This window comes from Luteimonas sp. RIT-PG2_3, from assembly GCF_054902115.1.
Genome location: NZ_JBUBPF010000002.1, coordinates 114,751 through 230,093, shown reverse-complemented (window position 1 = coordinate 230,093; position 115,343 = coordinate 114,751). Strand labels below are relative to the sequence as shown.

Sequence of the window (115,343 nt, the reverse complement as noted above, 5' to 3'; positions counted from 1 at the left end):
CGCGTGGCCTGCCGCCGGCCACCCTGCAACGCCTGCTGGACGCGCACGTCGAAGGCCGCCAGTGGGGCTTGTTCGGCCAGCCGCGCGTCAACGTGCTGGCGCTGAACCTCGCGCTCGATGCGCTGCCTGCGCCGGCTGCACTTGCCCGGCCTCGCGGCGCAGAATAGCGGCATGAGCCCTTCCCGCGATGCGAAGGCCGATGCCCTGGCGGGTGAGCTCCGTCGCGAGGCGGCGGGCCGGCTGACGATCTTCCTCGGCGCCGCGCCCGGCGTCGGCAAGACCTACGCGATGCTGTCGCGCGCACGCGAACTGCAACGCCAGGGCCACGACGTCGTGATCGGCATCGTCGAGACCCACGGCCGTGCCGAGACCGCACTGCTGGTCGACGGACTGTCATCGGTCGCGCGCCGACGCGTCGACTATCAGGGCCGGCGGTTGGAAGAGCTGGATATCGATGCGCTGCTGGCGCGCCGGCCGGCGATCGCGCTGATCGACGAACTGGCGCATCGCAACGCGCCCGGCAGCCGCCACGAGCGGCGCTGGCAGGACGTGCTGGAGCTGCTGGACGCCGGCATCGACGTCTACACCACGGTCAATATCCAGCACCTGGAAAGCCTCAACGATATCGTCCACCGCATCACCGGCGTGCGCGTCAGCGAGACCGTGCCCGACGCGGTCTTCGACCGGCTGCGCGACCTGCGCCTGGTCGACCTGCCGCCGCGCGAGCTGATCGAGCGCCTGCACCAGGGCAAGGTCTACCTGCCTGACCAGGCCGAGCGCGCGCTGCAGGCGTTCTTCTCGCCGTCCAACCTCAGCGCGCTGCGCGAGCTGGCGATGCAGACCGCCGCCGACCATGTCGAAGGCGACCTGCGCGAAACCCAGACCGCGCGCGGCCTGCCCGGGCTGGCGTTGCGCCGCCGCGTGCTGATCGCCATCGACGGCCTCGGCGCGTCGGAATACATGGTGCGCGTCGGTCGCCGCATCGCCGAGCGTCGCGATGCGCCGTGGACCGTGGTCAACGTGCAGTCGGGCAGGCCGGTCGACGCGGTGCGGCAGGGCGAGCTCGACCACGCGTTCGCGCTGGCGCGCAGCCTGGGCGCCGACACCGAGGTGCTGCACGGCGCCAACATCGCCGCCGCGCTGCTCGACCATGCCGCGCAGACCGGCGTCTCTGCGATCGTCGTCGGACGGACCCGCGAGCGACCGTTCGCGCGCATGTTCAACCGCACCCTGACCCAGCAACTGCTGCAACGCGGCGCGCTGTACGAACTGGTCATCGTCGGCACGCCCGGCGTGCGTGCGCGGGCACGACGGCGCTGGCAGCGTCCCGAACGCGTGCTGGCCATGCGCGACCTGGCCTGGGCGCTGGCGGCCACCGCCGCGGCGGTCGGGGTGGCGTGGATCGCGCAGCACTTCGCCGGCCTCAACGACCTGTCGATGGTCTTCATCGTCGCGGTGGTGCTGATCGCGTCGCGCACGCACATGGCCGCCGCGGTCGCGACCTCGGTGCTGTGCTTCGCCTGCTACAACTGGTTCTTCATCGAGCCGCGCTTCACGTTCAACATCAGCGCGCATCGCGGCGTGGTGACTGTATTGCTGTTCCTGGCCGCCGCCCTGGTCGCCGGCCGGCTGGCCTCGAAGCTGCGCATGCAGGTGTTGGCGCTGCGCACCGCGAACGCGCACGCCACGGTGCTGCAGACGCTGGGCCGGCAACTGAGCGCCGCCGCCGACCTGGGGCAGGTCATCGCTGCCGGGCGCGTCGCGCTGGAACGCGCGCTTGGCGTCGAGGCGCATGTGCAGATCGAAGACGCATCGACGCTGACACCCGGCGCCGCCCTGGCCGACATCGACCGCGCGGCCGCGGACTGGTCGCGGCTGCACGCGCAGCCTGCCGGACGCTACACCGACACCCTGGCAGCGGCGACATGGTGGTACCTGCCGGTCACCGCCGACCGCCGCGACATCGGCGTGGTCGGGCTGCGGTTCCCGACCGGCCACCGGCAACTGACGTTCGAGCAGCGGCGGCTGGCCGAAGCGATGGTCGATGACATCGGTCAGGCGGCCTTGCGCACACGGCTGGTCGCCGACCTTGAAGGCGCGCGCGTCAGCAACGAGACCGAACGCCTGCGCTCGGCCCTGCTGTCGTCGGTCTCGCACGACCTGCGCTCGCCGCTGGCGGCGATGATCGGATCGGCCAGCAGCCTGTCGGGCTACGCCGATGCGATGAGCGCCGAGGACCGGCGCAGCCTGCTCGACACCATCCTGCTGGAAGGCGACCGGCTGGACCGCTACATCCAGAACCTGCTCGACATGACCCGGCTCGGGCATGCCGGCCTGAGCCTCAACCGCGACTGGATCGGCGTCGACGAACTGGTCGGTTCGGCCAGCGGGCGCCTGCGCCGATACCAGCCCGACGTCAGGTTCGAGATCGCGTTGGCCGCCGACCTGCCGCCGATCTGGGTGCATCCCGCGCTGATCGAGCAGGCGCTGTTCAACGTGCTCGAGAACGCAGCCAAGTTCTCGCCTCCCGACGCGCCGATCCACATCGCTGCGCGCCTGCTCGACAGGCAGTTGCAGATCGACGTGCGCGACCACGGCCCGGGCATCCCGGCAGACGAGCGCAGCCGCATCTTCGACATGTTCTACAGCGTCGAGCGCGGCGATCGCGGGCGCCAGGGCACCGGCCTCGGGCTGGCGATCTGCCGCGGCATGATCGGCGCGCACGGCGGCAACGTCGAAGCGATGTCCGGCGAGGACGGACGCGGTACGCTGGTGCGCATGACCCTGCCCCTGCTCGATCCCCCGTCACCGGCGCCGCGACGTGAGTCGGACTGAGCCCGGCGAAACACCTGCGACTCCATCGGCGCCGGCACATGTGCTGGTCGTCGACGACGAGCCGCAGATCCGCCGGTTCCTCGACATCAGCTTGCGCGCCCAGGGCTATCGCGTCGCGCTGGCCGCGACCGGCGAGGAAGGTCTCGCGGCGCTGGCGATGCACGGCGCCGACCTGGTGATCCTCGACATCGGACTGCCCGACCGCGACGGCCACGACGTCCTGCGCGCGCTACGGCAATGGACGCAGGTGCCGGTGATCATGCTGAGCGTGCGCGCGGGCGAGACCGAGAAGGTCGCGGCGCTGGATGAAGGCGCCAACGACTACGTCACCAAGCCGTTCGGCACCCAGGAGCTGATGGCCCGGGTACGTTCGCTGCTGCGCCAACACGGCCAGGCCGCCGACGAACCGCAGGGCTTCGACGACGGCCGCCTGCAGATCGACCTGGTCCGCCGCGAGGTTCGCCTGCATGGCGCGCTGCTGACGCTGGGCCGCAAGGAGTACGCGCTGCTGGTGCTGCTGCTCAGGCACGCCGGCCGGGTCGTGACGCAACCGCAACTGCTGCGCGAGATCTGGGGCCCGAGCCACGAGCACGACACCCATTACGTCAGGATCCTGGTCGGCAAGCTGCGCCAGAAACTCGAGGACGACGCCGCCGACCCGCGCTACATCGCGACCGAACCGGGCGTAGGCTTGCGCTTCATCGCCGGCGGCGACAGGCGCGAGCGCTGAGGGCGACACATCCAGCATGCGGGAGCGGCCATGGCCGCGAATCGCAATCCGCGCTTTGAACAGGTGCTCACACCTTCAGGTGCCAGCCCCGTCGGTCCATCCACGCGACGATCACCCACCAGATGCCGACATACGCCAGCGCGAAGGCCAGCGATGGCAGGTACGGCCCGACATGCGGCGTCATCCAGCCGGCGAAGCCGCGCTGATAGAGCCATCCCCACAGGCCGGTCGCCAACAGCGCATAGACCACGACCGCAGCGCCGGCATAGGCGGTGATCGCATTGACGCCGAAGCTGCGACCGATCGCCGGCCAGTGCCAGCGATCCACGCACAGGTGGCACAGCAGCAGCGCCAGCATCGCCCAGCCGCCGGTCCATAGCGCGTACGACGAGGTCCACAGCGTCTTATTGAACGGCAACCAGGCCGACCAGACCCAGGCGAGGATCAGGGCCGACAGCGCCGCGATCGCCAGTGTGCGCAGACGCCCCTGCCGCAACCACTGGCCGGCGCGCACGCCGAGCAGCGTCGTCGCGATCGCCGGCAACGTCGACAGCAGGCCTTCGGGATCGTAGCCGAGTCCGCTGCCGTCATCGAAGCGATACAGCCATGCTCCCAGCAGTGCGGTATCGATGCGGCTGCCGATGTCCTGTCCAGGGGAGAGGCTGCCGCCGGCCAGCAGCAGGGCCCAGTAGCCGAGCAACAAGCCCGCCAGCACGATCCATTGCATGCGCGCACGGGTGTACAGCGCCAGCGCACCGGCAGCCGCGAAGCACAGGCCGATGCGCTGCAGCACGCCGTAGGGCCGATAGTGCGCGAGATCCAGCCACCACCAGGCCAGCAGCTGCAGCAGCAGCCCGATCGCGACGATCCGCAGTGCGCGCGTGGCGACCGCACCCATCAGGCGACGGCGGCCCGCACTGACGTCGATACCCGCGCGGACACCCGCATCCAGACGCGGCACCACGCCGAGCGCGATCGACACACCGACGATGAACAGGAAGAACGGGAACACCAGGTCGGTCGGCGTGCAGCCATGCCATGGCGCATGCAGCAGCGGCGCGTAGACATGGCCCCAGTCGCCGGGATTGTTGACCAGCAGCATCGCGGCGACGGTCAGGCCGCGCAACGCATCCACCGATGCGTAGCGTGGCGCCGCGCTCATGCCTGCGCGGCTTGGTAGTGCCCACCGATCCAGGTCGCCTGCAGATCCAGACCATCGTCCAGCAGCACGAAGTCGGCGCGGCAACCCACGGCGATGCGGCCATGGCTGGCGCCCAGGCCGACGAACGCGGCCGGATAGGTCGCGGCCATGCGTGCGGCTTCGTCCAGCGGCAGGCCAAGCTGCTCGACGGTGTTGCGGACCGCGGTCAGCATGTCCAGGGCCGAGCCCGCGAGCGAACCGGCGGCATTGCGCACTACACCATCGATCGCGGTGATGGTCTCGCCATAGAGCACGTAACTCGGATCGTCGGCACCGACCGGCGGCATCGCATCGGTGACCAGGAAGACCTTGCCGCGCGGCTTGGCGGCGATGGCGACGCGCAGGCTGGCCGGATGCACGTGTACGCCGTCGACGATGATGCCGATCCAGCTGTCCGGGTCGTCCAGCGCGGCGCCGACCACGCCGGGCTCGCGCCCCTGCAGCGGCGACATCGCGTTGTAGAGATGGGTGAAGCCGCGGATGCCGGCGGCGAGGCCCGTCCGGACTTCATCGTAGGTCGCGGCGGTATGGCCGGCGGCCACGACCACGCCACGCGCCACAAGCGCGCGCACGACCTCGGCGGGGACCTGCTCCGGGGCCAGGGTCAGCAGGGTGACGCCATTGTCCAGCGACCCGGCGAGTGCGATCTCGTCGGCATCGGGGACACGGAAGGTCGTGGCGTCGTGCGTGCCCTTGCGTGCGGGTGCGATGTACGGCCCTTCGAGATGGATGCCGAGCACGCCGGGCACCTGCTGCACAATCGCGTCGCGGGTGGCGTCGATCGCCTTGCGCATCGCCGAGACATCGTCGCTGATCAGCGTGGGCAGCAGGCCGGTGGTGCCGAAGCGCCGGTGCGCCTGCGCGATCGTGCGGATGCCGTCGACGGTCGGCGTGTTGTTGAACAGCACGCCGCCACCGCCATTGACCTGCAGGTCGATGAAACCCGGCAGCAGGGTATGTCCCTGCAGGTTGACACGTCGCACCGCCTGCACGCGCGCATCGTCGCTGGCGACGATCGCGGTGATCGCGCCATCGGCGACCAGCACCGCCAGACCGTCGCGGAAGCCATCGTCGGTCAGCACGCGACCGTTGACCAGCGCGAATCCGTCCTGCATGTCCTCTCCCGGTGCAACCCTCATCGCAGCACGCTCCCCACGGCACGCGGCATCGCATCGGCACGATGCCCCACACGTCCTTCCAGACCCATCGCGACCAGACCTTCCCGAATCAGATTCTCGAACATCAGATTCTCGAACATCAGATTCTCGAACATCAGACTCTCGACCATCAGGCGCCTCGCCATCAGACCGTCTCGGTGACCTTGTTCAGATGCGGCGGCGCATCCGGGCTGAACCCGCGCCGCAACGACAACGCATTGATCGCGCGATAGAAACTCTGTACCGCAAGCAACGGCGCGCTGGCCGGATGCGGCGCCGGTGCGACCGGCAGGTTGCCGTGCGGCGAGGCCAGCCAGACCTGCGCACCACGCGCGCGGAATTCCTCGGCCAGCGCCAGTGTGCCGGCCTCGGTCTCGTCCGGCTGCGCCAGGATCAGCACCGGAAAGCCCGCACCGACCAGCGCCATCGGGCCATGCTTGACCTCGGCCGAGCTGTAGGCCTCGGCATGCAGGCCGCAGGTTTCCTTGAACTTCAGCGCCGCCTCCTGCGCCGCGCCCAGGCCCAGGCCACGCGCGAGCACGAACAGGTTGTGCGCCGGCGCCAGGCCATCGACCAGCGGCGTCCAGTCGCAGCGCCACGCCGCCTGCAACGCCGCCGGCAGCAGATCCAGCGACGCGATCAAAGTGGTATCGGCTGACCAGTGCGCGGCCAGCTGCAGGATGGCCGCCAGCGAGGCCAGGTAACTCTTGGTCGCAGCGACGCTGCGCTCGACGCCGGCATTGAGCGCGATCACCGTGTCGGCCAGCTGCGCCAGCGGCGAGTCCTCGACATTGACCAGCGCGACCACGTGCGCGCCGGCCGCGCGCGCGGCCTCGGCATTGCGCAACAGGTCGGGACTCTTGCCGGACTGCGAGATCACCAGGTACAGCGCGCCCTGCAGGCGCTGCGGCACTTCGTAGACCGAACCGATCGACGGCGACGCCGAGGCGGTGACGATGCCCAGCCGGGTCTCGAACAGATACTTGGCATAGGTCGCGGCATGGTCGGAGCTGCCGCGCGCGCAGGTCACGACGAACGGCGGCGGCGCGGCGCGCAGGCGCGCGGCCAGTTGCGTGACCACGGCCTCGTTGCGGGCGAACTGCGCGGCGATCAGCTCGCCGGCCTGCGCGGCCTCGCGGAACATCCACGTGGACGTCTCGTCGACCGTGCCGGTGTGTACGTCAGCGGGCGGGAAAGGGGTCGCGGACATCGGTCATGCGTCCTGGGTCGGCGGCTTCGGTGCGCGCGGTCGCATCGGCGCGGTGGAACCGCGCACGACCAGTTGCGGCACGAAGCCGTGGTTGTGGGTGGCGTCGGGCTTGAGGTCGGCCTCCTGGCGCAGGCCGGCGATCAACATGCGCGCCGCATGCCGGGCGATGTCTTCGGTGGCCTGCTTGGCCGTGGTCAGGGCCGGCCACGACTGGCGCGAGAACGGGCTGTCCTCGAAGCCGGCGATCGACAGGTCGTAGGGCACGTTCATGCCGGCAGACTTCGCCGCCGCGAGCACGCCGGCCGCGATTTCATCGTTGGACCCGAAGATCGCCGTCGGCGGATCGCGCAGCGACAGCAACCGGCGCGCACCGCGGAAGCCATCGTCGAAGGTGTAGTCGCCCGGGATCACCAGATGCTTGTCGAGGGTGATGCCGTATTCGGTCATCGCCTTCTCGTAGCCCAGGTAGCGTTCGGAGCTCGACAGATGCTGTTCCCCGCCCCACAGGAAGCCGATGCGCTGGTGGCCCAGCTGGATCAGGTGTTCGGTGACCTCGTAGGCGGCATCGCGATCGTCGACATAGACGCAGGCGTGGCCGTCCTTGGGATCCTCGGCGGCAGCAATAATCCGGATCATGCGGATGCCGCGCGCGGCCAGGCGTTCGATCAGGTCCATGCGCTCGGAGATCGGCGCGGTCAGCACCAGGCCCGCCAGCCGCGAGCGCTGCACGAATTCGATCAGCTCCTCGACCAGCAGCGGCGAGGTCGAGTCGCAGGGATGAATCTGCAGGCCGAAGCCGGTCTCGCGACAGGCCGACAGCACGCCGTTCTGCATGCCGATGATGTGGTACGGGTTGGGGTTGTCGTAGACCAGCCCGATCACGTACGCATTGGAACTGCGCAGGTTGCGCGCCGAGGGATCAGGCTCGTAGTCGAGGTCGGCGATCGCTTGCAGCACGCGCGAGCGCGTGCCCTGCAGCACCGAGGGCTCGTTGTTGATGACCCGCGACACGGTCTTCAGCGACACCTTGGCGCGTTCGGCCACGTCGCGGATCGTCGGCTTGCGGGTCTTGTTTCCGTTGTCGTCCATCATCTCGGGGGCTGTGGGCCTGGCAGGCGCGGGGGAAGGAGGGACATCATTGTCCCGCATGCACGGCAGCGTGCCTGCGCGGCGGCGGGTCCGTCCGTCGGCGCGTCAGCGGGCGGCGGCATGGCCGACGCGGTGGCCACGCAGCGCGAAGAACAGGATGTACAGGTAGCACGGCAGCATCAGCAGCAGGAACACGACCTGGAAGTCGTAGTGCTGTTTCATGATCGCGAACAGCCGGGGGATGATCGCGCCGCCGACGATGCCCATGATCAGCAACGCCGAGCCCAGTTCGGTATGCCGGCCGAGGCCGCGGATCGCCAGCGGGAAGATCGCCGGCCACATCATCGCGTTCGCGAACCCCAGCGCGGCCACGCAGGCGACCGAGGCATAGCCATCGGTCGAGTAGGCCGCGACCACCAGCAGCGCGCCCAGCACTGCCGACCATTTCAGGTAGGCCTCCTGCGAGATCCAGCGCGGGATGATCAGCAGGCCGACCACGTAGCCGACCAGCATCGCGCCCAGCGTGAACGAGGTGAAGAATTTGGTCTGGTCCAGCGGCAGCCCGAACGCGTGGCCGTAGGTGCCGATGGCGTCGCCCGCCATGACCTCGACGCCGACGTAGGTGAACATGCACAGCGCGCCCAGCCACAGGTGCGGGTACTTGAACACGCTGCCGCGGTCGCCGCGCGCGCCGGAAGCCGCGTTGACTTCGGAGGCGCGGATTTCCGGCAATGGCGAGAACAACACGCCCACCGCCAGCAGGGCCAGCAGCCCGGCCATGACCATGTACGGCGTATGGATCTTCGCGGCGAAGGCATTCAGCAGTTGCTGGCGCGTGGCCTCGTCGACGGTCTCGACCTGCGCGGCAAGGTCGCCGATGCCGCGCATCACGAAGATGCCAAGCATGATCGGCGCCAGGATGCCGGCCAGCTTGTTGCAGATGCCCATCACCGCGATGCGCTGCGCGGCGCTCTCGATCGGGCCGAGGATGCTGATGTAGGGATTGGCCGCGGTCTGCAGCACGGCAAGCCCCGCACCGATGACGAACAGCCCCGACAACGCGCCCGGATACCAGCGCTGGGTCGTGAACTCGCCGAACAGGGCCGCGCCGATGGCCATGACGAACAGCCCGACGGCGATGCCCTTCTTCATGCCGGTGACCTTCAGGATCCACGACGACGGGATCGCCAGGAAGAAGTACGACAGGAAGAACACCGTCAGGATCAGGAAGGCGTTGACCTCGTCGAGCTCGAAGGCCAGCTGCGCGAATGTGATCAGCGGCCCGTTGAGCCAGGTCACGAAGCCGAAGATGAAGAACAGCACGCCGATGATCGCGATCGACACGATCGGGCGGGCCTGCGGGGAGGACGGCGCGGCAGCGCCTTCGACAGCTGACATCGTGGACATCTCCTCTATGGACAGGGCCCGGACCGGCCTCCCCATTCCTGTCTTGTGGGGAATGCGATGACTAACGTTGTCATATTTCGCGGACGAATACCACGGCATCGGCAAACTTTCGGGCGGTTCCGATGCCGATAGTCTTTTGCAGCGCAGCATGGATGGCGCAGGACAACCAAGCAGATCAGGGCGGAAACCCCCTAATGACGCCATTCTTGGACGCAATACGGGGTCATATGACGTATTGGTGACACCGATGCGAGCGTTGGACACGATCGGCAAAGTTCTTTCATAGGAATGCTTGACATCGTTGTCATGATATTTCCACACTCGGCGCAACGTCGGGTCACCGGCGATGCCAAACCGTCCTTCCGGAGTCTTCGTGGCCGCGATCGCCCACCCACTGCCGTCCCTGCTCCTCGACCCCGCGGCCACGCGCCTGATCGCGGCCGACGTGGGCGGTACCCATGTGCGGATCGGCCTGGTCACGCGCGACGCCGCCAACGCGCCGCTATCGATCCACGGCTATCGCAAGTACATCTGCGCCGACTACAGCGGACTCGACGAGATCCTGGCCGACTTCATCGCAAGCCTGGATGGCATGCCCGTGCAGGCCGCCGCGATCGCCAGTGCCGGGCATGCGCTCGACGACGGCACTCTGATCTCGCGCAACTTGCCGTGGACGATCTCGCTGCCGCAGCTGCGCCAGCGCCTGGGCATCGCCGACCTGCGCCTGGTCAACGACTTCGAAGCGGTCGCCCATGCCACCGACTTCGCCGGCAACGCCGTGCTGCGCCTGACCGGTCCGGCGACCGCGCCGGACGGTCCGGTGCTGGTCATCGGTCCCGGCACCGGCCTGGGCGCCGCCGTGCGCATCCCGGCGCACCCGCACGCGATCGTGCTGCCGACCGAAGCCGGCCAGGCCGCGCTGACCACCGGCAACGCGATCGAAGCGCGCGTGCTGCAGGAGTTCCTGCGCGGCCGCAGCCACGTGCCCAACGAGTACGCACTGTCCGGCCCCGGCCTGATGAACCTGCACCAGGCGCTGTGCGCGATCGAAGGCGTCGCCAACCGTTACGACGCGCCGAGCGCGGTGACGGCGGCCGCCATCGACGGCAGCGATCCGCTGGCGCGCCGCACGCTGGAGATCTTCTGCGGGCTGCTCGGCAGCACCGTCGGCGACATGGCGCTGCTGTACGGCGCCCACGGCGGTATCTACCTCGCGGGCGGCATCCTGCCGCAGCTGCGTGAATTCCTGCTGCAAAGCAGTTTTGTCGAACGGTTCCTCAACAAGGGACCGATGCGAGCGGTACTCGAGCGTATTCCCGTGACGCTGGTCGAGCACGGGCAGTTGGGCGTGATGGGAGCGGCCAACTGGTACCTGACCAGGCGTGAGGACGCGTCGCACAAGACGTCGGAATAGAACAAGCAACCAGGCGAAGGATCGCCGATTGATGACCGCTGTACGGCACACGGCCAACCACCCTTCGGGCGGCCTGCCGCATCCAACCAAGGCTCGGTGCGTACCCGCGGACAACCCCGGGATCGCCACCGCTACCCAAGAACAGTGATGGAGAGAATCACATGACCTACCGTAAATCCACGCTGTCCGCCGCGATCACGCTGTGCCTCGGTTTCGCCGCGCACGTGCATGCCCAGGACGCGCAGACACAGGGCCAGTCGGCCAGCAGCAGCGAGCCTGCAGAACTCGACCGCGTCATCGTCAAGGGCATCCGCGGCAGCCTGCAGCAGGCCATCGAGACCAAGCGCAATTCGGATGCGATCATCGACGTCGTCACCGCCGAGGACGTCGGCAAGTTCCCGTCCACCAACGTGGCCGAAGCGATCTCGACCCTGCCGGGCGTGACCATCGACAAGGCCTTCGGCCAGGGCGAGAAGATCAGCATCCTGGGCACGGACCCCGCGCTCAATCGCACCCTGCTCAACGGCCAGACGGTGGCGTCGGCCGACTGGTTCATCACCGACCAGCCCGGGCGCACCTTCAACTACTCGCTGCTCGCGCCGCAACTGGTCGGCAAGGTCGAGGTCTACAAGTCGCCCGAGGCACACATCGACGAAGGCTCGATCGGCGGCACGGTCATCGTCACCACGCGCAAGCCACTGGAGCTGCAGGGCACCACGATCTCGGGCCAGGTCGGATACCTGTACAACGACCGCATAGAAAGCGGCGAGCCGCAGGTCTCGGCACTGTTCGGCTGGAAGAACCAGAACGAGAACTTCGGCTTCATCCTCTCAGCGCAGCGCTCCAACGAAGGCATCCGCCGCGATGGCGTGGAATCCTACGGCACCGTGACTGGCCGCGACTACGCCTATGGCCGCGATGGCGGCGGTGGCTCGGTCTATAACACCCCGATCGACTGGTCGCTGCCGGCCGACGAGAATGGTGAATGGCAGCGTTTTCCCGGCACCTGCACCGGCACCTGCGAGACCACGCTGCTGGCCAACCTCGACGCGGTCGGTCCCAACTCGGTCAGCGCGCATTATTTCGAACAGCAGCGCAAGCGCGACACGATGTCGCTGGCATTGCAGTTCAAGCCCAACGACAAGCTGGACATCGAGTTCAACGCGCTCAACGTCAAGGCCAACTACGACAACATCAGCCATTCGATGTTCGCCTTCAACGGCAACGCCTACAACGCCCTGGGACGCCTGACCGACCTGACCGTCGACGGTGGCGTCATCACCAGTGCGACGTTCGCCAATGCCTTGACGGTCTACGACCTGATCAACCGCCAGGCCACGGTCGACACCGACTCCTACGACCTCAAGGCCACCTGGAACGACGAACGCTGGTTCGCATCGACCCATCTGGGCACCACCAAGGCCACCGGCGGCACCGGCCGCCAGGTCTTCGGCGAGTTCCTCAACTGGGCCGACTACACCTACGACATCAGCGGCACACCCCGGCTCGACTTCAACGGCGCCAATCCGTTCACCAACCCGTCGGCCTATCGCGTCGATGGTGGCTACGCCAGTCCGTGGCACACCAACCCGCCAGCCCAGGACAATTGGGCCCCCGGCTGGGGCGGCAACATCGTCACCAAGCCGACCCGCGACGAGGAAACCTACGGCCAGGTGGACTTCGGCATCCGCCTGGACTCGCCGGTGTACCAGGTGCGCTTCGGTCTGAAGCGCCGCGAGCACGAAACCTCGCAGACGATGTCCGGTGTCGCCCTCGCGGCGGTGCAAGGCTATGGCGATGCCACTGCGGACATGTTCAGCCCGCGTCCGTTGCCCGGCAACTACCTGGGAGGCTTCGGCAACACCGGCGACCTGTCCAACCGCTTCACCATCGATGGCTGGGCACTGGCCGACTACATCCTCAGCGGCAACTGGCTGGCGCCATGGCAGACGATGCCGGTCCCGGATACCTTCATCTCGCGTGACTTCGTCTCCAACACCTGGACCGTCACCGAGGACATCAACGCTGCCTACGTGCAGGCCGACTACAGCTGGAACGGCTTCCGCGGAAACGTCGGCTTCCGCTACGTGCAGACCGAGTCCGAGAGCCTGGGCTGGCAGTGCACGGTCAGCGCGGACTGCACCACGCTGGGAGCCGGCAACAACGGCGTCCATACCTACGACCTGATCAGCGTCAAGAAGAAGTACAACGACTTCCTGCCCAACCTCAACGTCGCCTATGACTTCAGCAACAACCTGGTACTGCGCTTCTCCGCAGCCAAGGTGATTTCGCGACCGAACTACGGCGACATGTCCAACTTCCTGTGGCTGGGCCCGCAAACGCTGACCGGCGGTGGCGGCAATCCCGAGGTCGATCCGTATCGTTCGACCAACCTGGACTTCTCTGCCGAGTGGTACTTCAGCGAGAACGGCATCCTGGCGGCGACCTTGTTCCACAAGGACGTCGGCAACTACATCCTGGTCACCACCCGCACCGAAACCCATTTCAACGAATCCACCGGCCAGCCATCGCAGTTCACGGTCTCGCGCCCGGACAACGCCGGCGAAGCGAAGATCAAGGGCGTGTCGTTGAACTACCAGCAGACCTTCGGTGCCGGATTCGGCGTACTGGCGAACTACACCTACTCCGATGCGCAGGCCAGCACCGGCGACCCGATGCCGTGGACCTCGGAGAACCAGTACAACCTGAGCCCGTTCTTCGAGAACGATCGCTTCAGCGCCCGGGTCACCTATTCCTGGCGTTCGAAGTACTACACCCAGGTCGATCGCGGCAACTACCTGGTCACCGATGACTACGATTCGCTGGATGCGAACCTGAACTTCAAGATCAGCGACAACCTCAGCATCTCACTGGACGGCATGAACCTGCTCGACTCGGAGTACTACACCTACGCCGAGGTGCCAGGCATCGCCAACACCGAGAAGCTGGTGCGCGGCCTGTACCGGACCGGACGTCGCTACATGGCCTCGGTACGCTTCCAGTTCTAACTGCTTCCGTTGCAACCATTGCCGGTTGCCTCCACGGGCCTGGATTCGTCCGGGCCCGATTTTTTTGCAAGCGGCCCGTTGCGGCCGCTGACATGACCGCATGACCAGAAGGAAGACCGCGATGCCTCACCACCACACGATCTCTCCGGCCCACGCCGCATCGGCACGCGCGGATGCCGCAGCGCGCTCGCGTCGCCTGCTGCCGGATGCACTGCGCTCCGGCGAGCTGTTGTCCAAGGGCCGCCTCGCGCTGGTCGCGATGTTGCTGCCGCTGCTCCTGGCCGCGTGTAGCGCGGCGTCGACACCGCCGGTCGTGGTCGGGAAGCCGGCCCTGATTCCGGCGCCGGCCTCGTTGCAGACGCTGGACGGACACTTCACCGTCGATGCCCGCACGCGCGTGCGGGCGGGCGACGAGGTCGCGCGTCGCGTGGCCGGGCAGTTCATCGAGTTCGTCGCGGTCTCCAACGACCTGCACCTGGACATCGCCGGTGATGGCAGCGATGCTGACGGCATCCGCTTCCGGATCGATCCGCAGGCGGCGGCCTCGCCGGAAGGCTATACGCTCGACATCACGCCGACGGGCGTCGATGTGCGCGCGTCCGATGAGCGCGGGCTGTTCTACGGCGCGGTGACGCTGTGGCAACTGCTGTCGCAGGCCGACGGCGCCGTGGTGCAGCTGCCGGCACTGAAAATCGACGACGCGCCGCGTTTCGGCTGGCGCGGCTTCATGCTCGATTCCGCGCGTCATTTCCAGAGCGTCGAGGAGATCAAGCAACTGCTCGACACGATGGCGCTGCACAAGCTCAACGTCTTCCATTGGCACCTGACCGACGACCAGGGCTGGCGCGTCGAGATCAAGCGCTATCCCAGGCTGACCGGGATCGGCGGCTGCCGGATCCCGGCCGGCGATGGCGGCGTCGATCCCGCCACCGGCAAGCCGGTGCCGTACTGCGGCTTCTATACCCAGGCGCAGATCCGCGACGTGGTCGCGCATGCCGCCGCGCTGCACATCAGCATCGTCCCCGAGTTCGACGTCCCCGGCCACGCCACCGCGGCGATCGCGGCCTATCCGGAGCTGGGCACGATCGACACGCCGCTGGTGCCGTCCAACGAGTGGGGCGTGTTCCCGAACCTGTTCAATGCCGAGGACGATACCGCCGTGTTCCTGGAGAACGTGCTGGCGGAAATCGTCGAGCTGTTCCCCGGCCGCTACGTGCACATCGGTGGCGACGAGGCGGTCAAGGACCAGTGGGAAGCCTCGGCCCGCGTGCAGCAGCGCATGCGCGAGCGCGGCGCGAAGACCGAGATGGACCTGCAGGGCCTGCTGGTCACGCGGCTGGAGAAGTTCCTCGCCAGCCACGACCGTCGCCTGATCGGCTGGGACGAGATCCTCGAAGCGGAACTCCCGGCGTCGGCCACGGTGATGTCGTGGCGCGGCACCGAAGGCGGCCTCACCGCCGCGCGCCAGGGCCATGACGTGGTGATGAGCCCGTCATCGCACCTGTACCTGGATTACCTGCAGACCGACTCGCCGAACGAGCCGCCCGGCCGCCCGGCGATGGTCTCGCTGGAGAAGCTCTACGGCTTCGAGCCGGTGCCGGCTGAACTGGAAGCTTCGCAGCGCGGGCATATCCTCGGCGTGCAGGCCAACCTGTGGACCGAGCACACGCGCACGTTCGCGCGCCTGCAGCACCACATGTTCCCGCGCCTTGCCGCCCTGGCCGAAACCGGCTGGTCACCGACGGCGAAGCGCAATTACGCCGACTTCCTGACCCGCCTGCCGGCACAGTTGCACCGCTACACCGCGACCGGCATCGCCTTCGCGCAGACGCCGTTCGAGGTCATCGCCGACGCGATCGACGACCGCAAGGCCGGCACGGTCGCAGTCACGCTGCGCAATCCGCTGGGCTATGCGGTGCACTACACCACCGATGGCAGCGAGCCGCTGGCAACGTCGCCGCAGTACACGCAGCCCCTGCAGTTGCCGCTGCCGGCAAAGGTCAACGCGGCCGCGTTCTTCGACGGCGCCCCGCTGGTGCCCGCGACCCATCATGTCTTCAACGCCGATCGCCTGCTGACACGCCACAACGCGCAGTTCGCGACCTGCCCCGACACCGGCCGGCTGCTGCTGCGACTCGAGGACGACGGCCCGCTGGAGGGCGAGCGCGCGATCTTCAACGTGACGATCTTCTATCCCTGCTGGTCGTGGCCGCAGGCCGACCTGGACGGCATCACCGGGCTGAAGATCCGCGCCGGCCGGATGCCGTACTACTTCCAGCTCGCGCACGACGAACCCAATCGCCGCTTCCTGCCTGCGCGCAGCACGCATGGCGAACTGCTGGTGCAGACGGGCAGTTGCACCGGGCCCACCGTCGCGACGCTGCCGCTGCCGGCCGCCACCGACGCCGATGGCTTCATCACGCTGGACGCCCCGTTGCCGGCGAACAGTGGCGGCAAGACCGACCTGTGCTTCACGTTCACCGGCGACACGCGGCCAGCGATGTGGGTTCTTGACCGGGTGACGCTGGAGCCGCGCAACCGCTGAGATTGACAATCGCGATCCGCTTGCGATGAATCAATACAACAGATAGCGCCTGCGCAACTGTTCGAACTCCACCAGCTCAGGCTGCCAACGCGCTTCGATCTCGGGCCAAGGACGGCCCACCTGCAACGCCTGGCGGATCCAGTCGTTGCCGGCGAGCTTGTCGAAGAACGGCGTCTCGACCGGCTCGAAGCGGAACGCCTCGGGATACATCGCCTGCAGCGTGGCGACCAGCGCGACGCCGGTGCGGACCGGACGGAACGCAGCACGGTCGCTGACATGCAGTTGCACACCGGCGCAAGCCACGCCCGCATGCTTGGAGAACGACGGTGTGAACCAGGTCGGACGAAAGCGCACGCCGGGCAGGCCCAGCGCGTTCATCCGCGCGGCCAGCGCCGTCGCATCGATCCACGGCGCGCCCACGATCTCGAACGGCCGCGTGGTGCCGCGCCCCTCGGACAGGTTGGTGCCTTCCAGCAGCGCCGTGCCCGGATACACCAGCGCGGTGTCGGGCGTGGGCATGTTCGGCGACGGCGGCACCCACGGCAGGGCAGCGCCGGGTTCGGCGGCATCGCGACGCCAGCCCTGCATGCGCACCACCTGCAGCCTCGCACCGATACCGAACCCGGTATTGAACAGGCCCGCGAGTTCGCCGATGGTCATGCCATGCCGGACGGGGATCGGATATAGGCCGACAAACGATGCCTGCGCCGGTTCCAGCACCGGGCCTTCGACGAGCACGCCGCCAATCGGATTCGGCCGGTCCAGCACCACGACCGCGATGCCTGCGCGCTTCGCGGCCTGGAGCGCGTAGGCCAGCGTGTACGGATAGGTATAGAAGCGCGCGCCGACATCCTGGATGTCGAACACCAGCACATCGATATCGCGAAGCATCTCGGGCGTCGGTTCGCGATGCCCGCCATACAGGCTGTGCACCGGCAGTCCGGTGGCGGCATCGCGGCTGTCGTCGACGTGATCGCCCGCCTGCACGTTGCCGCGCACGCCGTGCTCGGGGCCGAACAGCGCGACCAGGTGCACATCGGGATGGTTCGCCAGCAGATCGACGGTACTGCGCAGTTCGCGATCGACGCCGGTCATGTTGGTGATCAGGCCGACGCGCTTACCGTGCAACAGGCGCGCGCCGTCGTCGAGCAGCACGTCGAGCCCTGTCTTCAAACGATCGCTGCCGTCGGTGCCGGCCGCGACATCGCCTGCCTGCGCGGACAAGGGTAACAGCAGGCAGGCCATGCACAGCGTCAGCGCCCAGCGCCGGATCCGTGCCCGCGGCCATGCCGATCCGCGTGCAGAGGCCGATGTCCCGTGCAGGCCAGGGAATGACCGCTGATGTCCCGGCACCGTGTCCGCCTTGCCATGCTGCATTGCACTCTCCCGCCCTGGTGCCGACGCATTGCCGCAACGATGGTCATCCGCGCGATCTGCGGGTTTGATCTCGATGGCGGCTGCCTGTATATCAAGTGTATCCGCATCCCCGGGGGAGTCGATGCCGACCCAATCCGTATCCGTCGCCGGCCGCGCGTCGCGCCGATGCACGCCGTCGCCGCTCTCTGCGCATTCATTGCGATCGCTGTTCGCGTCGATGGCGACGGGCCTGGTCCTGATCGCCTGCAACACCGTGCAGGCCGTGCCCGTCACGGACATGCAGACCAAGGACACGCAGGCGCGCAAGGCGGCGGATGCGCAGACACCGCTGTCGCTGATTCCCGCACCGGCATCGCTGCAGTACGGGCAGGGCCACGTCAGCATCGACGCCACCACACCGTTGCGCGCGCATGGCGAGGGCGCCGCCGTCGCCGCGGCCCAGTTCGCCGATCTGCTCGCGCGGACGCGCGGCCTGCACCTGCAATTGGAGACGGCGGCAGATGACGCTGTGCCCGGCCCATCCGCATTCCGCCCATCCGCGCCGGGCATCGACCTGACGCTCGATCCCGCGCTGTCCGGCGATGCGGCCGAAAGCTACCGCCTGCGCATCGGACCCGAGGGCGTCGACCTGCGCGCCGGCGATGCCGCCGGCCTGTTCTACGGCGCGGTCACGCTGTGGCAGTTGTTGACCGCCGACGATGCAGCGACATCGCCCGCGCGACTGCCCGTCCTGCGCATCGACGACGCACCCCGTTTCCGCTGGCGCGGCTACATGCTCGACTCCGCGCGCCACTTCCACAGCGTCGACGAGATCAAGGGCATCATCGATGCGCTGTCGCTGCACAAGCTCAATGTCTTCCATTGGCACCTGACCGACGACCAGGGCTGGCGCGTCGAGATCAAGCGCTATCCCAAGCTGACCGAGGTCGGCGGTTGCCGCATTCCAGTCGGCGATGCCGGCATCGACGCCGCGACCGGCACACCGCGCCGCTACTGCGGCTGGTACACCCAGGCGCAGATCCGCGACGTGGTCGCCTATGCCGCGCAACGCCACATCACCGTCGTGCCCGAGATCGACGTGCCCGGCCATGCCACCGCCGCGATCGCCGCCTATCCCGAACTCGGCGTCACCGGCGCGCAATTGCCGGTCTCCAGCGAGCGCGGCATCCACAGCAACCTGTTCAATGTCGAGGAAGACACGCTGGTGTTCCTCGAGCATGTCTTCGACGAAGTCGTCGACCTGTTTCCCGGGCGCTACATCCATGTCGGCGGCGACGAAGCCGTCAAGGACCAATGGAAGGCCTCGCCCCGCGTGCAGCAACGCATGCGCGAGCTCGGACTGGCCGACGAAGCCGCCCTGCAGAGCTGGTTCATCCGCCGGCTCGACCGCTTCCTGACCGGCAAGGGCCGCCAGCTGATCGGCTGGGACGAGATCCTCGAAGGCGGCCTGCCGCCGGCCGCGACGGTGATGTCGTGGCGGGGTACCGAAGGCGGCATCGAAGCCGCGCGCCAGGGCCACGACGTGGTGATGTCGCCGACCACCGACCTCTATCTCGACTACCTGCAGACCTCGTCGCCGAACGAACCGGCCGGTCGCCCGAAGACCAACACCCTGCAGACGTTCTACGCGTTCGAGCCGGTGCCGGCCGCGCTGGAGCCCGGACAGCGCGGGCACATCCTCGGCCTGCAGGCCAACATGTGGACCGGCGACACGCGCACGTTCGCAGGCGTCGAGCACAACACCTTCCCGCGCCTGGCCGCGGTGGCCGAAACCGGCTGGACGCCCGCGGCGAACAAGCACTTCGACGATTTCATCGCACGCCTGCCGGCGCAACTGCAGCGCTATCGCGCGCTCGGCATCGGCTACGCGCAGACGCCCTTCGAAGTCATGCTCGAAGAAGTCCCGCCCGATCAGGTCATGCCTGACTCGACCAGCCGCAATACCGCGCCGACACCCGGCGCGCGCGTCGCGCTGTCGAACGCGCTCGGCTATCCCGTGCACTACACGCTCGATGGCAGTGATCCCGCGCCCGACGCGTCGCAGTACCGCCAGCCCCTGGACATCGCGCTGCCTGCGACGCTGCGAGCACGGGCGTTCTCGCATGGGCGTCCGCTGGCAGCGATCGACACCTTCCGCATCGATGCCGCCAGCCTGCTGACGCGCAGCGACGAGCAGCTGGCGCTGTGCCCGGGCAACACCGGCCCGGTGCTGCGCATGGAGGACGACGGACCCGACAACGGCCCGCGTGCGCTGTTCAATGTGCCGATCTTCGCCCTGTGCTGGACCTGGCCGTCGGCGCCGCTGCAGGGCATCGACGCGATCCGCGTGCGCGCAGGGCGCCTGCCGTATATGTTCCAGCTCGGCGCCGAGGACAGCCAGCGCCGCTACCTGCCGGCGACCACCGCGCATGGCGAACTCGACATCCGCAGCGGCGGCTGCGAGGGCCCGGTGCTCGCCAGCGCACCGCTGCCGGCAGCGCCCGATGCCGATGGCTTCATCACCGTGCAGGCGCAGGTCGCGCCGGGCACGCCGCATGCGCCGCAGGACCTGTGCATCCGCTTCAGCGGCGATACCCGGCCGACGATGTGGGTGCTCGACCGCATCACCCTGCTGCCTGCGGCGCCGCGATGAGCGGCCCGCTCGCATCGTCGCGGCGCACTCTCATCTGCGTGGTCTTCTCAATCAGCGCACCTGGGCCTGTGTCTACTCGCGCCCCTGTTCCTGCTCGCGCGCCTGTCCTTGTCTGCGCTTCCGCTTCCGTTGTCTGATCCACAAGGAATGAACCTCGATGTCGAACAAGCCGATCTTCCGATCCCCGATGGCGCAGATGGCGGGCGCACTGATGGCGGGCGCGCTGGCGATGCATAGTGCAGGCGCCGCGACGCGTGGCCCGGTGACCCGGCTGCTCGGGATCGAACCGTCCGCGCAGTCGATCGACTACCTGGAGCATAAGCAGCAGTTCCAGCTGCATACGCTGCTGACCGAGCAGCGCCATCCGCGCACGATGGACCTGAGCCGGCGCATCTCGGCTGATACCACGGCCGGGCTGGAAGCGCTGTTCTCGGTCGATCGCGATGTCGCCGCCACGATGGACGCCGTGGCCGGCGATCCCGCGCGCCTGCGCCAGCTGGAGGACGCATCGCTGGCGATCCAGGACGCGCTGCGCGCCGGACATCGCATCTATTTCTACGGCACCGGCTCGACCGGCCGCCTGGCCGAGACCCTGGAGAGCGGGCTGTGGCGACCGTTCTGGCAACGCGCCGAACGCAGCCCGTCGTGGCCGCGCATCGCCGCCGCATTGCCGGGCATCGGCGAGCGCGTGCGCGGCGAGATCACCGGCGGCGACCGCGCCCTGATCAGCTCGCTCGAAGGCTTCGAGGACCTGCAGCTGATCGGACGCCTGCAACTGCAGGACAACGGCATCGATACCGGCGACGTGGTATTCGCAGTCACCGAAGGTGGCGAGACCTCGGCGGTGATCGGCACCGCGCTGGCGGCCGCCGCACTCAATCCTGGCAAGCCGCAGCAGACCTGGTTCGTCTACAACAATCCCGATGCGGTGCTGCTGCCGTTCCATCGCAGCCGCAGCGCGATCGAACATGCCGACATCACCGCGGTCAACCTGGCCACCGGCCCTCAGTCGATCACCGGATCGACGCGGATGCAGGCGACCACGACCAGCCTGTACGCGCTGGGCGTGGTGCTGGAGGACGCGATCCACAAGCTGCTGCGGCCGGTGCTGGATGCCGATGCGCTGCAAGCGCTGGGCTTCTCCGCCGATGCGACGATCGCTTCGCGGCTGCGCGACTTCGCGCAGATCCAGACCACCGTCGCCGCCAGCGCGCCGGCCCTGGCGGCATGGACGGATCGCGAAGCAGCTGCCTATGCGGCCGGTCGCCATGCCACCTACCTGACGCAGCGCGCGTTGATGCCAGTGTTCGTCGACGTCACCGAACGCGCGCCGACCTTCCGGCTCGCGCCGCTGGATACCGTGGATGCCGCCGAACGCCGGTCATGGATCCAGGTCTGGACGCCGACCGCCAACGCCGCCGACGCCTGGCAGGCCTTGCTGCACCGGCCGTTCCATGGACTCGACCCGGCACGTTACGAAGCGCCCTTCCGCGAACAGATCGAGGATCCCTACCTGCGCACGTCGGCCCTGAACAGCCTCGCGCTGGCCGGCGACCGCCAGCAGACGCTGTACGACCTGTCGTTCTCGACGCGCAACCGCGAACAGCGCGGCCCCGCGACCGGCGACCATGGCGCGCTGATCCTGCTCGGTGACGAAATGCCCGCGGCCGCCGTCGGCGACTGGCTGTCGGCCTTCGACACCGCCCAGGCCCCGGTCAGCATCATCCAGGTCTCGGCCGATGCCACACCGGCCGGCGCGCAGCCGCTGCAGTCGCTGGCACCCCAGGCGCAGCGCATCTCGGTGGTCGTGCCGCAACGCGACGCGCTCGAACTCAACCAGATCATCGCGCTGAAGATGCTGCTCAACGCGCACTCCACCGGCATCATGGCCAAGCTCGGGCGCGTGGTCGGCAACACGATGACCGCCGTGCAGCCGGGCAACCTGAAGCTGATCGGGCGCGCGACCTACCTGATCCAGTCGCACGTCAACGCCGTGCTCGCCAGCGAGGTCTGGCGCAGCCGCCACGGCGACACGCCGCCACTGGACTACGCCGAGGCCAATGCCGTGCTGTTCGACGTCATCGATAGCCGCCGCAACGATCCCACGCTGACCAGCAGCCCGGAAGTCGAACTGGTGATCGTGCGGATCCTGGAAAGCCTGCGCGAGCAGCGCGCCCTGTCATGGGACGAGGCCGCCGCACTGCTGCGCGGACAGCGCCTGGATGCCTACCTCGCGACCTACGACAAGCCCCTGTAAGAGCGGCTAGGGCCGCGACCCGCAATCCCGGCACGTAATCTCAATGCACACCGATTCGCGACCATGGTCGCTCCTACGGGCGACGCCCATCCAGCCGCAGCAGCAGGTCGCGCCATGGCGCCAGCCGCGTGGTCACGCCGACCAGCACGCCGAGCGTATTGGCCAGGCCGTCCATGACGTCCTGCATGCGGTTGTCGGTCAGGTTGCCCTGCGCGACCTCGATGCCCACGCCCAGCAGCACCAGACCCAGGCCGGCCACCAGCAGGCCGGTCCAGCTGCGGAACAATTGCACCGCACACGAGGCCAGCACGAAGTAGGCCAGGAAGTGGCCGATCTTGTCGCTGTCCTGGATGTCGGGCATCGGCGGCGGCGGCATCAGCGAGACCACGATGACCGCCACGATCGCCAGCGCCCACATCAGGCACCAGAAGCGCGGATGCCGCAGCGGCTTCAGCACCTGCTCGAAGCGCGAGCCGCCCATCGTCGCGCCGCTCACAGCCGGAAGCTCAGGTCGCCGACCAGGAATGCGGCGCCGAACTCGACGTCGCGCGCGAAGCCCATCGCCTGGAAACGCTCGCCCATCGCACCGGGCAGGGTCAGGGTCTTGGCCTCCTGACGCAGGCGATAGCGCTGCGCCTCGTCAGCCGCGCGCGCCTCCTGCGCAGCCAGCCGTTGTTCGAGCGCGTTGCCGATCAGGAAACTGGTCTGCGAGCAGTAACCGGAAAAATCGAAACCGGCCTGCGTGCCCGCCTCGGCCAGCGCAGTGAAGTCCACCGACGCCGTGAGGTCCTGCAGGCCCACGCGCGCGAGCACGTCGTTGACCACCTGGTGGCGATGGAACGCGCGCAGCGTGCCGTCGTCGCGCTGCCGGTGATAGAACTCGCGGCGCGGGTAGCCATAATCGATGAACAGCAGCGCGCCCCTGCGCATCGGCCCGATCACCGCCTGCACCCAGTACGGCAGCTGCGGCAGGACCTCGGAGCGGTAGCCCGGCGGCAGCGGTGCGTCGAGCCCGCGCTCCAGGTGGCGCACGGCGGCCACCAGCAATGCATCGGCCTCGCGATCGACGCGGCGGAACGCGCCATCGGCATCGACCGCGACGTGCTCCTCGAACACCTCGTCCTCGCCGATGACGAAACGCGGCGTCGGCAATGCATCGATGACCTCGTTGGCGAACACCACGCCGTCCCAGGGTTCGGCGAGCGGACCGTCAAGCCAGACCACGCGCTCGAACACCGGCGGCGTGAGCCGCAGGCGCAGATGCTCGCGCTGGCGTTCGCGCAGATCGGCGCTGGGCTCGAGGATGCAGTAGCGCGCGGGCATCGCATCGATCGCCATCAATTGCTTGATCGCATATTCGGCAAAGCGGCCGGTGCCGCCGCCGATCTCGACGAACTGCGCCTCCTCGCCCAGCTGGCGCAGCACGGTCGCGACCGCTTCGGCCACGCATTCGGCGAACAGCGACCCCAGCTCCGGCGCCGTGACGAAATCGCCGGCCGCGCCGAACTTGGCCGCGCCGGCGCTGTAATAGCCCAGGCCAGGCGCATACAGGGCCAGCTCCATGAACCGCGAGAACGGCACGCTGCCGCCGGCGGCAAGGATCTGTTCGCGGATCAGGGCTTCCAGGTGCGCACTGTGCGCGCGGGCATCGTCGGAAAGTTCGGGCAGAGACATGTGGCGGCAACTATGGCGACAATGCACAGGATAACGAGATTCGCAGGCAGACCCGCATGAACGCTCCCCGCCCCGTCGCCCTGGTCACCGGTGCCGCCCGCCGCCTCGGCGCCGCGATCGCCCGCCGGCTGCATGCCGAGGGCTACGACCTGGTCCTGCACTACCGCAGCTCACGGGCCGACATCGACGCGCTGGCCGCCGGGCTTGAGGCCACGCGCGCGGGCAGCACGCTGGTGCTGCAGGCGGACCTGGCCGCCTTCGACCGCCTGCCCGAACTGGTGGCCCACACCATCGGCCGCTTCGGACGACTGGACGCGCTGGTCAACAATGCCTCGTCCTTCCATCCCACCCCGATCGGCCAGGCCACGCCGGCGCAATGGGACGACCTGTTCGCCAGCAATGCGCACGCACCGTTCTTCCTGTCCCAGGCGGCCGCGCCGCACCTCAAGGCCAGCCGGGGCAGCATCGTCAACCTGGTCGACATCCACGGCGAGCGTCCACTCAAGGACCACGCCGTCTACAGCATGGCCAAGGCCGCGCTGATCATGGCCACGCGTGCGCTGGCGCTGGAGCTGGCGCCGGACGTCCGCGTCAACGCGGTCGCGCCGGGCGCGATCCTGTGGCCGGAATCGGTCGCGACCGAAGTGCCCAGCGCTGAACAGGTCGCCCATCAGCAGCAGCTGATCGCACGCACGCCGCTGGCGCGCACCGGCTCACCCGACGACATCGCCGACGCCGTCCTGTGGCTGTTGCGCAGCGCCCGCTACAGCACCGGCCAGGTACTGCGCGTCGATGGCGGCCGCCTGCTGGAGTAACCGCGACCTGCGCACCCGACCCCAAGCATCAAGGCGTAGGGCGGGTCTCGACCCGCGATGACGCGAGCCACGACGGCGCGCGCCGTCATGACGCGAGCCACCACGACTCCACCGGACACAACCGGAGCATGCATGCGGGATATCACCCGCACGCCCTCTGGGTGTCACACCTTCACCGGGTCGAGACCCGGCCTACACCCAGACGTCGTTCGGGGCGGTGTAGGTGCCGCCGGCGTCGCCGGTGTTGACGACGCCGCGTGGTTCGACCAGCAGCACGCTGCATTCGTGCGCGGCGACCGGACGGTGTTCGACGCCCTTGGGTACCACGTACATTTCGCCGGCCGCGAGCGCCACCGCGCCATCGCGGAACTCGATGGTCATCGCGCCGTCGACGACCAGGAAGACTTCATCGGTGTCGGCATGCTGGTGCCAGACGAATTCGCCCAGGATCTTCACCAGCTTGAACTGGTAGTCGTTCATTTCGGCGATCACGCGCGGCGACCAGTGTTCCGAGAACCGGGCCAGCTTGTCGCTGAAGTTGATGGCGGTCTGTGTCATCTGCGTGGCGTGCCTTGGCTGGATCGCGATCTGCGAGGTTGGCGGGGTCGGACGGGCTTGACCCGTCCGCACCGGTCACTTTAGCGCCCTGCCCCCACATCGATCGACCGTGGCCTGCCCGGTCGCGTGGATCGGCATCCCGAGTCTGGACACCGCGCGAGACGACACGGTGCTCGCGGGACATCGGACCGGCCGGGCCGAGGCCCGGCCGATGTCATGCCTTGGGAACGAACGCGTGCTCGAGGTCGGTGCCGCGAAACGCCGCCGGGGTCTCGTGCGACATCGCGTAACGGTACAGCGCCGCCGAGTAGATGCCGCTCAACGCCGCCTGGTAGACCGCCATCAGCAGCAGGCCGAGCACGAACACCACACCGACGGCGATCGCCAGCGGGATCGAGACCTGCGCAGCCAGGAACGCCAGGCCCACGCCGACGACCGCGACCACCGCGGTGATCAGGCCGAACGCGGCGCCGATGCCGACGGTGCCGATCGCGTTCTCGCCCCAGGTCCGCTTCAGCAGGCGCACGCTTTCCTTCAGCGCATCGATCGGGCCGATGTCGCGGCTGACCAACACCGGCACCACCAGGAAGGTCGCCAGCGTCCACGCCACGCCCAGGCCGCTGCCGAGCAGGCGCACCAGGACGTTGTTGTCGCGATCCTTCAGCGACTGCAGGATCACGCCGACGGTTGCCGCGATCGCGGCATAGCCCAGGATCGCCGGCAGCCGCGACTTCGCGGCGTTGATGCCGTCCGACAGTGTCGGCCGGCCGCCCTCGAGACGGATCGTCGCGGCGCCGACCAGCGCGCAGTTGAAGAAGATGATGACGCTGTACTGGAAGAAGTAGAACAGGAAGCCGAACACCACCGCGCCGACACCGAAGCCTTCGGCGAAGATCCGCAGCGCGAACATCGGGATCAGGAACGTCGCCAGCACGACCAGGGTCGCGAGACTGGAGATCACCGGGAACAGCATCAGGTGCTTGTCCGACCGCAGCACGGCCGCGCTGGCCTTGACCAGTTCCCAACTGCGCGCGAATTTCTCGAACATGCCCCGTCTCCTCGTTGAATGGCGCCATGGTGCTGCCAATCCGGTCGCCCGGCAATTGACAGAAGTCACCTACACGACGTGGCGGCGGAGGAGGATGTGACGGGATCGCGCATGGACGCGTGACGCGCAGGCCGGGCTTCGAGCGGGCTTCGAGCCGGCGGGCGATGTGGTGGGCGGATCGTCGGTGATTCGAGATGGCTCGGGGTGCCGTGTGCCGGGTCGAGACCCGGCCTGCGACGCCACGCCTCGATCACGCCAGTACCACCTCGTCGAACACGTCGTCGTGCTGGGGATGCGCTTGCCAGAGCGCCGCCAGCGTCTGCCCGTGCAGGGGGTGCAGCAGCTCCGGCGCGATGTCGGCCAGCGGCTTGAGCACGAAAGCGTGCCTGAGCTCGCCGCGCGGTATCCGCAGGTTGCCCGGACCTTCTATGACCTGGTCGTCGTACAGCACGATGTCGATGTCGAGGGTGCGGTCGGCATAACGTGGTCCGCTGCGGTCGCGACCATGCTGGTCTTCGAGCGCGTGCAGCCAGTCGTTGAGCGCCTGCGGCGACAGCTCGGTGTCGATGACCGCCGCGGCGTTGAGGAAATCCGGACCGTCGTAGCCGACCGCGGCGAAGCGGTAGACCGGCGACATCCGCAGGTCGCCGAAGCGCGCGCGCAACGCGGCGATCGCCGCGCGCAGGTGCTGCTCGGGCGCGACATTGCTGCCAAGACTCAGGCTGGCACGTGGCATGGATTCAGGCCGTGGTTGGAGTGCGCGCGGGGCGCGGATCGTGCAGGGTCACGTCGACCGGGGCATCGCTGTTGGCCTGGAACACCCGCAGGTCGAATTCCGGCAGGATCGCCAGCAGATGGTCGAAGATGTCGGACTGGATGTCCTCGTAGAACGCCCAGCGCACATCGTTGCTGAAGCAATAGATCTCCAGCGGCAGGCCGGCATCGGTCGGCTGCAGCTGGCGCACCAGCAGGGTCATCTCCTGGTGGATGCCCGGGTGGCTGCGCAGGTAGTGGTTGACGTAGGCGCGGAACGTGCCCAGGTTGGTGACCCGGCGCGTATTGACCGCGTCGGCACCGGCCTCGGCCACGCGCGCGTTCCAGGCCAGCAGCTCGCGCTGCTTGGCATCGAGGTAGCCGTCGATCAGCTGGAAACGATGCAGCCGCTGCACGTCATCGCCCGCGAGGAAACGCACGCTGCGCTGGTCGATGTACAGCGCGCGCTTGATCCGGCGACCGCCGCCCTCGCTCATGCTGCGCCAGTTCTTGAACGAATCGCTGATCAGTTTCTTGGTCGGGATCGTGGTGACGGTGCGGTCCCAGTTCTGCACGGTCACGGTGTGCAGCGCGATGTCGATGACGTCGCCATCGGCATTCTGCCCGGGCATCTCGATCCAGTCGCCGATGCGCACGCGGCCATCGTTGCTGATCTGCACACTGGCCACCAGCGACAAGATGGTGTCCTGGAAGATCAGCATCAGCACCGCAGTCATCGCGCCCAGGCCGGTGACGATGTGCAGGAACTGCGCGCCGATCAAGGTGGCGACGATCGAGATCCCGACCAGCACGAACATGATGATCTTGGCGACCTGCAGGTAGCCCTTGATCGGCTTGTTGCGCGCATCGGGGCGGCGCTCATAGGCGCCATTGGCAAGATCGAGCAGGCGCGAGACCGACAACGCGATGGTCAGCACGACGAAGGCCTGGCATAGCGCGCGCACCACCGTGACCAGTTGCGGCGGCAGGTCCGGCACGACGCCGATGCCGGCCGAGATCACCAGTGCCGGCACCACGTTGGCCAGCCGCGGGATCACCCGCAACTGCACGACGTGATCGTGTTCGCGGCCGCCCAGCAGGGTCATCTGCAGCACGCGCCGCAGGCCGCGGAGCAGCACGCGCTTGGTGATCCAATTGGCCAGCCATGCGGCCAGCAACAAGGCGCTGAGCATCGTCAGCGTGTACGTCCATGGATAAGGCGCAAGCACCGCCTGCAGCCGTTCCAGTTGTTCCTGCATCAATCCGCTCCGGTTCCGGGGGCAAGCGGCAGGTCGCTGCGGCTGCGCTCGATGACCACTCCCACCGCACGTGCACCACGGACCGCGCCGGGCTTGCTGAGCTTCAATCTTAACCAGTCGACCTTGAATTCCCGCATCACCAGCACCGCGCAACGCTCGGCCAGCGTTTCCACGAGGCCGAAATCCGATGCGGACACGTAGGCGATCAACGCCTTGCTGACGGCCTTGTAGTTCAGCGTCAGCGCGATGTCGTCGCTGGCGGCGGGGATGCGGTTGTCGAACGCCATCTCCAGGTCGAACACCAGGGTCTGGCGGATGCGCCGCTCCCAGTCGTAGATGCCGATCAGCGCCTCGATCTCGAGGCCTTCGATGAAGACTTTATCCATGGGGGGCCGGGACTGCGGAATCGAGAGGGGGAATGGTAAGCGCAAAAGCAAGCCGCGCTTTTACGGTTCGCGATGCCCGGTGTTCGACGACCGGTCGGCGGATCTTCCCGAATCCCGGCCTGTCACCACCGGCGACAGGCTCGCCATGTCCCAGCGCGGCGTGACGTGTACCGAGGCATCGCCATGCTGCCCCGCCTGCAGGCGCAGCGCGCCGGCGAACGCGATCATCGCGCCGTTGTCGGTACACAGCTCCGGGCGCGGGAAGCAGACGCGGCCGCCGCGCTTGGCCGCCATCGCATGCAGGCGTTCGCGCAGCCGCCGGTTGGCGCCGACGCCACCGGCGACGATCAGCGTGTCGCAGCCCGCAGCATCGAGCGCGCGCTCGCACTTGATCGCCAGCGTGTCGACCACGGCGTCCTCGAAGCCGCGTGCGATGTCGGCGCGGGTCTGGTCGCTCTGGTCGCTATCGCGCCAGGCCAGCAGCACCTGGGTCTTGAGCCCGCTGAAACTGAAGTCCGTGCCCGGGCGGTCGGTCATCGGCCGCGAGAAGCGGAAGCGGCCGGGCGTCCCCTCGCCTGCCAGCCGGGCCAGTTGCGGTCCGCCGGGATACGGCAGGCCCATCAGCTTGGCGGTCTTGTCGAAGGCCTCGCCGGCGGCATCGTCGAGGGTCTCGCCGAGCAGCCGGTAGACGCCGATCGCGTCCACCGCGACCAGTTGGGTATGCCCGCCGGAGACCAGCAGCGCGACGAACGGCGGCTCCGGGGCGCCATGGACGGGGTCGGGGTCCTCCATCAGCGGGGCCAGTAAGTGGCCTTCCATGTGGTGGACGCCGATCGCCGGCAGGTCCAGCGCCCAGGCCAGCGAACGCGCGACCCCGGCGCCGACCAGCAGCGCGCCGACCAGGCCCGGGCCCGCGGTATAGGCCACGCCATCGAGGTCGCCGACGGCGATGCCGGCCTCGTCCAGGGTCTGCCGGATCAACGGCAGCAGCTTGCGCACATGGTCGCGACTGGCCAGCTCGGGGACGACGCCGCCGTACTGGGCATGCAACTCGATCTGGCTGTAGACCGCATGCGCGCGCAGGCCGGCCGCCCCGGGCAGGGAGGTGTCATAGACCGCGACACCGGTCTCATCACAGCTGGTTTCGATACCAAGAACGCGCATGGGCAGGGATCAGGCAGGAATCAGGCAGAGAACATGGGACGGGAGCGTGGGTCGGACGGCAGCAAGGGGAACCCCGGACATGGGGCCGGACGGAGCAGGCTTCCAGCCCGCGGCCCGGACAAGTTGCGCGGACCGACATCGTGCCGTTATCATACGCGGCTCGCCGGGCGGAACCCGGTGCGATGCGAGTCCTTTCGCAAGCCTTGGCCCTAAACGGGACCGGGCCATCAAAGATTCCGGAGATTCCATGCCAAGCGTCAAAGTCCGCGAAAACGAGCCCTTCGAGTTTGCGCTGCGCCGTTTCAAGCGCACCTGCGAGAAGGCCGGTGTCCTCGCTGAAACCCGCAAGCGCGAGTTCTACGAGAAGCCGACCCAGGAGCGCAAGCGCAAGGCGGCGGCTGCCGTGAAGCGCCAGTCGCGCCGCAGCTCGCGCGACGTCACCAAGCGCCAGCGCCTGTACTGAGTTTCGCGGATCCTTCCGCACGATCGGGCCGGTCACGGCCGGATCTGGCAATGAAGAGTATCCGAAGCCGGCCACGCGCAAGCGTTGCCGGCTTTTTGTGCTTCCCGATTTGCGCACGGCCCCTCGCGCGCCCACTTCCTCATTCCGCTGGAGCAGCACATGTCCATGAAACAGCGACTCACCGATGACATGAAGGCCGCGATGAAGTCCGGCGACAAGCACCGCCTCGGCGTGATCCGCCTGGTCAATGCCGAGATCCAGCGCCGCGAAGTCGACGATCGCGTCGCGCTCGACGATGCCGCCGTGCTGGCCGTGCTGGAGAAGATGGTCAAGCAGCGCAAGGATTCGGTCAGCCAGTTCGAAGCCGCCAGCCGAGAGGACCTGGCCGCGATCGAGCGCGCCGAGATCGTCATCATCGAAGCCTATCTGCCGGCCAAGCTCGGCGAGGCCGAGATCGTCGCCGCCATCGATGCCGCGATCGCCCAGACCGGCGCGTCCGGCCCGACCGACATCGGCAAGCTGATGGGGGCGCTGAAGCCCGCGCTCGCCGGCAAGGCCGACATGGGCCTGGTCTCGCAGCTGGTGAAGCGCCAGCTCGCCGGCTGATCGCAGCGGCATACCCTGGCCGCGCCACCCGCGGCCAGACGATCCCCGCAGCCCCCGTCGCTTGCAGACGTCACGCTGACACCGGCGTGCCTACGATGGCGGCCATGTTCCGAGACGCACCGCATGGCCCCGATGCCAGACAGACCCGCGTCAGCGCCCGCTGATCCTGCCTCCGCGCCTGCCGCCAGCGGCCCCGAACACGGCTGGAAGGTCGACCGCTGGCGTCGCCGCGCCGACCAGGCAGGCGATCGCTTCCAGCGCAGCTTCGCCGGCACCGTGGCCGCGCGCTTCGTCGAAGTCGACCTGCTGACCCACGCCGCATCGCTGACGTTCTTCGCCCTGGTCTCGCTGGCACCGCTGCTGGTGCTGGTGCTGTGGCTGGCGGCTTCGCTATATCCAAGCGCGCAGGCCTCGTTGCTGGCGCAGATCGGCGACCTGGCTGGCGCCGAAGCGATGGCGGTCGCCGAGACCGTACTGCGCAACGCCAGCGCGCGCCCGGACATCGGCTCGTTCGCCGGCATCTGGAGCACGGTGCTGCTGTTCGTCGGCGCCACCACGGTATTCGCGCGACTGCAGGCGACGTTGAACCTGGTGTTCCATACCAATGCCCAGCAGCTCGGCGGCCTCCTGGTCTGGCTGCGCAAGCGCGTGTTCTCGTTCGGCGTGGTGTTCGCGCTGGGCTTCCTGATCATCGTGTCGACGCTGCTGTCGACGTTGATGTCGTTGCTGTTCGCAAACGCGCCGCTGCTGATGACCGTGGCCGGCGATGGCGTGTCGCTGCTGGTCTATGTATTGGCCTTCGCGCTGATGTACCACTACCTGCCCGACCGCCGGGTCAGCTGGCGGCAGGCCTGGATCGGTGGTGCGATCACCACGGCGCTGTTCGTACTCGGCCGCTGGCTGATCGGGCTGTACCTGACCGAGGCCGCGCCCGGCAGCGCCTACGGCTCGATGGGCACGCTGGTGATCATGCTGGTGTGGATGTACTACGCCGCGCTGGTGTTCTTCGTCGGCGCGCTGGTCACCGCCGTCGTCGACGAGCGGATCGAGGCGCGCAAGGCCGCGCACCGTGCGGCGCAGACATCGCCGCCACCTTCACCGCAGCGCCACCCGCCGTCCGGGGACGGCGGGACCGCGCCTCCGTCCCGCCCCTGACGCAACGCGCGGGCGTAACCCGGCGCGCGCGGCATACACTAGGGCGATGGCCCGGATCCCAGACGCTTTCATCGACGATCTCCTCGCGCGGACGGACATCGTCGAGATCATCCATGCGCGGGTGCCGCTGAAGCGGCAGGGCAAGGAATATTCGGCGCGCTGTCCGTTCCACGACGAGCGCTCGGCCTCGTTCACGGTGTCGCCGGTCAAGCAGTTCTACCACTGCTTCGGTTGCGGCGCGCATGGCACCGCGATTTCGTTCCTGATGAATTACGAGCGCCTGGAGTTCCTCGACGCGGTCGACGAGCTGGCCAAGCGCGTCGGCGTCGAGGTCCCGCGCGACACCCAGCAGCGCAACCTCCAGGGCAACGACAGCCAAGAGCTGTTCAACACGCTCGACGAGGCCACGCAGTTCTTCCGCCGGCAGCTGCGCGACAGCAGCAAGGCATTGGACTACCTCGACGGTCGCGGTGTCGACGACAGCGTGCGCAAGCAGTTCAGCATCGGCTATGCGCCGGATGGATTCAGCGGCCTGCGCGATGCGCTGGGCGGCGACGAGCGCAAGATGAAGCTGCTCGACCGCGTCGGCCTGCTGTCGAAGAACGACCGCGGCCATGTCTACGACAAGTTCCGCGACCGCGTGATGTTCCCGATCCACGACCGCCGTGGGCGCGTCATCGCGTTCGGCGGCCGCGTGCTCGATGCCGACGATTCGCCCAAGTACCTCAACTCGCCCGAGACCGCGCTGTTCCACAAGGGCCGCGAACTCTACGGCCTGTGGCAGGTGCGCCAGGCCAACCAGAAGATCGAACGGCTGATCGTGGTCGAGGGCTACATGGACGTGGTCGCGCTGTTCCAGTACGGCGTGCCGCAGGCGGTCGCGACGCTGGGCACCGCGACCACGCCCGACCATGCCGAGCTGCTGTTCCGCAACGCACCCGACGTGTTCTTCTGCTTCGACGGCGACCGTGCCGGCCGTGGTGCCGCGTGGAAGGCGATGGAGTCGGTATTGCCGCGCATGCGCGACGGGCGCCAGGCGTTCTTTCTGTTCCTGCCCGATGGCGAGGACCCCGACACCATCGTCCGCCAGGAAGGCGCGGCCGGCTTCGATGCCCGCCTGCGCGAGGCGACGCCGTTGTCGAGCTATTTCTTCGACAGCCTGTCGGACGGCATCAACCTGTCCACGCTCGACGGCAAGGCGCGCCTGGCCGAACGGGCCAAGCCGCTGCTGGCGCAGATTCCCGACGGCGCCTTCGGCGACCTGATGCAGCAGCGCCTGGCCGAACTGACCGGCATCGGTGCGCGCGGCAACGCGCCACCGCCGCCACCGCCACGTCGCGGCGCGCGGCAGGCGAACGTGCCTGCGCCCAAGCGCAGCGTCGTCCGTGGCGCGATCGGCCTGCTGCTGCAGCAACCGGCCCTGGCGCTGGAGCTGCAACCGCCGTTCCGTTTCATCGCGCTGCGCCAGCCCGGCATCGACCTGCTGACCGAACTGATCGCCCTGGTCAGCACGCGCCCCGACATCAGCACCGGGGCCTTGCTCGAGCATTTCGAAGGCCGCGAGGAACTGCCGGCGCTGCAGAAACTGGCCAGCCAGTCGCTGCCCGGGGAACCGGCGGCGTGGCGCGACGAGTTCACCGACGCGATCGCCCAGCTCGATCGCCAGACCGTCCAGCAGCGCATCGAGGAACTGCAGCAGAAATCGCGCGAAGCCGTGCTCGACGCTATCGACAAGGCCGAACTTCGCGACCTGCTGACAGCCAACGCACGCGTCTGGTGACAAGCGCGATCCCGGTCGCAGGCGACGCCTGCGAAGGCAGTCCCGCACGCAGTGACGAACCCGCCATGCAGGTAGCGGGCCCGATCAGGCCGCCACCCGGATATCGCGGCTGCCTGCGCTTCGGGTAACCTCGCCACTGGCGGCAGCGCCTTGCCCGCCCTGCCCCGGCCCCATCCCACTTCTGGAGAGTTACCGCATGCCGTCACGCTGGCTCGATTCGCCTGCCCGCTATGGTCTGACCACGCGCCTGCTGCACTGGTCGATGGCCTTGCTGTTCGCCTGGCAGTTCGCCGGCATGCTGGTGAAGATCATCGTCGGGCGCTCGGCGGTCACGGCCTTCATGGTCGGCAGCCACAAGCCGATCGGCACGCTGCTGATGCTGCTGATCGCCGCACGTGCGCTGTGGGCATTCACGCAGTGGCGCCAACGTCCCGCGCACCCGGCCAACTGGGTCGGCAAGGCCGCCACCGCCGGCCATGCCGCGCTGTACGCGCTGATGCTGTACGTGCCTGCCGTCGCGTTGCTGCGCCAGTACGGGGCCGGCAAGGGCTTCGCCCCGTTCGGCATTCCGTTGTTCCCCGCGCATGGCCAGGAGATCGCCTGGATGGCCGCACCGGCCGATGCTTCGCATGGCCTGTTGGCCTGGGTGCTGCTGGCGCTGGTCGTCGGCCACGTCGCGATGGTCGCCCTGCATCACCTGTGGTGGCGCGACCAGACCCTCGCCCGCATGACGGGCCCGACCGGCTGATGGTTCTCGCGCCGCGGGGTGCGAGGTGCGGCGCCTGAGGTGATGGCTCGCTGGCGAGACTCGCCCTAGGGCTAGCCTGCTCCTTGTGGGAGCGCCCATGGGCGTGATTGGCACGCCTGATTCGCGCCCATGGGCGATCCCACAGGCAGGCGCGTCAGCGGGCGTCTTTGATTGTCTGGCCGCCTTTCATGACGAAGGGAATGTTCTCGAGCAGACGGATGTCCTGCACGGGGTCGCCGTTGACGGCCACGAGGTCCGCCCAGCGGCCACGTTCGAGCACGCCGACATCGTCGCGCCCGAGGGCATTGGCCGCTTCCAGCGTCGCCGACTGGATCGCCTGCATGGGCGCCATGCCATAGCGCACCATCACCGCGAACTGGCGGCCATTCCAGCCGTGCGGGTAGACGCCGGTATCGGTGCCGTAGACCATCTTGACGCCGGCGGCGGTGGCGCGGCGGAAGTTCTCGCGCTGGACTTCGGCCAGTTCGCGGTCCTTGCGCAGGTTGTCTTCGAGCACGCCGTTCTTGCGGCCCTCGGCCTGCGTGTACTCGGTGTTGTAGATGTCCATCGTCAACCAGGCACCGTGCTGCTTGGCCAGGCGGATGCCTTCGTCATCGATCAGGCTGGCATGTTCGATGGTGTCGACGCCGGCGCGGATCGCGTCCTTGATGCCCGTGGTGCCGTGCGCGTGCGCGGCGACGCGGATGCCCCAGCGATGCGCCTCTTCGACCACGGCGGTCATTTCCTCCAGGCTCATCTGCTGCTGGCCGGGTTCGGTGTTGCGCGAGAACACGCCACCGGTCGCGCAGATCTTGATGACCTGCGCGCCGTACTTGCGCAGCTCGCGCACCGCATGCCGCGCCTGGTCGACCGAGTCGACGTTGTAGGCGCCGTCCTGCTTCATCGACGGCGGGAAATAGGTCGAATCGCAATGCCCGCCCGTGGCGCCGAACGCGTATGCCGCCGAGACGATGCGCGGGCCGACCAGCTTGCCTTCATCGATGGCCTGGCGCAGGCCGACATCGTTCCAGGCATCGGCGCCGAGGTTGCGCACGGTGGTGAAACCGGCGGCCAGCGTGTCCTGCGCATGCTTGACCGCCAGCACCGACCAGAAGCGGTCGTTGAACTGCAGGCCGGTATAGCCGCCATAGCTGGGATCGCCATCGAGATGCGTGTGCATGTCGATCAGGCCGGGCAGCAGGGTCATGCCCGGCAGCTCGACGCGGCGCGTATCGGCAGGCAGGTCGGCGGGCACCGACGTCCCCACCGACACGATGCGACCATCGCGCACCAGCAGCACGGGTTGGTCGAGCATGCGGCCATCGCGAACGTCGAGCAGCTTGCCGGCGGTGACCAGCACGGTCTCGATCCTGGTGGCCGCTGCCGGCGCCTCCTGCGCATGCGCCAGCGGACACAGCGCGACCGCTGCCAGCGCAAGCGGCGCCAGCCACCGCGCGCGCAGCCTGCGCAACGCCGTGCCATCCCTGTCGCGATTGCACCCAAAGGACGCCCGCTTCCGCGCTGCCTTGCCGCCCACCGTTTTCGCCATCGTCATCGCCACGCTCCCGTCCGCAGGCCAGGACCTGCCGCTATCCGGGCAGGCCACACATCGGGCCCAATCTACGCCTGCGCGGGCGCCTTCGACAGCGGCAGAACGACCGGAATGCACGCTGCGGCAGCGCAGCACGTCAACGACGGTGGCCTCCAAGATGGCAGTCGCGACAGCAGCCGCCTCAACGGCAGGTGTAGCCGCCATCGACCGGCAACGCGACGCCGGTGACATACGAGGATTCGTCCGATGCCAGCCACAGCGCCGCGTCCGCCATTTCCCGGGCCTGGCCGAAGCGCGCCATCGGGATCGCGGTCAGCAGTCTGCGCTCGTTCGCCGCGGTCTCTTCCGGATCACCGCTGCGGCCCACGAAGCCCTGCTTCATCGGCGTCTCGGTCAGGCCGGGGCAGATGACGTTGACGCGGATGCCGTCGACCGCATACCGCTGCGCCAGCGACTTGGTCAATCCGACCACGGCGAATTTCGCCGCCGAATAGATCGGGCTCATCATCGAACCGACCAGCCCGGACACCGAGGCGGTGAAGATCAGCGAGCCGCCGCCGCGCGCACGCATGTGCCGGGCGACCTCGCCGGCCGCGAGCACCGCCGAGGTCACGTTCAGGGCCATCGCGCGTTCGTACTCGGACAGGTCCATGCCTTCGACCGACGCCGGTCCCGGGATGCCCGCATGCGCCCACAGGATGTCGATGCCGCCCAGCGCATCCGCGGCACTGTGGATACTGGCGCGCGCCTGTTCGGGGTCGGACAGGTCGGCGGGGATCGTCACCAGTGCGCCGCCGCCGGCGTCACGCACCTCGTCGGCCAGTGCCGACAACGCGTCGGCATTGATGTCGATCGCCGCAACCCGCGCACCTTCGCGCGCGAAACGCAGCACGCCCTCGCGGCCCATGCCCGAAGCCGCCGCGGTGACCACGGCCAGTCTGTCTTTCAAACGCATCGTGATGACTCCCAACCAGGATGATGAAGTGCACTCATTGCGCGTAGGGATCGGGGAACCGGCCGGTGGTGCTGACCACGGTCGTGCGGGTTTCCAGATAGTTGTCGAGGCCTTCGAGGCCGTTCTCTCGGCCCCAGCCGCTGTTCTTGAAGCCGCCGTACGGCGTCGACCAGCGCAGGAAGCGATAGGTGTTGACCCAGACAATGCCGGCCTCGATGCGCGCGGCGACGCGATGCGCGCGGCTGCTGTCGCGCGTCCACAGGCCGGCCGCCAGTCCGTACTCGCTGTCGTTGGCCAACGCGACCGCTTCATCCTCGCCGTCGAACGGGATCAGGGCCGCCACCGGCCCGAAGATCTCCTCGCGCGCGATGCGCATGTCGTTGCGCACGTTGGCGAACACCGTCGGCTCGACGAAGTAGCCATCGGCGAACCCTCCCTCCTGCAGGCGATGGCCGCCAGCGACCAGTTCGGCGCCCTCGTCGCGGCCGATGTCGACATACGACAGCGTCTTGTCGAGCTGCGCCGCATGCGCCTGCGGCCCCATGTGCGTGCGCTCGTCGAGCGGCATGCCCACGCGCACGCGCGCGGCGCGTTCGACGAACGCGGCCACCACCTGGTCGTAGACCGGGCGCTCGACCAGCACGCGCGAACCCAACGCGCAGCTCTGTCCGCACAGTGCCCACGATGAACCGGTCGCGGCATTGAGCGCCTGCTCGAGATCGGCGTCGGCGAAGATGATGTGCGGCGCCTTGCCGCCGAGCTCGAAACTGAAGCGCTTCATCTGGCGCGTGCCGATGCGCAGGATCTCGCGCGCGGTCGCGCCTTCGCCGGTGAAGCTGATCTTGTCGACGCCCGGATGCGCGACCAGGTGCGCGCCGACGGTCGGCCCGTCGCCGGGCACCACGTTGATGACGCCGGGCGGAAAGCCCGCCGCTTCGACCAGGCGCGCGAATTCCAGCGAGGTCACCGGCGTCTGCTCGGCCGGCTTCAGCACGATGGTGCAGCCAGCCGCGAGCGCGGGCGCGAGCTTCCAGGTCGCGGCCATCAGCGGCACGTTCCACGGCGTGATCGCGCCGACCACGCCGACCGGCACGCGCGTGGTGAACGCATGCACGCTGTCGTCGAACGGAATCGTGCGGCCCGAGAGCTTGTCGGCCAGCGAGGCGTACCACTGGTACCACTGGTGGTGTGCGCCGACATCGAGCCGGGTCTCGCGCAACGCGCGGCCGTTGTCGCGGGTTTCCAGCACCGCGAGCTCCGCCGCGTGCTGCTGGTACAGATCGGCGAGCTTGCGGATCAGCGCCGCGCGCTCATGCCCCGGCAGCCGCCGCCACGGTCCCTCGAAGGCGCTGCGTGCGGCTGCGACCGCGCGGTCGACGTCCGCCTTGCCGCCAAAGGCCACCGAGGCCCACGCCCGGCCGGTCGCGGGATCGATGCTTTCGACCAGCGCCCCGTCGATCGGCTTGACCCATTCGCCGCCGATGAAGAGCCGCTCGTGCCGGAGCAGCGCGGCGCCGGGCTGGCCGTGGAGGGGGGATGTGGACATGGCGGCACCTTTAAATTCTTGTACGTGAATTCAAAATGCACATATATGATTAAATCAGCAAGTGCTGTCTGCATCCGTCATCGCCGCAGCGCACGGTCATTTCGTAAGTGACTGATTTACAATCGTTTGAATCGAACACACGGCACTCTCGGTTGCTGCAACGCAACATGAATCCCGCCGTCGCCACCTGGAGTACGCGATGGGCCCGTTGTCCGGCATCAAGATCGTCGACCTGAGCACCGTGCTGATGGGGCCGTTCGCGACTCAGACGCTCGGCGAGATGGGCGCCGACGTCATCAAGGTCGAAGCACCCGACGGTGACGTCATCCGCCAGGTCGGGCCGGCGCGGCATGCCGGCATGGGCGCGCTGTTCCTCAACGCCAACCGCAACAAGCGCAGCCTGTGCCTGGACCTGAAGCAGGCCGAGGCGCGCGAGGCGCTGCTGGCGCTGGTCCGCGATGCCGATGTCTTCGTGCACAACCTGCGGCCGCAGGCGATCGCGCGCCTGGGACTGGACTACGCCCGCCTGGCGCCGACCTGCCCGCGCCTGGTCTATGCGCACCTGACCGGCTTCGGCAGTGCCGGACCCTACGCCGACCGGCCGGCCTACGACGACCTGATCCAGGGCGCGTCGGGGCTGTCGGCATGGATGGCCTCGTCCGGCGACGGCACGCCGCGCTACGTGCCGACCGCGCTGGCCGATCGCGTGGTCGGCATGGCGGCGATGGGCGCGATCTGCGCGGCGCTGTTCGAGCGCGAGCGCAGCGGCCAGGGCCAAGCGCTGCAGGTGCCGATGTTCGAGACCATGGTCGGCTTCGTGTTGGCCGACCACCTGGCCGGGCAGAGTTTCGAACCTCCATTGCCGGGCGATGGCTATGGCCGCCTGCTGTCGCCGCACCGGCGGCCGTACCGCACGCGCGATGGCCACGTCTGCGCGCTGGTCTACACCGATCGCCACTGGGCCAGCTTCCTGTCGGCGATCGACATGGCCGACCTGCCCGCGCGCGATCCGCGCTTCACCGGTTTCGCCGCGCGCACCACGCATATCGACGCCGTCTACGCGTTCCTCGGCGAGCAGTTCCTGCTGCGCGACAGCGCCGACTGGCTGCAGCTGCTGGCCGACATCGACGTCCCGGCGATGCCGATGCACGACGTGCAGGGCCTGCTGCACGACCCGCACCTGGCGGCAACGGGTTTCTTCCAGCCGATGACGCATCCCAGCGAAGGCCGGCTGCGCACCACCGCGCACCCGGTGTCGTGGTCGCGCACGCCGCCGGCACCGGCACGGCCGGCGCCGCGCCAGGGCGAGCACGGCATCGAGATCCTGCGCGATGCCGGCCTCGACGACGACGCCATCGCGCGCCTGCTGGCCGCTGGCGTGCTGAAAATGCCGGCAGCCGCCGGAACGACCGGCTAAGAACCTGTTCACGCTCTTGCTGCGCTTGCCATCTGGCGCGCGTGCGGTGCTCGAAATGCTCATGTACCTGCACGTACACTGCGCTTTCTGCGCTCCACCACGTGCCACCTGGCCGCGCTCGCGACAGATCGTAAACAGGTTCTAAAGTTCGACTCCTCTCTCCGACGGACCGCGCATGCACGTCAAACAGGCCGCGAATGTGCTGGAACTGCTGGAGTTCTTCGCCCGCAGGCGCCAACCGGCGACGCTGGCCGAGATCTCCGACGCGCTGGGTTGGCCGCGTTCGAGCACGTTCAACCTGGTCACCACGCTGGCCGACCAGGGCTTCGTCTACGAGCCCTACCAGCGCCGCGGCTATTACCCCAGCCCGCGCTGGCTGGCGCTGGCGCAGGCGATCGACGCCGCCGAGCCGTTGCCCGAGGCAGTGCACCTGATCGCCGCCGAGGTCGCGCGCGCCAGCGGCGAAACCACCCTCGTCGGCGCGCCCGCCGGCGGCGCCGTCAGCTTCGTGCACGTCGTCGAGTCCGCGCAGCCGGTGCGCTACTTCGCGCAGGTCGGCGACCGCGTGCCGCTGCATGCCAGTTCGGTGGGGCGTGCGTTGCTGGCGCAGTCGTCGTTGACCGAGCGCAAGGCGATCTACCGCAAGCTGTCGTTCGAGGCCTTCTCGACGACGACGCCGATGTCGGTCGCGGCCATCGAGGCCGAACTGGCCGATGCCGCCGCGCGCGGCTACCACCAGAGCAATGCCGAATACCTGCCCGACCTCGCCGGCGTGGCCTGCCCGTTGCCGTCCGCACAGCGGCGCCTGGCGCTGGTGGTCGCGGGGCCGGTGTCGCGCTGCCTGCCGCGCCGCGCGGAGATCGCCGCGATCATCCAGGCCACGATCGCGGCGCATGCCGGAGCGCTTGCGGGCGCGCCGACGGACTGAGGATCGCCGGCGCCGGCGTCAGCCGCGCGACCCCAGGCGCGATGCGATCAGCGGATAGCCGCTGAAGGATTTCATTTCCTCCATCAGGAAGTTGGAGACGATCTTGTCGACCTGGAAGTCGCCATCCATCATGCCGAGCATGATCTGCTTCCATTCGTGCAGGTCGCTGACTACCACGCGCAGCATGTAGTCGAAGTTGCCGCTGACGCGCCACGATTCAACGACCTCCGGTATCTCCGCCAGCCAGGCGTCGAAGACCGCGAAGTCCTTCGAGGAGTGCCTCGAGAACGAGATCTGCGCCAGCACGATGGTCACCGAGCGGATGCGATCGACCGCGACATGCGCGCGATAGCCGGTGATCAGGTGGCGCGATTCGAGATCGCGCACGCGTCGCAGGCAGGCGCTGGGCGACAACGCCACGCGCTCGGCCAGCGCCTGGTTGGTGATCCGGGCGTCGTCCTGCAACGCCTGCAGGATCTTCAGGTCGATGCGGTCGACGACGTCTTTCTGGCTCATCTGGGGCTCCGGGCGCGCGGAAAAGATCGCGGCCGTGCAGTGTCGCCCGCGGCGCCGGGTGCCACAACCGCCACCCGATGGCACCAACACACTCGGCACGATGACAGGATCTGGCGTTTTTCGGCGCTGCCACGTCGCAGATCTGCGCATTTCGTGCAGCCATGCGCACGGGTTCTTTCGGCATCAACCAGGATTTTCTTTTGAATCAAAGACATGACGATCCGCCGCCATGGCTGGACAAGCCGGGACGACCGCTCTTACATGACACAGATCAAGACCGGAAAGCGCACTGCGTCCTGCGGCGCCTTCCGACTGCGCCGCCTTCCGACAAACAGGAGTGGAACATGCGTAACTGGGTGGCTATGAAGTCCCTGACCGGGCAGTGCAACGGCGCTATGCGCCATCACCATGGCCGTCGCCCTGATCAACGCGATGTCGTCCTTCGAGCCCGGGCCATGAGCCCGCAGGCCTGTCCATGCGCAGGCCTGCGACTGTGACATCGACCACCACAACGACGGACAACGCCGTCGGCAACGCGGGCGAGCAGGCATCGACCTTGCGCCCCAGCCTCGGCTGGGGCGCGCTGCTGGTGCTGGGCGTGGCCAACATCCTCGGTGCCGGCGTCTACGTGATGACCGGCACCGCCGCCGCGCTGTACGCGGGGCCCGCGGTCACGGTGTCGTTCGTGATCGCCGGCGTCGCCTGCCTGCTGGTCGGCCTGTGCTACGCCGAACTGGCGTCGAGCATCCCCGAGTCGGGCTCGGCCTACACCTACTGCAAGCGCACGCTCGGCACCGGGCCGGCGTGGGCGCTGGGCTGGCTGCTGTTCCTGGAGTACAGCGTCGCGGCCTCGCTGCTGGCGGTCGGCTTCTCGGGTTACCTCGGCAGTTTGCTCGGCGACTTCGGCATCGCATTGCCGGCCGCGTTGTCGACCCCGGCCATCCAGTTGTTGCCCAGCGACGGCGGCAGCGCGCTCGCGGTCAGCGGCAACGTCAACCTGGTCGCCGCGATCGCGGTGCTGTGCGCCGGTGGCGTGCTGGCACTGGGCACGTCGCGTTCGTCGCTGGCCAACACCATCCTGGTCGTGGTCAAGGTGCTGGTGCTGCTGGGCTTCATCGTCGTCGGTGCGATGGCGGTGGATCCCGCGAACTGGACGCCGTTCGTGCCGGCCAACGAGGGCGGCTTCACCTACGGCTGGGAAGGCGTGGCGCGCGCGGCATCGCTGCTGTTCTTCGCCTTCCTCGGCTTCGAGACCGTGTCGACCGCGGCCGCGGAAACGCGCAACCCGCAACGCGATGTCCCGATCGGCATCCTTGGTTCGCTGGCGATCTGCACCGGCCTGTACGTGCTGGCGGCCGTCGTGCTGACCGGCCTGGTGCCGTTCCGCGAACTCGGCGTGCCCGATCCGATCGCGCTGGCGGTCGACCGCATCGGCTGGCCGCAGTTCGCGGTGCTGATCAAAATCGGTGCGCTGGCCGGCCTGGCCTCGGTGCTGCTGGCCAATGCGTTCGGCCATTCGCGCGTCTGCTACGCGATGTCGCGCGACGGCCTGCTGCCCGACCTGTTCAACCGCCTGCACCCGACCCGCAACAGCCTGTGGATCGGCAACCTGCTGCTGGCGGCGATCGCCGCGATCAGCGCCGCGCTGTTGCCGATCTCGGTGATGGCCGACCTGATCTCGTTCGGCGTGGCCTTCATGTTCGCGATGGTCGCGGTCAGCCTGATCCATATCCGCAGCACGCAGCCGCACCTGCTCGGCCGCTTCCGCGTGCCGTTCGGCGGCGTGCGCATCGGCGGCATCTGGTTCGGCGTGGTCCCGGTGCTGGCGATCGTCATGAGTTTCGCGATGACGCTGCCGGTCGCGCTCGACATCATCGGTCAGGCCCGCAACGGCGACTGGTTGCCGGCGCTGCTGTTGCTGGTCTATGCCGCGCTCGGCCTGCTGCTCTACCTGCTGTATGGCCGCCCGCGCGCGCGCCTGCGCGGCCACTGATGCACGCCCGTTGATGCGGACCCTGTGACCCAGCCCCCGTCCCGTTCAACCCGACCCGTTGGCGCGCCTGCGCCGGAGTAGATCGCCCCATGTCCGTTGCCGCTTCCATGTCCCTGTCCGACGCCTTCGCGATCGGTCGCCTCGATGCCCACGACCAGGCCGCGCTGCTGCGCTCGGGCGAACTCGATGCCGCCGGCCTGCTCGATTCGGCGATCGTGCGCATCGAAGCCCTGGATCCGCAGTTGCAAGCGCTGAGCCATCGCGCGTTCGCGCAGGCGCGCGACGAAGCCGCGGCGGTCGCCGCCCGGTCTGGCGGCGGGCAGGCTCAGGGCAGGCACGATGAACGCCTGCGCGCCAACCTGGCCGGGGTGCCGTGGCTGGCCAAGGATTCGCTGGACTACCCGGGCATGCCCACGCTGTCGTGCTCGCGCAGCCGCAGCGGCGTGCTCGCCGCACACGGCCATGCCTATGTCGAGCGCCTGATCGGCGAAGGCCTGGTTGCGGCCGGCAAGTCGTCGATGCCCGAGTTCGGACTGCTCGGCTCCACCGAACCGCTGCAGGGTCCGGTGACGCGCAATCCCTGGTCGCTGGCGCATTCGCCGGGCGGTTCCAGTGGCGGCGCGGCGGCGGCCGTGGCGGCCGGCCTCGTGCCGCTGGCGCAGGGCAGCGATGGCGGCGGTTCGATCCGGCTGCCGGCCTCGTGCTGCGGACTGGTCGGCCTCAAGCCCGGACGCGACAGCACCGTGCGCGTGCGCAGCCGGCACCTGGTCGAAGACCTGCTGGTCGGCGACAGCCTGATGTCGCGCAGCGTGCGCGATACCGCCTGGGGATTCTCGGCGACGCACCTGCAGGCCGATCGCCCGATGGTGCGGACGGCATCGACACGACGCCTGCGCATCGCAGTGGTCGAGCACGGCCTGCGCGGCGGCGTGCCGCATCCGGATGTGGCGGCCGCGACGGCGCAGGTCGCCGACCTGTGCGCGTCGCTGGGCCATCACGTCGAGCGCGCCACCTGGCCGCTCGACGGCCATGCGTTCCTGGCTGCGTTCGAAGACCTGTGGTCGCACCTGTCGGCCGATGCCGTCGATGCCACGCGTGCGTTGCTGGGCACGCGTCGTCTCGAGGACGCCCTGGAACCGTGGACCCTGGACCTCGCGCGCCGTGCCGAGCGCCTGCCGAGCACCGCGCTCGAAGCGGCCTATCGCCAGATCGCCGCACTGCCGGGCCAGCTGTCGGCCTTCCACGCCGACTACGACGTGCTGCTGTCGGCCGTGGTCAGTGCGCCGCCACCGCTGCTGGGCACGTTCGCACCAACGGTGCCGGTCGACACGCTGATGGCGACGATGTTCGAATGGATCGACTACACGCCGCTGCAGAACATGGGCGGCACCCCGGCGATCTCGCTGCCGCTGTCGAGCAGCGCCGAGGGCCTGCCGATCGGCAGCATGTTCGCCGCCGATCGCGGCGGCGAGGAGATGCTGCTCGCACTGGCCTACGAACTCGAGGCCGCCCGCCCCTGGCACGACCGCTGGCCGACCCATTCGGTCGGTGCCCGTACAACGGCCTGAGCACGTTCCGTCCATGTCTCCCGACGGCCGCTGCTGATCGTCACTTCCCTGCCCTCATCGCCGAACCCGCCATGTCCTCGCCCACGTTGTTCCAGTCCCGCCATCCCTCCGACCTGATCGACCTGGTCGCCCAGCATCCGCTTGCGTGGATCGTCTCCGGTCCTGCCGGCGGTCTGTCGGCAACGCCGTTGCCGGTGCAGCTCGAATGCGACGCCGAGGGACAACCGCTGCGCCTGCTCGGGCATTTCGGCCGCAACAATCCGCAGTGGAAGACCTTCCTCCACGCGCCGCGTGCCACCGTGCTGCTGATCGGTCCCAACGGCTATGTGTCGCCGTCGTGGTTCGCCGACCGCACGCGTGCGGCGACCTGGAACTACACCACCGCCGTGTTCGAGGTCGAGATCGAACTGCGCGATACCCCGGAGGACGCCGAGCGCCTGCTGACCGGCCTGATTGCAGACCTCGAACGCGATCGTCCCGGTGCGTGGAGCGCGGACGACATGCGCGCGCGTTTCGACGGATTGGCCAAGGGCATCGTCGGCTTCCATGCGCGCATCCTGTCGACGCAGGCGACCTTCAAGCTCGGCCAGGACGAACGCGACGACGTCTTCGACGACATCCTGCGCGGGCTGTGGAACACGCGCCAGGAAACGCTGGCGCACTGGATGCGGCGACTGGGCGGCGAACGCGGCAACGACGCGATCCCGTCGATCACCCCACGGGCGACGCCGATCGATGTCGAGGTCGCCGTGTTCATCGACGGCGCGATTGCCGAGTCGCGCCGGCTCAGCGCCGAATGGACCGCCAGCGGACGCAAGCTGGACTGGCCGGCGATCCGCCAGATCGCCGAGCAGGTCCGCCTGCCGTGGCGTCTGGGTGGCCCGGTAATGGCGCGCACCGAAGAGATCTCCGCACCGACCCGGCATGGCCCGGTGCGCCTGCGCATCCACGATCCCGCACCCGGGCAGCGCAAGCCCACGCTGGGCTACATCCACGGCGGCGGCTGGGCGATGTTCAGCCTCGACACCCACGACCGCATCATGCGCGAACTCGCCGATCGCGCCGGCGTGACCGTCATCGGCATCGACTACGCGCTCGCGCCGGAAGCGCGATACCCGGTCGCGCTCGAACAGATCGTCGACATCGTGCACTGGCTGCATGCGCACGGCGATGCGCATGGCATCGACGCCCACGGCCTCGTGCTCGGCGGTGATTCGGCCGGCGGCAACCTGTCCACCTGCACCGCGTTGAAGCTGCGCGACAGCGGCCACGGCGACCTGATGGGCGGCGTGCTCAGCTACTACGGTGGCTTCTCGCCGGACTGCTCGCCGCAATCGCGCCGACGCTACGGCACCGACGCCGACATGCTGACTGCGGCGGAGGTCGACATGTTCTGGCAGACCTATGTGTCCACGCCCGACGACCGCAACGATCCCTATGCCGCGCCATTGCTGGCGGAGCTGGAAGGACTACCGCCGTTCTTCATCGGTGTCGGCGAGTGCGACGTGCTGACCGAGCAGAGCCTGACGATGGCCGGTCGCCTGCTGGCCGCGGCGGTACCGGTCGAGGTCAAGGTCTATGCCGGTGCGCCACACAGCTTCATCGAGGCGATGTCGGTGTCGTCGGTGGCCAACCGCGCACTCGACGACGGCGCGGCCTTCCTGCGCCGCATCGCTGCAAGGACGCATGCCGCCAGCGATCGCGCCGGCACCGCCAACCTGAGGGCAGCAGGATGAATCCGTCCATGCATCACGACACGCACGCACCGGGACATCCTGGTATCGCTTCGATCACGCTGCGCCTGAGTCCGCAGGCAGGCCTGCGCAACGGCCAGGCAGAATGGCCGGCCCAGGTCCGCGTACAGGACCATCAACACGATGCCCGCGCGCTGATCTCGCATGCCGGCGACGAGCGGGCACGCTTGCTGGTGCTGCACAGCGGCAGCGCCTCGCTCGAGGCCTGCGGCACGCATCTGGAACTATCTTCGCGACGCGCGGCCTGGGTGCCCGCACATTGCGACTACCGCATGCATTTCCGCAGCGACAGTCGCCTGCAGGTGCTGCAGGTCGCCGCACCTGCGGCCACGTTGCCGGCGCAACTGCGCAGCGTGGAAACCACCTCCCTGCTGCTGGCACTGCTGCAGGAGGTCCGCAGCGTCGGACATCGCCTCGACGACCCGGCGCGGCATGCCTCGATCGTCGACCTGCTGCTGTGCGAGATCCCGCGCATGCGCTGCTTCGACAGCGATACCCGGCTGCCGCAGGACCCGCGCCTGCGCCGGGTCTGCGAGGCGATCCTGGCCGATCCCGGCGACGAGCGGCACATCGACGACTGGGCCGCCGCGATCGGGATGGGCCGCCGCACCTTCACCCGCCTGTGCCGCGAACAGCTCGGCATGGGCCTGGTCGCATGGCGCCAGCAGGTGCGCATCAAGGCGGCGGCATCGCGCCTGGCGACCGGCGCACCGATCGCCCGCGTCGCCAACGAGATGGGCTACAGCAATCCCAGCAGCTTCAGCAGCACGTTCCGCCGTGTGCTCGGCGTCCAGCCCAGCCAGTACATGCATCAGCGCTGAGACAGCCCCACTGCCGCAGGATCAGCGTTGCGGCACATTGCCCCAGCGGTCGTCGGCGGCCCAGATCGCGAACGCGAGGAAGCGCGCATCCTGTTCGCGTGCGGCGGTCGTGCCGGAGTCCCCCATATGGCCGCCGGTCATCGCGATCCTGGCCATGATCGGATGGCCTGCGGTCGTCAAGGCACGTGCCTTGATCGCGAACTTCAACGGCTCCCAGAACGCGACGCGCTCGTCGGCGACGCTGCCGGTCGCCAGCAGGGCGGGGTAGGTCGCGCTGCGCAGTTGGTCGTAGGGCGAGTACGTCGCGATGTAGGCGTGATCCTCGGGCACACGCGGATCGCCCCAGAACGGGAACGAGGTCGTGCCCAGCGGATGGATCTGGTATTCCTCCAGCGTGGTCAGCACATCGACGAACGGTACCTGCGCGATGACGCCGGCCCACAGATCCGGACGCATTGTGTAGACCGCACCCATCAACAGGCCGCCGGCCGACAGCCCATGCGCAACGATGCGGCCCTTGCGCGTGTAACGCTGCGCGACCAGGTGTTCGGCACAGGCGATGAAGTCGGTGAACGTGATTTTCTTGCCGTGCTTGAGCACCGAGCGCCACCAGCGCGTGCCCTTCTCGGCGCCGCCGCGCACATGCGCGATCGCGTGGATCCAGCCTTGGTCGACCAGCGCGATCGCGGCTGGCGAGAACGTCGTCTCGACGGTCGCGCCATACGAGCCATAGGCGTACAGGAACAGCGGCGCGCTGCCATCAAGCGCGGCGCCCTTGCGCATCAGCACGGTGACTGGGATCTGCTCGCCGTCTTCCGCGCGCGCCCACAGGCGACGCACCTCGTAGCGATCGGGATCATGGCCCGCAGCGACGGTGGTGGGCGCGGCCGGACGCACGGCGCCATCGGCCAGCGTCAGCAACTGCGTCGCCGGAGGCGTGCGCGGCGTCTGCAGCGTGAATGCCAGCGTCGGCGAGATCCAACCCTGGTGCAGCGGCACGTTGAGCGCATATGCGGGTTCGTCGAATGCGATCTCCTGTTCGCGGCCATCGGCGAACATCAGCACCAGGCGTGGATTGGCATCGCGCCATTCCTCGCGTACCAGGTGCCCGGCGAACGGATGCACCGCGGTGATGAAACGGCCGGGCACGTGTGCCAGCAGCGGCTGCCAGTGCGCCTGGCCGAGGGACTCCTCGCTGGCCGACATCAGTTTGTAGTCGATCGCGCCATCGGCATCGGTCAGGATCACCAGGCGTCCGTTCCAGTCGTCCACGTCGTAGGTGTGGCCGACACGACGCGGCTCGACGACGATCGGCGTCGATGTTGGCGCGGCCATCGGCACCAGCCGCACTTCGGCCATTTCGCCATTCATGATCCGCAGCACCACGTAGCGCCCGGACGCGGTCGTGCGCAGCGACAGGAAGAACGCCGGGTCGGTTTCCTCGTAGACCAGCGTATCGCTGCCGGCGGCGACGTCACGACGGAACACCGTCGACGGTCGCCCGGTGTCGTTGCGGCCCACCCAGAACAGGTAGCGCCCGTCCGGCGACAGCGTGAACGGACCATGCGAATGCTCGATGTCGTCGACAACGATGCGCCCGCTGTCGATCTCGCGTGCCCGGATCGAGAAGATGCCCGAGCCGGTGGTATCGGCCGCCCAGGCGTACAGGCGACCGTCGGCGCTGTGCTGCGAGCCGAACCAGTGCAGCGCGTAATAGGCATGCCCCGCGCTCTCCGCGCCGACATCCAGCAGCACCTGTTCGGCACCGCCCGCGACCGGCCGCCGCGCATGCACCGGGTGATCGCTGCCCGGCTGCTCGCGCGTGTAATAGACGTAGTCGCCATCGCGGACCTCGATCGGCGCCTGCTTGCCGCCGCCGATGCGCGCCATGTCCTGGACCAGCTGTTCGCGCAGCGGCTGCGCCGGTGCCAGCATCGCGTCGACATAGCCGTTCTCGGCATCGACCGCGGCGCGGATGTCGGCATCCAGCGACGACGGATCGCGCAGCACCGCATGCCAGTCCTTCGGGCGCAGCCAGATGTAATCGTCGATGCGCGCATGGCCGAAGCGGCCGACCTGCATCGGGATGCGCGCCGGCTGCGGCGGCACCGGCCACGGTGTCGGCTTGACCGGCGACAGGGCCCAGGCCGGCGACAGCGTCGCGGCGCCTGCAAGCAGTCCGGTCCAGGCGATGAACTGGCGGCGATCGACCATCGGTACGTCCTCGGAAGGGGGACGACCGGGAGCGGGACGTCCAGCCCCCACCGTACCCACTGCCTCCGGCGCGCGCATTCGCTCGCGGGCCAGAACAGGAGGAATTCAGGTCAAGCGGCGCATCGAAGGCCTCGACCGGCCCCGGCCGCGGCCCCGGCCCCGGCACCAGGTGCGCTATGCGGGCCCATCTGCAGCTTCCGCCGGCAAATATTCGCGGCCGCCGCGCTCGACCCGGGCCGCCCTTATCCCAAGCGCTGCCACTGCAGCGTCGGCAGCGCCGGCGCCAACCACGGCAGCAGCCAGTGGTCCAGCAGCAGGAAGGCGAACAGCGCCATCAGGTAGACCACCGAGTAATTGAACACGCGCATCGCGAAGAATTCGTCCGGCGGGTCCAGCAGGCGCCACGCGTACCACAGGAACATCGAGCCCAGCACCAGCGCGCCGCCGAGGTAGAACACCCCGCTCATGCCGACCAGGTACGGCAGCAGCGTCACCACCACCAGCAGCACGGTGTACAGCAGGATCTGCCAGCGTGTGTATTCGACACCATGCGTCACCGGCAGCATCGGCACCAGCGCGCGCGCGTAGTCGTCGCGGCGGAAGATCGCCAGCGCCCAGAAATGCGGCGGCGTCCAGATGAAGATGATCAGCACCAGCAGGCAGGCATGCGCCCAGTCCCAGCGACCGTCCATGCCGGTCACCGCGGCCCAGCCCAACAACGGCGGCGCCGCGCCGGCGATGCCACCGATGACGATATTCTGCGGCGTCGCCCGCTTGAGGTAGCCGGTGTAGACGATCGCGTAACCGATCAGCGTCGCGAACGTCAGCGCCGCGGTCAATGTGTTGACCAGCAACACCAGCAACGCCATCGACAACGCGCCCAGCGCGATCGCGAACGCCAGCACCTGCGCCGACCGCAACGCGCCGGTCGCCAACGGCCGGTTGGCGGTGCGCGCCATGACCTTGTCGATGCGCTGGTCGATCAGGTGGTTGATCGCGGCCGCCGATGCCGCCGCCAGCCAGATGCCGAGCAGGCCGAACACCGACTCGCGCAGCGGCGGCAATCCCGGCACGGCCAGGAACATGCCGACCAGGGCGGTGAACACGATCAGGGCGACCACGCGTGGCTTGGTCAGCTCCCAGTACTGGCGCATCTGGACGGCCATAGTTCAGTCCGGCTCGCCCAGGCGCGCCAGCAGCGACACCAGCACGAACAGCAGCAACGCAGCGCCGCCGTTGTGCAGCACCGCGGTCCACAGCGGCAGCGCCAGCTTGACGTTGAGGATGCCCAGCGCGACCTGCGCCAGCGTCAGCAGGCCCAGCGCGACCGCCCAGCCACGCAGGCCCGGCGTGCGCGCCAGGCGCCACGACAGCACCATCAGATAGACGAAGACCACGATCGCCATGACCCGGTGCGCGAGCTGGATCGCGATCCGCGATGCGCCATCAAGCACGCCGCCCTCGTAATCCGCGCCGACGCCGCGCCACAGCACGAAGCCTTCGCTAAAGTCGGTCGGCGGCAGCCACTGGCCGACGCACTTGGGGAAATCCATCCAGTGCGGGGTCGCGGTGACCCAGCCACCGGCGCCGCAGGACAGCGCCGCATAGTTGGCGCTGACCCAGCCGCCCAGCGCGATCTGCACGCCCAGCACGGCCAGGCCGGCGATGACCCAGACGCGCAGCGCGCGCGCATTGATCAGGCGGATCGGCAGGTGCGTCGCCCGCCAGGCCATCCACAGCAGCAGCGAGAACGTCAGCATGCCGCCCAGCAGGTGGCCCATGACGATGATCGGCTTCAGCAGCAGCGTCACCGTCCACTTGCCGAGCAGCGCCTGGAAGATCACCACCGCCAGCGTCAGCACCGCCGTGCGCGCGAGGTCCAGGTTGGACCATCGCAACGCCGCGAACAGCAGCACCGCCTCGCCCAGGCCGGCGACCAGCAGGGCTTGCGTCGTCATCCCGCGCATGTACAGCGGGATCGCCAGCGCGACCAGGGTCGAGGCCACCAGCACCTGCGCGATGCCGAGCCTGCGCTTGCGCGCGGCCAGCAGCGCCAGCGCCAGCACCAGCACGCCCAGCGACGCAGCGAGGTGGCGGTGGACCTGCTCGCGCCAGGCCTTGTGCGTCTCGAACGGGCGGATCGCACTGGCGGCATGGTCGTCGACTTCATGCGCCGCCTGCGGCCAGGTCGCGCGGCCGTAACAGGTGGGCCAGTCGGGACAGCTCAGGCCGGCGTCGGACAGGCGCACGAAGGCACCGAACACGATGACGCACAACGTCAGCGCGGTCGCGAACCATGCCAGCCGGTGGAAATGGCGATAGACCGACGGCCGCCCGACGGCACCACGGCGGCTGGTGTGTGCGGTAGCGGTCCGGGAGGCCGGATGCGGATCGGGCGTGCTCATCAGCGCAACTTCAGCAGCTTGGACATGTCCGAGCGCAGGTGGCCCGGATCGAAGCCGGGAGCGTAGCGCATCATGACGAATCCGTTGGGATCGACGATGTAGACCGGCACGCCGGCCGGATCCTGCACGCGCGGCAGCGCGTCGCGCACCGCCGGCTCGTCGCGCAGCACGCGCAGCGCGGAATTGCGCATCGCGTCCCTGGGTGGCTCGCCGATCCACAGGATGTGCACGTGGTCGGCATGCCGACCGAACAGTTGCCAGACCTTGTCCAGGTCCTGCGACAGCGTCACGCAGCGCTGCCCACAATCGGCCGGCGGCGCCAGCGCGATGCGCCAGGTGCGCTCGACCGGTGCCCAGTCGTAGGGCGTGCCATCGGCCAGGTGCGGCACGACTTCGCGCAGGTCGCCCGGCGGATCCAGCAGTTCGCCGTAGTTGCGCATGCCATGCGGCTGCCAGCCCGACATCCGCAGCGCCACCGCGACCAGCGCGCTGCCGAGGAAGATCACGAAGATCAGCACCAGCAGGCCGCGGTTGCGGTTGCGCTGCTGGGGATTGACCGGCGGTGGCGGCGTGGGAGCCGCGGGGGGCGTTGCAGGAGACGCGTTCATCGACGGGATTTCCGGAAGGTCAGGATCAGCGCGGTGACCAGCACCGCGATCGCCAGCCCGAACCATTGCACGGCATAGCCAAGGTGCTTTTCGGGCGGCAGCGTATTGGGAAGGATATCGAGGTCGCGCGCATAGCCGATCAGGTGCTCGGGATCGAGCTTGAGCACACGCGTGGCCAGCGCCGGCTGGCGCAGCAGCGCCGGCAGGTTGGCGGCGTCGAGGCCGATGGTCAGCACGCCGCCCTTGGGCTCGGGGGCGGCGACGGCGGTGACGATGCCGCCGGACGGCCGCGGCATCAGCAGGCCTTCAAGCAGTTGCTCGCCGGCGGGCAGCGCGATCGCGGGCATCGTGCGGTCGGCCGGCAACGGCAACCAGCCCAGCTCGACCAGCACCGGCAGGCCCTCACCGTCAGGCTGGAACAGGCGGTAGGCGCGGACACCCGGCCGGCCCTCGCGCTGCTGGTTGTCGAGCAGCACGGCGGGCGCATCGACGAAGTGCCCTTCGCCGCGTACCCAGTCGTAACCGCGCGCATGCGCGGGGTCGAGTGCGGCGTCCAGCGGCGCCGCCGCACGCTGCGCCAGCGTGGACTCGACCGCATCGAGCATCGCCTGCTTCTCGTGCATCCGCCCGAGCTGCCACTTGCCCAGCGAGGCGAACGCGACCATCGCCAGCAATGCCAGCGTCCAGCCGAAAGCGAGCGGGATCCTGCGGGTCACGCGTTCACGCCGCCGGGCTGCGATAATGGCCCATCGCGCACGCCGCACCGGAGACCGCCATGAGCGACTCGCTGAAAACCCTGCTGATCATCGCTTTCCTGGCAGTCATCCTGTGGAACCTCGGCGCGGGCCTGTACTACATGCTGGTCGACAAGGGTGCGACCAAGCGTACCGTCAATGCCCTGACCAAGCGCATCGCGCTGTCGGTCGCGCTGATCCTGATCGTGATGCTGTCGATCTGGATGGGGTGGATCAAGCCGCACGGCATCGGCGGCTGATGGACGGCGGCAGTACCGCCGTCAAACAGATATCTGGGACATAGGACAGGGGCTCGTGAGCGCCCCGGCAGGCTGCGAGCCTGCCTGTGCGCTGCCTGATGCTGCCCGGCGGCGCTGGATGCCCGGCTTCGATCAGACGACGTAGACGAACATGAACAGGATCAGCCAGACCACGTCGACGAAGTGCCAGTACCAGGCCACCGCTTCGAACGCGAAGTGGTTCTCGCGGTTGAAGTGACCCTTGAGGCACCGGAACCAGATCACCGCCAGCATGATCGTACCCAGCGTCACGTGCGCGCCGTGGAAACCGGTCAGCATGTAGAACGTCGAGCCGTAGATGCCCGAACCCATCGTCAGGTTCAGTTCGCTGTAGGCGTGGATGTATTCCTCGGCCTGGAAGAACAGGAAGATGCAGCCCAGCAGCACGGTCGCACCCAGGAACGCCAGCAGCTGCTTGCGGTGACCGGCCTTCAGCGCGTGGTGCGCGATGGTGATGGTGATGCCCGACGCCAGCAGGATCAGGGTGTTCAGCAGCGGCAGGCCCCACGCCGGGATGGTCTCGAAGAAACCGCCGACCTGGCCCGGACCGGTGCTCGGCCAGCCGGCGCTGTAGCCTTCCCACAGGACGCTGTTGCCGGCACCCTTCGCGCCTTCGCCACCGAGCCACGGCACCGACAGCTTGCGGGCGTAGAACAGCGCGCCGAAGAAGGCGCTGAAGAACATCACTTCGGAAAAGATGAACCACACCATGCCCATGCGGAACGAGGTGTCGACCGACTTGTTGTAGTAGCCCGACACCGATTCCAGGATCACGTCGGCGAACCACTTGAACAGGATCGCGATCAGGCCGGCGATGCCGACGAAGAACACCGAGCGGCCCCAGCTGATCTCGTTGAACCAGCTCGCCAGGCCCAGCATCGTGATAAACAGGAAGACCGAGGCGAACAGCGGCCATTTGCTGTGGTGCGGCACGAAGTAGATGTTGGCGTCGTGCGTGTGCTCGTTGTGTGCCTGGGCCATGATGCTTGCTTCCGTCTGGAGATCGCGTGCGCTGTTGCGTGGAGTCGGGTGTGCGGGAATTGCGTGGAACGGATCGGCTTGCGTGCTGCGGGTGTTGCTTGGCGCGTATTGCGTGACGCGTGTTGCTACGGCGCGCCTGCGACGTTGGCGACACCGGGGCTGACGCCGGCCGGTGCCTGCCGCGCCAGTTGTTCGGTGGCACGGTCGTTCTTGAAGAAGGTATACGACAGCGTCACCGTGTGCACATCGGCCGGCAGCGCCGGATCGATGATGAAACGCACCGGCATGTCGCGGGTTTCCCCGGCCAGCAGCGTCTGCGCGGTGAAGCAGAAGCATTCGGTCTTCTGGAAGAACGCCGACGCGCGTGCCGGCGCCACCGAAGGCGTCGCCGTGCCGACGATGCCGATCACGCTGTCGTTGTGCGCGAAGTACGTGGTCTCGTACTGCTCGCCGACCCGCACCTGCATGCGCGTCTGGTTGGGGCGGAACGACCACGGCAGCTTGGAATTGACGCTGGCGTCGAACTCGACCGTGACCATGCGGTCCTGCACCTGCACGGCCGCCACCGTCGCCGCATCGGCGGCGGTGTTATCCATGCGGATGCCGAAGACCTTCTCGCAGGCGATCCGGTACAGCGGCACCAGCGAGAACGTCACCAGGAACGCGGCGAGCGACACGCCGACCAGTTTCAGGACGCCCTTGTGCTGCCCGGCGCTCATCGCCCGATGACCCCGGACAGGATGAAGGCCACGTAGATCCCGACCGAGATCGCACCCACGACGACGGCCGTGCGGACGGCGCGCTTGCGGCGCAGCGCGATCTCCTGCGGGCTGTTCGGGTCGGGCGTGGTCATGGTGGGGGTCGAGGCGTCCTGGCGTCGCGGATCAGTGGGTGACGTCGTCGTGGGCCAGGTCGCCCGGCTTGATGACCGGCGGCGTGGTGAAGGTGTGGTGCGGCGCCGGCGACGGCACGGTCCACTCCAGGCCCTTGGCGGCTTCCCACGGACGCGCGGGGGCCGGAGCGCCCTTCTTCAGCGAGTGGTACAGGATCGCGAACATCATGAACGGCGTGACGAACATGCCGAACGCACCGATCGAGCTGATGAAGTTCCAGTCCGCGAACACCGGGTTGTAGTCCGGGATGCGGCGCGGCATGCCGGCCAGGCCGAGGAAGTGCTGCGGGAAGAACAGCAGGTTGATGAAGACCACGCTCCACCAGAAATGCACGCCGGCCCAGAACTGGCTGTACATTTTGCCGCTCCACTTGGGCCACCAGTAGTACACCGCGGCGATGATGCCGAACAGCGCGCCCGGCACCAGCACGTAGTGGAAGTGGGCGACCACGAAGTAGGTGTCGTGGTACTGGAAGTCGGCGGGCACGATCGCCAGCATCAAGCCGGAGAAACCGCCGATGGTGAACAGGATCACGAACGCGATCGACCACAGCATCGGCGCTTCGAACGTCAACGAGCCCTTCCACATCGTGGACACCCAGTTGAACACCTTCACGCCGGTCGGGATCGAGATCAGCATCGTCGCGAACATGAAGTAGATCTCGCCACCCAGCGGCATGCCCACGGTGAACATGTGGTGCGCCCAGACGATGAACGACAGGAACGCGATCGCCGCGGTGGCGTAGACCATCGCCTGGTAGCCGAACAACGGCTTGCGGCTGAAGGTCGGCAGGATCTCGCTGACCACGCCGAACGCCGGCAGGATCATGATGTAGACCTCGGGGTGACCGAAGAACCAGAAGATGTGCTGGTACATCACCGGGTCGCCGCCGCCGGCGGCATTGAAGAACGAGGTCATGAAGAACTTGTCGGTCAGCAGCATCGTGACCGCGCCGGCCAGCACCGGCATCACTGCGATCAGCAGGAACGCAGTGATCAGCCAGGTCCAGCAGAAGATCGGCATCTTCAGCAGGTCGATGCCGGGCGCGCGCATGTTCAGCACGGTGGCGATGATGTTGATCGCGCCCATGATCGAGCTGATGCCCATCATGTGGATGGCGAAGATCGCCAGCGCCACGCTGTTGCCACCCTGCAGCGACAGCGGCGGGTACAGCGTCCAGCCGCCGGCCGGTGCGCCGCCGGGGATGAACAGCGTCATCAGCAGCAGCGTGAACGCGAACGGCATGATCCAGAACGACCAGTTGTTCATGCGCGGCAGCGCCATGTCCGGCGCGCCGACCTGCAGCGGGATCATCCAGTTGGCGAGGCCGACGAACGCCGGCATCACGCCACCGAAGATCATCACCAGTGCATGCACGGTGGTCATCTGGTTGAAGAAGTACGGGCTGACGTGCTGCAGGCCCGGCACCATCAGCTCGGTGCGGATGATCACGCTCATGCCCGCGCCGATGATGAACATCACGAACGCGAACAGCAGGTACAGCGTGCCGATGTCCTTGTGGTTCGTGGAGAAGAACCAGCGCTCGATGAAGCCCTGCTTGTGATGGCCGTGATCGTCGTGGTGATCGGCGGTAGCGGCGGCGGAATGCGTCGACATGGATTGATTACCTCGGGAAACGATCAACCAGCCACGTCAGCGGCAGGAGCGGATTGGGTCTTCGCAGCGGTGGCTGCGGCGTCGGCGGCCGGGGCTGCTTCCGGAGTGGTGCTGTCCGGGACGGCAGGCGCTGCGGGAGCAGCCGGCGCTGCCGGGGCCGGGGCGCGGCTGGACTTCTCGGCCGCCAGCCACTGGTCGAACTCGGCGCGCGGCACGGCCTTGACCACGATCGGCATGAAGCCATGGTCCTTGCCGCAGAGCTCGGCGCACTGGCCACGGTAGATGCCCGGCTCGAGGATCTCGGTCCAGGCCTCGTTGACGATGCCCGGGATCGCATCCTGCTTCCAGCCCAGCGCCGGCACCCACCAGGAGTGGATGACGTCGTCGGCGGTGATCACGAAGCGGATCTTGGTGTCGGTCGGCAGCACCAGCACGTTGTCGACGTCGAGCAGGTAGTGCGGGTGCGCATCCAGCTCGGCGCGCGTGGTAGCGCGGTTCTGGCGCAGGCGGTCGCTCTCGCGGTCCAGGCGGCTGGTCAGCGCGACGTCTTCGCCCAGGTACTCGTACTTCCACATCCACTGCACGCCCGTGACCTTGACGGTCATCTCGGAGTTGCGGGTGTCGTACATGGCGATCAGCTTCTGCGTCGCGGGCACCATCATGATCACCACCAGGATGATCGGGATGACCGTCCAGATGATCTCGGCCGTGGTGTTGTGGCTGAACTGCGCAGCGACCGCACCCTTGGACTTGCGGAACTTGAACATCGCATAGGCCATCGCGCCGAACACGATGACGCCGATGACCACGCAGATCCACATGACCATCATGTGCGCGTCATAGGCATGCTGCGAGGAAGCGGTGACACCGCGCCCCATGTTCAGCTGCCAGGGCTTGGGATCGGCCGATTGGGCCAGGACGGGCTGTGCCACACCCGCCAGCGACAGCAAAGCTGCCAAGTACCACCGCGAAAAACGCGCCTGCATCATGCCTAGACCCCAATGTCATCGGTCGCGGCCGCAAGGCCGCCAGCAAACTGGATTATGGAAAACACTCAAGAAAGAACGGGCCGCGAGCCCGTCATGCGGGGCGCGAAAACCGCTAAATGGTAGCCGGGGGCAGCATCCACCGGCAAGTTGAGGCTGTCCCGCAATGATCGAGGTCAATGCGCAGGCGGGCTGGCGGCACCCTGCATGGCCCCGGCGACGGCGCAGGATCGGCCCGAATGCGCGATTCGGCGCGGCAACGGGCCGGTCCTGGGCCAGTCGCCGCGCGCAGGACCCAGGCGCGCGATCGAGGCCTTCAGACAGCAACCAAGACCTCGGCAGCGAGGAAGGCGCGCTGCTGTCGCCCGGGCCTGCCGGAAGCGCGCGCTGTTGGTCGTCGAGCCGATCGCCGACCTCGCCCCACCGGCACGTCCGCAGCCCGCCTGCGGCTGCTCGAGGACACCCAGGTCGCAGGTCCCGGCCTGCCGGTGGGGCGCGCAGGCCAGCGACGACGGCAGCTCCCGGGGCAATGGCCGCCGCCCGGTCGGGAACGGCGCCGCTTCCGGCGTCGCCATCGCTTGGTTCGCGACCGATCGATGCTGGCGATGGCCGCGCACCGGTCACGCCATGGCGCGCATTCGACCATCGCCGCAAATCGCATCCGCGCCGAGCCCGGTACCATCGGCGCCCCCCCCCTATCTGCCGAGCCACCATGGCCTTCGACGCCTTTGCCCTGATCCTGGCGATGCTCGCGCTCGGCCTGCTGTTCGCGCGGCTGCGCGCCTTCCCGGCCAATGCTGCCGAGGTGCTCAACCGCGTCGTGCTCTACGTCTGCCTGCCGGCGGCCATGCTGATCCATGTGCCACGGTTGCGTTTCGACGTGTCGCTGCTGGGCCTGGCCGCCACGCCGTGGCTGCTGGCGCTGGCGACGATCGCGTCGGTGGCGCTGCTGTCGCGCTGGCTGCGCTTCCGCCGCGACGAGACCGCGGTGCTGCTGCTGTGCGTCGCGCTGTGCAACAGCAGCTTCATCGGCTATCCGATGGTCGGCGCCCTGCTGGGCCAGCACGCGGTGCAGTACGCCGTGGTCTACGACCAGTTCGGCACCGCGATCCTGCTGTCGACGTTCGGCCTGTACGTGATCGCGCGCTACAGCGGCGACAGCACGCCGCGCGCCAGCGAGGTGCTGCGCCGGATCCTGCGCTTCCCGCCGCTGTGGGCCCTGGTGTTCGCCTTGACGCTGATGCCCGAGCAACCACCGCGCTGGGTCGGTTCCGCGCTGCAGAACCTGGCCGGCGCGATGCTGCCTTTGGTGATGCTGGCGGTCGGGCTGTCGATCCAGCTGAAGATGCCGCGCGACGAGATCCGCCCGCTGCTGGCCGGCCTGACGCTGAAACTGCTGGTGATGCCGCTGCTGGCCTGGCCGCTGTCGCTGCTGTTCGGCATGCAGGGCCCGATGCTGCAGGCCAATGTGCTGGAGTCGGCGATGCCCGGCATGATCACCGCCGCGGCGCTGGCGATCTCGCACAACCTCGCCCCGCGACTGGCCGCCGCGCTGGTCGGCTACGGCATCCTGTGTGCGCTGGTGACGCTGCCGGCCTGGGCCTGGCTGCTGACCCGCTGGTCCTGAGTCCGCGCGGCCGCCTGCACGCGACATGCCTGTACTTGGCAAGCCTGCACGCGACACCGCAACGCGTCAGCGCGACGCGACCTCGCCCAGCAGGTCGGCATGGTGGCGCGCGGCCACGTCCGGGTGCGAACGCAGGCGGCCCTTCAAGGTGTTCTGGCCGACATCGCGGAACAAGGGATTGTCGGGATCGCGCGTGTAGCCGGTGGCCTCGTCCGCGAGCGCGGGCGGCAGTTCCAGCGCGGGGATCGTCGCGTCCAGGCGCGCGCCGAGGAAGCAGGCTGCGGACAGGCGCTCCCTGCCGGCCGGTGGACTGACCACGCGATGCACCGCCGCCTTCAGATAGCCGTCCGACGCCAGCTCGAGCTGTTCGCCGATGTTGACCACGTAATGGCCCGCGTGCGGCGTCGCGTCGATCCAGCCGCCATCGGCGGTTTCGACCTGCAGGCCGCCGACGCCATCCTGCAGGATCAGCGACAGCAATTCACCGTCCTTGTGTGCACCGACGCCCTGGCCGCTGCCCGGCGCAGCATGAGCGGGATAGCGGATCAGTTTCATCGTCAGCTGTGGCGCGCCGCGATACAGCGGCAACAACACATCGCGCGGTTGCCCCAGCGCTTCCATGCAGGCCTGCAGCACCTGCAGCAGCACGCCGGTCATCGCCTGCTGCCAGTCCAGCACGGTCTGGCGGAACCCCGGCAAGGACGCCGGCCATTGGTTGGGGCCCTGCAGCCGCGTCCATGCCGGCACGCCCTGCGCCTGCTCGACCGCAACGGCATCGTCGCGGCCGAAGTCGATCTGCTCGCGCCAGTCCGCCTGTCCGCGCGTGCGCTCGGCACCGGCGCGGGTATAGCCACGGAAATGCGGCGAACGGATCATCGCCAGCGCGTCCTTGTCGGCATCGGGCAACGCGAACAGCGTCCGGGCCTGTGCCAGCAGCGCGGCATCCAGCGTCGCCGGCACGCCATGACCACCGACCTGGAAGAAGCCGATCCGGCGCGCCGTCTCGCGCAGTTCGCGCAACGCGGCATCGCGCCCCGGGGCGGCGGGCGCCAGCCGCGACAGGTCGATCAAGGGCAGTTGTTGCGGCATTGCACGCCATCCCGGGAACAGCCGGCAGTGTAGGGCCCGCAACGCAGCGCGGCATTGCACTGGCGGGGCGACTGCGTTGCCTGCCATGGGACGACGGCGCAGCGCGGGCCGCAGACAGCGGAAAGCCCCGACAGGCGGGGCTTTCCGGATGACGCGTGCCGATCTGGTTGCCTGATCAAGCGAGTCAGATCAAACGAACCCGATCAAACGTGCCCGATCAGAACCGGTACTGCGCCGAGACGCCGAACAGGTTGGCATTCCCGTCGAACGGACCGGCCACGGTGTTGCCGCCGCTGCTGTAGTTGATCTTCGGGTCATCCGGCACGATGCGGGTGTAGGCGAAGTTGACGTCGAGCGCGTCGCTGACCTGCCAGGTCGCACCGACCGAGTACCAGGTGCGGTCGTCATCGGGCAGGCGCGGCGTGCGGTGGGTCAGGCTGGTCGGGGTTTCGTCATACGCGACGCCGCCACGCAGGGTCCAGGTATCGTTGAGCTTGAACTCGGCGCCGACGGACGTGAACGTCGAGTTCTTCCACTGGAACGGCTCGACCGAATCGGGATCCGGACGCTCGAAATCGATGCGCACTTCGCGCAGCGACTCCCAGCCGGTCTCGGCCCAGCTGGCCGACAGGGCCAGGCGGTCGTTGACCTGCCAGGTCGCGCCCACCGACAGGATCGACGGCGTGGTCAGCTTGGCCGAGGCATTGCCGTCCTGGAACAACGGCGACGTGGTCGGGCTGGCGCCCAGCACGGCCGCGACATTGCCCGGCACGGTCCAGTCGACGGTGCCGCTCAGCTCGTAATCGATCTCGGAGCGGTAGCTGACGCCGATCGCGACGTTCTCGGTCGGACGGAAGTGCGCACCGACCAGCCAGCCGAAGCCGTTGTCGTCGCCCTGCACTTCGGCAAAACCGTCGGCGGCCTGCGGCAGCGCGAACGGCAGCGGGCGGGTGGCGGGGTTGGAGAACAGCAGCGTTCCGAAGTCGACCGACTTGGACAGCGTCACGTCGGCGCGCGAGGCGATCACGCCGATGCCGACCGAGAACTTGTCGGTCACGTCGATCGCGCCCGACAGCGTCAGGTCGACGATGCGCACGTCGGAGGTATGGGCCAGGTAACGGCCGACCCAGTTGTCGTCGTATTCGGTCTTCAGGCCGAACGGCGCACTGACCATCGCGCCCAGCGCCACGCCGTTGTCGAGCTTGCGGATGTAGGACATCGCCGGGACCGGGGTCACGCCACCGGCGTTGCCGCCGTTGCTGCCGGTCAGGGGACGGCCCAGCGCGTCGGTGCCGCTGCCCTGGAACTCATAGTTCAGGTCGATCGCGGTGACGTCGATCTGGAAGGTGTTGCCTTCGAACTGCGTCATCACGGCCGGGTTGTTGACGACCACCGACGAGTCGCCGGTCTTGGCCGCGGTGCCGGCAAAGGCGCTGCCGAGCGACTTGACGCTGTTTTCCTTGAGCTGGAAACCGGCGGCGTGCGCGGCCGGGGCGAACGCGAGCGCGCCGGCGATGCCGAGCGCCAGCGTGGAGAGCTGGATGAGACGGGGGGTATTGGACATGCGGGTCACTGCTCCGGGGTCTTGATGCCTTCAGGATGCGTCTGGCAGCGTGGCGACTTGGGCCACGCCGTCCGCCGGAATGCCCTCCCGACCTGCGACGCGGGCGCACTATACCGTACCGTGCAGTGTGGAACGCGTGTGCCTGGCACGCCCTCGCGTATTCAGCAAATGCGCTGTGATCGCGGTCGCGCTTGCGTGCCGGGCGTCCGATGCGTGCCATGCATGCCATGCCCCTCCCGGCGATTCGCCCAGGCCGACGATGCAGCCGATCGTGCAACGCGATGCGCCCCCCCCTGCTGTCATCCCATCTGAACAGGCAGGGCCGAACAGGTAAGGTGTGTGTCCTGCCACCGGATCCGCCATGTTCATTTCGATCCCCACCCGCAACCAGAGCACGCTGCGCTGGGCCACGCCGATGCTGTTCGCGCTGCTGTGGCTGGCGTTCCTGTGGGCCAGCACGCGTCCGGATGCCTCGCAGCAGGCGCTGCTGATCGAATGGGGCGCACTGACCGGCGGCTCGCTGACCAGCGCCGGCCTGCGCGACTGGCTCGATCCTGAGCGCTGGGTCAGCCTGTTCAGTGCCCTGTTCCTGCATGCCGACTGGGCGCACCTGCTGGGCAACCTGGTCTTCCTGCTGATCTTCGGGCTGCCGGCCGAGCGCATCATGGGCGCGTGGCGCTTCCTGCTGCTGTTCCTGCTCGGCGGCGCGTTCGCGAACCTGTTCGCGGTGTTCGCGATCGGCACCCCTGACCGGCTGATCATCGGCGCCAGCGGCGCGGTCTCGGCGGTCATCGGCGCCTACCTGGCGCTGTTTCCGCAGGCCAAGCTCGGCGTCGTGGTGCCGCTGGGGCTGTTCCTGGAATTCGTGCGCGCGCCGGCCTCGCTGCTGATCGGGGTCTGGGCGGTGCTGCAGGTGGTGTTCGCCTATATCGGCCCGGCCTTCGGTGCCGTGGCCTGGGCGGCGCATGTCGCCGGTTTCCTGTTCGGCGTGGTCTTCGCGCTGCTGTCGCGCCATGCGATCACGCGCCGGCTGCGCAAGCTCAAGGGGTATTGAGCGCGGGTATCGGCGTTGTTGAAGCGCGGCGCGTGTTCCGTGACCCACCGCGGCCTCCCTGTCCACGCCATCCCCTTTGCCCGCCCTTGGGCCTACAATCGGGCGTAATGAAAAGCACGCTCTACAAAGTCAGTTTCCTCAACCACGGCAAGGTCTACGAGCTGTACGCCAAGCGCGTCGACAGCGGCCGGCTGTGGGGATTCATCGAAGTCGCCGACCTGGTCTTCGATGTGCACGACGGGCTGGTCATCGATCCCACCGAGGAACGCCTGCGCGACGAGTTCGGCAACACCCGCGCCCTGCACCTGCCGATGCAGGCGATCCTGCGCATCGACGAAGTCGAGAAGAAGGGGCAGTCGGCGATCCGCGATGCCGAATCGGGCGAAAAGGTAGTCACGCCGTTCCCGCTGCCGGCCAAGCCGCGCTGAGCACAGGGAACCTGGACCGGTGAAGGCGTTGTTACTGGTTGGACTCGGTGGCGCCTTCGGTTCGATCTGCCGCTATCTGCTGTCGGCCTGGCTGATGACGAGCGGGCTGGTCACGACGGCGGCGCCGGGCAGGTTTCCGCTCGGCACCTTCGCGGTCAACCTGATCGGCTGTCTGCTGGTCGGCGTGTTCGCCGGCCTGGCGCAACGCCATGCCTGGTTCGATGCCGACCTGCGGTTGCTGCTGGTGGTCGGCATGCTCGGCGGCTTCACCACGTTTTCCGCGTTCGGCCTGGACACCGTGCAACTGCTGCGACGCGGCGACTGGCTGATCGCCAGTGGCTATGTCGGCGGCAGCGTGCTGCTGGGCATCGCCGCGGTGATGCTGGGCTGGAAGCTGGTCGCGCCGCACGCCTGAGCCGTAGGAGCGGCTGGCACCGACGGCTTTGTGGGAGCGCACCCGGGCGCGAACGGGCTTGCATGGGAACGCCTCATCGCGCCTGTCGGCGCTCCCATCACAGCGATCCGCGCTACTGCTGCGCCGGCACCGCGCCGGTATCGCCGCGCGCCACCTCGGCGGCCGGGCGCTTGAGCTCGGCCAGCGCGGCGTTGATCGGGCCATCGCCATCGAGCACGTCGCCGGCACCACTGCCGTCTTCAAGATCGCCACGCAGGTGGCCGGGCAATGTCGCCTCGGTGATGCGCGGACCCGGCGCGACGGTCTCGCCGGGCTTCGCGGCGACATCGGGCTTCAGCACGACGTCGGGATCGATGCCGCGCGCCTGGATCGAGGTGCCCTTGGGCGTGAAGTAACGCGCGGTGGTCAGCTTGACCGAGTCGCCATTGCCCAGCGGCAGCACGGTCTGCACCGATCCCTTGCCGAATGTGCGGCTGCCGACGATACGGGCGCGACCATTGTCGCCCAGTGCGCCGGCCAGCACTTCCGAGGCGCTCGCCGAACCGGCGTCGACGATCAGCACCACCGGCGCGCCATGCATCAGGTCGCCGGGCGCGGCGGAGAACTCGGTGTCGTTGATGCTCATGCGGCCACGCGTACTGACGATCTTGCCCTTGTCGAGCAGGTCGTCGGCGATCTGCACCGCCGCGGTCAGCAGGCCGCCGGGATTGCTGCGCAGGTCGATCACCAGGCCGCGCAGGGCCTTGCCGGTCGGGCCCTGCAGTTCCAGCAGCTTGCTGCGGAAATCCTCGGCGGTATCGAGCTGGAACGCGCTGACACGCAGGTAGCCATAGCCCGGTTCGAGCATGCGCGCACGCACGCTGGCGACGCGGATGGTGTCGCGAGTGACGTCGATCTCCAGCGGCGCGGCTTCGCCTTCGCGCACGATGCTCAGGCGCGCGCTGGTGCCGGGCGGTCCGCGCAGCGGTCCCTGCCCCTGGCTGTCGGCGGCGGTCAGCGGCTTGCCGTCGACCGCGACGATGGTGTCGCCAGCGCGGATACCGGCCTTCGCGGCCGGCGTCTCGTCGATCGGCGAAATGACCTTGATGCGGCCATCGGGCAACTGCAGCACTTCGACGCCGATGCCGACGTAAGCGCCGCTGGTGTTCTCGGCGAACGCATCGGCGACATCCTTCTCGAGGTAGGCGCTGTGCGGATCGAGGTCGAGCAGCAGGCCGCGGATCGCCGACGACATCAGCTTCCGGTCCTCGACCGGATCGACATAGCCCTCGCGGATCGCGTTGAACACGCCGACGTAGCGCTTGATCTCATCGAGCGGCACCCGCGTCGATGCGCTCTCGGATGCGTCGGGGTCGTCGCTGGCCGCCACTGCGTGCGCATCCTCGTCAGTCTCGGCAGGTGCCTCCTGGGCGGCAGGCGCGGCATCGTCATTGGCAGCAGGCGCTGCGGGCGTGGCCGGTGGCGTCGCCTCGGGCGCAGGTGCAGGTGCAGGTGCGGGCGTCGTCGGTTGCGGCGGCGTCGCTTCGGCCGGGGCGCTGGCCGGCGCGACCTGCTGGGCGAACACCGGTGCCGCAGCGCCTGCCAACAGCAGGCTCGACGACAGCAGTCCACATGAAAGCAGCCCGCCTGAAAGCAGTTTGGACAGCGCCAGCGACAACGGACGAACTTGCATGCAACGCACTCCGGGTGGGACGGGACGGGCGGGACCAGACACGATCAGACCATACCCGATGGCATGGGTTCACCCGATTATGGGGGCGCAACGGGGATTTTCGTTAAGGCCGCGCGGAAGCATTCAGCACGTTGGCGCGGCCGGGCTCAGCGCTTCTGCAACCAGGTCGCCGGATTGACCGGCTGGCCGTTGCGGCGCAGTTCGAAGTACAGGCCCGGCCGTCCCTGCCCACCGGAGTTGCCGACGCTGGCCACGGGGTCGCCACGCTTGACGTTATCGCCGGCATCCTTGAGCAGGGCATCGTTGTGCGCGTACAGGCTCATGTAGCCATTGCCGTGGTCGACGATCAGCAACATGCCGTAGCCGGTCATCCAGTCGGAGAACACCACGGTGCCATCGGCGACGGCATTGACGCGCGTCCCCGCTGCCGCGCCGATCAGGACGCCGGAACTGCTGCGGCCGTCGGGCAGGCGTTGACCGAAACTCGACAGCAGGCTGCCGGCCAGCGGCCAGCCCAGGCCACCGACCTGGACCGGAGGCGTACTGGCCACTGCGACCGGTGGCCGGCGTGGCGGTGCGGCGGTGCCGGGCGCGCGCGCTGTGGACGCGCGGTTGGCGGCGGCCTGGCGTTCGCGCTCGGCGGCCGCGCGACGTTCGGCGGCGGCGCGGGCGGCGGTCGCGCGCAACTGCGCCAGCAGGCGTTCCAGCGATCGCGCATCCTGGCCCAGCGCCTTCTCGCGCGAGGCGCGGTTCTCGTAGCGCTTGTCCAGATCGGCGACCATGTCGGCGCGGCTGCGGCGATCGCGCTCCAGCGTCTCGATCCTGCCGTGCTGCTCGCGGCGCGCGGACTCCAGCGCGGTCTGGCGTTCGGCGACTTCGCGTTCGAGGACTTCCAGCCCGGCCAGTTCGTCACGCAGCGCCGCAATGCGCTGCGCGCGATGGCGCTGCAGATACTGGTGATAGGTCAGCGCACGCGCGCTGTCGGCAATGCGGTCCTGCGCCAGCATCCGCTTCAGCGGCGCGCTCTCGCCTTCGGTATAGGCCGCGCGCAGCAGTCCGGCCAGCTCCTCGCGCTGCGCCGCCAGCGTCTTCTGCAAGGCATCGCGGCGTGGCTGCAGTTCGGACAGGGCCGCCTGTTCTCGCGCAAGCCTGGCTTCGGTCTCGCGCAGCGCGCGTGCCGAGGCCGCGACCCGCTCATCGGACTGGCGCAACTGGCGCGCGGCGTCGCCACGCTGCGATTCCAGCCGGCGGCGTTCGCCGGCGACATCCTTGAGTTCCTTGCGCACGCGTTCGAGCCGGCGCTCGGTCTCGCGGCTGTTCTGCGCCAGCGCATCGCCGGCCACGACGACGCCGAGCAGCAGCATCGCGGCCGCCACGACCGCCATGCGCCGGATCGACGGGCGCATCGGCATCAAGCGTTCGTCAGCAGGCTGGCGCCGGTCATCTCCGCCGGCTGCGGCACGCCGAGCAGGTCGAGGATCGTCGGCGACAGGTCGCGCAGCGCGCCGCCGCTGCGCAGCGTGGCATGGCGGCTGCCGACATAGACCAGGTCGACCGGACCGACGGTATGCGAGGTATGCGGCTGCCCGGTCTCCGGGTCGCGCATCATCTCGACGTTGCCGTGGTCGGCGGTCACCAGCAGTTCGCCGCCCTTGGCACGCGTCGCCGCGATGATCTCGCCGACCGCGCGGTCGACGGTCTCGACCGCGGTGATCGCCGCTTCCAGCACGCCGGTATGCCCGACCATGTCGGGGTTGGCGAAATTGCAGATGACCACGTCGAAGCGCTCGGACTCGATCGCCGCGACCAGTTTCTCGCACACTTCCGGCGCGCTCATTTCCGGTTGCAGGTCATAGGTGGCGACCTTGGGGCTCGGCACCAGGATGCGCTCCTCGCCCGGATACTCGGCCTCGCGCCCACCGCTGAAGAAGAACGTCACGTGCGCGTACTTCTCGGTCTCGGCGATCCGCAGCTGGGTCAGACCGTGCGCGCCCAGCACCTCGCCCAGCGTATTGGGCAGGTTGTCGGGCGCGAACGCCAACGGCGCCGGCAGCGAGGCGTCGTATTCGGTCAGGCAGACGAAGCGCGACAGCACCGGGCGACGCACGCCGGACGCGGTGCCGGATGTCGCGATCGCATGGAAGCCATCGAAGTCCGGCGCCACGAATGCCGCGGCCAGCTGGCGCGCGCGGTCGGCCCGGAAGTTCATGAACACCACGGCATCGCCATCGCGCATCGGCTGCGCGCCGGCCAGCGCGGTCGGCAACACGAACTCGTCGTTCTCGCCGCGCGCATAGGCATCATGCAGGACCGACAGCGCATCGGTCGCCGCGCCGGCCTCGTCTGCGATGCGGGCATCGACGATCGCGGCCCAGGCCTTGTACTCGCGCTCCCAGCGCTTGTCGCGATCCATGGCGTAGTAGCGCCCGCCGACACTGGCGATGTGCGCATTGCCCAACGCATCGCAATGCTGCTGCAGCGCACGCAAGCTGGGTTCGGCCGAACGCGGTGGCATGTCGCGGCCATCCAGGAACGCGTGCACGGCCACGCGCACGACGCCACGGCGCTTGGCAAGGTCGAGCATCGCCAGCACATGCGATTCATGGCTGTGCACGCCGCCGGGCGACAGCAGCCCCAGCACGTGCAGGGTGCCGCCATTGGCCAGCACGGCATCGCAGGCCGCATTGAGCTCGGCGTTGTCGAAGAAGCTCGCATCCTCGATGGCCGCGTCGATGCGGGTCAGGTCCTGGTAGACGATGCGGCCGGCGCCGATGTTCATGTGCCCGACTTCGGAATTGCCCATCTGCCCGTCCGGCAGGCCGACGAAGCGGCCCTCGGTATGGATCAGCGTGGTCGGGTGCTCGGCCAGCAGCCGGCGCCAGTTGGGGATGTCGGCCAGCGCCAGCGCGTTGTCGCGCGGATCGTCGCGATGCCCCCAGCCGTCGAGGATCAGCAGGACGACGGGCCTCACGGCGCGGCCAGCGCGCGCGGTCGCGGGCGTGGTGGAACTCAGGGGAGACACTGCAGACACGACGTTCGGCCCGGTGACCAATGACAGGTGCGATTGTATCGAAGCCGGGGCACACTGGTTCCCGTCCGCACAGGTCGTGCGGCCGATCCCGCGCCGGCGTTCATCCCTGCACGCCTGGCCAGGCACCCGAGGTCCCCCATGATCCACATGTCGACACGCCCATCGCGCCATTCCCGTCCCGCCCCTGTGTTCGGGCTGTTGCTGTCTGCCGCGCTGGCCGGCGTCCTCGTCGCGTCGCCCGTACTGGCCAACGACGTCAGCAAGGTCAACGGCAGCATCACCGCCGAAACCGGGCAGACCTATGGCGACCTGGACACGGTCAACGGCAGCATCCGCCTGCAGGACCAGGCGCGCGCGGGCAATGTCGAGACCGTCAACGGCAGCATCCGCGCCGGCGACGGCATCCAGAGCCGTAACCTGGGCACCGTCAACGGCAGCATCAGGATCGGCACCGACGCACGCGTGCAGGGCAATGTCGAGACCGTCAACGGCAGCGTCTTCATCGACAACAAGGGCACCGTCGACGGCAACGTCAAGACCGTCAGCGGTTCGATCGGCCTGGTCGGCGTGACGCTGTCGGGTAGCATCGAGACCGTCAATGGCGACATCACCGCCGGCGTCGGCACGCATGTCGGCGGCGACATCCGGATCAGCAAGCCGGCCACCAACTGGTTCCCGGTCGTGGTCGGCAAGCGCCTGCCGCGGGTCATCATCGGCCCCGGCAGCAGCGTCGACGGCGCGCTGGTGTTCGAGCGCGAAGTCCTGCTGTACGTGCACGACAGCGCGCGCATCGGCAAGGTCACCGGCGCCACGCCGACGCCGTACTCGGGGACGCGCGCGCCGTCGAACTGAGTCCCGGCGGCCCGCCCGACCCTTCGGGCCTATCGAAGTCCTTGCCGGAGGCGCTGGCGCGAGAACGGCGGGAACGAGCGCGAACCCAGAGCCAACCGGGCAGCGCGAACTGGACAGGACGAACCGGCTAGAACGAACCGGGTAAGGCGAACCGGTTAGAATCCGGACTTTCCCTGATCCGGAGTCGACGGATGCGTTCACGACAGTCCCTGAGCAGCACCCTCCTGACCGGCACGCTTGGCGTTGCCGCCACCCTGGCGCTGGCGGCCTGCGGCGACAAGGCACCCGCACCGGCCGACCCCGCGGCGGCGCCTGCGCCCACCGCGACCGCGACGCATACGTTCTCGCCACAGATCAACGAAGCCGATTTCATGGAACTCGTGCGCACGCTGGCCTCGGACGAATTCGAAGGCCGCGCACCGGGCGCACCGGGCGGCGAGAAGACCGTCGAGTACATCAAGGCACAATACGAACGCTTGGGTCTGCAGCCCGGCGGCGAGAACGGCACGTTCTTCCAGACCGTCCCGATGACCGAGACCATCGCCGACGAGTCGACGGTGCTGAACCTCGACAGCAACGGCACCGCGCGCACGCTGAAGTTCGGCGACGACTTCGTGCTGGGCACGCGCACCGGCAAGCCCGAGATCAAGGTCGCCGACAGCGAACTGGTCTTCGTCGGCTACGGCGTCAACGCGCCCGAGCAGAACTGGAACGACTACGCCGGCATCGACGTCAAGGGCAAGACCGTGGTGATCCTGGTCAACGACCCGGGCTTCCATGCCGACGACGCCTCGCTGTTCGAAGGCAAGCGGATGACCTACTACGGCCGCTGGACCTACAAGTTCGAGGAAGCCGCGCGCCAGGGTGCCGCCGCCGCGCTGATCGTCCACGACACCCCCGGCGCCTCGTACGGCTGGGACGTGGTCAAGAACTCCTGGACCGGTGCGCAGTTCGACCTGCGCGCCAAGGACGATCCGGAACCGCGCCTGCCGGCGCAGGGCTGGATCACCGGCGAGCAGGCCAAGCAGCTGTTCTCCGAATCCGGACTGCAGCTCGATGCGATGTATGCCGCCGCCAACAAGCGTGGCTTCAAGGCGGTGCCGCTGAAGGCGAAGGTGTCGTTCGACCTGCGCAGCACAACGACCGAAAAGTCGTCGCGCAACGTCATCGGCGTGCTGCCCGGCAGCGAGCGTCCCGACGAGGCCGTGCTGTACATGGGCCACTGGGACCACCTGGGCAAGCATGAAGGCGACGGCACCGCGGACACCATCTACAACGGTGCCGTCGACAATGCCACCGGCATCGCCGGCATCATCGAAATCGCCGGGCAGTTCGTGCATGCCGATCCCAAGCCCAAGCGTTCGCTGGTGTTCCTGGCGGTCACGCTGGAGGAATCTGGCCTGCTGGGCTCCAAGTACTACGTCGCCAACCCGACCTTCCCGCTCGACAAGATCGCCGGCGTCATCAATATCGACGCCATGAGCGTGGCCGGCAAGGCGCGCGACTTCGTGGTGACCGGCAAGGGCAGCTCGGAACTGGAAGACATCCTGAAGATCTTTGCCGACCAGCAGGGCCGCACCCTGGTGGAAGAAGGCAATCCGGCCGGCGGTTACTACTTCCGTTCCGATCACTTCAACTTCGCCAAGGCCGGCGTGCCGGCGCTGTACGCCGATGGCGGCGGCGACCTGGTCGATGGCGGCATCGAAGGCGGCAAGGCGGCCAGCGACGAGTACGCCAAGCGCTACCACCAGCCCAGCGACGAGATCCACGACGGCTGGAAGGTCGACGGCACCCTCCAGGACCTGGAAGCGCTGTATGGCGTCGGCCGCACCCTGGCCGACGGCAACCAGTGGCCGAACTGGTACGAGGGCAATGCGTTCAAGGCCGCGCGCGATGCGTCGCGGGCCAGCGCGAAGTAAGCCTCGCCAACATCGGACGACGGAAGCGGCGCCCATGTGGCGCCGTTTTCGTCTCCGCCTCTTTCGTCTCCGCCGTTTTCCTGTCTTTCCTCTTTGCGCCCGCCATGGCCGTGGCGACAGGTTGTATTACCCTGTACGCCACTCCGGGGAGGACTGACATGACCATCGCCACTGCTTACTGGTGCATCCTGATCGCCGCGCTGCTTCCGTACGTCTGGGTCTACGTGGCCAAGACCGCTGCGCCGAAGTACAACAACATGAATCCGCGTGCATGGGTCGCCAAGCAGACCGACAACTACAAGCTGCAGCGCGCCTACAACGCCCACCTCAATGCACTGGAAGCGTTCGCCCCGTTCGTCGCCGGCGTGCTGATGGCGCAGTTCGCCGGTGTCGCCGACGGCACGATCGCCGGCCTGGCAATCGCCTTCGTCGCACTGCGCGTGCTGCACGGCGTGTTCTACCTGGCCAATGCTGCGCTGCTGCGCAGCCTGGTCTGGCTGGGCAGCTTCGGCTGCGCAATCGCACTGATCGCGCTGGCGGCACTGGCTGCGGCCTGACCACCTGTCCACACGCTTGCCGCGCCTGATCGCCTGAAGGCGGGCCACGCATGGACCTGGCGCTGTTCGATTTCGACGGCACGATCACCACGCGCGAGACGTTTCCCGATTTCGTCCGTGCCACCGCGCCACCCGCGCGGGTCGCCCGCGGCCGCTGGCAACTGGCACCGTGGATCGCCGGCTATCGACTGGGCATGGTGTCCGGCACCACGGTCCGCGCGAAGATCGTCGACGTCGCCTTCCGTGGCCTCGCCACGGCGGCGCTGCGCGAAGCCGGCGAAGACTTCGCGCGCAACGTGTTGCCGACGCTGCTGCGGCCGGACGCGTTGGCGCGCATTGTCTGGCACCGTCAACGCGGCGACCGCATCGTCGTGGTTTCGGGCGGCTTCGATCTCTACCTGGCGCCCTGGTGCGCGACGCATGCGCTCGACCTGATCTGCTCGTCGCTCCAAAGCGTCGACGGCGTGCTCACCGGCCGCTACCAGGGCGCGCAATGCGTCAACGAGGAAAAGGCGCGCCAGGTGCAGGGCCGCTACCCGCGCGCGCAGTACCGCGAGGTCCACGTCTATGGCGATACCCGCGAAGACCGCGCGTTGCTCGCGCTGGCCGACCATGTCGCCTATCGACGGATGCCGGTCGCGACGCCCTGAGGCCAGGACCGCATGGCGGTGCAGTCGCCCCACACATCGCGTGCCTCAATCGCGTGCCGATCCCGGTTCGACCGGACGCCGATCGCCGGCGAGGTCATGGACGTCACGGACCTCACCCACGCCAGCGCCAGCCGCAGCGGTCTTGACGCCACGGACTTCAGCGCCGGCAGGGCGCGCTCCCATTGTGTCCACGTCGCCGTCCTGCCGGCCCTGCTGCCTGCGTTCCCACGCCGACAGCACGAACAGCACGAACAACGCCAGCAAGGTCGCCGCGACGGCGACCAGGTAGTAATGCAGGCCGGCGGCGACGCCGATCGTCGCCACGACCAGCAGCGAGGCCGCCGTGGTGATGCCGGCGACGGTCTGCCCGCCCTGTCGTCCCTGGCTGAAGATCGTGCCGGCGCCGATGAAGGCCACGCCGGCAATGACCGACTCGACCAGGCGCAGCGGATCCACCTGCAGGATGCCCGGCCCATGACCGCCCGCCAGCACGCGGTCGACCGACAGCTGGCCGATGCCGATCAGCAGCGCGGCGGCCCCGGCGACCAGCATGTGGGTGCGGAACCCGGCCGGACGATGCTTGAGCTCACGCTCGTAACCGACCACGCCGCCGAGCAGCATGGCCAGCGCCATGCCCCCGATCACTTCCGCCTGCGCCAGCCAATGTCCGTCCATGCCGGCATGGTGTCGACGCCGATGTCATCGCCCGGTGATTGGCGTCGTGCCCGCCCGCGGGCGTCCCGCGCCCGGCCTCCGAAGCCTTATGCCGCGACCAGCCGCACCCGCGCGAAGTTGCGCTTGCCGACCTGCAGCACGCCCTCATAGCCGGGCGCGAAGACCAGGCCGGCATCCTCGACCACGCCGCCGTCCACCTTGACCGCACGTTCCTTGAGCTTGCGGCTGGCTTCGGAATTGCTGGGGGTAATGCCGGCTGCTGTCAGCAGCGCGCCGATGCGGATGCCATCGGCCGGTATGACCACGTCCTGCAGCGGCAGCAACGAGGTATCGCCTTCGCCGCTGATCGCCACCTGCCAACCCGCGATCGCGGTATCGGCCGCGGCGGCATCGTGGAAGCGCGTGGTCAGCTCGCGCGCCAGGCGCAGCTTGACGTCGCGCGGGTTCAGCGCGCCCGACGCGACATCGGCCTTCAGCCGCGCCGCTTCGTCGATGCCGATCTCGGCGCTCAGCAGCTCGATCCAGTCCCACATCAGGTCGTCGCCGATCTTCATCGTCTTGTTGACGAAGTCGATCGCAGGATCGGTCACGCCGATGTAGTTGCCCAGCGACTTGGACATCTTGTTGACACCGTCCAGCCCGACCAGCAGCGGCATCGTCAACACGATCTGCGCGGCCTGGCCATGGTGCTCCTGCAGCGCGCGGCCCATCAGCAGGTTGAACTTCTGGTCGGTGCCGCCCAGCTCGACGTCGGCCTTCAACGCGACCGAATCGTAGCCCTGCACCAGCGGATACAGGAACTCGTGGATCGCGATCGGCTGCTGGCCGGCGTAGCGCTTGGAGAAATCGTCGCGCTCGAGCATGCGCGCCACGGTGTGCGTGGACGCCAGCCGGATCATGTCGGCCGCACCCATCGATCCGAACCACTCGGAATTGAACCGGACTTCGGTCCGCGCCGGATCGAGCACCTTGAACACTTGCTCCTTGTAGGTCTCGGCGTTGGCCAGCACGTCCTCGCGCGACAGCGCCTTGCGGGTCGCGTTCTTGCCCGACGGGTCGCCGATCATCCCGGTGAAGTCGCCGATCAGGAAGATCACCTGGTGCCCCAGGTCCTGGAACTGGCGCATCTTGTTCAGCAGCACGGTGTGGCCCAGGTGCAGGTCCGGGGCGGTCGGATCGAAGCCGGCCTTGATCCGCAACGGGCGGCCGAGCGCGAGGCGGGCCTGCAGCTCCTCGATCTTCAGGACTTCCTCGGCGCCGCGCGCGATCAGGTCCAGGGCGGGGTTGTTCATGAGCGTGGTCTATTCAGGTGTTGGACCCTGGCGGTCAACTGGAATGTGACGGCGGTCAAGGTTCGGGCGGGAGGGATGTTAATGATGCGTAATCCTGAATTTCCAATGAGGACAAGGATTTGACGCACCCACTTCACGTCTTTATGTTACCCCGCTGACGCGCCCGTCACGCCAATCCACCGGACCGCAACGATGCCGCAATCCGATTTGCCCAGAGACGACGACCCGCACCATCAGCGCGTCCGTCTCGACAACCTGCGCGCGGCCGCCGAGAACAAGGCGAAAGAGTCCGCTTCCCTGGATGCACCGGCGGCCCATGGCTTCCCGGTCCGCGGCCGCTGGACGCGCCGCCACTGGGCGCATGCGAGCCTGTTCGCGACGCTGGGCGCCCTGGTCATCGGCCTGATCCCGGGCTTCTCGAACGCGCTGCGCGGTGCCGAGCACGCGCCGCTGACGACGACCTCACTGCCGCTGCCGCCGCTGACCCTGGTACGCGCCAAGCAACCCGAATTCAACTGGCACCTGGTGACCGTCGAGCCGGGCCAGACCCTGGGCTCGATCTTCTCCGACCTGGGCATTCCGTCGTCGACGCTGCAGCGCATCCTCGACCAGCCCGGCGCACGCGACACCCTCGCACGACTGCGCCCCGGCACCGAGATCGGCTTCGACCTCGCCCCCGATGGCAGCCTGCGCGCCTTCCGCTTCGACCGCGGCGAGAGCGAGCGGGTCAAGCTGAGCGTCGGCAAGGACCGCATCACCGAGAAGGTCGTCCAGCGCGAGCTGGAGACCCGCACCGTGGTCATCAGCGGCAACGTCGGCAAGTCGCTGTTCCACAGCGCGCGCAAGCTCGGCCTCAGCGCCGGCAACATCAACACGCTGACCGACGACATCTTCAAGTACGACATCGATTTCTCGAAGGACGTCACCCAGAACGACCGCTTCAGCGTCGTCGTCGAGCAGACCTGGCGCGAAGGCGAGCTGATCAAGAGCGGCCCGGTCAAGGCCGCGGTGTTCACCGCCAAGGGCAAGCCGTTCACCGCAATCCACTTCGAGCGCAACGGCAAGCCCGAGTACTTCACCGCCGACGGCCGCCCGCTGAAGAAGAGCTTCATCCGCAGCCCGATCCAGTACGCGCGCCTGAGCTCTAACTTCGGCGCACGCCGCCACCCGGTCCTGGGCACGATGCGCATGCACAAGGGCGTCGACTACGCCGCGCGTTCGGGCACCCCGATCATGGCCGCCGGCGATGCCCGCGTGCAGTCGGTCGGCTGGCAGGGCGGCTACGGCCGCGCGGTCGTGCTCGACCACGGCCGCGGCCACACCACGCTGTACGCGCACATGTCGCGCTTTGGCAACATCAAGTCGGGCCAGCGCGTGGCCCAGGGCACGGTGATCGGTTACGTCGGCACCAGCGGCCTGTCGACCGGCCCGCATCTGCATTACGAATTCCGCGTCAACGGCGTGCACCGCAACCCGCTGCAGCACACGATGCCGCCGCCGGAGCCGCTCAGCGGCCCCGCGCTGGCCGCCTTCCGCGCGCAGACCGCGCCGGCGCTGGAGCGCATCCGCGAGGTCGAGGACATCATCTACGCCGACGTGCCGGCCGCCCCGGAACCGGGCAAGGCCGTCGCCGCGAACACCCCGCGCGCAGGCCGCAAGGGTTGATTCCCTGCGGATCCGGCCCACGGACAGCCCTGATCCAAGGCTGACGGCGCCGATCACGCCTTGATCCTGCGGTCCTGTGATGCGGTGATCCCGCGGCCTCCGTTCCGGCATCGCATGCCCCGGGCGCTGGCACCGCAGCGGAGGCAGCGCGCGGATGCGCCCGGTCCCTGCTCCCGTCTCACGCCCCACCTCCCGGAACGCCCCGCATGAACCCGCAGTTTCCGTCGCGTGACGCCGCGCAGCAGGGACCGTCCGAGCGCGGACTGTTCCTCGGCCTGATCTCTGGCACCAGCGCCGACGGCATCGACGCCGCCCTGGTCCGTTTCGACGACCGCGGGGACACTACGCTGGTGTTCGGCCGCACCTATCCCTGGGACCCCGCGCTGCGCACGCAACTGGTGGCGCTGGGCCAGCAGAACGCCCCGCTGTCGCTGGACGCCTTCGCCGAACTCGACGTGCGCGTCGCACGCGCCTTCGCCGATGCCGCCAATCGCGCGATGGCCGACAGCGACACCCTGCCGGCGGACGTCAGCGCGATCGGCTCGCATGGCCAGACGCTTCGCCATCGTCCCTGGGGCCCGTATCCGTTCACGCTGCAACTGGGCGACCCCGGCACCATCGCCGAACGCACCGGCGTGCGCGTGGTCGCCGACTTCCGTCGCCGCGACATCGCGGCCGGCGGCCATGGCGCCCCGCTGCTGCCCGGCCTGCACGCGGCCCTGCTGCAATCGCGTGAGGAATCGCGCGCAGTGCTCAACCTCGGCGGCATCGCCAACCTGACGCTGTTGCCCGCCGACGCGGCGCGTCCGGTGCGCGGCTTCGATACCGGCCCGGCCAATGCGCTGATGGACGCCTGGACGCTGCGCCACACCGGCGAGAGCTACGACCGCGGCGGCGCCTTCGCCGGCAGTGGCCGCGTCGACAGCGGCCTGCTCGAACGGCTGCTCGACGACCCCTGGTTCACCCAGCCGCCCCCCAAGTCGACCGGCCGCGACCAGTTCCACCTGGGCTGGGTCGAAGCCCGGCTGCAGGGCGAGACCGTGCCCGAGGACGTGCAGGCGACGCTGGCCGCGCTGACCGCGCACACCGTCGCCAACGCACTGAACGCACAGCAGCCCGACACCCGCCGCGTCATCGCCTGCGGCGGCGGCGTCCACAACCCGGTGCTGATGGCCGCGCTGGCCGCGGTGCTGCCCGGCTGCATCGTCGAATCCAGTGCCGCGCACGGCCTCGACCCCGACCACGTCGAGGCGATGGGCTTTGCGTGGCTGGCCCGGCAGACCGTGCTCGGCCGTCCGGGCAACCTGCCCAGCGTCACCGGCGCCAGCGGCCCGCGCGTGCTGGGCGGCATTTATCCCGTTTGACGGCCGCTCGTCTGAGAACTATGTCTTTCGGAGGTCCGCCGGCTCGCAGATGCCGGATCTGCAGTGGCTTGTCGGGCAGCAACTGCTCTCCCCTCGGTCAGGGCATCCTGCCCTGACTCGGGCGCACGCCATCCATGGCGTGCTCGGACGCAGCCGCCGCCCGACAAGCCGCCGCCCTGCTCGTCACGATCGCGGCATCGGCCCACTCATGGCAGGCCCTAGACCCGCCCGATCAACGCATAGCCATCGTCGTCGGGCACCTGCTCCAGCGCGGCGATCGCCGCCTGCAGCACATCGGTTTCCAGGTGATCGAAGCGGACCGAGGCATCGCCTTCGTTGGCGCGCAGGCCCTGCTCGAGCAGGTAGCCCAGCGTGCGCGCCATCGTCCAGCCGCGCAGGTCCGCGATCCGCCGGATGCGGTCGGCCAGGGCCTGGTCGATGTCCTTGAGCACGATGTCGGTCATTGGCCTCGCCCTGCAGTCAGCACTCCCCTGCGATCACGCAGATCCGCGCGGCTGGCGGACAGCAGGGAGCCGCGAGCGACCTGCGCAACACACTCCACGCGCGCGGGCCCGGTGGGGCGATACGTGCCGTGGGTGCTCGGGTAGCATACGCCGATGACAACCCCACACTCGGCCGTGCGCGGCGATCGGATCGCCTGGATCAGGCCCTACCTCGAACGCGCGCCACTGGCGGCGTTCCTGCTTGGCGTGTCCTCGGGTTTCCCGTACGCAATGATCGGCGCCACGCTGACCACGCGGCTGGCCCAGGACGGCATCAGCAAGCGCAGCGTCACCGCCTTCTCGCTGGCGTTCCTGGTCTACAGCTTCAAGTTCCTGTGGGCGCCTCTGGTGGACCGTTTCCACCTGCCGCTGATCGGCCGCTTCGGCCAGCGCCGCTCCTGGCTGTGGCTGTCCGCCGTGGCGGTCGCGGCCGCGATCGTCCACCTGGGCATGCTCGACCCCACCGCCAACCTGGCCAGGGTCGCGGTCGCCGCGGTCGCGGTCGGCGTGGCCGGTGCGACCTTCGACATCGTCATCGACGCCTACCGCATCGAACTGCTCAAGCCCTACCAGCTCGGCGTCGGCTCGGGCATGTCGCAGTACGGCTGGCGGATCGGCTCGGTCGGCGCCGGCGCGCTGGCCCTGGTGGTCGCCTCGTCGCTGGGCTGGAGCGCGGCATATCTGGCCTGCGCCACGTTCGTGCTGCCGGCGGTGTTCGTGGGCCTGTGGCTGGGCGAACCCGAGCGCCATCGCGAGCCCAGCGCGCGCAAGGGACTGGCCGCGGCCTGGGCGGCGATCGCAGGTCCGCTCGGCGAGTTCTTCCGCCGCAAGGGCGCGTTCCTGGTGCTGTTGTTCATCCTGCTGCACAAGATCGGCGACACCCTGGCCAACCTGACATTGCGCCTGCTGCTGAACGACCTGGGTTTCAGCAATGCCGAGATCGCGACCTACGACGTCGGCGTCGGCTTCATCGCGATGTTGCTGGGCATCTTCGTCGGCGGCATCCTGTACGCGCGCATCGGGCTGAAGCGCTCGGTGTTGCTGAGCCTGGTGCTGATGGCGGTATCGAACCTGTCGTTCGCACTGCTCGCGCACATCGGCCACAGCAATCCGATGCTGGCATTCACGCTGACGTTCGAGAACTTCGCCAGCGGCATCGGCGGCGTGGTCGTGGTCGCCTACCTGTCTGCATTGTGCAACCTTTCGTTCACCGCGACCCAGTTCGCGCTGCTGTCGGCGGCGGCGTCGATCGTCGGCCGCTTCATCACCGGCACCACCGCCGGCGGCCTGATCGAGCAGATGGGTTACGTCAACTTCTACCTGTTGACCACCGTGGCCGCCCTGCCCGGCGTGGCGCTGTTCGCCTGGATGATGAAGACCGGCCTGGTCGATGCGTCGATCGCCGAGCAGGACGTGCGCAAGGCGGTCGATGGCTGACGTGGCCGCTGCCGGCGTGCTGACGGTCATCGCGCAGGACTTCATCCGACCCGACCGCGTCGGCATCGTGTTGCCGCTGTACCGCGAACTGGTGGCGCTGACCCTGCAGGAGCCGCGCTGCCTGGGCTACACGCTGCACGTCGACCAGGCCGACCCGGGGCATTTCGTCTTCATCGAAACCTGGCCGGACCGCGCGGCGCTCGACGCGCATTGCGCGAGCGCGCATTTCCAGCGGCTGGTGCCGCAGATCGACGCGCACCAGCGCGCGCCGGGCACCTTCCTGTTCCTGGATCAGCGATGCCTCGATCCGTTCGATACCGGCGCGGCATTGCGGTGACAGCGGCATCGCCGCGACAGCGCGCGACAAAGACCACCTGAGTCGATGCCGGCGCCGACGTCGGCTCAGTCGTAGTCGACGATGAACGGTGCGTGGTCGGAGTAACGCGGCTCGCGCAGGATCGAACAGTCGCGCGCACGCGCGCCCAGTGCCGGCGTCACCAGCTGGTAATCGATGCGCCAACCGACGTCGTTGGCGCGCGCGGCACCGCGGTTGCTCCACCAGGTGTACTCGGTGGCGTCGGGCTTGACCACGCGGAACGCATCGCGCCAACCATTGCCGGGCGCCGCGACCAGGCCATCGCCGCAGGCATCGGCGATCATGCCGTTGAGCCATGCGCGCTCCGGCGGCAGGCAACCGGAGTTCTTCTGGTTGGATGTCCAGTTCTTGATGTCGTTGCGCGCGCGCACGATGTTCCAGTCGCCGCACAACACGTAGTCGCGGCCGCTGGCCAGCCACTGGTCGAGGATGGGCTTGAGCCATTCCATCATCTCGAACTTGAAGCCCTGGCGCAGGTCGCCGGAACTGCCGGACGGGATGTAGAACGACACCACGCTGAGATTGCCGAAGCGCGCCTCGATGTAGCGCCCCTCGTCGTCGAACGCCGGCAGGCCGAGCTCGGTACGCACGTCATCGGGCTTGCGCTTGCTGTAGATCGCAACGCCGCTGTAGCCCTTCTTGGTGCTCGCGTCCTTGAAGAACGCGTGATAGCCCTCGGGACGGAACACCGGGTCGCTCAACTGGCCTTCCTGCGCCTTGGTCTCCTGCACGCACAGCACGTCGGCGTCCTGGGTACGGAACCAGTCGAAGAAGCCCTTGTTGGCGGCGGAACGGATGCCATTGGCATTGAAGCTGATGATTCTCACGGGTCGAAACCACTTCGATGAATGAATGGGGGGCTGGACGGCACATCCGGCGGCCCGCTGGATCGCATCCAGGCACGCGCACCGCATGTCCGGGCCCGGGCAGCCTACCCCATCGCGCCGCTCCGATCAGCGCGGGTGTGGCCGGCGCGTGGCCAGCATCAGGGATCGCCGCGGACCGTCATCGCGACCAGCGCAGCCGCGCCCGGTTTTCTATCATGGCGGCATGAAGCCCGCCGTCGCGCCCGCTGCCATCGTGGTCGAACCGGTCAACGACGCGACCGCCTCCGCCGTGCGCCGGCTGCAGGTCCGGCCGGGGCAACAGGCCTTCGTCGGCGCCGCCTGCGCCACGCTGGACGAGACCCTGCACGACCCCGGCAGCGACGCCATGGTGATCGCATGCCGACAGGACACGGTCAGCGAGCGCGACCGCATCGGCAGGTCGAAGGTCGTCGGCTTCTACCGCCTGGATTTCGCACCGATCGTCATCGACGGGCAGTCGCTGGGGCGGGACGCGGTCTCGCTGCGTTCGCTGATGATCGACCGGCACTGGCAGGGCCGCGGCGTCGCCACGCATGCGCTGGCCGCCTGCTGCGCGGACCTGCGCACGCGGCATCCGGGTCGACGCCTGCTCGCGCTGGCCGTGCACACGGCCAACCTGCCGGCGCTGCAGCTGTACCGGCGCGCTGGTTTCGTCGATACCGGCAGCGTGCTGGCCGACACCTCGACCGGCCTGCAGCGCATCCTGCTGCGCCGGCTCGATGCGCAGCTACCGGCAACTGCCCGGCACGTCGCGGGCATGGGACAATGGCCGCCATGACCGACCATCGCTCCCGTTTCCTGCAGCTGGCGCTGCGCGTGCAGGCCCTGCGCTTCGGCGAATTCACGCTGAAGTCCGGCCGCAGCAGCCCGTATTTCTTCAACGCCGGACGCTTCGACAGCGGCGCCGCGATCGACACCCTGTCGGGCTGCTATGCCGACGCGCTCGATGCCGCCGACCTGTCATTCGACCTGGTCTTCGGGCCGGCCTACAAGGGCATCCCGCTGGCCACCGCCCTGGCCTGCACCTACGCCCGACGCGGGCGCGACCTGCCGGTGGCCTTCAACCGCAAGGAAGCCAAGACCCACGGCGAAGGCGGCAGCCTGATCGGCGCACCGCTGGCCGGCCGCCGGGTGCTGATCGTCGACGACGTGATCACCGCCGGCACCGCGATCCGCGAGGCGCTGGCCATCATCCGCGAGGGTGGCGGCACGCCGGCCGGCATCGTCATCGCGCTGGACCGCCAGGAGATCGTTGCCGAGGGCGATACCCGCTCGGCTGCAGAGACCGTGGCCGCTGAACACGCGCTGCCGGTGATCGCGGTCGCGACGCTGTCCGACCTGCTGGACTTCGCCGGCGGCGATGCGACGCTGCACGCAGAACGCGAACGCCTGCTGGCCTACCGCGCGCGCTACGGCAGCGCGGCTGCTACCATCCCGGGCACTGAATCGCAGCACTAATCGACGTACTTGAATCGGACGCAAGGGGGCGCGGGTTCAATGAACAAGAGCATGGCCATTCCAGGAGTGCGACCGTCGCCGGCTTCACTGCGGTGGGCGTCACTCCCGCTGGCGTCGTTGCCGTTGCCGTCCTTGTTGCTGGCCTCGCTGCTGCTGGCCGCCAGCGCCGCGTCCGCGCAATCGCGGCCGACCAGCGCCGGTGAAAAACGCGTCTACTGCTGGGAAGAAAACGGCCGCAAGGTCTGCGGCGATGCGCTGCCGGCATCCGCCGTCGATGCACCGCGCACCGAGATCAGCGCCCGCAGCGGCCTGCGCGTCGGCGAAGTCGCCCGCGCACTGACCGCCGACGAACAGAAGCTCGCCAATTCGGCCGCCGAGCAGGCGCAACGCGATGCCAGCGCACAGGCGGCGCTGCGCCGTCGCGAGCTGGCCATGGTCGACTCGTATGCCACCGAGAACGACCTGCGCAAGGCCTATGGCGAGCGCATCATCCTGGTCGACGAGGCGCTGAAGACCTCGCGCATGGGCGTCACCAACCTGCGCCAGAGCGTGCTGTCGCTGCTGCGCCAGGCGTCCGACCTGGAACTGCAGTCCAAGCCGGTCAACAAGCCGCTGTCCGACAGCATCCGCAGCCAGCACCAGGACCTGCTGCGCCAGCAGGTGATCCTGGAGCAACAGCTGGCCGAACGTGCCTCGCTCGGCGATGACCTCGAGCAGGCGCTGGTGCGTTACCGCGAACTCAAGTCCACCGGCGCCGGCCAGGGTTGAGCGCGCCGGGCGCGCACGGCCGCGACGGCTGCGCGGCGCACGGACCGGCCAGGCATCGAGTTTCACTGGGAGAATGACGATGCTGGGACATTGCCTGTGCGGTGCGATCCAGGTCAGCACCGCCGACCATCGCGACGTGACGATCTGCCATTGCGGCATGTGCCGCCGCTGGGGCGGCGGGCCAGCCCCGACCCTGCATTGCGGCAGCGACGTCGAGATCCGCCACGACGGCGCGCTGACGGTGTTCGCCTCGTCGGAGTGGGCCGAGCGCGGCTTCTGCAGCCGCTGCGGCGGCCACGTGTATTACCGCCTGCTGCCCACCGGCGACTACATGCTGCCGGTCGGACTGTTCGGCGACGCCGTCGCGTTCAGGCTGGACAGCCAGATCTATGTCGACCACAAGCCCGGCTGGTACGACTTCGCCAACCCGACCACGATGCTGACCGAGGCCGAGATCCTCGCGATGTACGCGCCATGACCTGCACAGTTCGCGCGGCACGGCGGTCGCGGTCGCGGCCGCCATCGCCGACGTGAAGCGTCCGCCCGATCTCGATGGCGTGCGCGCAAGCCGCGTGCAGCTGCCGCAGGGACCCTGGACGCGCGTGCTGGACGCCTTGTGCGCGCTGTTCCCGACGATCGCACCGACGCAATGGCAGGCACGGTTCGATGTCGGCAGGATCCTCGACGAGGCCGGCCAGCCATTGCCTGCCGGCGCACGTTGCGGTGCCGGCATGCAGGTGTATTACTACCGCGACGTGCCCGAGGAGCCCCGTCTTGCCGCCGAGGCCACGATCCTGCATCGTGACGACCACCTGCTGGTCGTCGACAAGCCCCATTTCCTCGCAGTCACGCCGGCCGGGCGCTTCGTGCGCGACACCCTGCTCGCACGCCTGAGCCGCGAGACCGGACTGGACACGCTGGCGCCATTGCACCGGATCGACCGCGCGACCGCGGGCCTGGTGATGTTCTCGGTGGACCCGGCGACGCGCGATGCCTACCAGGCCCTGTTCCGGCAGCGCGCGATCGACAAACGCTACGAGGCCATCGCCCCGGCGCTGCCCGATGTCGCGTTCCCTGTCGTGCGCCGCAGCCGCATCGAACGTGGCGAGCCGTTCTTCCGGATGCGCGAAGCCGCGGGCGAGGCCAACAGCGAGACCCGGATCGAGGTCATCGCGCGCGGGCAGACGCACTGGCACTACGCGCTGCATCCGCTGAGCGGTCGCAAGCACCAGTTGCGCGTGCACATGGCCGCGCTCGGCGCCGCGATCCTGCACGACCCGCTGTATCCGCAACTGGACCAGGCTGCGATCGCGCACGACCACGCGCCGCTGCAGTTGCTGGCCAGGGCGCTGTCGTTCATCGATCCGCTGGAGGCGCGTCCGCGCCATTTCGAAAGCCGGTTGCACCTGGCGCTGCACTGAATACTGCTGCACTGCTGCCGCTGCACTTGAGTCGGGCACTGGATTTGGCGTTGGCAGGGGTGCCACCCGCTTGCCCTGCCCCGCGGGGCTATCGGGATGCCAGCCAGTGGCGGACACCATCGGACGCCACCTGCGCGCTGGCATAGCAGGCCGTCAGCAGGTAACCGCCGGTCGGCGCCTCCCAGTCGAGCATTTCGCCGGCGACGAACACGCCCGGCAATGCACGCAGCATCAGGCCGTCATCCAGATCTTCCAGCCGCACGCCGCCCGCACTGCTGATCGCTTCGGCAAGCGGACGCGGCCGCAGCAGGCGCAACGGCAGGCGCTTGATCGCCGCCGCCAGCGCCTGTGGATCGGCCATCGCCTCACGCGGCACGCATTCGTGCAGCAGGCCGGCCTTGACGCCGTGGATGCCGGCTTCGCGTCGCAGGTGTTCGCTGAGGCTGCGCCGTCCGCGCGGCTTCGACAATGTGCGTTGCAGGTCGGCCAGCGTGCGCCCGGGCGCGAGATCGAACGCGATGTCGGCATGGCCGTCGCGCTGGATGCGCTCGCGCAGCATCGCCGACAAGGCATAGACCACGCTGCCTTCGAGGCCGGTCGCGGTCGCCACGCATTCACCCTGCAGCGATTGCGCAGCGCCATGCGCATCCTGCCAGTGCACGACCACCGGCTTGACCGGCGCGCCGGCATGGCGCTCGGCGAAATGCGCGCTCCAGTCCACGTCGAAGCCGCAGTTGGCCGGCTGCAACGGCGCGACCGCAAGGCCGCGTGCCGCGAGCACCGGCACCCAGGCGCCGTCGGAGCCGAGCTCGGGCCAACTGCCGCCGCCGAGCGCGAGCACGACCGCATCGGCGCGCACCAGGTGCTCGCCGTCTGCCGCGTCGAAACGCAAGGCACCGTCGTCCGACCAGCCGGTCCAGCGATGCTGCACGTGCAGGTCCACGCCCTGCGCGCGCAGGCGGCGCACCCAGCCGCGCAGCAACGGCGCGGCCTTGCGGTCCTCGGGAAACACCCGCCCCGAGGTCCCGACATAGGTCTCGATACCGAAGCCTCGTGCCCACGCGCGCAATGCGTCGGCGTCGAACTGCCGCAACCAGCGCGCGACCTCGTCCGCGCGCACGCCATAGCGGCTGGCGAACAGGTCGAACGGATCGGAATGGGTCAGGTTCAGGCCACCCTTGCCAGCGATCAGGAACTTGCGCCCGACCGAACCCTTGGCATCGTAGAGATCGACCTTGAAGCCGTCCGCGCGCAGGCGCTCGGCGGCGAACAGGCCGGCAGGACCGCCACCGATGATGGCGACGCATGCAGGGGGATCGGTGACATGGGACATGCGGCCATTATCGCCGCGCGGGTACCACGGCGTCGTGCGCGTTGTTCTGCGTGCGTGCGGCGACAGGCGCGTCGGCAGATCCCGTGCGTGCCACCGGCGCATCGCGCGAGCCCTTGCAGACCCATTGCAAGGACCGCCGGCCGGCCCGAGAGGTGTCGGAGCACGGGTGTCGGAGCACGGGTGACGGACCACGGGTGACGGACGCGCGGCGCGGCCACGCCCATCACCCGAGCCGCCCGCGGTCGATCACGCGCCCCGCAGGATCTCCTGGTCGGCCTCGGCGAAGGCCGCCTTGAAGCGGGCGTTCTCGTCGTCGTTACCGATGGTGACGCGGAAGCTGTTGGGATACGCGGTCGGCGACCGGCCGACATGGACGCCACGCTGCTTCAGCGCATCGATGTAGGCGACCGCCGGACGCTTGACGTCGATCAGGAAGAAGCTCGACTCCGAGGGCGTCGTGGCGTAACCGCGCGCCTTCAGCCAGTCGACCAGGTGCGTCCTGCGCGTGGCGGTCTGGGTCCTGCGGGTCTCGACCAGGCTGGGGTCGTTGAGGCTTGCCAGTCCGGCCACGACCGCGGTCACCGGCAACTGGCTGAAGCCGAAGCGCTTGAAGCGCTCGAGCAGGTCCGGGCGTGCGACCGCATAGCCGAGCCGGAGGCCGGCAAGACCGTAGATCTTCGAGAACGTGCGCAGTACGACGACATCCTTGCCCTTGGCGACCAGCTCGACCGCCGAACGCACATGCCCGGCGAACTCGATGTAGGCCTCGTCGACGACCACGACCGCACCGGCCGGCTTGTTGTCGACGATCGCCGCGATGTCGGCCGTCGAGGTCAGCGTGCCGGTCGGGTTGTTGGGATTGCAGACATAGATCAGCCCGGCCTTGCCCGACTGCGCCGCGCGGATGAAGGCCTGCGCGTCGTGACTGTAATCGCTGCGCAGTGGAATCCGGCTGACGCTCGCGCCATTGCGCTCGGCCAGCCGCGCCGCCGCATCGAAGGTCGGGTCGGCCGTGACCACGCCGGCGGTCGCGCTGGCAAACGCCAGCGCCGAGAAGTTCAACGGCCAGAACGAACCGGCGTATGGCGCAACGTGGTCGACGCCGATACCGAGCTTGGCGGCGAAGACCTGGTTGAGGTCGCGGGTCAGGCTGTCGAGATAGCGCCCGCCCCTTGGCGCGATCTCGGCGATCGCGCGCAGTGCGGCCGGCGATGGGCCGTCCGGGTATTCGTTGAGGTTGAGGAACACCTCGCGCGCGGCGGCAGCGGTCGGCACTGCGGCATGTGCCTGGGCGAGCAGGCTGCCCGACAGCAGGCTGCCGCCTCCCAGCCCGGCCGCGGCAGCGGCGGCGGAACCGCCCAGGAACAAGCGGCGCGACATCGTATGGGTCATCACAAACTCCGGTGGGATCGGTGGGGTGGGCGGGGTGGAAGGGTCGGGGAACAAAGCGTGGGATCAGGCGTCAGGGACGGCCATGGCGGCGCGCATCAGAATCGTGTCGTCCAGGTCACGCCCCAGGTGCGCGGGTCGCCGAGCCGGGTCGGATAGAAGCCGTTGCTGTAGAGCTGGGCCTGCACCTTGTAGTCCTTGTCGGTGACGTTGTTGACGTAAGCCGACAGCGTCGTCCTGCTGCCGGGGAACTCGTACGAGGCACGTACGGTGCCCAGCCAGTAGCCTTCCTGCAGCGCGTAGGGATCGGTGTTGTCGGTGATGTTGAAGTTGTGGCGCCCGGTGTAGGCCCAGTCGGTCGACAGCCGGATGCCGGTGTCGCCGATCGTGTAGTCGAGGCCGAGCAGCCCGGTGACATTGGGCACGCGTGCGAAGTTGTAGCCGGCGTAGCTGGTCGTACCGGTCACCAGTTCGGTGTACTTGGTGCGCAACGAACTGACATTGCCGCGCAACAGCAGGTTGCGCGTCAGCCTGGCGCGCGCCTCAAGCTCGACGCCCTTGACCTCGCCCTCGCCGGCATTGGCCAGGATCGAGCGGAACGTGCCGTCGATGATGCGGTTCACGGTCAGCTGGATGTCGCGGTAGTCGTAGTAGTACGCGGCCGCGTTGAGCGTCAGCCGGCCGTCCAGCCAGGTGCTCTTGTAGCCGGTCTCGTAGGCGATCAGCTTTTCGGGTTCGACCACCACCGGCTGCGAGTTCAGGCTGGCGCCGCCGGCATAGTTGCCCGAGCGATAGCCGCTGGACAGACGCACGTAGGCCAGCTGGTTGTCGTCGATCTGGAACTGCGGCGTAAAGTCGTAGCCCAGGTTGTTCCAGGTATTGACCTCGTGCTGGCTGGCCACGACTTCCAGCGGAAAGCCGGCGTGCTCGATCCGCCACCAGTTGCTCGACGTGATCGGAGACGTGCCGTTGACGGTGCGCAGCGACGACTGCGTCTCCAGGTCGATGCCGACCTTCTCCGAGGTGTAGCGCAGGCCCGCGGTCAGCGCCAGGCGCTCGGTCAGGTTGTAGGTCAGGCTGCCGAACAGCGCACGGCTCTCGGTCTTCTGCCGGTAGCCGCTGTAGATCAGCGCGCGGTTGGCGGTGCTGACCGGCAACAGTGTCGCCGACGCCGTGGTGTTGTCGTTGACGTCGTTGAAGTAGTACGCACCGGCAATCCAGTTCAACCTGTCCTCGCGCGGCGATAGCAGGCGCAGCTCCTGGCTGTACTGGCGGGTCTCGTTGTTGCCGTACGCATACGACCGCAGCGTGGGGGTCGTACTCGATCCGCTGGCAGGCGTCTCGCGCGAGCCGGCGTCGTAGGCGCTGATCGAGGTCAGCGTGTAGTCGCCCAGGCTCCAGTCGACTTTCGCGTTGATACCGTGAGTGTCGACCTCGGTCGGCACCAGTTCGCCGGCATAGTCGACGATCGAACGGTCGCCGCTGATGACGTAGGGCGAAGTGTAGCCATCGCTGGTCGGAATGCCGGTGCGCGTCACCGGGTAGGTCGGCGTGGAATCGCCCGAGAACTTGCGTGCGTGCAGGGTGATGCGCGCGGTGACGTCCTGGTTGAAGTTGGCCAGCAGCTGGTAGCGGAACGCGAGGTCCTCGATGGCGCCGACCTCTTCGCCATTGATGCGATTGGTCGCCAGTCCGTCGCGCTCGTCGTAGTGCACCGAGAAGCGCTGCGCCAGCACGCCTTCGCGGATCGGTCCGCCGTAGGCGGCTTCGAACAGGCGCTGGCCGTAGTTGCCGACGCCGAGCTTGGCGTAGCCGTCCGGGCGGAAGCCCGGCGACTTGGATACGAAATTGTAGGCGCCGCCAGTGGTGTTCTTGCCCCACAGGGTGCCCTGAGGTCCACGCAGCACTTCGACGCGATCGAGGTCGAACAGCGGGCCGCCGAGCAGCAGGCTGTTGAGGTAATAGACCTCGTCGACGTAGATGCCGATCGGCTGCACCGCGTTGTTGGTGGCTTCATTGGAGCCCACGCCGCGCAGGAAGAAGCGCGGGCGTGCGCGCGACTCGGCGTTCCACGAGGTGGCGCCGGGAATCTCCTTGGCGATGTCCTTGGTCGAGCGCAGTTCGGCGTCGATGATGTCGGCTCCGCGGACCGCGGTTACCGCGGAGGCCACGTCCTGCAGGTCTTCCTCGCGCTTCTGCGCGGTGACCTTGATGCTGTCGAGCGTGGTCGGTGCATCGGCGGGCGCGTCTGCAGCGGCAAGGGGGCTGCTGTCGGGCGAGGCGTCGACACTGTCGTCGGTTGCGCTGGCGACGCCGGCGACCGAAAGCAGGGCATACGACACCGCTAGCGCCAGCCTGGAGCTGGCACGAATCTTCTTGATGGGGGTCATGGGGGCTACAGGGGCAAAATGGGGAAAACGATCAGCCCGCCGTGCCACCCCGGTGCAGGCATGCGCCCGATACCGTGAAGCCGATTTCGACAAAACTGAATCCGGCTGCGATTGTTTTCAGATTGCCGTCCGCAAGGAAATGACCTTTTGGACATTGCTGATGATGCGCTGTCGCCGGGCAGGGCCGGTCGTGACGAGCAGGGGCGGGCCGGATGCGTGCGAGCTGCAGTCTTCCGGTGCGGCATGCTCGGGTGCAACGTGTTCCCGTGCGACGTCTTCTAGCGCCACGCATCCGCGCGCGCAGCATGCCAGTACGCCTGGGCCCATGCCCGGCCTCGCCAGGCGACGCAGGATGGCGCGGATGCCGCGCCACCTGTTGCGGTCAGAACGTCAGCGGCAGCTCCGGATCGACTGCCAGCAACTGCGCGCGGAAGGCTTCGCGGATGCGGTCGAGCGCTTCCTGGGTGTCGGCATCGAAGCGCAGCACCAGCACCGGCGTGGTGTTGGAGGCACGCACCAGACCCCAGCCGTCGTTCCAGTCCACGCGCAGGCCGTCGATCGTCGACAGGCGTGCGCCCTCGAACGTGGCCTGCTCGCGGAAGCGTTCGACGAACGTGTGCGGATCGCCGTTGGGTGCATCGACCTTGATCTCGGCCGTCGACACGCCGGCCGGCAGTGCGTTCAGCACTTCGCTGGGCGACTGCGCGTCCATCGCCAGGATCTCCAGCAGGCGCGCGGCGGCATAGATGCCGTCGTCGAACCCGTACCAGCGTTCTGCGAAGAAGAAGTGGCCGCTCATCTCGCCGGCCAGTTCGGCTTCCACTTCGCGCATCTTGGCCTTGATCAGCGAATGCCCGGTCTTCCACATCAGCGGGCTGCCGCCATGGCGCAGGATGTGCCCCGGCAGGCGACCGGTGCATTTGACGTCGTACAGGATCACCGCGCCCGGATTGCGGTCCAGCACGTCGGCAGCGAACAGCATCAGCAGGCGGTCGGGGAAGATGTTCTGGCCATCGCGCGTGACCACGCCGAGGCGATCGCCATCGCCGTCGAAGGCGATGCCGAGGTCGGCATCCAGGCGCGCGACCGAATCGATCAGGTCGACCAGGTTGTGCGGCTCGCTGGGATCGGGGTGATGGTTCGGGAACGTGCCGTCGATCTCGCAGTACAGCGGGATGACTTCGGCACCGATGGCTTCCAGCACGCGCGGGCCGAGTTCGCCGGCGACGCCGTTGCCGGCATCGACGACGACCTTCAGCGGTCGTGCCATCTGCACGTCGCCGGCGATGCGCTCCACATAGTCGTCGGCGATGTCGCGCTGGCTGAGCCCGCCCTGGGTCTCGGCCACGTGCAGGCGGTCGTCGAGGATGCGCCGGTAGAGATCGGTGATCGCGTCGCCCGACAGTGTGGTGCCGCCGATGACGATCTTGAAGCCGTTGTAGTCGGGCGGGTTGTGGCTGCCGGTCACCGACACGCAGCAACCGGTACGCAGGTGGTACGCGCCGTAATAGGTCAGCGGCGTCGGCGCCATGCCGATGTCGATGACGTTGCGGCCGGCCAGGCGCAGGCCTTCGATCAGGCCGCCGACCAGCGTCGGGCCGGACAGGCGACCGTCACGGCCGATGACGATGTCAGGCAGGTTCTGCTCGTGCATCAGCGAGCCGATGGCATGGCCGATCTGCCGCGCGACGCCGACATCGAGGCTGGCGCCGACGACGCCACGGATGTCGTAGGCGCGGAAGATCCCGGCATCGACCGCGATCGGCAGGGGCCGCGCGGGATCGGCCACCTTGACCGCCACCTGCTCGCGTTTCAGTTCGTCCGTCACATTCGCTCCATTGGATTCTTCTGCGGCCGTGGCCTTCAGGGCCTCGGCCAGGGTCAGCGCGTCATCGGCGGCGGTCGTCTGCGTGACGACGCCGAAGCGGGCCGGCAGACGCCAGGCCAGATAGGCCAGCACCAGACCGACCAGCGCCGCGATGAACAGCGCCGCATAGCCCAGCCCGAATGGGGCCGCGCCGACATGCGGCAAGGCCGCCGCGACCCGCAGGCCGCTCCTGGGCACCGGCATCGCCATGCGCTCGGCGGCCTCGGACTGTGCGGCATCGCCGCGTTCGAGCAACGTGAAGCTGCCCTGGCGCAGCGCGAGGTAGGTCGCCGGGTCCATCGCGGCGTCCTCCAGGCCGGCGGTCGCGCGCGACAGCGGCAGGCGCACGAAGGCGACGCCGACCAGCTGCTCGCCCACCCTCGCCGGGGCCGCCAGCGCCACGCGCGCGGCCTTGTCCTCGCGGATGATCCAGACCACCGGCTTGTCTTCGGCCAGCGCGGCCTCGAGCACGGCCGGGCGGCCGAAGCCGCTGTCGGGCAGACCACGGTAGGCACTGTCCAGCGTCGCCGGGAACACGATCGACTGCTCCAGCAGCGGCCAGTCCTTGCCCAGGGCCTGCGCGGCGGCATCGAGGTCGCGTGCCTGCAGCGCCGCCTGCACCGGCGCCAGCTGCAGTTGCGCCTCCATCCGCTTGATCTCGCCCGACAGGCTCAGCGCGATCGCCTCCACGGCGCCATCGCGTGCCAGCTGCAGGCTGGACCGGCGGCTCTCGCTCTGCATCTGTTGCCAGCCATTCCAGGCCATCCACAGCGACAGCAACACCAGCAGCCCCGCCACCACCGGCAGGTACGGGCGTACGCGGCCCAGCAGCAGGCGCGCCTTCGGATCGTGATCGCTCATCGCTTGCCTCTCCATGTCAGCGCCATCGGACGCATGTCAGCGCGCACCGGTATGGCCGAAGCCACCGGCCCCGCGCGCGCTGTCGCCGAAGGCATCCACCACCTGCAACCTCGCCCGCACGATCGGCAGCAGCACCAGCTGCGCGATGCGATCCCCCGGTGCCATCGTGAACGCTTCGCGGCCACGATTCCAGACGCTGATCATCAGCGGGCCCTGGTAGTCGGCATCGATCAAGCCGGTGCCATTGCCGAGCACGATGCCGTGCTTGTGGCCCAGGCCCGAGCGCGGCAGCACGACCGCACACAGGCCGGGATCGGCGATGTGGATGGCCAGGCCCGACGGCACCAGCGCGGTGTCGCCCGGCTGCAGCGTCAGTTCCGCGTCCAGCGCCGCGCGCAGGTCGAGGCCGGCGCTGGCCTCGGTCGCGTAGTCCGGCAGCGGCCACTCGCCATTGAAGCGTGGGTCCAGGATCTTCACTTCCAGCGCCTGGAACGACGATGCAGTGGCGGGGGAACGATCGGTCATGCGGGTATCCGTTCGGAAATGAGGGCCAGCAGGTCGCAGGCGACGCCGGTCTTGGGGGCGGGCCCGAGCTGGCGCATGCCATCGGCCCAGTACACCACCAGCGTGTTGTCGTCGCTTTCGAAGCCGCCCTCGCTGGTGCCGACGCGATTGGCGGCGATCAGGTCGAGCCGCTTGCGGGCGAGCTTGTCGCGCGCGTAGTGCTCGACGTCGTGGGTCTCGGCGGCAAAGCCGACCACCAGCTGCGGGCGCAGCGGATGCACCGCGACCTCGGCCAGGATGTCGGGGGTGCGCACCAGCTCCAACGTCAGCGTCGCGCCGGTCTTCTTGATCTTGTTCTCGGCGACGGCGTGCGGCGTGTAGTCGGCGACCGCAGCGGCGCCGATGTACAGGTCGGCGGGCAGTTCGCCCAGCACCGCATCGCGCATCTGCGCCGCCGAACGCACGTCGATGCGGCGCACGCCGTCGGGCGTGGGCAGGTGCACGGGCCCGGCGACCAGCACCACCTCGGCGCCGCAGGCCACGGCCGCCGCCGCGACTGCGAAGCCCATCTTGCCGCTGCTGCGGTTGCCGATGAAGCGGACCGGGTCGATGTCTTCGTAGGTCGGGCCGGCGCTGACCACGATCCGCTTGCCAATGAATGCATCGCTCATGCGCCAGTCGCCTGCGAAGAAGGAGGGGAATCGGAAGCCTGCCCGAAGGCCTGCGCCAGCGCCGCGACGATCGCCAGCGGCTCCGACAGGCGGCCGGGGCCGGACTCGCCCTCGGCCAGCGGCCCGTCCTCGGGCCCGATGATCTGGGCACCGCGTTCGCGCAGCAGCGCGATGTTGGCCTGGGTCGCCGGATGCAGCCACATGCGGTGGTTCATTGCCGGGCACACGGTCAGCGGCGCGGTCGTCGCCAGGCACAGCGTGCTGACCAGGTCGTCGGCGAAGCCATGCGCCAACTTGGCCAGCGTGTTGGCGGTGGCCGGCGCGACGATGATCCGGTCGGCCCAGCGCGCGAGTTCGATATGCCCCATCGCGGCTTCGGCGGTCGCGTCCCACAGCGAGGTGCGGACCGGGGCGCCCGACAGCGCCTGGAACGTCGTGGTACCCACGAACCGCTGCGCGTTATCGGTCATCGCCACCTGCACCGTGCCGCCGGCTTCGCGCAGGCGGCGCACCAGGTCGGCGGCCTTGTAGACCGCGATCCCGCCGGACACGCACAACAGCAGGTGCCGTCCAGCCAGGGAGCGGGGAGCGTCTGCGGCCATCGTCGGACAATTCCTACATAAATCCGGTGCGACAGCTTACCCGATCGTCCGCCCTCGACCGGCTGCGCGCTCACCCCGATCCCGCTGCAATGCGTCATGCGCCATGCATCAACGCCCCGGGATCGCCCACGGGACGCCCCACCGCCCCTCGTCCACAGGAGTTCCCATGAATATTCGCCAATGGCCAACCCATGAACGTCCGCGCGAAAAGCTGCTGACCCACGGACCCGCGGCGCTGTCGGACTCCGAACTGCTGGCGATTTTTCTGGGTTCGGGACTGCGCGGCAGAGATGCGGTGACAACTTCACGTCATTTGCTGGTGACACACGGCCCATTGCGCACGCTGCTGGAACGCAGCCCCTCCGACCTGGCGTCCTTGCCCGGCCTCGGTCCGGCACGCGCCTGTGCCCTGGCGGCGGCGCTCGAACTGGGGCACCGCCAGCTCGCCGCAGAGATCGCGCGCGGCGAGCTGCTGAGCGACCCGGCCGCCGCCGGCCGCTACTTCTCGCAACGGCTGCGCCCGCGACAGCACGAGGTCTTCGCGGCACTGTTCCTCGATACCCGGCATCGCACGCTGGCATTCGAGGAACTCTTCCGCGGCACCATTGACGGCGCCGACGTCCATCCACGCGAAGTCGTCAGACGGGCGCTGGCGCACAACGCGGCGGCAGTGATCGTGGGCCACAACCACCCCAGCGGCAACAGCGTGCCCAGTGCCGCAGATCGCGCCGTGACCGCGCAGCTGAAGCAATCGTTGGCATTGATCGATGTACGCTTGCTCGACCACTTCGTCGTCGGCGATGGCCCTGCGGTCTCACTGGCGGCCCATGGCTGGATCTGAAGCCAGGGGCGCCCGTCTGATCCTACCTGTCGGCTGACGCTGGCCATTGCCGCGAGACGAGACGAGCCTGCGCCAACGGTCGGGCGCCAGCATGAAGCCCGCCCGGCGCCGGCCAAGGCCGTAGCCGGGCCCCTGACCGCAGTCGCGTACAATGACCGACCCCCGAGCCCACCTGCAGAACCCGTGAAATCATTGCTCCGCGGCCAGATCAGACACCACGTCGAACAGGCCATCGCCGCCCTGCGTCACCAAGGCACCCTGCCTGCCGACCTCGCCCTGCCCGATTTCGTCGTCGAGCGGCCGAAGGATCGCAGCCACGGCGATTTCTCGACCAACGCCGCGATGCTGCTGGCCAAGCCGGCGCGCTCCAACCCGCGCGCGCTGGCGCAGGCGCTGATCGACGCGCTGCCCGCCAATGACGACATCGGCGCGATCGAGATCGCCGGCCCTGGCTTCCTGAATTTCCGCTTGACCGCCCAGGCCTGGCAGCGCCAGCTGCGCGCCGTGCATGCGCAGGGCGACCAGTACGGCCGCAACGACAGCGGCCAGGGCCGCACCGCCGGCGTCGAGTACGTCTCGGCCAATCCGACCGGCCCGCTGCATGTCGGCCATGGCCGCGCCGGCGTCATCGGCGACTGCATCGCGCGCGTGCTCGATGCCAACGGCTGGCAGGTCAAGCGCGAGTACTACTACAACGATGCCGGCGTGCAGATCGAGAACCTCGCGCGCTCGGTGCAGGCGCGCGCGCGCGGGCTCAAGCCCGACGACGCCGGCTGGCCCGAAGACGGCTATCGCGGCGACTACATCGCCGATGTCGCCCAGGCCTATCTGCGCGGCGACAGCGTCGAGATCGAAGGCCAGACCGTCAGCGGCTCTCCCGACCCGGACGACTTGGACGCGATCCGCCGTTTCGGCGTGGCCTACCTGCGCCGCGAGCAGAACGGCGACCTGGCCGCGTTCGGGGTCGCCTTCGACGTCTACTACCTCGAATCCTCGCTGTATGCCGACGGCAAGGTCGAGGAGACCGTGCGCGAACTCGTCGCCCACGGCCATACCTACGAGGAAGGTGGCGCGCTGTGGCTGCGCAGCACCGATTTCGGTGACGACAAGGACCGCGTGATGCGCAAGTCCGACGGCACCTATACCTACTTCCTGCCCGACGTCGCCTACCACCTCAGCAAATGGCAGCGCGGCTACCAGCGCGCGATCACCGAACTCGGCGCCGACCACCATGGGTCGCTGGCACGCGTGAAGGCCGGCCTGCAGGCGCTGGACGCCGGCATCCCGGCCGACTATCCCGAGTACGTACTGCACCAGATGGTCACGGTGATGCGCGGCGGCGAGGAAGTGAAGCTGTCCAAGCGCGCCGGCAGTTACCTGACCCTGCGCGACCTGATCGAGGAAGCCGGTGCCGACGCCGTGCGCTGGTTCCTGATCGCGCGCAAGCCCGATTCGCAGCTGGTGTTCGACATCGACCTGGCGCGCAGCCAGTCGCTCGACAACCCGGTCTACTACGTGCAGCTCTCGCATGCGCGCATCTGCGGCCTGCTGCGGCAGATGGACGAACGCGGGCTGGTGTTCGACCGCGAACAGGGGCTGTCGCAGCCGCTGGATCTCGCCGACGCCTCGCTGCGCGACCTGCTGATCGACCTGTCGCGCTGGCCGGACATCGTCGCCACCGCCGGCAGCGAACTCGAACCGCACCTGGTCGCGACCTACCTGCTGGAGTTGGCACAAGGCTTCCAGTCGTATTACAACGATCATCAGTTCCTGGTCGATGACGCGGCCGTGCGCGACGCGCGGCTGGCACTGGCGCTGGCCGTCCGCCAGATCCTGGCCAATGGCCTGGCCCTGCTTGGCATCGACGCCCCGGAGAAAATGTAATGGCAGCAAGACGCGGTAAATCACAGGCCCGGCGCAGCGGCGGCAACGCCAGCGGACTGCCGGGCTGGGCGTGGCTGATCATCGGCGTGCTGCTGGCCCTGGTGGCGGTGATGCTGGCGCCGAAGTTCCTGAAGTCCGAAGGCGAAGACGGCTTCTTCCGGCCGCGCGCCAATCCGGATGCGCAGCCGACGATCAGCGCCCTCGACGAGGATGACGCGACCCCGGCCGCGGCGACGCCGGCACGCCCCAGTACGCCGGCCACGACCGACGCACCGCTGGCCGAGCCGGAATACGATTTCTATACCGTGCTGCCCGAGCAGGAAGTCGCGATGACCGACGCCGAGCTCGCCGCCAGCGCACGTGCCGAAGCCGATCGCCAGCGTCGCAACGAGCAGGCGCAGCAGGCCCGCAACCCGGACGCCGCCGACCCCGCCGTCACCAGCCCGACAGCGCCTGCTCCGTCCACCGCGACTGCCACGACCACGCGCCCGGCGACGATCAGCCCCGCGGCACAGCCGACTCCGGCCGCAGCCACGCGTCCTCCGGTCCAGGCCGCTGCCGGCGACAACACGCGCTACATCCTACAGGCCGGTTCTTTCAGCGCCTCCGGCGATGCCGAAGCGCTGAAGGCACGGATCGCACTGCTGGGCCTGGCTGCCCGCGTCGAATCCGGCGACGCCAACGGCAAGACCGTCTACCGCGTGCGCATGGGGCCCTATGGCACCGCCACCGATCTGGCCGAAGCCAAGCAGAAGCTCGGCAACGGCGGCCTGCCCGCGCTGGCGATCAAGGCGCAGTAACAGCGGGCTCAGTCACGGCGGGCGCAATCACCGCCACGGCGCCCCCACGATCCAGCGACAACGGCTGACGCCTGTCAGCCCGCGCATGACGACGCGGCCTGCTCCGCCTCCGGGCCCAGGCATCCACCGCGTCATCCACCGGGCGATACCCTACGGGGCGGTGACGCCGAATGGGGCGCGCATCGCAGCCCGCGAGACGCGCCGGCGGCATACTGGCCGTCGTCCCGCCTGGTGCTCTACGCAACGCACATGCCCATCGAAGCCGCCCTGATCAAACCGATTGTCGATGCGCTGATGGCGCTGTTCCGGCAGGGCAGCGACCTCAAGCTCAAGCACAACGCCGAGACCGCGCTGCGCGAGGCGATCCGCGAGCTGCTGCTGGCCAACCCCGACGAGAACCGCGCGGCCGCGCGCATCGCGATCGCCAAGGCCGCAGGCATCCTGTCGGAAGACATCGTGCTGGCCGAGGACATGTTGAACAAGCATCGCGCCACGCGGGCCAAGACCACCGGCAAATCGTCGACCGGACGCAAGCGCAAGCCGGCGGCGACATCGACATCGGCGCCTGGCAGCGAGCCGGACGCCAAGCCCGCCCGCAGGACCGCGAAGGCCGCCCCCAGGAAAAGCTGACACCCGCCTGTCCTGGCCCCCCGGCCGCGCGACCACGCCTGCCGCCCGTTTCCCGTCCTTCGTTCCCCAGGACCGGCGGCTTGCGACGACCGGTCGTCGGCCACGGTCATTCCACCGATGGCAGAACATCCAGATTCCGTTAAGATCCGCCCGCGATCGTCGATCGCGGCTGCCATCCCGCAGCCCAGGCACAGCCGTCGCCATGCCAATCCTCCGTCCCTGTTCTGGAGCATTGAATGCGCGTTCGTCCGCTGGCCGTTGCCTTGTCCCTTGCCTTGTCGTTGCCCATCCCCGCCCTGCACGCGCAGAGCGGCCCCTCGGCCGCAGCCGACTCCCCTGCGAAGACCCTCGATGCGATCGTCGTCAAGGGCGAGAAATCCGACCGTTCGCTGCAGGACACGCTCAGCAGCGTCGCGGTGACGACCTCGGTGCGGATCGAGCAGGAAAACCTGCTGAGCCTGTTCGACATCCTCAACCGCACCGCCAACGTCAGCCAGATGTACGGCGATCGCGGCTTCACCATCCGCGGCATCGCCAACGAAGCGGGCGCGCCCAACCCGCTGGCCACCATCTATCTCGACGGCGCCGCGCTGCCCAGCCAGGTCAGCGACAGCGGACCCACCGACCTGTGGGACATCGCCCAGGTCGAAGTGCTGCGCGGGCCGCAATCGACGATCCAGGGCGAGAACGCGCTGGCCGGCGCGATCGTGCTGCGCACCGAGGATCCTTCGATGGACTGGTCCGGACGCGCGCGCGTGCTGGTGTCCGACCCGTCCGACCGCCGGGTCGGTTTCGCCGGCGGCGGCCCGCTCATCGACGACGAGCTGGCCTTCCGCGTGGCCGTCGAAGATCGCAAGTTCGACGGCTTCATCCGCAATCCCACCCGCGGCGACACCGAGGACGCACGCGAATCGACGATGGCCCGCGCGAAGCTCCTGTGGACGCCGAAGTCGCTTCCCGGTCTGACGGCACGACTGACCTACACCCGTGACGACCGCCAGGGCCCGTACATGTATGCCTATGCGCGTCGTGACGTGCCCAACCTCTACGACGATCGCATCAACACCTCCGACCATGCCACCGGTTCCGACGTCCTCTCGCAACTGGCGACGCTCGAGGTCGAGCACGCCAACGCGGGCCCGTGGTCGCTGTCGTCGGTCACGGCATGGAGCGACACGGACCAGGTCCGCACCTTCGACACCGACCTGACCGAGCGCCCCGAGGCCTACGGCGACACCGACGAGTGGTTCAAGACGCTGTCGCAGGAGTTCCGCGTGCACTATCGCGGCGATCGCCTGCGCGGCCTCGTGGGCCTGTATGCGTCGCAGCGCGACATGACCACCATCCAGATCAACCAGACCAACGTCAACACACCCGTCGACACGATCTCGTTGGTGCTGCAGGGCGCCGGGCTGGATACGGGGACGGCCGCCTACGTCGCCGGCCTGTATGGCCAGGCGTTGCCGGTGATCCCGGTCGACTACGCCAACGATGGTGCGTCGCATGCGCGCAACCTGGCCCTGTTCGCCGACTTCGAGTACGACCTCGGCCAGCGCCTGTCGCTGCTCGGCGGCTTCCGCCAGGATCGCGAGGAGTACCGCTACGGCGCGATTTCCACGGCGGCGTTCGCGGGCACCCTGCCCGATCCCGCCATGTTCGGGCCAACTCTCGCTCCGGCCATCGCAGGCATCAACCAGGCCGTCCTGGGCATGGTCCAGCAGGCCAACAGCAATACTCCCCAGAACACGCGCAGCTTCGACGCCTTCCTGCCCAAGCTGGGCCTGCGCTATGTCGTCAATGAAGACCTGACCACAGCCCTGGTCATCCAGCGCGGATATCGCTCTGGCGGCTCGACCGTCAACGTCGCGCGCGGCCAGAGCTTCGGCTACGACCCCGAGTACACCTGGAACGCGGAACTGTCGCTGCGCTCGCAATGGCTCGACGATACCCTGAGTCTCAACGCCAACCTCTACTACATCGACTGGAAGGACAAGCAGGTCAGCGCGTCGTTCGGCATCAACGAGTACGACAACCATACCGTCAACGCAGGCAAGGCCCATCTGTACGGCCTGGAACTCGAAGCCCGCCACCAGGTCTCGGAGGCGTTCGACTGGTACGCATCGCTGGCCTATTCGCGTACGCGCTTCGACGAGTTCGACACCGTACTGGGCGCGCAGATCAACGACTACACCGGCGCCGAATTCCCCTACGCACCGCGCTGGACGTCGGCGATCGGCGGCAACCTGCGCTGGAGCGACGGCTGGTTCGTCAACCTCAATGCCAGCCATCGCAGCACCGTCGCGCCGGGCATCGGCGTGAACGCGGGACGGCTGTCGGGACGCACGCTGGTCAACGGTCGCTTCGGCTTCGAGGAACAGGAATGGACCGCCTACCTGTTCGGCAGCAACCTGCTGGACGAGGAGTACATGCAATACACCTGGAACGATGACAGCCCGAACGTGATCCTCGGCGCCCCGCGCGTGCTCGGCATCGGTTTCGAGTATCGCTTCTACTGAGCACGACGATGACCTTCCTGTTCCTGTCGCTCATGTTCCTGTCGCTGTCTTGGCTGGCCGCATCGGCGTTCTACCTGGCCTGCGCCCACCAGCGCATCTGGGTGCGTGCGCGCGGACACGCACGCGCGCTGCGCATCGGCGCCAGCCTGTGTGTCTGTGCGGCCGCCCTGGTGGCGGTCGCTGCGCTCGGCCTGTGGGCGGGCCTGTTCTCGGCGCTGACCGCCCTGATGCTGGGGCTGGTGGCGCTGCCGTACCTGGATGCCTGGGGACTGACCACACAGGCACGCAGCGATGTGGGCTAAATCGCTGGCCGCCGCCCTGCTCGGCCTCCCACTGACGGTCGGCATCATCGGCCTGATCGTGCTGCTGTGGCCCGGCGAGCTGACGCGGATCACCCTGCCCTGGTTGCTGATGGCCTTCCCGCTGTGGATCGGCGTGATGTCGCTGGCGTTCCTGAGCCGAAGCGGCGGGCGGGCCTGGGCGTGGATGGGCGGTTCGACGCTACTGTGCTTCGGGCTGATCCACGCGATCAAGCTGCTCGGCTGGGCGGCGGAGCTGCCGGCATGAAGGCCGCGACGCTGCGGATCTTCCTGGCCGTCCACACCTGGGTCGGCATCGTCACCGGCATGGCCTTGTTCATTGCCTTCTACGCCGGCGCGATCACCGTGTTCGTGCAGGAACTGCAGGGCTGGGAACGCCCGCAGGCCACGGTGCCGGCGACAGGCGTCGCAAACGAACGCGCGCAGGCCCTGCTCGACGACGTCCTGCAACGCCACCCGCAGGCTGCGCACAACCTGACCCTGGTGCTGCCGGGCGAACGCGACGCGCAGCCGGCGGTGTACTGGTACGACGAGCAGGCCGCGCAGCAGCACAAGGTCGTGGCCGACGACGACGGTGCGACTGCCGAGGTGCCTGCGCGTGCTGATTTCATCGACTTCATCTACGACCTGCATTTCACCGCCGGCCTGCCGCGGCTGTTCGGCACCTACCTGTTCGGCGTGGTCTGCATCCTGTACGGACTGGCGCTGGTCAGTGGCGTGGTGATCTACGCGCCGGGCTTCCTGAAAGACCTGTTCGCATTGCGCCTGGGCAAGAACATCAAGCGCATGTGGCAGGACGCGCACAATGTCATCGGCATCCTGTCGCTGCCGTTCCATGTCGTGTTCGCGTGGAGCGGGGCGGTGCTGACGATCGGCTTCCTGATGCTGGCGCCTTTCCAGTTCCTGGTGTTCGAGAACCGGCTGCTGCAGGTGCTGGAGCAGGATTTCGAGGTCGCACCGCATGTCGAGCCGGCCGGCGTGCCGCGCCCGATGCTGCCGGTGGCCGAACTCGTGCGCCGCGCCGGCATCGCACTGCCAGGCATCGCTGTCAGCAGCCTGTCCTATCACGACGCCGGCGATGCCAATGCGCGGGTCACGCTGTCGGGCGACCTGCCGCAACGCAGCCTTAACCACCTGGGCATGGTCGCGATGAATGCCGCCAGCGGCGAGGTCATCCGCGCGCTCGGCCCGCAGGACTATCCGCCGGGCATGTCGATGCTGCGCGGACTGCAGGCGGTGCACTACGGCAACTTCGGCCGGTCCGCGGTGAAGTGGCTGTACTTCCTGCTCGGCCTGGCCGGCGCGTTCCTGTTCTACAGCGGCAACCTGCTGTGGGTCGAAGCGCGACGCAAGCGCCGGCAGGTCGCGCAACCGCGGCGCACGCGCATCATGGCCGGGCTGACGCTCGGCGTGTGCCTGGGCTGCGTGGCGGGCGTCTCGGCGGTGTTCCTGGCCGGCGCGCTGCTGCCACACGGCTGGGTACCGCGCAGCTACTTCACGGTGTTCTTCGTCTGCGTCGCCTGGGCACTGCTGCGGCCCCCGGCGCGCGCGGGCCATGAACTGTTGCGGCTGTGCGCGGTGCTGACCGCCGCGATCCCGGTCGCCGGCTGGCTCGGCGCCGGCGAGCACCTGCTGGCCGCGATGCTGCACGGGAACTGGCATCGCTTCCTGATCGACGCCACCGCGCTGTGCATGGCCGTCGCGTTCTGGCGCATGGCCGCCGCCACCCTGCGCCGTGCCCATCGCGGCGACCCCAACAGCGTCTGGGCCCTGCCCGCCGCGACGCTCACGCGCACGCCTCCGCGGTCCCCCGAGCATCCGCAGTAAACGCAGCACCGCAGCCTCCCTGCACACGGAGTCACCCGCATGCGCCAAGACATCGACAGCACGGCCGCCCTCGAGACCTGCATCGGCACACTGCCGGGGCCGCGCGATCTCAAGGTCATCGATCATCTCGACGCGCATGCGATCGCCTGGCTGGCGGCGTGCCCCCTGCTGTTCGCGGCGTTCGGCGACGACAGCGGCATCGCGATCAGCCCGGCCGGCGGCCCTGAAGGCTTCGCGCACGCGATCGACGCCCATCATCTGTCGCTTCCGTTGGCGCTGCTGGACGCGCCCGAGCAGGTCCGCGCCGGCCAAGGCTTCGGCTCGCTGATGATGGTGCCGGGCATGGGCGAGACGCTGCGCGTCAACGGGCGCGTGCTCACCGTCGATGGCGGAGAGGTGCGCGTCGCCGTGGAAGAGTGCTACCTGCATTGCGCCAAGGCCGTGATCCGCTCCGACTTCTGGACGTCGCCGGCTGGCATCGACGCGCCCCCCGACGCATCCGCGGACGCACCCGGTGATGCTGCGCAGGACGAGACGCAGGGCGACACCCGCAGCTTCATCGACGACGCCCGCTTCATGCTGTTGGCCACCATGGACCACGAGGGCCGCACCGACCTCAGCCCCAAGGGCGACCCGACAGGCGCGCTGCTGCGCATGCACGATGGCGCGATCTGGTTCCCGGACCGCCCCGGCAATCGCCGCGTCGACAGCTTCCGCAACATCCTGGCGCAGTCGCGGATCGCGATCCTGGCGCTGGTGCCCGGCCGCCACCAGGCGCTGCACGTCACCGGCAGCGCAAGACTCGACGCCGACGAGGACATGCGCAGCCTGTTCCGCGTGCAGGACAAGACGCCCAGGCTCGCGACCTGCGTCGAACCCTCCAGCCTGTGCCTGCAACCCAGCGCGGCCCTTGCACGCGCGCGACCCTGGCCGGCGCGCCCGCGTCCGCCGCACACGCTGGAACCTGCCGAGATCTTCAAGGCGCACGTCAAGCTCAGCCGGTCTCGTGGTCTGCAGGCCGCACTGGTGCGGACCACGATCTCGATCCCGGGGTTGATGCAGAAAGGGCTCGACAGCGACTACAAGAAGAATCTCTACTGACGCGGGCTTCGCTGGTGCCGCAAGGCCTTCTAAAGCGATGGGGCATTCATCGCCGGCGCGATCCGTCCTAGAATCGCGGCATGACCAAGACCATCCTGATCACCGGCGGTACCTCCGGCTTCGGCGCCGCGGCCGTCGCCCGTTTCCTCGCAGGCGGCTGGCGCGTCGTCACCACCGGTCGCCGCGCCGATCGCCTGCAGGCCCTGCTCGACACCCATGGCAGCGAACGGCTGCATGTCGCCGCGTTCGACATCCGCGATGAAGCGGCCACGCGCGATGCATTGGCGGCATTGCCCGCAGGTTTCCGCGACGTCGACGTGCTGGTCAACAATGCCGGCCTCGCGCTCGGCACCGCACCGGCGCAGCGCGCGGACCTCGCGCAATGGCGGCAGATGATCGACACCAACATCACCGCCCTGGCCACGCTGACGCATGCGCTGCTGCCGACCCTGATCGAACGCCGTGGCGCGATCCTCAACATCAGCTCGATCGCCGCCAGCTATCCTTATCCCGGCGGCAACGTCTACGGCGGCAGCAAGGCCTTCGTCAGCCAGTTCTCGCTGGGGCTGCGCAGCGACCTGCACGGCACCGGCGTGCGCGTCACCTCGGTCGAGCCGGGCATGGCCGAAACCGAATTCACGCTGGTGCGCACCAGCGGCGACCAGACCGCCTCCGATACCTTGTACCAGGGCGTCCATCCGATCACCGGCGAGGATGTCGCCGAGACGCTGTGGTGGATCGCGAACCTGCCGCCGCACCTCAACATCAACCGCATCGAGGTGATGCCGGTCAGCCAGTCGTTCGCCGGCTTCCAGGTCCACCGCGAGCCGGGCTGACGCAGGCACCGCCATGCCCCGCAAGCCGGTCCAGCGACGCAGCGCAAAGCGCCATGTCCCGGTCTCCGAGGCACGGCATTTCCTCGAGCCCGGGCCGATCGTGCTGCTGAGCTCATCCTGGCAGGGCCATGACAACATCATGACCCTGGGCTGGCACACGGTGCTGGAATTCAGCCCGTCGCTGGTGGGCTGCATGATCTCGGCCGGCAACCACAGCTTCGACATGATCCGCAGCAGCGGCGAATGCGTCATCAACCTGCCGACCACCGCGCTGACCGATGTCGTGGTCGGCATCGGCAACTGCAGCGGCGCCGACACCGACAAGTTCGCACGCTTCGGGCTAGACCGGAGGCCATCACGCCAGGTGTCCGCACCGCGCATCGCGCAATGCCATGCGCATTTCGAATGCAGGCTGCATGACGACGCGATGGTCGAGCGCTACAACTTCTTCATCTTCGAGATCGTCAAGGCGCAGGCCGCGGTGTCGCCGAAGACACCGGAGCTGCTGCACTACAGCGGCGACGGCGTGTTCCGCACCTCGTCTCGGACGATCAGCCGGAAGTCCCGCTTCCGGCCCGGCATGCTCTGACGTCAGGCGTCAGAACGATTCTGACGCCAAGCCAATACGCAGCCCCACGTTCAGCCCTGGGGAGCGTCGTCGAGATAGGTGTAGCTGGTCAGTCCCGATTCCAAAGCCTCATTGAGGCGCGCGGCCTCGGACGGGCTGATGTCGGCCGCGCCGACCTTGGCCTTGTAGATCCGGCGCAGGTCGTCGAGCTTGTAGCCCACGTAATCCAGCATCACGTCGGTGGTGTCGCCGCGGCGCTGCTGGCTCAGCGTGTAGCCGTCGCCATTGACGCGCACTTCGACCGCATCGGTATCGCCGAACAGGTTGTGGATGTCGCCCAGGATTTCCTGGTAGGCGCCGATCAGGAAGAAGCCCAACCGGTAGCTTTCGCCGGGTTTCAGCGAATGCAGCGGCAGCGAGGTATCCAGACCTTCGTTCTCGACATAGGTATCGATCTTGCCGTCGGAATCGCAAGTCATGTCGGCGATGACGCCGCGGCGCTCGGGCAGCTCGTTGAGACGCTCGATCGGTACGATCGGGAACACCTGGTCGATCGCCCAGACATCGGGCATCGATTCGAACACGCTGAAGTTGACGAAGTACTTGTCGACCAGCCGCTCGCCCAGCTCGTCGAGCACCGGACGGTGGTTGCGCTCGTCGTAGCTCAGCCGCTCGCGCACGCCATGGGCGATCGCATAGAACAGGTCGTCGATGCGCGCGCGATGCACCAGGTCGATGTGACCGAGCGCGTAGGCGCTGAGGCCTTCGGCATGGAAATGCTGCGCGTCCTGGAACAGCTCGACCGCCGGACGGGTATCGAGTTCGGCATGGATCTCGCGCAGGTGGCGGACCACGCTGGGCTCGTCGTCGTGGACGTCGGGCACGCGGCCTTCCGGCGCTTCCTCGACCTCGACCACGTTGGACACCAGCATCGCGTGGTGCGCAGTCATCGCGCGGCCGCACTCGGTGACGATGCGCGGCGGCGGCAGCTGGTGCTCGGCGCAGGCATCGGCCAGCGGCTGCACGATGTTGGACGCGTACTGCAGCACGCCGTAGTTGATCGAGCAGAAGCTGCGCGAACGCGTGCCTTCGTAGTCGATGCCCAGGCCACCGCCGACGTCGACATGGCTGATCTTCGCGCCCAGCTTGGACAGCTCGACGAAGTAGCGCGTGGCTTCGCGCATGCCATTGGCGATGTCGCGCACGTTGGAGATCTGCGAACCCATGTGGAAATGCAGCAGGCCCAGGCAGTCGGTCATGCCGACATCGCGCAGCGCCTTCCACAGGTCCAGCACCTGGCGTGGCGACAGCCCGAACTTGGCCTTGTCGCCGCCGCTGTTCTGCCACTTGCCCGCGCCCAGCGACGCCAGCCGCATGCGCACGCCGATGCCCGGCGTCACACCGAGCGCCTTGGCCTCTTCCAGCACCAGCGGCAACTCGGATGGCTTCTCGACCACGATGAAGGTCTGCATGCCGAGCTTGCGCCCGATCAACGCCAGGCGGATGTACTCGCGATCCTTGTAACCGTTGCAGACGATCAGCCCGCCCGGACGCGACAACGCCAGCACCGCCATCAACTCGGGCTTGCTGCCGGCCTCCAGGCCGAAGCCCTCACCATGGTGCGACGCCAGCGTGCCGGCCACGCCCGCATGCTGGTTGACCTTGATCGGATAGACCGCGGTGTAGCCGCCCTGGTAATCCCAGTCGGCCTGCGCCTGCGCGAACGCCGCCTGCAGCTTGCCCAGGCGGTCGCCGAGGATGTCGGGGAAACGCACCAGCAACGGCAGGTTGGCGCCGCGCTGCTGGGCCATGTCGACGACCTCGGGCAACGCGATCGACGGACCCTTGTCGCCCTGCGGCCGCACGAGGATGCGACCGGCGTCGTCGACATCGAAATAGCCCTCGGCCCAATGCGGGATCGAGTAGGTCTTGCGGGCGAGGTCGGTGGACCAGGCGGTCATTGGCGCGCTTCCGGCTTGCGGGGGAAAGCGTGCATTCTAGAGCCTGCGACCCGGCAGGGGTGCGATCACCGCCGCAAGCCCGCCGGATCGGCGCCATGGCACACCCCGCACGACGCCCGCGATGGCGCCACCTGCGCACGCCATCGCGCGCGACTGCAGCGCAGTGCGGTCACATCGCTGCAACATGAACACAGCCTGGGACCGGCCCGCCGTGCCTCGCCGGTATACGGGATGCACCGGTGCATGGGATGCGACCGCGCGCCGTCAGCGCGCGCCGCGCACGAACACCGGCTCGCCGCCGGTGTCCTTGACGTCGCGCGCCAGCCCGGCGGCGTTGCTGCCGGTGAACACGCTCAGTTCGCCGGGCAGATCCACTGCCTTGGCCAGTTGCGGCAGCGCGGACGCCTCGCCAGCAACCGAGCCCTTCCAGTCCAGCAACACCAGGTAATGCGGTGCGTCTTCCTGCATCTGCGGCGAACGCAGCACCAGCCAGGCCCTGGCGATACGCGGCTCGCGCGCCAGTACACGCCGCAGGCGCTGCAGGCCCGCAGCGTCGACATCGTGCCGCTGGAGTCGGGGGGCGGTCCTGTCTGCACCGCCCGTGTCGCCAGCAGCGAAGACCTCATCGCGGGCCTGCTGCGCCTGTATCCGCGGCGCGATGCCGGCGCGCAGCGCGGATACGGCCGCGACGGTCGCCGCATCGAGATCGGGATCGGCTTCGAGCCGGTCCAGCTCCACCAGCAGCGGCCGCAGCGTACCCGCATCGCGTTGTAGCGCCTGGTGCAGGCGCGCGGCCCCGGCATCTGCGTCGCCACGCTCCAGCTGCAGCACGCCCGCCTGCAGCAGCGCGAGCGCGCTGTCGGGCTTGGCCTGCAAGGCACGTTCGAATAACGGCAGCGCGTCGACATCGATGCGGATGCGCTGTGCCAGCCGCGCATGCTCGACCTGCTGTTCCGGCGTCAGGCTGCCAGCCACGTCGAGTTCGGCCAGTCGCGAGCGCTCGCTGGCCGCCGCGTCGTGGCGCGCGCGCCAATGCGCACGCACGCCTTCGCGCCATGCGTTCTCCAGCCGGCGCTCGATCGCCGGCGCGGCATCGCCCAGCAATGCCAGCGCGGACTGCGTGCGTGGCAGCAACCGCGGAGAGGCCTGCATCGCCTCGATACGCTTCGCGAGCGGTGGATGGGTATCGTCCGGGTCCGCCGCTTGCCGCGCGACCTGCAACAGGCGTTCGATCTGCGCACCGGCGCCATCGCCCTCGCTGGCCAGCGCGCGCTGCATCTGCGCCAGCACCATCGCCGGCGGATGGCCCTGGCTGCTGGTGCGCGCGAACACCGATGGCCAGAACCGCGCGTGCAGGCGACGCGCGCCCCATTCGACACGGATCAACGCACTGGCCGCGACCGCCGGACCGACCGCACGCGCCGAGGCCGCATCGGCCTCGTATTCGTGCGCGCGGGCCAGCACGTGGCTGTAGGCATTGAAGTACGGCACATACCAGCCATAGAACTTGCCGAGCAGGCGCGAGAGCACCGCGGAGTGGCCCGACAGGCCCTCGAGCACGCGATACCAACTCAGCCGCACGCGATAGATCCAGCCGGTGAAACGCCCGTGCTGCCCGCCGAAGTGACCGAACTCGTGCGCGATCACCGCCAGCAGCTCGTCGCGCTCGAGCAGGGCGATCAGCGGCAGGCCGAGCACCAGGTGGTGGTGATGGCCGAGCAGTCCGAACATGCGCGGCATGTAGACGGCGGCGGCGTTGAGCTCGCCATCAATGTGGATGCCCTGCAATGGTGGCGCGCCGATCTCGCGGCGCAGGCGCTCGATCTCGCGCTGCAACTCGGGCGCCTCGTTGGGCGCAAGCCGATGGCCATCGGGCTCGCCAAAGCGGATCCACAATGCCCGCACCAGCACCACGGCCATCAAGCCGGGCAACAGCAGCGCATAGGCGATCTCCGGCCCCGGCCGCACGCCATCGACAAACACCCGCCACGCGATCGCCAGCGGCGCAGCCAGCACCAGCAGCAACAACGCGATCAACACCGCGTAGCCGGCGGCGGCCAGCAGGGCCAGCTTCAGTCGATAAGTCCCCGGCGACGTGCGCGCCTCGGTCTCCAGTCGTTGGATCAGCGCCTGGCGCTTGCTGCTTGCGGGCATGTCGGCATCCGGACGGTGGAATCGCAACCGCTATCGTAGGCCATGCCCACGGTGGACCGCACGCAGGCGAGCGGACGTCAGTGCGTGCCACTCACTGCTTGCCAGTCGCTGCGCGTCTCAGCCCTGGCGCGAACCGCCGGGCGAAAAATGCGCGATCAGGTCGTAGGCATCGCCCAGGAAGATCTGCTTGACGTAGGTGATCGCCTGCTCGCCCACCCAGGTCTGGCGCTCGATGACCAGGCAGGCAGTGCCGACCGCGACCTGCAGCAGCCGCGACTGCGCGGCATCGAGGTTGATCGCGGTGATGCGATGGCGCGCACGCGTCCACGGCACGTTCTGCAGCAGCCAACTGCCGGGAGGCGTCGTCGAGAAGTCCATGTCCAGCGACTGCGGCGCCGCGGCCAGCGACAGCACGCGTTCCTCCAGCGCGAACGGCGCATCGTCGGCGTAGTGCACGCTGTCGAGCGCCAGCACCATGTCGTCGCTGGACAGTTCCACTTCGTGCGCCACCAGCCTGCGCGCCTTGCGGCGGCGGCGCGACAGCAACTGGAAGCGGTACACGTAACCGCGGTTGGCCACTTCCGAGGGGATGTCCGGGATCTCCAGCGCCACCGACTCGATCGTCGGATGCGGGCGCGCCACGAACGAGCCCGCGCGCCGGCGGCGTTCGATCATGCCCTTTTCGGCCAGCGACGACAGCACCTTGTTGACGGTCATCCGCGAACAGTCGTACTGGGTCATCAGCTCGTGCTCGAACGGGATCCGATGGCCGGGCGGCCACTTGCCGCTGAGGATGTTGCCCTCGATGTCCATGCGGATGCGTTGGTTGAGCGGGCTCACACGATGGGGTTTCACTCAGCCACGCTCCATGCGCATAGACATTACCTTGCCGCCAGCCCAGGCCCTCGTCGACATCGTCAACCCCGCAGCAGTGCCGACAATGCCTGCTGGTAGCGCGCCTGGATGCGTTCGCGGGCGACGTGGCGACCCTCGGCCACAAGCCTGCGTCCCTGTCGCCATACCGATTTGACCGCGCCATTACGGGCAGCGAACAGCCAGCTGTCAAGGATCGCATCGCCATGGCGCGCGACCAGCGCGGGATGCGAGGGATCGAGTTCGACCAGGTCAGCAGGCGCGCCCACCTTCAGGCCCGTCGCCACCCCGAGCGCCTGCGCGCCGCCCTGCAGCGCCGCTTCGAACAGGTGCCGGCCGGTCGAGCGCCTGGCATCGCCCACCAGCACGTTGCGGCGCTGGTGCGTGAGCCGTTGTCCGTATTCGAGCAGGCGCAGTTCCTCGGCGGCATCGATGTAGACGTTCGAGTCCGAGCCCACGCCGAAGCGGCCACCCGCATCGGAAAACGCGCGCAACGGGAACAGGCCGTCGCCGAGGTTGGCTTCGGTGATCGGGCACAGGCCGACCACCGCGTCGCTGTCGACGATCGCCTCGAGCTCGGCATCGTCGAGATGGGTCGCATGCACTAGGCACCAGCGCGCATCCACCGGCATGTTGGCGTACAGCCATTGCACCGGCCGCTGGCCCGACCACGCCAGCGAGGCCTCGACCTCGGCCACCTGCTCGGCGATGTGGATATGCACCGGGCCATCGACCAGCGCCGGCAACTGCGCGAGCTGCGCGGCGGTAACCGCGCGCAGGCTGTGCGGCGCCACGCCGAGCACCGCGTCGTCGATGCCCGACAACGCGACACGGCAGCCCTGCAACAGGCGCTCGAAGCCGTCGATGTCGTGGATCAGGCGGCGCTGCGCTGGCGTTGGCGGCTGCCCGCCGAAGCCCGAATGCGCATAGAACACCGGCAGCAACGTCATGCCGATGCCGGTCTCGTCTGCGGCAGCGGCGATGCGCGCGGCCATCTCCGCCGGGTCGGCATAGCGCTGGCCGTCGGGATCGTGATGCAGGTAATGGAATTCGCCGACGCGGGTGAAGCCGGCTTCGAGCATCTCGGCATAGGCCTGCGCGGCGATCGCGTGGACATCCTCGGGTTGCAGCCGCTCGAGGAAGCGGTACATCAGGTTGCGCCAGCTCCAGAAGCTGTCGCCGTCGCCGCCGCCGATCTCGGCCAGCCCCGCCATGCCGCGCTGGAACGCATGGCTATGCAGATTGCCCAGTCCAGGCACCACGCATTGCAGCCGCTGGTCACCGGGCACGGCCTCGACATCGGGCTGCACGCCGACGATGCGGCCCCGGTCGATATCGATGGCGACGCCCGTCGCCCAGCCGCCCGGCAGCAGGGCTGCGCCCGCCCAGAACCGCTGCCCGCTCGTGATGTTCTGCTCCGCCACTGGACACCTCACCAAGGATGGTCATATTGTATATACAAATAGTCTGCCACAGGTTGGCCCCCGAGATGCATTGCGACACCCTCTGGTTCAACGCCCGCTTGATGACGCTGGCATCGTCCCGCGCCGGGCTCGGCATCGTCGAGGACGGGCTGCTGGCCAGTGCCGACGGCCGCATCGTGTACGCCGGCCCTGCCGATGCCGCACCGGCGTTCACGGCCGACCATCGCATCGACGGCGAAGGCCGCTGGATCAGCCCCGGCCTGATCGACTGCCACACCCATCTGGTCTATGCAGGCGATCGTGCCGGCGAGTTCGAGCAGCGCCTGCAGGGCGCCAGCTACGAGGACATCGCACGGGCCGGCGGCGGCATCGCCTCGACCGTGCGCGCGACCCGCGCCGCCGACGAGGCCGGCCTGGTCGCGGAAAGCCTGCCGCGCCTGCGCGCGATGCTGGCCGAGGGCGTCACCACCCTCGAGATCAAGTCCGGTTATGGCCTGACGCTGGAAGACGAACTGAAGCTGCTGCGCGCGATCGCGCGGATCCGCCACACGCAGCCGGTCGACGTCGTCGCGACCTTCCTCGGCGCGCACGCCATCCCGGCCGGACGCGACGCGCAGGCCTACGTCGACGAAGTCTGCGGGACGATGATCCCGGCGGTCGCGGCGGCCGGCCTGGCCGACGCCGTCGACGTCTTCTGCGAACGCATCGCGTTTTCGCGCGAGCAGTCCGCGCAGGTGCTGGCAGCGGCGCGCGCGCATGGCCTGGCGACCCGCATCCATGCCGAACAGTTGAGCAACCAGCATGGCGCCGAAATGGCGGCCGGCCTGGGCGCACTGTCGGCCGACCACATCGAACACCTCGACGACGCCGGCGTCGCCGCGATGGCCGCCGCCGGCACCGTCGCGGTGCTGCTGCCGGGCGCGTTCTACTTCACCCGCGAAACCCTGGTCCCGCCGATCGCCGCGCTGCGTGCGGCCGGCGTGCCGATGGCGCTGGCGACCGACAGCAATCCCGGCACGTCGCCGCTGACCAGTCCGCTGCTGGCGATGAACATGGCCGCGACGCTATTCCGGATGACCGTCGACGAATGCATCGCAGGCTTTACCCGCGAAGCCGCGCGCGCGCTCGGGCGGCTGGACGACACCGGCACGCTCGAAACCGGCAAGCGCTGCGACCTCGCGATCTGGGACATCGGCCAACCCGCGGACCTGGTCTACCGCATCGGCTTCAACCCCCTTCATTCACGTATCTGGAAAGGAAACCCGGCATGAGTGCTGCCATCGTCCTGACGCCCGGCGACATCACCCTCGCGCAATGGCGTGCGATCTATCAGGCCGCCGATGGCACCGCCATCCGCCTTGATCCCGCTTGCCTCGACGCAGTCGCGCGCAGTGCCGACGCGGTGCAGCGCATCGTCGATCGCGGCGAGCCCGTCTACGGCATCAATACCGGCTTCGGCAAACTCGCCAGCGTGCGCATCGAGCGCGAAGACCTCGCCACCCTCCAGCGCAACATCGTGCTGTCGCACGCGGCCGGCGTCGGCGAGCCGATGCCGCTGCCGGTCGCCCGCCTGATGCTGGCGCTCAAGCTGACCAGCCTCGCGCAGGGCGCGTCGGGCATCCATCCCGACACGCTCGCGCTGCTCGAAGCCATGCTGGTGCACGACGTGATCCCGGTGATCCCGAGCCAGGGATCGGTCGGCGCCTCCGGCGACCTCGCGCCGCTGTCGCACATGGCCGGCGTGATGATCGGCGTCGGCGAAGCCTTCATCGGCGGCGAACGCCTGCCTGCGGTCGATGCACTGGCCCGCGCCGGACTGACACCGGTCACGCTCGGCGCCAAGGAAGGCCTGGCCCTGCTCAACGGCACCCAGTTCTCGACCGCGAACGCGCTGGCCGGCCTGTTCGAGATCGAGACCGTATTCCAGGCCGCGCTGGTCGCCGGCGCCTTGTCAGTCGAGGCGGCCAAGGGCTCGGACACGCCGTTCGATCCGCGCATCCACGCACTGCGCCGCCAGCCCGGACAGATCGCGACCGCCGATGCCTTGCGCGCATTGATGCAGGGCTCGGCGATCCGCGAATCGCATCGCGACAACGATGCCCGCGTGCAGGATCCCTACTGCCTGCGCTGCCAGCCGCAGGTCATGGGCGCGGTGCTCGACCTGATGCGGCAGGCGGCCACCACGCTGTCGATCGAAGCCAATGGCGTCTCCGACAACCCGCTGGTGTTCGCCGACACGCTGGAAGCGCT

General features: G+C 68.5%; 97 protein-coding genes and 2 pseudogenes (2 of these 99 only partly in view). 51 read left to right on the top strand and 48 right to left on the bottom strand.

Translation table 11 applies throughout. The features are described 5' to 3' along the window. The 3 genes in view from kdpC to ACYX7E_RS03870 are tightly spaced (at most 4 nt apart) and all read left to right on the top strand, a layout consistent with a single transcriptional unit that may run on beyond the window. Positions 1-167, top strand: partial view of a potassium-transporting ATPase subunit KdpC gene (kdpC, locus tag ACYX7E_RS03880; RefSeq protein ID WP_462079242.1) — the final stretch only. 499 nt of this gene lie to the left of the window's left edge; only the last 167 of its 666 coding nucleotides appear in the window; its start codon lies off the left edge, out of view; the stop codon is at positions 165-167. A 4-nt stretch (positions 168-171) separates the two neighbouring features. Then, a complete protein-coding gene (locus tag ACYX7E_RS03875; protein ID WP_462079241.1) occupies positions 172-2,835 on the top strand; it encodes an ATP-binding protein in 2,664 nt (887 codons plus the stop codon). Continuing rightward, positions 2,822-3,565, top strand: coding sequence for a response regulator (locus ACYX7E_RS03870; protein WP_462079240.1), 744 nt, complete (start codon positions 2,822-2,824; stop codon positions 3,563-3,565). Before ACYX7E_RS03875 ends, ACYX7E_RS03870 begins: the two co-directional genes overlap by 14 nt. Positions 3,566-3,632: 67 nt before the next feature. Here ACYX7E_RS03870 and ACYX7E_RS03865 read toward each other — a convergent pair whose 3' ends face one another. The 6 genes from ACYX7E_RS03865 to ACYX7E_RS03840 form a co-directional block, all read right to left on the bottom strand. Next, entirely contained in the window at positions 3,633-4,727 is a 1,095-nt protein-coding gene (locus ACYX7E_RS03865) for an acyltransferase family protein (protein ID WP_462079239.1), read from the bottom strand. Next, positions 4,724-5,881 (bottom strand): N-acetylglucosamine-6-phosphate deacetylase, encoded by a 1,158-nt coding sequence (gene nagA, locus ACYX7E_RS03860; RefSeq protein ID WP_462079238.1) that lies wholly within the window; start codon positions 5,879-5,881, stop codon positions 4,724-4,726. Before nagA ends, ACYX7E_RS03865 begins: the two co-directional genes overlap by 4 nt. A gap of 20 nt (positions 5,882-5,901) precedes the next feature. Then, the gene (locus ACYX7E_RS03855) at positions 5,902-6,039 is read right to left on the bottom strand and encodes a hypothetical protein (RefSeq protein WP_462079237.1); all 138 of its coding nucleotides are present in this window, start codon (positions 6,037-6,039) and stop codon (positions 5,902-5,904) included. 29 nt (positions 6,040-6,068) lie between these two features. Continuing rightward, positions 6,069-7,133, bottom strand: a complete 1,065-nt coding sequence (locus ACYX7E_RS03850) for an SIS domain-containing protein (protein ID WP_462079236.1) — start codon at positions 7,131-7,133, stop codon at positions 6,069-6,071. Between the two features lie 3 nt (positions 7,134-7,136). After that, positions 7,137-8,222, bottom strand: a complete 1,086-nt coding sequence (locus tag ACYX7E_RS03845) for a LacI family DNA-binding transcriptional regulator (RefSeq protein WP_462079235.1) — start codon at positions 8,220-8,222, stop codon at positions 7,137-7,139. A gap of 105 nt (positions 8,223-8,327) precedes the next feature. Then, positions 8,328-9,620, bottom strand: a complete 1,293-nt coding sequence (locus tag ACYX7E_RS03840) for a sugar MFS transporter (RefSeq protein WP_462079234.1) — start codon at positions 9,618-9,620, stop codon at positions 8,328-8,330. 382 nt (positions 9,621-10,002) lie between these two features. Here ACYX7E_RS03840 and ACYX7E_RS03835 point away from each other — a divergent pair, with 382 nt between their 5' ends. The 3 genes from ACYX7E_RS03835 (at position 10,003) to ACYX7E_RS03825 (ending at position 16,596) form a co-directional block, all read left to right on the top strand. Then, positions 10,003-11,043 carry a glucokinase gene (locus ACYX7E_RS03835; RefSeq protein WP_462079233.1) on the top strand — a complete coding sequence of 347 codons (1,041 nt, stop codon included), beginning with the start codon at positions 10,003-10,005 and terminating at the stop codon, positions 11,041-11,043. 161 nt (positions 11,044-11,204) lie between these two features. Further along, a complete protein-coding gene (locus ACYX7E_RS03830; RefSeq protein WP_462079232.1) occupies positions 11,205-14,051 on the top strand; it encodes a TonB-dependent receptor in 2,847 nt (948 codons plus the stop codon). A 121-nt stretch (positions 14,052-14,172) separates the two neighbouring features. Beyond that, positions 14,173-16,596: a family 20 glycosylhydrolase gene (locus tag ACYX7E_RS03825; RefSeq protein WP_462079231.1), complete on the top strand. Its 2,424-nt coding sequence runs from the start codon at positions 14,173-14,175 to the stop codon at positions 16,594-16,596. Positions 16,597-16,626: 30 nt separating this feature from the next. Here the strand turns inward: ACYX7E_RS03825 and ACYX7E_RS03820 are convergent, their stop codons facing one another. Then, positions 16,627-17,820 (bottom strand): exo-beta-N-acetylmuramidase NamZ family protein, encoded by a 1,194-nt coding sequence (locus ACYX7E_RS03820; protein WP_462079230.1) that lies wholly within the window; start codon positions 17,818-17,820, stop codon positions 16,627-16,629. 370 nt (positions 17,821-18,190) lie between these two features. Between ACYX7E_RS03820 and ACYX7E_RS03815 the strand changes: the two genes are divergently transcribed. Both ACYX7E_RS03815 and ACYX7E_RS03810 read left to right on the top strand, forming a co-directional pair. Further along, complete coding sequence (locus ACYX7E_RS03815; RefSeq protein ID WP_462079229.1) at positions 18,191-20,605, top strand: beta-N-acetylhexosaminidase; 2,415 nt, start codon at positions 18,191-18,193, stop codon at positions 20,603-20,605. Positions 20,606-20,762: 157 nt separating this feature from the next. Beyond that, a complete protein-coding gene (locus tag ACYX7E_RS03810; protein ID WP_462079228.1) occupies positions 20,763-22,862 on the top strand; it encodes an N-acetylmuramic acid 6-phosphate etherase family protein in 2,100 nt (699 codons plus the stop codon). A 73-nt stretch (positions 22,863-22,935) separates the two neighbouring features. On the opposite strand, the gene ACYX7E_RS03805 is transcribed toward ACYX7E_RS03810, so the two are convergent. Further along, complete coding sequence (locus ACYX7E_RS03805; protein ID WP_462079467.1) at positions 22,936-23,343, bottom strand: VanZ family protein; 408 nt, start codon at positions 23,341-23,343, stop codon at positions 22,936-22,938. A gap of 11 nt (positions 23,344-23,354) precedes the next feature. Beyond that, complete coding sequence (locus tag ACYX7E_RS03800; RefSeq protein ID WP_462079227.1) at positions 23,355-24,536, bottom strand: class I SAM-dependent methyltransferase; 1,182 nt, start codon at positions 24,534-24,536, stop codon at positions 23,355-23,357. 56 nt (positions 24,537-24,592) lie between these two features. Between ACYX7E_RS03800 and ACYX7E_RS03795 the strand changes: the two genes are divergently transcribed. After that, positions 24,593-25,351 (top strand): pteridine reductase, encoded by a 759-nt coding sequence (locus ACYX7E_RS03795; RefSeq protein WP_462079226.1) that lies wholly within the window; start codon positions 24,593-24,595, stop codon positions 25,349-25,351. Positions 25,352-25,543: 192 nt separating this feature from the next. On the opposite strand, the gene ACYX7E_RS03790 is transcribed toward ACYX7E_RS03795, so the two are convergent. The 6 genes from ACYX7E_RS03790 to tsaD form a co-directional block, all read right to left on the bottom strand. Then, complete coding sequence (locus ACYX7E_RS03790) at positions 25,544-25,909, bottom strand: cupin domain-containing protein (RefSeq protein ID WP_462079225.1); 366 nt, start codon at positions 25,907-25,909, stop codon at positions 25,544-25,546. A gap of 214 nt (positions 25,910-26,123) precedes the next feature. Next, positions 26,124-26,957 (bottom strand): DUF6159 family protein, encoded by an 834-nt coding sequence (locus ACYX7E_RS03785; protein ID WP_462079224.1) that lies wholly within the window; start codon positions 26,955-26,957, stop codon positions 26,124-26,126. A gap of 250 nt (positions 26,958-27,207) precedes the next feature. Then, positions 27,208-27,693 carry a 2-amino-4-hydroxy-6-hydroxymethyldihydropteridine diphosphokinase gene (folK, locus tag ACYX7E_RS03780; RefSeq protein WP_462079223.1) on the bottom strand — a complete coding sequence of 162 codons (486 nt, stop codon included), beginning with the start codon at positions 27,691-27,693 and terminating at the stop codon, positions 27,208-27,210. 4 nt (positions 27,694-27,697) lie between these two features. After that, positions 27,698-28,969 carry a mechanosensitive ion channel family protein gene (locus ACYX7E_RS03775; RefSeq protein ID WP_462079222.1) on the bottom strand — a complete coding sequence of 424 codons (1,272 nt, stop codon included), beginning with the start codon at positions 28,967-28,969 and terminating at the stop codon, positions 27,698-27,700. Next, on the bottom strand, positions 28,969-29,355 hold the full coding sequence (gene folB / locus ACYX7E_RS03770) for a dihydroneopterin aldolase (RefSeq protein WP_462079221.1): 387 nt from the start codon (positions 29,353-29,355) through the stop codon (positions 28,969-28,971). Before folB ends, ACYX7E_RS03775 begins: the two co-directional genes overlap by 1 nt. A 60-nt stretch (positions 29,356-29,415) precedes the next feature. Continuing rightward, positions 29,416-30,519 carry a tRNA (adenosine(37)-N6)-threonylcarbamoyltransferase complex transferase subunit TsaD gene (tsaD, locus tag ACYX7E_RS03765; RefSeq protein WP_462079220.1) on the bottom strand — a complete coding sequence of 368 codons (1,104 nt, stop codon included), beginning with the start codon at positions 30,517-30,519 and terminating at the stop codon, positions 29,416-29,418. Positions 30,520-30,766: 247 nt separating this feature from the next. On the opposite strand from tsaD, the gene rpsU reads away from it, so the two are divergent. The 5 genes from rpsU (at position 30,767) to ACYX7E_RS03740 (ending at position 35,271) form a co-directional block, all read left to right on the top strand. Beyond that, positions 30,767-30,982: a 30S ribosomal protein S21 gene (gene rpsU, locus ACYX7E_RS03760; RefSeq protein ID WP_449653993.1), complete on the top strand. Its 216-nt coding sequence runs from the start codon at positions 30,767-30,769 to the stop codon at positions 30,980-30,982. Between the two features lie 159 nt (positions 30,983-31,141). Then, positions 31,142-31,588, top strand: coding sequence for a GatB/YqeY domain-containing protein (locus tag ACYX7E_RS03755; protein WP_462079219.1), 447 nt, complete (start codon positions 31,142-31,144; stop codon positions 31,586-31,588). A gap of 132 nt (positions 31,589-31,720) precedes the next feature. After that, positions 31,721-32,743, top strand: coding sequence for a YihY/virulence factor BrkB family protein (locus ACYX7E_RS03750; protein WP_462079218.1), 1,023 nt, complete (start codon positions 31,721-31,723; stop codon positions 32,741-32,743). A 46-nt stretch (positions 32,744-32,789) separates the two neighbouring features. After that, positions 32,790-34,523, top strand: coding sequence for a DNA primase (gene dnaG, locus ACYX7E_RS03745; protein ID WP_462079217.1), 1,734 nt, complete (start codon positions 32,790-32,792; stop codon positions 34,521-34,523). Between the two features lie 196 nt (positions 34,524-34,719). Next, positions 34,720-35,271, top strand: coding sequence for a cytochrome b (locus tag ACYX7E_RS03740; RefSeq protein ID WP_462079216.1), 552 nt, complete (start codon positions 34,720-34,722; stop codon positions 35,269-35,271). A 154-nt stretch (positions 35,272-35,425) separates the two neighbouring features. Here the strand turns inward: ACYX7E_RS03740 and ACYX7E_RS03735 are convergent, their stop codons facing one another. The 3 genes from ACYX7E_RS03735 to ACYX7E_RS03725 form a co-directional block, all read right to left on the bottom strand. Continuing rightward, a complete protein-coding gene (locus ACYX7E_RS03735; RefSeq protein WP_462079215.1) occupies positions 35,426-36,742 on the bottom strand; it encodes a Xaa-Pro dipeptidase in 1,317 nt (438 codons plus the stop codon). Between the two features lie 262 nt (positions 36,743-37,004). After that, complete coding sequence (locus ACYX7E_RS03730; protein ID WP_462079214.1) at positions 37,005-37,778, bottom strand: SDR family NAD(P)-dependent oxidoreductase; 774 nt, start codon at positions 37,776-37,778, stop codon at positions 37,005-37,007. 34 nt (positions 37,779-37,812) lie between these two features. After that, on the bottom strand, positions 37,813-39,324 hold the full coding sequence (locus ACYX7E_RS03725) for an aldehyde dehydrogenase (protein ID WP_462079213.1): 1,512 nt from the start codon (positions 39,322-39,324) through the stop codon (positions 37,813-37,815). A 199-nt stretch (positions 39,325-39,523) separates the two neighbouring features. Here ACYX7E_RS03725 and ACYX7E_RS03720 point away from each other — a divergent pair, with 199 nt between their 5' ends. Both ACYX7E_RS03720 and ACYX7E_RS03715 read left to right on the top strand, forming a co-directional pair. Further along, on the top strand, positions 39,524-40,741 hold the full coding sequence (locus ACYX7E_RS03720) for a CaiB/BaiF CoA transferase family protein (RefSeq protein ID WP_462079212.1): 1,218 nt from the start codon (positions 39,524-39,526) through the stop codon (positions 40,739-40,741). A gap of 175 nt (positions 40,742-40,916) precedes the next feature. Continuing rightward, positions 40,917-41,669, top strand: coding sequence for an IclR family transcriptional regulator (locus ACYX7E_RS03715; RefSeq protein WP_462079211.1), 753 nt, complete (start codon positions 40,917-40,919; stop codon positions 41,667-41,669). An 18-nt stretch (positions 41,670-41,687) separates the two neighbouring features. On the opposite strand, the gene ACYX7E_RS03710 is transcribed toward ACYX7E_RS03715, so the two are convergent. Further along, positions 41,688-42,185, bottom strand: coding sequence for an Lrp/AsnC family transcriptional regulator (locus ACYX7E_RS03710; protein ID WP_462079210.1), 498 nt, complete (start codon positions 42,183-42,185; stop codon positions 41,688-41,690). Between the two features lie 493 nt (positions 42,186-42,678). Here ACYX7E_RS03710 and ACYX7E_RS03705 point away from each other — a divergent pair, with 493 nt between their 5' ends. The 4 genes from ACYX7E_RS03705 to ACYX7E_RS03690 all read left to right on the top strand — a co-directional run bounded on the left by ACYX7E_RS03705 (position 42,679) and on the right by ACYX7E_RS03690 (position 48,321). Further along, positions 42,679-44,178, top strand: a complete 1,500-nt coding sequence (locus ACYX7E_RS03705; protein WP_462079209.1) for an amino acid permease — start codon at positions 42,679-42,681, stop codon at positions 44,176-44,178. A 107-nt stretch (positions 44,179-44,285) separates the two neighbouring features. Next, on the top strand, positions 44,286-45,746 hold the full coding sequence (locus tag ACYX7E_RS03700; protein ID WP_462079208.1) for an amidase family protein: 1,461 nt from the start codon (positions 44,286-44,288) through the stop codon (positions 45,744-45,746). A gap of 71 nt (positions 45,747-45,817) precedes the next feature. Continuing rightward, positions 45,818-47,482, top strand: a complete 1,665-nt coding sequence (locus ACYX7E_RS03695; protein WP_462079207.1) for an alpha/beta hydrolase fold domain-containing protein — start codon at positions 45,818-45,820, stop codon at positions 47,480-47,482. Between the two features lie 8 nt (positions 47,483-47,490). Then, positions 47,491-48,321, top strand: a complete 831-nt coding sequence (locus ACYX7E_RS03690) for a helix-turn-helix domain-containing protein (protein WP_462079206.1) — start codon at positions 47,491-47,493, stop codon at positions 48,319-48,321. 21 nt (positions 48,322-48,342) lie between these two features. Here ACYX7E_RS03690 and ACYX7E_RS03685 read toward each other — a convergent pair whose 3' ends face one another. The 5 genes from ACYX7E_RS03685 to ACYX7E_RS03665 form a co-directional block, all read right to left on the bottom strand. Next, positions 48,343-50,535, bottom strand: a complete 2,193-nt coding sequence (locus ACYX7E_RS03685) for a S9 family peptidase (protein ID WP_462079205.1) — start codon at positions 50,533-50,535, stop codon at positions 48,343-48,345. Positions 50,536-50,777: 242 nt separating this feature from the next. Further along, positions 50,778-51,701 carry a heme o synthase gene (locus tag ACYX7E_RS03680; protein ID WP_462079204.1) on the bottom strand — a complete coding sequence of 308 codons (924 nt, stop codon included), beginning with the start codon at positions 51,699-51,701 and terminating at the stop codon, positions 50,778-50,780. A 3-nt stretch (positions 51,702-51,704) separates the two neighbouring features. Further along, positions 51,705-52,940, bottom strand: coding sequence for a COX15/CtaA family protein (locus ACYX7E_RS03675; protein ID WP_462079203.1), 1,236 nt, complete (start codon positions 52,938-52,940; stop codon positions 51,705-51,707). Next, the gene (locus ACYX7E_RS03670) at positions 52,940-53,548 is read right to left on the bottom strand and encodes a hypothetical protein (protein ID WP_462079202.1); all 609 of its coding nucleotides are present in this window, start codon (positions 53,546-53,548) and stop codon (positions 52,940-52,942) included. Before ACYX7E_RS03670 ends, ACYX7E_RS03675 begins: the two co-directional genes overlap by 1 nt. Then, complete coding sequence (locus ACYX7E_RS03665) at positions 53,545-54,264, bottom strand: SURF1 family protein (RefSeq protein ID WP_462079201.1); 720 nt, start codon at positions 54,262-54,264, stop codon at positions 53,545-53,547. Before ACYX7E_RS03665 ends, ACYX7E_RS03670 begins: the two co-directional genes overlap by 4 nt. Before the next feature lie 59 nt (positions 54,265-54,323). Between ACYX7E_RS03665 and ACYX7E_RS03660 the strand changes: the two genes are divergently transcribed. Further along, positions 54,324-54,542, top strand: coding sequence for a twin transmembrane helix small protein (locus ACYX7E_RS03660; RefSeq protein ID WP_462079200.1), 219 nt, complete (start codon positions 54,324-54,326; stop codon positions 54,540-54,542). Between the two features lie 132 nt (positions 54,543-54,674). Here ACYX7E_RS03660 and ACYX7E_RS03655 read toward each other — a convergent pair whose 3' ends face one another. From ACYX7E_RS03655 to coxB, 5 genes are all read right to left on the bottom strand, one after another. Next, positions 54,675-55,562 carry a cytochrome c oxidase subunit 3 gene (locus ACYX7E_RS03655; protein WP_462079199.1) on the bottom strand — a complete coding sequence of 296 codons (888 nt, stop codon included), beginning with the start codon at positions 55,560-55,562 and terminating at the stop codon, positions 54,675-54,677. Between the two features lie 125 nt (positions 55,563-55,687). Then, positions 55,688-56,281, bottom strand: a complete 594-nt coding sequence (locus tag ACYX7E_RS03650) for a cytochrome c oxidase assembly protein (protein ID WP_462079198.1) — start codon at positions 56,279-56,281, stop codon at positions 55,688-55,690. Further along, positions 56,278-56,415, bottom strand: coding sequence for a hypothetical protein (locus tag ACYX7E_RS03645; RefSeq protein ID WP_462079197.1), 138 nt, complete (start codon positions 56,413-56,415; stop codon positions 56,278-56,280). Before ACYX7E_RS03645 ends, ACYX7E_RS03650 begins: the two co-directional genes overlap by 4 nt. Positions 56,416-56,446: 31 nt before the next feature. Further along, positions 56,447-58,072 (bottom strand): cytochrome c oxidase subunit I, encoded by a 1,626-nt coding sequence (gene ctaD, locus ACYX7E_RS03640; RefSeq protein ID WP_462079196.1) that lies wholly within the window; start codon positions 58,070-58,072, stop codon positions 56,447-56,449. Positions 58,073-58,095: 23 nt separating this feature from the next. After that, a complete protein-coding gene (gene coxB, locus ACYX7E_RS03635) occupies positions 58,096-59,061 on the bottom strand; it encodes a cytochrome c oxidase subunit II (protein ID WP_462079195.1) in 966 nt (321 codons plus the stop codon). 709 nt (positions 59,062-59,770) lie between these two features. Here coxB and ACYX7E_RS03630 point away from each other — a divergent pair. Next, positions 59,771-60,685 (top strand): AEC family transporter, encoded by a 915-nt coding sequence (locus ACYX7E_RS03630; protein ID WP_462079194.1) that lies wholly within the window; start codon positions 59,771-59,773, stop codon positions 60,683-60,685. Positions 60,686-60,751: 66 nt separating this feature from the next. Here the strand turns inward: ACYX7E_RS03630 and ACYX7E_RS03625 are convergent, their stop codons facing one another. Together ACYX7E_RS03625 and ACYX7E_RS03620 are read right to left on the bottom strand one after the other, a co-directional pair. Beyond that, positions 60,752-61,774, bottom strand: coding sequence for an isopenicillin N synthase family dioxygenase (locus tag ACYX7E_RS03625; protein ID WP_462079193.1), 1,023 nt, complete (start codon positions 61,772-61,774; stop codon positions 60,752-60,754). Positions 61,775-61,991: 217 nt separating this feature from the next. Then, entirely contained in the window at positions 61,992-63,338 is a 1,347-nt protein-coding gene (locus tag ACYX7E_RS03620; protein ID WP_462079192.1) for an OmpP1/FadL family transporter, read from the bottom strand. A gap of 361 nt (positions 63,339-63,699) precedes the next feature. On the opposite strand from ACYX7E_RS03620, the gene ACYX7E_RS03615 reads away from it, so the two are divergent. The 3 genes from ACYX7E_RS03615 (at position 63,700) to crcB (ending at position 65,235) form a co-directional block, all read left to right on the top strand. Beyond that, entirely contained in the window at positions 63,700-64,392 is a 693-nt protein-coding gene (locus ACYX7E_RS03615) for a rhomboid family intramembrane serine protease (RefSeq protein WP_462079191.1), read from the top strand. A 107-nt stretch (positions 64,393-64,499) separates the two neighbouring features. After that, positions 64,500-64,820: a DUF1820 family protein gene (locus tag ACYX7E_RS03610; RefSeq protein ID WP_462079190.1), complete on the top strand. Its 321-nt coding sequence runs from the start codon at positions 64,500-64,502 to the stop codon at positions 64,818-64,820. 19 nt (positions 64,821-64,839) lie between these two features. Beyond that, positions 64,840-65,235: a fluoride efflux transporter CrcB gene (gene crcB / locus ACYX7E_RS03605; protein WP_462079189.1), complete on the top strand. Its 396-nt coding sequence runs from the start codon at positions 64,840-64,842 to the stop codon at positions 65,233-65,235. On the opposite strand, the pseudogene ACYX7E_RS03600 reads toward crcB, so the two are convergent. The 3 genes and pseudogenes from ACYX7E_RS03600 to gpmI all read right to left on the bottom strand — a co-directional run bounded on the left by ACYX7E_RS03600 (position 65,160) and on the right by gpmI (position 69,878). Continuing rightward, positions 65,160-66,826: pseudogene (locus ACYX7E_RS03600) on the bottom strand (S41 family peptidase). The gene crcB and the pseudogene ACYX7E_RS03600 overlap by 76 nt on opposite strands. Positions 66,827-67,053: 227 nt before the next feature. Continuing rightward, positions 67,054-68,319 carry a murein hydrolase activator EnvC family protein gene (locus ACYX7E_RS03595; RefSeq protein ID WP_462079188.1) on the bottom strand — a complete coding sequence of 422 codons (1,266 nt, stop codon included), beginning with the start codon at positions 68,317-68,319 and terminating at the stop codon, positions 67,054-67,056. Next, the gene (gene gpmI, locus ACYX7E_RS03590; protein ID WP_462079187.1) at positions 68,319-69,878 is read right to left on the bottom strand and encodes a 2,3-bisphosphoglycerate-independent phosphoglycerate mutase; all 1,560 of its coding nucleotides are present in this window, start codon (positions 69,876-69,878) and stop codon (positions 68,319-68,321) included. The genes ACYX7E_RS03595 and gpmI overlap by 1 nt, the downstream gene beginning before the upstream one ends. A 207-nt stretch (positions 69,879-70,085) precedes the next feature. Here gpmI and ACYX7E_RS03585 point away from each other — a divergent pair, with 207 nt between their 5' ends. From ACYX7E_RS03585 to ACYX7E_RS03570, 4 genes are all read left to right on the top strand, one after another. Further along, positions 70,086-70,790, top strand: coding sequence for a DUF4097 family beta strand repeat-containing protein (locus ACYX7E_RS03585; RefSeq protein WP_462079466.1), 705 nt, complete (start codon positions 70,086-70,088; stop codon positions 70,788-70,790). Positions 70,791-70,981: 191 nt separating this feature from the next. Continuing rightward, complete coding sequence (locus ACYX7E_RS03580; protein WP_462079186.1) at positions 70,982-72,709, top strand: M28 family metallopeptidase; 1,728 nt, start codon at positions 70,982-70,984, stop codon at positions 72,707-72,709. Between the two features lie 158 nt (positions 72,710-72,867). Beyond that, positions 72,868-73,266 carry an MAPEG family protein gene (locus ACYX7E_RS03575; RefSeq protein WP_462079185.1) on the top strand — a complete coding sequence of 133 codons (399 nt, stop codon included), beginning with the start codon at positions 72,868-72,870 and terminating at the stop codon, positions 73,264-73,266. Between the two features lie 50 nt (positions 73,267-73,316). Continuing rightward, the gene (locus tag ACYX7E_RS03570; protein WP_462079184.1) at positions 73,317-73,916 is read left to right on the top strand and encodes an HAD family hydrolase; all 600 of its coding nucleotides are present in this window, start codon (positions 73,317-73,319) and stop codon (positions 73,914-73,916) included. Positions 73,917-73,961: 45 nt separating this feature from the next. On the opposite strand, the gene ACYX7E_RS03565 is transcribed toward ACYX7E_RS03570, so the two are convergent. Both ACYX7E_RS03565 and tyrS read right to left on the bottom strand, forming a co-directional pair. Next, a complete protein-coding gene (locus ACYX7E_RS03565; protein ID WP_462079183.1) occupies positions 73,962-74,591 on the bottom strand; it encodes an MgtC/SapB family protein in 630 nt (209 codons plus the stop codon). A gap of 86 nt (positions 74,592-74,677) precedes the next feature. After that, positions 74,678-75,883 carry a tyrosine--tRNA ligase gene (gene tyrS, locus ACYX7E_RS03560; RefSeq protein WP_462079182.1) on the bottom strand — a complete coding sequence of 402 codons (1,206 nt, stop codon included), beginning with the start codon at positions 75,881-75,883 and terminating at the stop codon, positions 74,678-74,680. Positions 75,884-76,075: 192 nt separating this feature from the next. On the opposite strand from tyrS, the gene ACYX7E_RS03555 reads away from it, so the two are divergent. Together ACYX7E_RS03555 and ACYX7E_RS03550 are read left to right on the top strand one after the other, a co-directional pair. Further along, positions 76,076-77,548: a peptidoglycan DD-metalloendopeptidase family protein gene (locus ACYX7E_RS03555; RefSeq protein WP_462079181.1), complete on the top strand. Its 1,473-nt coding sequence runs from the start codon at positions 76,076-76,078 to the stop codon at positions 77,546-77,548. A 206-nt stretch (positions 77,549-77,754) separates the two neighbouring features. Next, positions 77,755-78,912: an anhydro-N-acetylmuramic acid kinase gene (locus tag ACYX7E_RS03550; protein WP_462079180.1), complete on the top strand. Its 1,158-nt coding sequence runs from the start codon at positions 77,755-77,757 to the stop codon at positions 78,910-78,912. Positions 78,913-79,130: 218 nt separating this feature from the next. Here the strand turns inward: ACYX7E_RS03550 and ACYX7E_RS03545 are convergent, their stop codons facing one another. Further along, on the bottom strand, positions 79,131-79,376 hold the full coding sequence (locus ACYX7E_RS03545) for a hypothetical protein (RefSeq protein WP_462079179.1): 246 nt from the start codon (positions 79,374-79,376) through the stop codon (positions 79,131-79,133). Between the two features lie 153 nt (positions 79,377-79,529). Here ACYX7E_RS03545 and ACYX7E_RS03540 point away from each other — a divergent pair, with 153 nt between their 5' ends. Both ACYX7E_RS03540 and ACYX7E_RS03535 read left to right on the top strand, forming a co-directional pair. After that, positions 79,530-80,852, top strand: coding sequence for an AmpG family muropeptide MFS transporter (locus ACYX7E_RS03540; RefSeq protein ID WP_462079178.1), 1,323 nt, complete (start codon positions 79,530-79,532; stop codon positions 80,850-80,852). After that, complete coding sequence (locus ACYX7E_RS03535; protein WP_462079177.1) at positions 80,845-81,189, top strand: putative quinol monooxygenase; 345 nt, start codon at positions 80,845-80,847, stop codon at positions 81,187-81,189. The genes ACYX7E_RS03540 and ACYX7E_RS03535 overlap by 8 nt, the downstream gene beginning before the upstream one ends. 65 nt (positions 81,190-81,254) lie before the next feature. Here the strand turns inward: ACYX7E_RS03535 and ACYX7E_RS03530 are convergent, their stop codons facing one another. Further along, complete coding sequence (locus ACYX7E_RS03530) at positions 81,255-82,055, bottom strand: exodeoxyribonuclease III (RefSeq protein WP_462079176.1); 801 nt, start codon at positions 82,053-82,055, stop codon at positions 81,255-81,257. 223 nt (positions 82,056-82,278) lie between these two features. Between ACYX7E_RS03530 and ACYX7E_RS03525 the strand changes: the two genes are divergently transcribed. From ACYX7E_RS03525 to ACYX7E_RS03505, 5 genes are all read left to right on the top strand, one after another. Continuing rightward, positions 82,279-82,872: a GNAT family N-acetyltransferase gene (locus ACYX7E_RS03525; protein WP_462079175.1), complete on the top strand. Its 594-nt coding sequence runs from the start codon at positions 82,279-82,281 to the stop codon at positions 82,870-82,872. After that, positions 82,869-83,552, top strand: coding sequence for an orotate phosphoribosyltransferase (pyrE, locus tag ACYX7E_RS03520; protein ID WP_462079174.1), 684 nt, complete (start codon positions 82,869-82,871; stop codon positions 83,550-83,552). The genes ACYX7E_RS03525 and pyrE overlap by 4 nt, the downstream gene beginning before the upstream one ends. Before the next feature lie 123 nt (positions 83,553-83,675). Further along, positions 83,676-84,320: a hypothetical protein gene (locus ACYX7E_RS03515; protein WP_462079173.1), complete on the top strand. Its 645-nt coding sequence runs from the start codon at positions 83,676-83,678 to the stop codon at positions 84,318-84,320. A gap of 79 nt (positions 84,321-84,399) precedes the next feature. Further along, positions 84,400-84,798, top strand: a complete 399-nt coding sequence (locus ACYX7E_RS03510; RefSeq protein ID WP_462079172.1) for a GFA family protein — start codon at positions 84,400-84,402, stop codon at positions 84,796-84,798. Positions 84,799-84,850: 52 nt separating this feature from the next. After that, on the top strand, positions 84,851-85,741 hold the full coding sequence (locus ACYX7E_RS03505) for a pseudouridine synthase (protein WP_462079171.1): 891 nt from the start codon (positions 84,851-84,853) through the stop codon (positions 85,739-85,741). Between the two features lie 88 nt (positions 85,742-85,829). Here the strand turns inward: ACYX7E_RS03505 and ACYX7E_RS03500 are convergent, their stop codons facing one another. The 6 genes and pseudogenes from ACYX7E_RS03500 to coaBC all read right to left on the bottom strand — a co-directional run bounded on the left by ACYX7E_RS03500 (position 85,830) and on the right by coaBC (position 95,358). After that, the gene (locus tag ACYX7E_RS03500; RefSeq protein WP_462079170.1) at positions 85,830-87,074 is read right to left on the bottom strand and encodes a TIGR03862 family flavoprotein; all 1,245 of its coding nucleotides are present in this window, start codon (positions 87,072-87,074) and stop codon (positions 85,830-85,832) included. 246 nt (positions 87,075-87,320) lie between these two features. Next, entirely contained in the window at positions 87,321-88,466 is a 1,146-nt protein-coding gene (locus tag ACYX7E_RS03495) for a pyridoxal phosphate-dependent aminotransferase (protein ID WP_462079169.1), read from the bottom strand. A 95-nt stretch (positions 88,467-88,561) separates the two neighbouring features. Continuing rightward, positions 88,562-90,853, bottom strand: a complete 2,292-nt coding sequence (locus ACYX7E_RS03490; RefSeq protein WP_462079168.1) for a TonB-dependent receptor — start codon at positions 90,851-90,853, stop codon at positions 88,562-88,564. Positions 90,854-91,235: 382 nt separating this feature from the next. After that, positions 91,236-93,581, bottom strand: a complete 2,346-nt coding sequence (locus tag ACYX7E_RS03485; protein ID WP_462079167.1) for a phosphomannomutase/phosphoglucomutase — start codon at positions 93,579-93,581, stop codon at positions 91,236-91,238. 36 nt (positions 93,582-93,617) lie between these two features. Continuing rightward, positions 93,618-94,106, bottom strand: coding sequence for a dUTP diphosphatase (gene dut, locus ACYX7E_RS03480; protein ID WP_462079166.1), 489 nt, complete (start codon positions 94,104-94,106; stop codon positions 93,618-93,620). After that, a pseudogene (gene coaBC / locus ACYX7E_RS03475) lies at positions 94,103-95,358 on the bottom strand (bifunctional phosphopantothenoylcysteine decarboxylase/phosphopantothenate--cysteine ligase CoaBC). The gene dut and the pseudogene coaBC overlap by 4 nt, the downstream one beginning before the upstream one ends. A gap of 166 nt (positions 95,359-95,524) precedes the next feature. Between coaBC and radC the strand changes: the two are divergent. From radC to ACYX7E_RS03420, 11 genes are all read left to right on the top strand, one after another. Beyond that, a complete protein-coding gene (radC, locus tag ACYX7E_RS03470; RefSeq protein WP_462079165.1) occupies positions 95,525-96,199 on the top strand; it encodes a RadC family protein in 675 nt (224 codons plus the stop codon). Positions 96,200-96,406: 207 nt separating this feature from the next. Then, positions 96,407-98,083, top strand: a complete 1,677-nt coding sequence (gene argS / locus ACYX7E_RS03465; protein WP_462079465.1) for an arginine--tRNA ligase — start codon at positions 96,407-96,409, stop codon at positions 98,081-98,083. Next, the gene (locus ACYX7E_RS03460) at positions 98,083-98,883 is read left to right on the top strand and encodes an SPOR domain-containing protein (RefSeq protein WP_462079164.1); all 801 of its coding nucleotides are present in this window, start codon (positions 98,083-98,085) and stop codon (positions 98,881-98,883) included. The genes argS and ACYX7E_RS03460 overlap by 1 nt, the downstream gene beginning before the upstream one ends. Positions 98,884-99,132: 249 nt before the next feature. Next, on the top strand, positions 99,133-99,513 hold the full coding sequence (locus ACYX7E_RS03455) for a hypothetical protein (RefSeq protein ID WP_462079163.1): 381 nt from the start codon (positions 99,133-99,135) through the stop codon (positions 99,511-99,513). Between the two features lie 236 nt (positions 99,514-99,749). Next, the gene (locus ACYX7E_RS03450; RefSeq protein WP_462079162.1) at positions 99,750-102,029 is read left to right on the top strand and encodes a TonB-dependent receptor; all 2,280 of its coding nucleotides are present in this window, start codon (positions 99,750-99,752) and stop codon (positions 102,027-102,029) included. An 8-nt stretch (positions 102,030-102,037) separates the two neighbouring features. Then, positions 102,038-102,331, top strand: a complete 294-nt coding sequence (locus tag ACYX7E_RS03445) for a hypothetical protein (RefSeq protein WP_462079161.1) — start codon at positions 102,038-102,040, stop codon at positions 102,329-102,331. Then, a complete protein-coding gene (locus tag ACYX7E_RS03440) occupies positions 102,321-102,596 on the top strand; it encodes a hypothetical protein (RefSeq protein ID WP_462079160.1) in 276 nt (91 codons plus the stop codon). Before ACYX7E_RS03445 ends, ACYX7E_RS03440 begins: the two co-directional genes overlap by 11 nt. Then, a complete protein-coding gene (locus tag ACYX7E_RS03435; RefSeq protein WP_462079159.1) occupies positions 102,593-104,176 on the top strand; it encodes a PepSY-associated TM helix domain-containing protein in 1,584 nt (527 codons plus the stop codon). Before ACYX7E_RS03440 ends, ACYX7E_RS03435 begins: the two co-directional genes overlap by 4 nt. Positions 104,177-104,215: 39 nt before the next feature. Beyond that, positions 104,216-105,277, top strand: a complete 1,062-nt coding sequence (locus tag ACYX7E_RS03430) for a pyridoxamine 5'-phosphate oxidase family protein (RefSeq protein WP_462079158.1) — start codon at positions 104,216-104,218, stop codon at positions 105,275-105,277. 80 nt (positions 105,278-105,357) lie between these two features. After that, positions 105,358-106,113 carry an SDR family NAD(P)-dependent oxidoreductase gene (locus ACYX7E_RS03425; RefSeq protein WP_462079157.1) on the top strand — a complete coding sequence of 252 codons (756 nt, stop codon included), beginning with the start codon at positions 105,358-105,360 and terminating at the stop codon, positions 106,111-106,113. Between the two features lie 13 nt (positions 106,114-106,126). Continuing rightward, on the top strand, positions 106,127-106,702 hold the full coding sequence (locus ACYX7E_RS03420; protein WP_462079156.1) for a flavin reductase family protein: 576 nt from the start codon (positions 106,127-106,129) through the stop codon (positions 106,700-106,702). Positions 106,703-106,752: 50 nt separating this feature from the next. Here the strand turns inward: ACYX7E_RS03420 and speA are convergent, their stop codons facing one another. From speA to ACYX7E_RS03400, 4 genes are all read right to left on the bottom strand, one after another. Next, positions 106,753-108,642, bottom strand: a complete 1,890-nt coding sequence (speA, locus tag ACYX7E_RS03415; RefSeq protein WP_462079155.1) for an arginine decarboxylase — start codon at positions 108,640-108,642, stop codon at positions 106,753-106,755. A gap of 264 nt (positions 108,643-108,906) precedes the next feature. Further along, positions 108,907-110,796 (bottom strand): M48 family metalloprotease, encoded by a 1,890-nt coding sequence (locus tag ACYX7E_RS03410; RefSeq protein ID WP_462079154.1) that lies wholly within the window; start codon positions 110,794-110,796, stop codon positions 108,907-108,909. Positions 110,797-110,913: 117 nt separating this feature from the next. Continuing rightward, complete coding sequence (gene hutC, locus ACYX7E_RS03405; RefSeq protein WP_462079464.1) at positions 110,914-111,609, bottom strand: histidine utilization repressor; 696 nt, start codon at positions 111,607-111,609, stop codon at positions 110,914-110,916. A 104-nt stretch (positions 111,610-111,713) separates the two neighbouring features. After that, positions 111,714-113,093 carry a formimidoylglutamate deiminase gene (locus ACYX7E_RS03400; protein ID WP_462079153.1) on the bottom strand — a complete coding sequence of 460 codons (1,380 nt, stop codon included), beginning with the start codon at positions 113,091-113,093 and terminating at the stop codon, positions 111,714-111,716. 65 nt (positions 113,094-113,158) lie between these two features. On the opposite strand from ACYX7E_RS03400, the gene hutI reads away from it, so the two are divergent. Together hutI and hutH are read left to right on the top strand one after the other, a co-directional pair. Beyond that, positions 113,159-114,364, top strand: coding sequence for an imidazolonepropionase (gene hutI / locus ACYX7E_RS03395; protein ID WP_462079152.1), 1,206 nt, complete (start codon positions 113,159-113,161; stop codon positions 114,362-114,364). Then, positions 114,361-115,343: the 5' portion of a histidine ammonia-lyase gene (gene hutH / locus ACYX7E_RS03390; RefSeq protein ID WP_462079151.1), read on the top strand. It continues 562 nt past the right edge of the window; only the first 983 of its 1,545 coding nucleotides appear in the window; the start codon lies at positions 114,361-114,363; its stop codon lies beyond the right edge, outside the window. Before hutI ends, hutH begins: the two co-directional genes overlap by 4 nt.

What these genes read in the sequence shown, in the direction of transcription:
- ACYX7E_RS03875 (WP_462079241.1), top strand. Translation starts at nt 172, where the DNA reads ATGAGCCCTTCCCGCGATGCGAAGGCCGATGCCCTGGCGGGTGAGCTC.
- ACYX7E_RS03865 (WP_462079239.1), bottom strand. Translation starts at nt 4,727, where the DNA reads ATGAGCGCGGCGCCACGCTACGCATCGGTGGATGCGTTGCGCGGCCTG.
- nagA (WP_462079238.1), bottom strand. Translation starts at nt 5,881, where the DNA reads ATGCAGGACGGATTCGCGCTGGTCAACGGTCGCGTGCTGACCGACGAT.
- ACYX7E_RS03855 (WP_462079237.1), bottom strand. Translation starts at nt 6,039, where the DNA reads ATGTTCGAGAATCTGATGTTCGAGAATCTGATGTTCGAGAATCTGATT.
- ACYX7E_RS03850 (WP_462079236.1), bottom strand. Translation starts at nt 7,133, where the DNA reads ATGTCCGCGACCCCTTTCCCGCCCGCTGACGTACACACCGGCACGGTC.
- ACYX7E_RS03845 (WP_462079235.1), bottom strand. Translation starts at nt 8,222, where the DNA reads ATGGACGACAACGGAAACAAGACCCGCAAGCCGACGATCCGCGACGTG.
- ACYX7E_RS03840 (WP_462079234.1), bottom strand. Translation starts at nt 9,620, where the DNA reads ATGTCAGCTGTCGAAGGCGCTGCCGCGCCGTCCTCCCCGCAGGCCCGC.
- ACYX7E_RS03830 (WP_462079232.1), top strand. Translation starts at nt 11,205, where the DNA reads ATGACCTACCGTAAATCCACGCTGTCCGCCGCGATCACGCTGTGCCTC.
- ACYX7E_RS03825 (WP_462079231.1), top strand. Translation starts at nt 14,173, where the DNA reads ATGCCTCACCACCACACGATCTCTCCGGCCCACGCCGCATCGGCACGC.
- ACYX7E_RS03815 (WP_462079229.1), top strand. Translation starts at nt 18,191, where the DNA reads ATGGCGACGGGCCTGGTCCTGATCGCCTGCAACACCGTGCAGGCCGTG.
- ACYX7E_RS03810 (WP_462079228.1), top strand. Translation starts at nt 20,763, where the DNA reads ATGTCGAACAAGCCGATCTTCCGATCCCCGATGGCGCAGATGGCGGGC.
- ACYX7E_RS03805 (WP_462079467.1), bottom strand. Translation starts at nt 23,343, where the DNA reads ATGGGCGGCTCGCGCTTCGAGCAGGTGCTGAAGCCGCTGCGGCATCCG.
- ACYX7E_RS03800 (WP_462079227.1), bottom strand. Translation starts at nt 24,536, where the DNA reads ATGTCTCTGCCCGAACTTTCCGACGATGCCCGCGCGCACAGTGCGCAC.
- ACYX7E_RS03795 (WP_462079226.1), top strand. Translation starts at nt 24,593, where the DNA reads ATGAACGCTCCCCGCCCCGTCGCCCTGGTCACCGGTGCCGCCCGCCGC.
- ACYX7E_RS03790 (WP_462079225.1), bottom strand. Translation starts at nt 25,909, where the DNA reads ATGACACAGACCGCCATCAACTTCAGCGACAAGCTGGCCCGGTTCTCG.
- ACYX7E_RS03785 (WP_462079224.1), bottom strand. Translation starts at nt 26,957, where the DNA reads ATGTTCGAGAAATTCGCGCGCAGTTGGGAACTGGTCAAGGCCAGCGCG.
- folK (WP_462079223.1), bottom strand. Translation starts at nt 27,693, where the DNA reads ATGCCACGTGCCAGCCTGAGTCTTGGCAGCAATGTCGCGCCCGAGCAG.
- ACYX7E_RS03775 (WP_462079222.1), bottom strand. Translation starts at nt 28,969, where the DNA reads ATGCAGGAACAACTGGAACGGCTGCAGGCGGTGCTTGCGCCTTATCCA.
- folB (WP_462079221.1), bottom strand. Translation starts at nt 29,355, where the DNA reads ATGGATAAAGTCTTCATCGAAGGCCTCGAGATCGAGGCGCTGATCGGC.
- tsaD (WP_462079220.1), bottom strand. Translation starts at nt 30,519, where the DNA reads ATGCGCGTTCTTGGTATCGAAACCAGCTGTGATGAGACCGGTGTCGCG.
- rpsU (WP_449653993.1), top strand. Translation starts at nt 30,767, where the DNA reads ATGCCAAGCGTCAAAGTCCGCGAAAACGAGCCCTTCGAGTTTGCGCTG.
- ACYX7E_RS03755 (WP_462079219.1), top strand. Translation starts at nt 31,142, where the DNA reads ATGTCCATGAAACAGCGACTCACCGATGACATGAAGGCCGCGATGAAG.
- ACYX7E_RS03750 (WP_462079218.1), top strand. Translation starts at nt 31,721, where the DNA reads ATGCCAGACAGACCCGCGTCAGCGCCCGCTGATCCTGCCTCCGCGCCT.
- dnaG (WP_462079217.1), top strand. Translation starts at nt 32,790, where the DNA reads ATGGCCCGGATCCCAGACGCTTTCATCGACGATCTCCTCGCGCGGACG.
- ACYX7E_RS03740 (WP_462079216.1), top strand. Translation starts at nt 34,720, where the DNA reads ATGCCGTCACGCTGGCTCGATTCGCCTGCCCGCTATGGTCTGACCACG.
- ACYX7E_RS03730 (WP_462079214.1), bottom strand. Translation starts at nt 37,778, where the DNA reads ATGCGTTTGAAAGACAGACTGGCCGTGGTCACCGCGGCGGCTTCGGGC.
- ACYX7E_RS03725 (WP_462079213.1), bottom strand. Translation starts at nt 39,324, where the DNA reads ATGTCCACATCCCCCCTCCACGGCCAGCCCGGCGCCGCGCTGCTCCGG.
- ACYX7E_RS03720 (WP_462079212.1), top strand. Translation starts at nt 39,524, where the DNA reads ATGGGCCCGTTGTCCGGCATCAAGATCGTCGACCTGAGCACCGTGCTG.
- ACYX7E_RS03715 (WP_462079211.1), top strand. Translation starts at nt 40,917, where the DNA reads ATGCACGTCAAACAGGCCGCGAATGTGCTGGAACTGCTGGAGTTCTTC.
- ACYX7E_RS03710 (WP_462079210.1), bottom strand. Translation starts at nt 42,185, where the DNA reads ATGAGCCAGAAAGACGTCGTCGACCGCATCGACCTGAAGATCCTGCAG.
- ACYX7E_RS03700 (WP_462079208.1), top strand. Translation starts at nt 44,286, where the DNA reads ATGTCCCTGTCCGACGCCTTCGCGATCGGTCGCCTCGATGCCCACGAC.
- ACYX7E_RS03695 (WP_462079207.1), top strand. Translation starts at nt 45,818, where the DNA reads ATGTCCTCGCCCACGTTGTTCCAGTCCCGCCATCCCTCCGACCTGATC.
- ACYX7E_RS03690 (WP_462079206.1), top strand. Translation starts at nt 47,491, where the DNA reads ATGCATCACGACACGCACGCACCGGGACATCCTGGTATCGCTTCGATC.
- ACYX7E_RS03685 (WP_462079205.1), bottom strand. Translation starts at nt 50,535, where the DNA reads ATGGTCGATCGCCGCCAGTTCATCGCCTGGACCGGACTGCTTGCAGGC.
- ACYX7E_RS03680 (WP_462079204.1), bottom strand. Translation starts at nt 51,701, where the DNA reads ATGGCCGTCCAGATGCGCCAGTACTGGGAGCTGACCAAGCCACGCGTG.
- ACYX7E_RS03675 (WP_462079203.1), bottom strand. Translation starts at nt 52,940, where the DNA reads ATGAGCACGCCCGATCCGCATCCGGCCTCCCGGACCGCTACCGCACAC.
- ACYX7E_RS03670 (WP_462079202.1), bottom strand. Translation starts at nt 53,548, where the DNA reads ATGAACGCGTCTCCTGCAACGCCCCCCGCGGCTCCCACGCCGCCACCG.
- ACYX7E_RS03660 (WP_462079200.1), top strand. Translation starts at nt 54,324, where the DNA reads ATGAGCGACTCGCTGAAAACCCTGCTGATCATCGCTTTCCTGGCAGTC.
- ACYX7E_RS03655 (WP_462079199.1), bottom strand. Translation starts at nt 55,562, where the DNA reads ATGGCCCAGGCACACAACGAGCACACGCACGACGCCAACATCTACTTC.
- ACYX7E_RS03650 (WP_462079198.1), bottom strand. Translation starts at nt 56,281, where the DNA reads ATGAGCGCCGGGCAGCACAAGGGCGTCCTGAAACTGGTCGGCGTGTCG.
- ACYX7E_RS03645 (WP_462079197.1), bottom strand. Translation starts at nt 56,415, where the DNA reads ATGACCACGCCCGACCCGAACAGCCCGCAGGAGATCGCGCTGCGCCGC.
- ctaD (WP_462079196.1), bottom strand. Translation starts at nt 58,072, where the DNA reads ATGTCGACGCATTCCGCCGCCGCTACCGCCGATCACCACGACGATCAC.
- coxB (WP_462079195.1), bottom strand. Translation starts at nt 59,061, where the DNA reads ATGATGCAGGCGCGTTTTTCGCGGTGGTACTTGGCAGCTTTGCTGTCG.
- ACYX7E_RS03630 (WP_462079194.1), top strand. Translation starts at nt 59,771, where the DNA reads ATGGCCTTCGACGCCTTTGCCCTGATCCTGGCGATGCTCGCGCTCGGC.
- ACYX7E_RS03625 (WP_462079193.1), bottom strand. Translation starts at nt 61,774, where the DNA reads ATGCCGCAACAACTGCCCTTGATCGACCTGTCGCGGCTGGCGCCCGCC.
- ACYX7E_RS03620 (WP_462079192.1), bottom strand. Translation starts at nt 63,338, where the DNA reads ATGTCCAATACCCCCCGTCTCATCCAGCTCTCCACGCTGGCGCTCGGC.
- ACYX7E_RS03615 (WP_462079191.1), top strand. Translation starts at nt 63,700, where the DNA reads ATGTTCATTTCGATCCCCACCCGCAACCAGAGCACGCTGCGCTGGGCC.
- ACYX7E_RS03610 (WP_462079190.1), top strand. Translation starts at nt 64,500, where the DNA reads ATGAAAAGCACGCTCTACAAAGTCAGTTTCCTCAACCACGGCAAGGTC.
- ACYX7E_RS03595 (WP_462079188.1), bottom strand. Translation starts at nt 68,319, where the DNA reads ATGCCGATGCGCCCGTCGATCCGGCGCATGGCGGTCGTGGCGGCCGCG.
- ACYX7E_RS03585 (WP_462079466.1), top strand. Translation starts at nt 70,086, where the DNA reads ATGTCGACACGCCCATCGCGCCATTCCCGTCCCGCCCCTGTGTTCGGG.
- ACYX7E_RS03580 (WP_462079186.1), top strand. Translation starts at nt 70,982, where the DNA reads ATGCGTTCACGACAGTCCCTGAGCAGCACCCTCCTGACCGGCACGCTT.
- ACYX7E_RS03575 (WP_462079185.1), top strand. Translation starts at nt 72,868, where the DNA reads ATGACCATCGCCACTGCTTACTGGTGCATCCTGATCGCCGCGCTGCTT.
- ACYX7E_RS03570 (WP_462079184.1), top strand. Translation starts at nt 73,317, where the DNA reads ATGGACCTGGCGCTGTTCGATTTCGACGGCACGATCACCACGCGCGAG.
- ACYX7E_RS03565 (WP_462079183.1), bottom strand. Translation starts at nt 74,591, where the DNA reads ATGGACGGACATTGGCTGGCGCAGGCGGAAGTGATCGGGGGCATGGCG.
- tyrS (WP_462079182.1), bottom strand. Translation starts at nt 75,883, where the DNA reads ATGAACAACCCCGCCCTGGACCTGATCGCGCGCGGCGCCGAGGAAGTC.
- ACYX7E_RS03555 (WP_462079181.1), top strand. Translation starts at nt 76,076, where the DNA reads ATGCCGCAATCCGATTTGCCCAGAGACGACGACCCGCACCATCAGCGC.
- ACYX7E_RS03550 (WP_462079180.1), top strand. Translation starts at nt 77,755, where the DNA reads ATGAACCCGCAGTTTCCGTCGCGTGACGCCGCGCAGCAGGGACCGTCC.
- ACYX7E_RS03545 (WP_462079179.1), bottom strand. Translation starts at nt 79,376, where the DNA reads ATGACCGACATCGTGCTCAAGGACATCGACCAGGCCCTGGCCGACCGC.
- ACYX7E_RS03540 (WP_462079178.1), top strand. Translation starts at nt 79,530, where the DNA reads ATGACAACCCCACACTCGGCCGTGCGCGGCGATCGGATCGCCTGGATC.
- ACYX7E_RS03535 (WP_462079177.1), top strand. Translation starts at nt 80,845, where the DNA reads ATGGCTGACGTGGCCGCTGCCGGCGTGCTGACGGTCATCGCGCAGGAC.
- ACYX7E_RS03525 (WP_462079175.1), top strand. Translation starts at nt 82,279, where the DNA reads ATGAAGCCCGCCGTCGCGCCCGCTGCCATCGTGGTCGAACCGGTCAAC.
- pyrE (WP_462079174.1), top strand. Translation starts at nt 82,869, where the DNA reads ATGACCGACCATCGCTCCCGTTTCCTGCAGCTGGCGCTGCGCGTGCAG.
- ACYX7E_RS03510 (WP_462079172.1), top strand. Translation starts at nt 84,400, where the DNA reads ATGCTGGGACATTGCCTGTGCGGTGCGATCCAGGTCAGCACCGCCGAC.
- ACYX7E_RS03500 (WP_462079170.1), bottom strand. Translation starts at nt 87,074, where the DNA reads ATGTCCCATGTCACCGATCCCCCTGCATGCGTCGCCATCATCGGTGGC.
- ACYX7E_RS03495 (WP_462079169.1), bottom strand. Translation starts at nt 88,466, where the DNA reads ATGACCCATACGATGTCGCGCCGCTTGTTCCTGGGCGGTTCCGCCGCC.
- ACYX7E_RS03490 (WP_462079168.1), bottom strand. Translation starts at nt 90,853, where the DNA reads ATGACCCCCATCAAGAAGATTCGTGCCAGCTCCAGGCTGGCGCTAGCG.
- ACYX7E_RS03485 (WP_462079167.1), bottom strand. Translation starts at nt 93,581, where the DNA reads ATGAGCGATCACGATCCGAAGGCGCGCCTGCTGCTGGGCCGCGTACGC.
- dut (WP_462079166.1), bottom strand. Translation starts at nt 94,106, where the DNA reads ATGACCGATCGTTCCCCCGCCACTGCATCGTCGTTCCAGGCGCTGGAA.
- radC (WP_462079165.1), top strand. Translation starts at nt 95,525, where the DNA reads ATGAATATTCGCCAATGGCCAACCCATGAACGTCCGCGCGAAAAGCTG.
- ACYX7E_RS03460 (WP_462079164.1), top strand. Translation starts at nt 98,083, where the DNA reads ATGGCAGCAAGACGCGGTAAATCACAGGCCCGGCGCAGCGGCGGCAAC.
- ACYX7E_RS03455 (WP_462079163.1), top strand. Translation starts at nt 99,133, where the DNA reads ATGCCCATCGAAGCCGCCCTGATCAAACCGATTGTCGATGCGCTGATG.
- ACYX7E_RS03450 (WP_462079162.1), top strand. Translation starts at nt 99,750, where the DNA reads ATGCGCGTTCGTCCGCTGGCCGTTGCCTTGTCCCTTGCCTTGTCGTTG.
- ACYX7E_RS03445 (WP_462079161.1), top strand. Translation starts at nt 102,038, where the DNA reads ATGACCTTCCTGTTCCTGTCGCTCATGTTCCTGTCGCTGTCTTGGCTG.
- ACYX7E_RS03440 (WP_462079160.1), top strand. Translation starts at nt 102,321, where the DNA reads ATGTGGGCTAAATCGCTGGCCGCCGCCCTGCTCGGCCTCCCACTGACG.
- ACYX7E_RS03435 (WP_462079159.1), top strand. Translation starts at nt 102,593, where the DNA reads ATGAAGGCCGCGACGCTGCGGATCTTCCTGGCCGTCCACACCTGGGTC.
- ACYX7E_RS03430 (WP_462079158.1), top strand. Translation starts at nt 104,216, where the DNA reads ATGCGCCAAGACATCGACAGCACGGCCGCCCTCGAGACCTGCATCGGC.
- ACYX7E_RS03425 (WP_462079157.1), top strand. Translation starts at nt 105,358, where the DNA reads ATGACCAAGACCATCCTGATCACCGGCGGTACCTCCGGCTTCGGCGCC.
- ACYX7E_RS03420 (WP_462079156.1), top strand. Translation starts at nt 106,127, where the DNA reads ATGCCCCGCAAGCCGGTCCAGCGACGCAGCGCAAAGCGCCATGTCCCG.
- speA (WP_462079155.1), bottom strand. Translation starts at nt 108,642, where the DNA reads ATGACCGCCTGGTCCACCGACCTCGCCCGCAAGACCTACTCGATCCCG.
- ACYX7E_RS03410 (WP_462079154.1), bottom strand. Translation starts at nt 110,796, where the DNA reads ATGCCCGCAAGCAGCAAGCGCCAGGCGCTGATCCAACGACTGGAGACC.
- hutC (WP_462079464.1), bottom strand. Translation starts at nt 111,609, where the DNA reads ATGGACATCGAGGGCAACATCCTCAGCGGCAAGTGGCCGCCCGGCCAT.
- hutI (WP_462079152.1), top strand. Translation starts at nt 113,159, where the DNA reads ATGCATTGCGACACCCTCTGGTTCAACGCCCGCTTGATGACGCTGGCA.